Below are 109,487 nucleotides of genomic sequence, written 5' to 3' on the forward strand. Positions count from 1 at the left end.
TTTACTACTATTCTGCGTTTGACGGGCAGTCGTTGCTCCGTTAGTCGCAAATTTACTACTATTCTGCGTTTGACGGGCAGCCGTTGCTCCGTTAGTCTGCAGCGAACTATTGAGCGTAGATTATGGAGTACTGCTCGCTGTAGTTCACTATAGAGGTGTCAACTCGTTGGAGTCGGCTTGGCAACTGCAGAAAAGACGGCCTCCCTGTTTCTAAGTCGGGAGACCGTCTGCAGCAAAGCATTATTTGCGGCCGATGGTACGCAAGGCCGCAAGCAGCCGGGCGAGCTCGTCCGCTGCCGGGAGCTGCGTCCAAGCGGCGCCGTAGCGAGCCTGCTCGTCGAGCCGGACGAACTCGGCGACGAGCCCGGCGGTTTCCGGCGGCAGTTGCAGCGCCGCCGCGTATTCGCGCGTGGTCCGCGCCGCTTGCCGCGGTCCCAAGCGCTCCTGCAGCTCGCGCCACACTTGGTCCGCGAGCGCCAGGAATTGGCCGCGGGCCGCGAGATGCCGGCCCGCGCTGAGCGCGCTGCCGTACTGCCGCAGCGCGCCCGCGAACGCGTCGCGTTCGCGCCTGCGCCACGCCGCCGCTGCCCACGCGGCAGCGGCGATGGCGCCCGCGGCCAGCCCGGCCACGGCCCATGGCCTGGCCGCGGCTGCGCCGGCGGCGCCGTGCGCGAGGGCGATGCCCCCTCGCGCGGCGGACTCGGCGGCCCGCACCGCGGCCGCCTGCAACATCGCTGCGCGCCCGGCCAAGCTCTGGGCGCGCGCAGCCTCGCCCGCAGCTGCAGCAGACCCTGCAGCTGCGGCAAGCTCGCGTCCCGCCCCGCCAGCGGCTTCGCCTTGGCCGAGCGCGCCGCTTCCCTCATCGGCGGCGGCCAAGCTCGCCACCGTAATGCCCGGCGTCGGGTCGAACGGCACCCAGCCGACGCCGTCAAAATAAACCTCCACCCAAGCGTGCGCATCGCTCGCCCGCACGGTGTACAACTGCTCGCCTCCGCTGCCGGTCGTCGGCTGGCCCTGGGCGAAGCCCTTCACATACCGGGCAGGAATGCCCTCTGCCCGCAGCATCACGACCATGGCGGTTGCAAAATGGACGCAATAGCCCTGTTTTTGCTCGAACAGAAAGTCATCGACGAAGTCCGCGCCGTCCGCAGGTACGGCCGAGTTGCTCCGCGAATACGTGTAGCTGGACTTCAAGAACGATTCGATCGCCTTGACCGTATCGTAGCGCACGCCTTGACCGCCCTCGGCGGCGTAATCCGCCAGTTCCCTCACCCGCTCGGGAAGCGTGTCCGGCAGCTCCGTATACGCTTGCTTGATCCCCTCCGGATCGCTGTTCCTGCCCGCTTCCCGCAGCAATTCCGGATCTTCGTCAGGCATCCGGGTCAGCACCGTGTAGGAATCCACGACAGCCGCATTCGTCGGCGCATAAATCGAGCCGGAGGCAGGATCCTTCCGGTAGCTCTCGAACGACTCGCCCGTCCCATACTCCGCCATGGACAGAATCGTTGCATCCGCGCCAGCGGTCAAGAGCGGCCAGCCCGCCTGCGGCTGAAGCGCCGTTACCGTATGTTCGAGCATATGGCCGGCAGCCGTGCCAACGGCAGAGGATCCCTGTGCCGATTCGGTTCGCGCCTGACGCTCCAGTGGCTCCTGCGTCAACGTCACCTGCTCTGTAGCTTGCGCTAACGTCTCCGTCAGCTCGCCTTGCTCCTGAACCGCCTGCGACTGAGCCAATCCGGCTTGACCCGCTGAGCCAGCCTCAGCTTTGCCAGCCGCTAACAACTGCTGCTCAACGAACACAGCACGATCCTCAGCAGTCATGCTACCGTAGACGGCCGATGCCATCACGGAATCAGCTGCAGCCGAACCTGCGCCGATAACCGAGGCCCCGCTTGTACCACTCTCACCGATTAAAATACTTTCATCGTTTGAAACGCCTGCATCCTTCACGTCGCCCATTGAACCGCTGTTAACGCCTGCACTGTTCACACGGTTCACGTCGTCCAACCCGCTCCCCTGCACCAGCAACGGCTCACCACCGCCAATACCGGCCGCTTCCGCCGAAGCCGTAATCGGAGGCGAATCGCCAACCTCCAGCACTTCCAGCGACTGCATCTCGGGGAGCCAGCCGCGGCCGTCGTAACGGCTCTTGCTTTCGCCCCGCAAGTAGATCGGTTCGTCCGACTTCACCGTGAACAGCAATGACTGCTTGGTCTTGATCGGCGCGCCCAGCTCCGTATCGTCGAACCCGTACCCGACCCAGCTGTATGTCCCGGCAGATCGTCCTTGAGGTTCCCGAATTGCCGCCAGGCTGCGTTCGCGGATCGCCGTCGTGACCGACTCCTGCGTCACATGCGTCTGCACCCACGCGACGGCCTCCGTCGCCCAAGGCGCGGCCGCGTTCGCGGACGGCTTGCCAATCCCCGCGATTAGCCCGGCCGCCAGCAGCATCACGGTCATACCGCCTGCTGCCATCCACCAGGTCAGCGACCAACCCGCAGCGCCGCGCGTGCTTGTGACGCTACCCGAGCCTTGCCCGCTTGAACTGCCCGATCCGCCTGCGAGCGGAACGTCGAATAAGCGCTCCAGCCGGGGCGCGAGCAGCAGACCTGTCAGCAGCAGTCCTTCGGCGATAGCCCGTAATACGCCGGCGTACACAGCAACTCCGAGGAAGCTATGCAGCACGAGCAAATAGAGCACCGTCAAGCCCGTAATGCCGAGCCCCCATTGCCGCAGCCAGACGAGCGACTGAACGGCGGAAGCCATCATCCCGAGCCCCGCGAGGAGGAGCAGCGTGCGAGTCTCGCCGCTTAGCATGAGGACGCCTCTCGCTATGCCTTGCGCATCGCTGCGTACCGCCTCCGCAATCCGGATGACTGCACCTAGGAGCGAGCCGGAATCTCCGCTGTAGATCAGGCTGACCGATAGCAGCGTAATAACACTGCTGAGCAGGAGCGATACCCCGACAGGCGGTACGATCATGCCGACAGCGAGAAAGCCCCCAACCGCAGCGATGATCGGTCCGATCCGGTACAGCTCCGTATACCCGCTCAGCTGCTGCAACGGCAGCAGCCATTCGACGATGAGGCCGAACAACAGCAGCGAGGTCAGCAGCCGCCTAGCGCGGGGTACGAAGAAATTGAGTCCTTCCTTGTCTGCGCCTTTCGCGGCCTTGACTTTATTCGGGACAGTCCCCGCCTTTGCCGTTCCGACCTGGGGACTAGCCGCCTTGTCCGCACCCATCATGCCTTTGTCATTCATAGCCGAATTCCCTGCGTCTGTGCCCTGATCCTGCATCGCCGCTACTGTTTCCCCCGGTCCGCTCGTCCGTTGCTCAGGCGTATCCATCTGCCTCACTCCCTTCCTCGATCTGTACCGAAGGCTTGGCGCTGTACAGCGGCGTCAGCATCAAGAGCGACAGCTTACAACCGCTGCCTTGCAGCACATGCTGCCACTTCTCCTCCTGCTGCCCGGCTGTCGCGCCCTCCCGACTGACCCCCAGCCACAGGTGAAAAACACCTCCGCGCGCCTGTACCATTCTGGCCAACCGCGCTATTCGTTCCCGTTCGTCGCCCTTCGGACCTTCCGGACGCTTCCTGGGGCCACGCTTCTCGAGCTTGGCCGCTGCCGTTCTCCGTGCGCGCGCAGACAAGCCGGGAAGGGCAGCCGGCACTTCTGCTTCCGTCTCCCCCGTCACGCAAATGACGTCCGCTCCCCGAGGCAGACGCGACAGCTCCGTCCCGGCCCATTCCAGCTCGCTCGATCGAGCCGTGCGGAGGCGGGCCAGTTGATGCTCCGCTTGCCGGAGTCCCGCTTCGTCTCCGGCACGCAGCCGGTACTTCCTGCCGCCTGCCAGCAGCGTAACGCCTCTCCCCGACCGTACGCCGTATCGCATCGCAAGCGCCGTCCGTCCTACGGCCGCGTCGAACTGACGCCCATCCCCTTCGTAAGCTCGGCTCGATACATCGAGCAGCAGCACGATATCGCCGGGCGGTTCCGGACTGCCGATTCTCGTCTGCATTCCTAGCCCTCGCGCCATCGCCCGCCAGCTAATAAGCCGCAGCGGATCGCCCGGGATGTAGCCCCGCGTCTCGCTGCTTGCGCCCGGCTGCAGCTGCACGGCGCGGACTGGCTGGAGGGCTGTCAGATCGTTGCCGGCAACCGCTTGCGCGCCCGTCTGCCGAATGGCAGCAAGCGCGCCAGGCAATGCCTTAACTTTCTCCCCCCGCGGCGCATCCGGCAGGATGGTTACGCGCCCGGGGCAAGCGATCTGGAACGAACGGACCGTCATACCGAGCCAATCCCCGCATACAACCGTGAGCGGACCAAATTCCATTTCGCCTCGATGCACGCCTTGGACGGAATAGCGTATCGCATGAGATCTGCGCAACCCCGGTATATAAACTGCCGTGGCTTCGATCCGCTCCTGCCTGCGCTCGGCTCCCGGATCGCGAAGCGTTTCCTTCACCGTCACCCACATGAACGGCATCGGCAAGCTGGTCCGAATCGACAGCTTAACCGTCAGCGTGCCCCCGTCATACAGACCTGTCTCTTCAAATTCGCGATGCGCCTCGACCCGGCCGACTGCCAGATACGGTACGATCCAGACAAGGCAGCCCGCGGCGGCCGATGCGCCGAGCAGCAGCCATTCCACGGCACCGCCGCGCGCCTGCACGGCGGCCGCCGCAATCGCAATGAAGCCGAGCAGCGCCAATCTGGCCGCATGTCGGCTGCGAGGACGCGCTTCCGGCTGAGCGGCCAGCGGCTGACGCGACCCGCTAGCCGATGCTTTCATCTCCGTTCGTCCTGATCTTCGCTTCGGCTCCTGAATAGGCACACCCGTGTCCGGCTTGCCGCCCACCCGCTTGCGCGCCTTTCTTGCCTGCTTGCCCGTTCCCGCCGGACTTCCATTCGGCTCCCATACTACAGGTCCATCCGTCTGCCACACATGATGGGCCGCCCCGTTCCGTTCCGCGTCAGCCCCATTCCCCGCCAAAGCCGTTTCGCGATCCGATGGCATGCTCATCTTCGGCGCCCGCTTTCCTGATTCGGCGCGGGAATCGGCACTTCGCCGATAATTCTCCCAAGCACGGACTGCGCGCTGACTCCGTTCATGCGGACTTCATCCTTCAGCACAAAACGATGCGCGAGCACGGCTTCTGCCGTCTGCTTCAGATCATCGGGCAGTACGAATCTTCTGCCCTCCATATAGGCGGTCGCCTGCGCGGCGCGCACCCAATCCCGCGAAGCGCGCGGACTTGCGCCGAGCGCAAGCTCAGGGGCGCGCCTGGTCGCACCGGCAATATGCACCGCATAAGCGAGCAGCGCCGGGTGAACGTGCACGGACTGCGCGTCCCGCTGCATGCGCAGCCATTCCTCCGGAATGATGACCGGCCGCAGTTGTTCGGGCGCCAAGCGCGGCGGGGAATTCTCCAGCATTTGAATCTCGTACTCCGCCTCCGGATAGCCGATCGACAGCCGCATCAGAAAACGGTCCAGCTGCGCCTCGGGCAGCGGATACGTGCCGTCGTCGCGCAACGGATTCTGCGTGGCCAGCAGCATGAATGGCGATGGCAGGCGCATCGTCTCGCCGTCTGCCGTAATGCTGCGCTCCTCCATCGCCTCGAGCAGCGCCGATTGCGTGCGCGGCGGCGTCCGGTTGATCTCGTCGGCCAGCACCATATTCGCCATGAGCGGCCCTTGGCGGAACACAAGCTCGCCCCGCTTGCCGTCCCACACGAGTCCGCCGACGACATCGGCCGGCAGCATATCCGCCGTGAATTGAATGCGCCGGAATTCGCCGCCCATGACGCGCGAGATCGCCCGGGCCAGCATCGTCTTGCCGACGCCCGGCACATCCTCGAGCAGCACATGGCCGCCGGCGAGCAGCGCGGCGAACGTTTTGGCGACGACGTCGCTTTTGCCGAGCAGCACGGTGTTCACCCTGCTCATCATGAGCCGGAGCAGCTGCCCGGAGGCTTCCGGCCAGTTATCGGTCTCTCTATCTTCGTTAAGTTGGAACGACTCGGTATCTTTCTTCCACGGCTGCGGTATCATACTTAACCCACATCCCTTTCTATGATCCATCCTGATATCTACCAGTTTCGCCAAGTTCGGCTCTATTTACACCTGCTAGATTCGTCAGAATGCAAGGCGGGATGGCTGTCGCATACGAAAAAGACCGCTCCTGGCGTATAACGAGGGCTGCCTAATCTAGCACAGCCTCCGCTTCCGAAGGAACGGTCCTATGTAACCTCTATGAAAATCAGTTCGCGCATGCCGTGCGAAGGACCTCTTCGACATGGCCCTTCACCCGGATATTGCGCCACTCCTGTACGAGTTTGCCCTTCTCGTTGATCAAGAACGTCGAACGGACAAGGCCCATATATTCGCGCCCGTACAGCTTCTTCAGCTGCCAAACGCCGTACAGCTCGCACACCTTATGCTCGGTGTCCGCGAGCAGCTCGAACGGCAGATTGTATTTGGCCGCGAAGCGCTCATGCGTCTGCGCCGTATCGATGCTGATGCCGAGGACGACGGTATTGCAGCCGCTGAAGTCCTCGCTCGCATCGCGAAAATCGCACGCCTCCTGCGTGCATGCCGTCGTCAGGTCCTTCGGGTAGAAGAACAAGACGACCTTTTTGCCTAGATAATCACTCAGCGTCACTTCGCGCCCGCCAGTCGTCGGCAGGGTGAAGTTCGGCGCTTTTTTGCCGACAACCGCTTTTGCCTTAACTCCCATGATGTTGCTTCTCCTTCCGTTCTTGCCCGCTGGCAAGCCTAACGCGATTAATAACTAATGCTGTTAGGAGCCTGCCCCGCGGTAACGCGTAATGCCCCGGTTCCAGATCGTCAGCCCGATCGCCAGCACGATAACGCCGACGAGCGGTGTATACAGCGCGAGCGTCGACAGGCCGTCCTCATTCCGGTCAAGGAAATACGACGCCGGTATGACGCCGACGAACGCGAACGGCAAGATCCACGTCAGCAGGAACCGGATCGCCTTGTTATAGATATTGATCGGATAACGGCCGTAGCCTTGAATGTTGTACATGAGCGGCAGAATGCCCGTCGGCGCGTCCGAATAGAACGAGATCGCCGTGAGCGCCGTGTACAGCCCCGCATAGATGAGCACCGCCCCGATGACGAAGACGATCAGCATGACGATGTCCAGCATCTCGAAAGGCAGGCCGAGCTGCGACCAGCTGATGCCCATAATGATCAGCCCGACCACCGACCCAATCATGGAAGGCGGGTCGATATTCTCGAGCAGAATCTGATAGAGGTTGTAGGCCGGACGAGTCAGCACCCGGTCCATCTCCCCTTTGACGATATAGCGCTCCGAGAAATTCCACAGATTGAAGAACGTCGTGAACAATCCGTACGGCACCATGAAAAATCCGTAGACGAACACGACCTCGGATTCCGACCACCCGCCGAGCGTCGGCGTGTGCTGGAAGACGATCAAGATGAAAATCAGGTTGAGTCCTTGGAACATCAGGTCCGAGATCACTTCGAGCCAGAAATCTGCCCGGTAGGTGAGTCTAGTTTTCGCATAATTCTTCATATATTCCCATAGCAGGGTCACATAGAACATCGCTCGCTTAACCTCCTTGCACGAACAAGCGCGTCCGTGCCATACGCCAGATCCACAGGATCGGGATGATCAGCACAAGGAACCACAGCACCTGCAGGCCGAGGACGTGCAGCGCTTCGCTTCCGGCCGTCCGCCCGGTGAAGACGGAGCTGGGCAGGTACGTGATCGCTTGGAACGGCAGCCATTTCATGACGACCGCAAGCCAACCCGGGAACAGCGAGATCGGCACGACCACGCCAGTGAACAGGTCGACGAGCACCCGTTTCATGCGCAGCATCCCTTCATTATTCTCGACGAAGAAGGCGAACAGTCCTGCGAGCATGTTGATCTGGGAATTGATCAGGAAGCTGAACACCAGCATGACGAGGTACAGCGCCCACACGCCCGGATCGGTCGGCAGCTTCACCGGGAACAAGAGACAAACGAGTATCATGCCCGGCACCATGAACAGCAGCAGGCGGAAGATCCCTTCGCCGAAGCCCTGCATCATTTTGACCATGAGATAGGAATAAGGCCGGATGAATTGGATCGCCACGCTGCCGTCGCGAATTTCATTGGCAATTTCCCGGTCCAGGTTGTTGAAATAAAACGCGCGCGCCATCCAGGAGACCGCCACGTACGTCGTCATCTGCGCGAGCGTGAATCCGCCCAGCGTCGTCTGATCGTTGTAGATCGCCTGCCACAGAAAATAATAAGCCCCGATGTTGAGCGCATAGATCAGAATGCCGCTGTAATAGTTCACCCGGTACGCCAGCATCATGATGAACCGGATCCGAATGAGGTCGAGATACGCGCTACCCATGCTTCACCGGCTCCTTCTCGCCCGCCGCCTGCTCTGCTTCTTGCGCTTGCTCTGCCGCGCCTTCAGTTACTGAGCCTGACGCATCCGGGGCTGCCAGCTTCTCCGTCGCTTCCTTCGAAGCCGAACCGGACTGGTAAATTTCGCGGACGATCTCGTCCGTATTCGTCTCGACGATCTTGATGTCGCGAATGTCCGAGCCGCCGCCGACTACGCGGGACAGCGCGTCGGAGACATTGACGGCGTGCGGGAGCCACATCGTCGCGGTCAACTCGTTGTCGACCGACCAAGCGACGCCCTCCAGCCCTTCCGTACGCTTGTGCAGCTGCGCCAGATCCGGCTGCTCGCCGAATTGGAAGTGGATCTCGCGGCCTTTGCTCCAGCGCGACTTGAGCTCTTCAAGCCCGCCGTCATAGATGATGCGTCCGTCATCCAGCATAATGACGCGCGAACAGAGCGCTTCGATATCCTGCAGGTCATGCGTCGTGAGCAGAATCGTCGTGCCGTGCTCCCGGTTCATTTGCTTCAGGAAGTCGCGGATCTCGGTCTTCACGACGATATCGAGTCCGATCGTCGGCTCGTCGAGGAATAGAATCGACGGGTTGTGCAGCAGCGAAGCCACCAGCTCGCACCGCATCCGCTGCCCCAAGCTTAGCTTGCGCACGGGACGATTCAGCAGCTCGGACAGCTGCAGCCGTTCCACCAGCTCATCGAGACGCTTGCGATAGTCGCTCTCCGGCACGCGATACACTTTGCGCAGCAGATTGAACGACTCGATCACGCCGATGTCCCACCATAACTGGCTGCGTTGGCCGAAGACGACGCCGATGCCGCGCACGAATTTTTCTCTTTCTTTATGGGGGACGAAGCCGTTGACGTGGATCTTGCCGGATGTCGGCACCAAGATGCCGGTGAGCATCTTGATCGTCGTCGACTTGCCGGCGCCATTCTCGCCGATATAGCCGCATATCTCCCCTTGAGGGATTTGGAATGAAATGTCTTTGACCGCTCGGACCTGATTGTATTCCCGCTTGAACAGATCTTTCAGCGCGCCGCCGAGCCCTTCACGGTTCTTCTGCACTTGAAATTCTTTGCGCAGATCTTGCACATCGATTGCCAGCATGCTCCTTGGATCTTCCTTCCTTAACGTTTCGACATTTCCTGGGAAATATCTACCGTATTCGTTTCTAGTAGATAAAACTTGATTCCGAATGTCGTTGCATTCTATAATTTTATGATATGTAATACTACAATAGATTTAAGTATGCGTAAATGTCACGGCTCCCGATACACTTATCGAAGGATTGGAGTGGTAAAAGCAACATGTCTCGTGTTGAAGAGCGTAAAGCAAAGAAAGCGGCGAATAAGAAGCGCAAGCCATGGAAATGGGCTGGGTACAGCGTCGGTCTTATCCTATTGGTCATTATTGGATTTTTCGGCTATCAAGCTTACGGCGTCGTCGAAGGGCTTGATGGTTTAAGCGATAACGGCAGCAAAATCCCTACGCAGCAATTCGAGGAAGACGAGACGCTTAAGCCCGAGGAATGGGAAGGCACAGAACGCGTCAACATTCTGCTCATGGGCGGCGACAACCGCGGACTGGATGAGAACGACCAGGCACGTTCGGACTCCATGCTCGTTGCTTCCGTCGATCCGGTGACGAAGAAGGCGCATATTTTCTCCGTGCTGCGTGACACGTATGTGCCGATTGAAGGCCATGGCGAAGGTCGTATCAATACCGCAATGGCGCTGGGCGGCCCGAACTTGGCGATGAAGACGATCGGCGACCTGCTCGGCCTCAATATTCAATATTATGTCTATACCGATTTCGAAGGATTCAAGTCGCTGGTCGATGCGATCGGCGGAATTCAGAACTTCGAAGTCGAGAAGAATATGAACTACGTCGATAATGCCGACGGCAACCGCTACGATATTCATCTGAAGAAAGGCGTTCAAGATCTTGATGGCGAGCATGCACTCATGTACGTACGCTTCCGTCATGACGCGATGAGCGATTTCACCCGTACCGAGCGCCAGCGCAAGCTGCTGTCCGCCGTTGCCGACAAGATGAAGTCTGGCTGGACGATTTTCAAGATGAAAGATGTTCTTGAGAGCGTCTCGCCTTACATTAAGACGAACCTGGAATTATCCGATATGTTCAAGCTCGCGCAGCTGGGTCTTGGCACTTCGATTGCCGGCCAAGCGCAAGTCCCTCCGATGGACCTGATCGGCGACCGCAAAGTGAGCGGCGCTTCCGTCCTCTCCGTACGCGACGAGGATGCCTTGCTCCAATTCGTTCAAGATGAGTTGGCAAAAGACGTCAATGCTCCGGCTGTCACCGAGACCGACGGCACAACGGGCACGGACGGTACAACGACGAATACGGAATCTACGACAAGCGAGTAAAAATGAGAGCGAACCTGGCGTCCCTGACGCGTAGGTTCGCTCTTTTTAGTATGACCGCCTGGGGCGGGTTTGCGTCAGCACTTTTCGTTTGCGGCCGGAATGAGGTACACTGATTAAGTTCAAATAGCGTCAATTCCGGACGTTAGTTATAAGGAGGCTATTCCATGTCTTTCATACATACCCGCTCCGAGCAGCTTTATACCGAAGCGCTCGAACATATTGTCGGCGGCGTCAACAGTCCCTCCCGTTCGTTCAAAGCGGTCGGCGGCGGCGCGCCCGTCTTCATGAAACGCGCGCAAGGCGCGTATTTCTACGATGTGGACGATAACCGTTACATCGATTATTTGTGTGCGTACGGTCCGATCATCACCGGGCACGCTCACCCGCACATTACATCCGCTATTACCCGCGCTGCCGAGAACGGCACGCTCTACGGGGCGCCGACCGAGCTGGAGATTATTCTTGCCCGCAAACTGAAGGCCGCCATTCCTTCGCTGGACAAGGTTCGCTTCGTGAACTCCGGCACGGAAGCGGTCATGACGACGATCCGCGTCGCTCGCGCCTACACCGGCCGCAACAAAATCATCAAGTTCGCCGGCTGCTACCACGGCCACTCCGATCTCGTCCTCGTCGCGGCAGGCTCCGGCCCGTCCACGCTCGGCATTCCGGACAGCGCGGGCATCCCGCCGAGCATCGCGCAGGAAGTCATCACGGTACCGTTCAACGACCTCGACGGCTTGAAGCAGGCGCTCGAGCGTTGGGGCGATGAAATCGCGGCCGTCATGGTCGAGCCGATCGTCGGCAACTTCGGCATGGTTATGCCTGCTCCCGGCTTCCTCGAAGGCTTGTGCAAGATGACCCGCGACGCCGGCGCGCTCGTCATCTACGACGAAGTCATCACCGGTTTCCGTTTCCACTATGGCTTGGCGCAGACGTACGACGTGTTCCCGGACAAGGCTGCCATCGAGCCGGACTTGACGGCGCTGGGCAAAATCATCGGCGGCGGTCTGCCGATCGGCGCCTACGGCGGCCGCAAAGAAATCATGGAGCAAGTCGCTCCGCTCGGACCGGCTTATCAGGCCGGCACGATGGCGGGCAATCCGATCTCCATCTCCTCGGGCATCGCTTGCCTCGAGGTGCTCGAACAACCGGGCGTATATGAGACAATGGATGCGCTGGCCGCAACCTTAGCAGGGGCGATCAAGGAATCGGCTGACCGCCACGGCGTGCCGCTGACGGTGAACCGCATCCGCGGCTCGTTCTCGACCCACTTCTGCTCGCATCCGGTCACCAACTACGATGAAGCGCAAGATACGGACGGCGAGCAATTCGCCCGCTTCTTCCGACTCATGCTCGAGCAAGGCATCTGCCTGGCGCCATCTAAGTATGAAGCATGGTTCCTGACGACGGCGCATACGGAAGCGGATATTGCGGAGACGATTGAAGCGGCGGAGATTGCTTTCAAAGCAATGGCAAGATAACCCCCACCCCCTTAGGGGAGTTTAGGGCCGCTGCCCTTAGACCCGCCTTGTGCTCCGCTTCGCGGAGGGATTTTAGGGCTAACGCCCTCTGTAAACCGTTTTTGCTGCCTCCCCCTTCCCCCTCCAACGGAGGAGAACCAGAGGGCCCCGTCCCTCTGGACACCGGGAATTGGCGTGACTCGGTATGCGGCCGTCTTCGATGTGTCCTTTCTCGATTAGCCCGCTTTTGTCCCTTGCACGGATGAGCTTGCCATCGAAGCAGGACAAAGCTCTGGGTTCGAGCTTCGTTCGCGGCTTTGATGCCTCGGGGAGAAAGCAAGTGGGGCTAGTTGACGGAGCACAGCGGATAGCTGACTCTCGCTCTTGTCGACCTCGTCGACAAAGCTTTTGGTTTTACCTCCCCCTTCCCCCTCCAACGGAGGAGAACCAGAGGGCCCCGTCCAGCTTATGCTTCCGATGTGAGTTTTCCCTTGGAAAACTCTGAGGACACCGGGAATTGGCGTGACTCGGTACGCGTCCGTCTTCGATGTGTCCTTTCTCGTTTAGCCCGCTTTTGTCCCTTCACAGATGAGCTTGCGATCGAAGCAGGACAAAGCTCCGGGTTCGAGCTTCGTTCGCGACTTTGATGCCTCGGGAGGAAGCAAGTCGGGCTAGTTGACGGAGCACAGCGGATAGTTGACTCTCGCTCTTGTCGACTTCGTCGACAAAGCTTTTATTCATGAAATTAATAAAACGAGGCCGTTAAGGAATTTGACGGCCTCGTTTTTTAGGAGGTAAATATCTAGATTATTCATTGTTGTCGTTTGGCCAAGGGTCGCCTTCGCTACGGCAAACCCAATCGAAATGCATGTCTGAGCCTAAGGGTTCCTTTGCCATCTTAACGCCATTCTTCACGATTTGGAGACCTTCTAGATTAATTTCGTCACCTAGATACACAAGCACGTCATGGATCCCCCCATCTCGAGCAGATTGAGTAATTATGGCAAACACTTCTTTTTGCTCAGGCGTTAGTTCACTCAAGATCTTGTTGAACTTCTCGTTCTCTGGGTCACCGTTCTTCGGCCAACCGTCCCCATTGATCCGGCTTGTATCTACGCATGGACGTAACCGGACTAGGTCGTCGATGAACGTTTTGTATAGTTCTACACTTTGTTGGTCCATGCAGATTTCTCCTTTGTTTCGTGTCGACCACCCTCGGTCTTATTCTACCTACTTATCCCCGCTTCTTCCTCCACCACACAACCAAACCCCATACCGCCATATACAGCGCAAATAAACCAATCACGGTCACCAAATACGACGTTAGCGTAAAGCTGACCCACATGGTCGTTGCACTACCTGACCCGTCTTCATGAATCACGTACGTCGTTGTGTCGTGATTGACCCACAGCATAAACAAGAGCGGCGCCATCGCCGAGACTATCAGGCCGCCCAGAATCGTTACAACCTTCTTCATCCGTATTTCTCCCATTCGTCCAACCTCTAAGCGTACAAAAAACCTGTCCGCAGGACAGGTTTTTCATGTTAAAGATTCATCGCATCAATGATTCAACCGCTTCAAGGTTCGCCCCATGAATGGAAGCTTACCCCGCGGCGTCCGCCTTCGCCAGCACACCCAAGAATTCCTCGTGGATATGGCCGTTCGTGGCGACGACGTTGCGCACGCCGATATCGTACAGGCTGCCCTTCGTATCCGTGACGTGCCCGCCGGATTCGGTGACGAGCAGCGATCCTGCTGCCAGGTCCCATGCGTTCAGGCCGAATTCCCAGAACCCGCTCAGTCGGCCGGAGGCGACATATGCCATATGTAACGCTGCCGAACCGCCGGAACGGATATTGCGCACCTCAGGCACCAATGCCTGCAGCCCCTTCATATTGAGCGGAAGCGCATAGGTCGGATCGGCCGGGAATCCGGTTGCGATCAGGCTGCATTTGAGCGTATCGTCCGGAGATACCGTCATCCGTTTGCCCCGCACGTACGCGCCTTTCCCTTTCTCCGCGACGAACAACTCATCGCGCATCGGATCGTACACGACGCCGACGATCACTTCGCCCTTATAGGCAAGCGCGATCGAGACGGAGAAGAACGGGAATCCGTGCACGAAATTCGTCGTGCCGTCCACCGGGTCGACGATCCACAAGTATTCCGCATCGCGTACGCTCTGAAGCGCCTTGGCCGATGCTTCAGGACCCGGCTCTACGCCTTCCTCGCCGAGGAAGGAATGGTCGGGAAAATGCGTCTGGATGAGGCTCTTGATCATTTTCTCCGAGCCCTTGTCGACTTCCGTTACGAGATCTTGCGCCGAATATTTCAACGATAGGCTTGTATGATTACCTAGTTTGGTCTTGATCCATTCTCCCGCTTTCGCGGCACAATTGATGGCCACCGCAGTAAAGCTCTTGCTACCCACGGCGGGCTGCTGCTGGTCGCTCACGGCCTACACACCACTTTCCTATGAGTTCAAAAGACTGGTAATGCCTTACTACTATACGCCGGCAGTATAGCAAAGTTTCGTCCATTCTTTGCCCGGCGCCCTTGCTACAAATGAATAATGCCTTCAATAATAAGCTGTCCGGCCAGGAGCACCAACGTGACCCGAAGCAGCCATAGCAAACCTTTGCCGCTCATGCGGCTGGCGATATATGCCCCGAGCTTACCGCCAATGTATGCGCCGGGTACGAGCATCAGCACAATCCACCAATTCGTCTCGCCAAGGTACGCATGTACGCCGCTGCCTAGAATCGAGGAGAGGAAGATGACGAACATACTCGTCGCCGTTGCCAGATGCGGCGGAAAACGAAACAGCAGCACCATGACCGGCACGAACAGGGATCCTCCCCCGATACCGAACAATCCGGATACGAGTCCGACGAGCGCCCCGACCGCAAGCGCCGGCGCGATCGCATAACCATAGGTATGGACCGTCCCATCCCCGTCGATGAACGTCCGTTCGATCGGCCATTGTTTGGTGATCGGCTTCATATAATCCCGGGCAACGAGAAGCGCTGCCATGAGCAGCATAAAAATACCGAATACGAGCTGGAACACGCCGTCCTTCAAGCTGGACGTCAGCGCCGAACCAACCATTGCCGCCGGTCCGCTGGTGATGAACAGCAGCCAGCCGCTTTTGAAATCGACCCTCTTTTTCTTCGCATACGATAAGGTAGAGGCTAGTGCAGTGACGATCAGCACGACAAGCGAAGTTCCAACAGCTGTCGCATGGTCAATCTCCGAGCCGGTCAGCTTCGTTCCGAGCAGCACGAGCGAGGGGACAATGATAATCCCGCCGCCGAGTCCGACGATACTGCCGAATACGGATGCCAACAGACCTAACAGGAGGAGCAGCGCAATCTCCAGCATGATGGGTTACGTCCTTTCGTCTCATGCACCACTCCATGATGGCATGGTTGCTTTCAATTTTACCCCAAGCAGGAGAACTCCGCCAGTCTCAAGGTGAACGTCTTATGACGCATGCAAAAGGACATGCGCTCCAGCCCCGCCAACGCTCCGGGGATGCCTGAGAGGCATGTCCTTCCCTATCCGCACGCGATAAAGAATGCTTAGAAGACCTCGATCGTGGCCCCGTCAATGATCCGGATCCGCTCGCCTGCAGCAGCCAACTGACGCATATCATCCATCAAGGTGATGAGGGCCGCGTCCTTGCGTTTGGCTTCGATCATGCAGTCGAGGCGAGGCGTCGAACCTGCGACCTCCTGGAGGAAACGCAGCACAGGTCCCGCTTCCACATTATCGGCATGGCCGCGCGGGTCCTTCTCGCTCTTCGGGCTCGAAATATGCAACTTCGGCGGCATAGGGTCGATGACGTCGCCTATAGCCGAGATATGCAATGGCCCGCTCCCGCCTCCGCTTCCACTGCCGGTGTGCAACCCGGAACTTCCGCTTGATACGGAGTCCGCCCCAGCGAGCACCCGTTCTGGGTGCTCCTGATGAACAAGCGGCTCGAGCTGCCACGAACGCAGAATGCGCGGCCATAGCTCACCGTACAGGTTGGCATCGGTCTCCCCGCCGTCATTGACGGCATGATGATGGATATCGAGCACCATCGGCACATTCACCGCTTCGGCGGCTTCGAGCGTCTCGCGGGCCGTGAACGTCTTGTCATCGTTCTCGAGCGTAATCCGGTTGCGCATTCGCTCAGGCAGCGCGTTGAACTGCTCGACGAAGCGAGCTCCGGCTTTCACTTTATCTCCGTACGCGCCGCCGACGTGGATATTGCACTTGGCCGTCTCCGGCAGCCCCATCGCCTCGAGCATGCGCAGATGGACCTCCATGTCTTGCTTCGACTTCTCCAGCACTTCCGGCCGCGGCGTACTGAACACGCAGAAGTGGTCCGGATGGAAGGAGACGCGCATCTCCTTCTCCTTCGCGAACTTCCCGATCGAGGCGAAACCGTCCGCAAGCGCCGGCCATGGCGACCAATCTGCCAATGCCTCATGCGTGAGCAGCGGAATGAGTTTCGAGGAGAAACGATACATCTTGATGTCGTGGGCTACCGCATGGCGTATAACCCGAAGCGTGTTGTGCAAGTTCTCTTCCGCGATTCTTTCCAGCTTGCGAATGGCCGCCTCACGATCGGCAAGCTTGGTGAAGCTTGCAAAGGTCATCGTTTTGGACGGCGAGGCGTTTTGCAGCAGCATGGTCATGGCGACGAAGCCGAAGCGGACGATCATGCGCCTTGCTCTCCGAAGAACATCTCGTAAGCAAGCGCGGTCTGAACGCGCGACTCTTCCTCATTCAGCTTGCGGACAAGCTCCATCTCCACCTCGGTCACTTCTTCGCCCTGGAAGTTGATCTCCGCGATCGAAGCCACGATCTTCACGATCGCGATCGCCTCATTCTGCGGCGTGTACGCAATGACCTTCTGGCCGGTCGGATAGACGCGGAACCCGCTTTTGACCATTTTGCCGCGGCCGTATTCGAGCAGCTCGTACAGTTCCTGCGCCGACTTGAATTTGCACACCGAATTGAACTCTGTTTGGAAACCCATCATAATTCCCTCCATTCCATTCATGAACCGGTATCTTGTTATGTAGTGCAACCGAAAGGCTCAACATGCAGCATGCCGCAGCTTCGCCTTCATATAAAGAGGCGACGGTAGTCCCGCCGCCGATACCTTCTTATTGTTTCTACGCTACCCCGTCATTATCCTGTTCCGCGGCTGGATGTTCCCGTGCGGCGGCAATAAGCGTATCTACCAGCTTCCCGTAACTGAAACCGACAGCCTCTCCTAATGCGGGATGCCACGTAACCGGCCCGAGCGGTACCGCAGGTTGGACATTCCGCACAACCAAGGTGCCATCGCGCTCACTCACGTCTATCTGAACGCGGAGCAGACCAAGCCCTCCGACAGCACGCGCGGCCTGCACGGCCAAGTTCCGAATCGTCTGGCCGACTTCCTTGGCGCTCACCGCCGCAACTTCCGTTATAGGGTTACCGGATCGGCCCGGATCCATGTCAACGGCGAAGTAGCTATTCGGCTCGCCGCAACCCATGACATCGACCGAGATTGATTGCGCTTCCACATATTCCTCCACGACGACGCTGCCGGCGAGCCGCAGCAGATAGTTAATCGCCGCCAGCAGCAGCCCACGGTTATGCACGATGATCTCCCGCTCCTGCTCACCTGCGCCCACCGAGGTGAGCATGCATGGATAGCCGACCGAGACTTCAATCTCCATGACGAAGAATCCGGGATCTTTCATCCACTGCGTCCGGTTAAAATGACGGAAGATCGGCTGCGGCAATCCCGCCTGCTCGAACAACTGCTTCATTCCGATCCGGTCTTCCGCCGGCAGCGCGCCGATCCATCCGGCACCGCTTACATAAGGAACGTCGGCTAACTCCGGCACACCTTGATGCGGATGGCCGTAATCGCCAGCCGAAGGAAGCAGCGAAAGCACGACATCGACCGGCTTGCAGCCTTCCTGCTTGTAGGCAGCCAGTTCGCACCAATTATGTCCCGCCAGACTGGGCAGGTTGCTGCCTGCCGGATTGCTGCCCGCCTGGAGCACGAGCTCCCATTCCTCTGCCGGCAGGCTAAGACAGGGGGCAGTAAACCACTGCCCCTCTTCGTTCATATAATAAGGCTTCAATTCATACCGATCGACATGAATAGCCCGTATGAATGTTATCGCGGCTTGAAGCGCTTGATCCTGAACCGCTGAGCGGCCCCCGTACACGAGTCCAACACGCACTTTTTCTCCCATCTGCTAATCCTCCGGTAACTAAGAATGATGCGCTTGTTCCTTCGAGCCAATACCTATCCGACCTTCCGCATACGCCCGTTAGGCTAGCCTGAACTCGTTTCCTTCCGGTTCTTACCCGCTGCAACGGTTTAAAACTCATCCGCCAGATGAAAAAAACGATACCTCGTCTGCTCGGTCCACGCGTAGGAATCTTTGTAATCCCAATACCTGTGGCGGCTCGGCACCGTATTGGCATTCACCAGCGGCATTCCTGACGAATCAAATGCCGTTACGACCGTGCTATGCTGGAATCGGCCGTCCCCGCTCCAGTCGTACAGAATAAGATCGCCGAGCGCGAGCTCCCCGGCACTCTCCACCACGGTCGCGCGAAGACCGCTGCGGCGCGAACCCGCCAGATAGCTCTGCAGCGCATTCGATACCGCCCAGCTGTAGCTCCACAATTCGCGCCCGCCGCTGCGGCCTTTGTACCACCAGCCCGTGTCGCGTCTGCCCGTGCTGTTCATCGGCGCTTGACCGGCGAACACGCATTGGGACACATAGTTCGTGCAATTGACCTCGAAATTCTCGTAAGCGGGATTCGCTTCGTTCCACCACCGGTCCGCGTAGGCGGCGGCCAGGTCGCGCCTGTAACGAATCCGCGAACGCGTCTGCCTGAACCCGGGCATCGCATCATAATTAATGAAGGGCATCGACACGTTCGGATACGGCTCGTCGATCAGCTGTTCCTCGCCCCCCCTCACAGCTAGCGGATCCCGGGTGTGATATCGCGGCCTGCGCTCGGACAGGCTTGGCTCAATGCGCGTAATGCGATACCGGCCATCCTCGGCGGTCAGCCATAACCGCTCGCGCTCGCTGCGTGCCTCCGAGTACGTGCGTCCCATCTGCTCAATCGTCCGCACGACGTGCAGTTTCAACATAACCGTCACTTCGGTTCCGGAGGAGGATTCATTCACCCGCTCCAGTTCCACCTTCGTCTCGCTCTTGCTGGGAATCGCGCCCCGCAGCAGCTCCGCTTCCTTCAGTCTTTGCAGCTTCTGGCCGAATCGGAGCAGATGGTCCTCATCCCGCACCAGGTCTTCGAAAGCGGGTGCGTACCGGTCGATCTCGGCTTGGTTGAACAGCATCACGTATTCATGGACGGCCGCCTTCCACCCCGTCAGCTTGTCGGCTGCCGGTTCCGTGCTCCCGCTGTCTCTGGCGGGTATAGGCGCAGCTTTCGCGCCGTTTCGTTTGACTGGCCTTCGTGCCTTGTTCCCTGTGCGCGGCATGACGATCCCTCCCTGCTTTTTTCGGCGAGCAAAGTTGGTTCATTATATGAGCATTCGGGCAAAATCATGAGGAATGTGTATCGCCTGTGAACGCCTTCCTAGCAATGTGCGCCAAATGCGCGGAAGCGTCTTTACGAATTGGAGCGGTCGAGTTATACTGATTGTAGTGATTTTGAAATCGAGTTTCGTTTGGTGAAACTAACAAGCTCGACGTTCGTAGTACCGTATGAAGCTCGCCACCGCGGCAGCCATATTTCGGTCGTTTTTTCATGACGATTAAGGGAGTTCTCCCGGCACAAGCATCAACTTAATTTGACAGGAGGTTTACACAACCATGTCTCAAAACGAATACTCCGTTCGTTCCACACTCGAGGTTGGCGGCAAGTCGTACACTTACTACCAGCTGCCAGGCCTTGAGAAGCAAGGTCTCGGCGACATCTCGAAGCTGCCTTTCTCCATCAAAGTGCTGCTCGAGGCTGCTGTCCGCCAATTCGACGGCCGCGCGATTACGCCTGAACACGTGAAACAACTCGCTACATGGGCAGATGGCCGCGAAGACAAAGAAATTCCGTTCATCCCGGCTCGTATCGTCCTGCAGGACTTCACCGGCGTACCGGTCGTAGTTGACCTTGCGGCTATGCGCGACACCGTGAAGAAATCCGGCGGCGACCCGAAACAGATCAACCCGCTCGTACCGGTTGACCTCGTTATCGACCACTCCGTTATGGTCGATGCATTCGGCAGCCCTGAAGCGCTTGAATATAACATGAACATCGAATTCCAACGCAACGAAGAGCGTTACCGTTTCCTTCGTTGGGCACAGACGGCATTCGATAACTTCCGCGCTGTACCACCGGGCACGGGTATCGTTCACCAAGTTAACCTGGAGTACCTGGCTTCCGTAGCAGCAACGAAAACAATCGGCGGCGAGACAGTCGTATATCCGGACTCCCTCGTCGGTACGGACTCCCACACCACGATGATCAACGGTCTTGGCGTTGTTGGCTGGGGCGTTGGCGGTATCGAGGCAGAAGCAGGCATGCTCGGCCAACCGCTGTACTTCGTTACGCCGGAAGTTATCGGCTTCCGCCTGACGGGTACGCTGGCTGAAGGCGCAACGGCAACTGACCTGGCGCTGACGGTTACACAGATTCTCCGTAAGAAGGGCGTAGTCGGCAAATTCGTCGAGTTCTTCGGTCCTGGCCTCTCCAACATCGGCCTTGAAGACCGTGCGACGGTTGCGAACATGGCTCCAGAATACGGCGCGACAATCGGCTTCTTCCCAGTTGACGACGAGGCGCTCCGCTTCCTGCGCAACACGGGCCGTACCGAAGAGCAAATCGAGCTTGTTGAAGCTTACTATAAAGCGCAAGGCATGTTCCGCACGGACGAGACGCCAGACCCTGTCTTCACCGACATCCTTGAACTGGATCTCTCCACTGTCGTGCCATCGCTTGCCGGTCCGAAGCGTCCGCAAGACCGCGTAGAACTGACCAGCATGAAGGATTCCTTCAACGACATCATCCGCACGCCAATCGAGAAAGGCGGCTACGGCCTGTCCGACAGCAAGATTGAGCAAGTGGTTGAAGTGAAACATCCGAACGGCGCCGTGAGCAAAATGGGTACGGGCGCAGTCGTTATCGCGGCGATCACAAGCTGCACGAACACGTCGAACCCTAGCGTTATGATCGGCGCAGGTCTCGTAGCGAAGAAAGCTGTCGAGCGCGGCCTGAAGAAGCCAGCTTACGTGAAGAGCTCCCTGACGCCAGGTTCCCTGGTCGTTACGGACTACCTCGTGAAAGCCGGCCTGCTCGACTCGCTCGAAGCGCTTGGCTTCCACGTTGCCGGCTACGGCTGCGCAACTTGCATCGGTAACTCCGGTCCATTGCCGGACGAAGTAAGCAAAGCCATCGCTGACGAAGATATGACGGTAGCGGCAGTTCTGTCCGGTAACCGTAACTTCGAAGGCCGCGTTCACGCGCAAGTCAAAGCGAACTACCTGGCTTCCCCGCCGCTGGTTGTCGCATACGCGCTTGCAGGCACAGTGAACATCGACCTGACGAACGATCCGATCGGCTACGACGCGGACAACGTACCGGTTTACCTGAAAGACATCTGGCCAACGAACAAAGAAATCGCGGACGCAATCGGCGTAGCGATGAGCCCGGATACGTTCCGTGCAAAATACGAGAACGTGTTCACGCAGAACGAGCGTTGGAACGCGATCGACGTACCGCAAGGCGAGAGCTACGAGTGGGATTCCAAGTCCACTTACATCCAGAACCCGCCGTTCTTCGAGAACATCGGCGCTGGCATCAGCGACATGGCCGACATCAAGAACGCGAACGTCCTGGCACTGCTCGGCGATTCCGTTACGACGGACCATATCTCGCCAGCGGGTAACATCAAAGCTGACAGCCCAGCAGGTACCTACCTGACGGACAACGGCGTTGCGAAAGTCGACTTCAACTCGTACGGTTCCCGCCGCGGTAACCATGAAGTTATGATGCGCGGTACGTTCGCGAACATCCGTATCCGTAACCAAGTGGCGCCAGGCACAGAGGGCGGCGTAACGACTCACCTGCCTACAGGCGAAGTCGAGTCCATCTATGATGCTTCGATGAAGTACCAAGCGGACAACACGAACCTCGTCGTTATCGCAGGCAAAGAGTACGGTACAGGCAGCTCCCGCGACTGGGCGGCAAAAGGCACGTACCTCCTCGGCGTCAAAGCGGTTATCGCGGAGAGCTTTGAGCGGATCCACCGTTCCAACTTGGTCGGCATGGGCGTTCTGCCGCTGCAATTCCAAGAAGGCACAGGCTGGAAGACGTTGAACATCACGGGCCGTGAGAAATTCGACATCGTCGGTCTGACTAACGATGTACAACCAGGCCAAGCGGTTCAAGTCATCGCGACTCGCGAAGACGGCACATCGTTCGAATTCCCGGTACGCGTTCGTCTCGACTCGATGGTCGACGTCGACTACTACCGTAACGGCGGTATCCTCCAGACGGTACTTCGCCAAATGATCGCAGCTAACAACGAGAAATAATAAGTAAGAGGCATGGTCCCCAAGCAGTTCATCTGCTTAGGAGGCCATGCCTCTTTTGGTTAGGTCAAATATAACAACATGCCATTCCCACTAGCGGCAGCGGCCTTGTAATAATCGACCAGACTCCAATAATAATCGAAGACGTACTGCTGCTCCTCTTCGTCATCCCAATCGATTTGCGGGTAAATGTCCTGCTGTGCCATTAGATCCGGATTATAACGACCGATAAGCTCTGCTCCTTGCAACCCGGTTAACGCTTGGGCCACTTGCTCGACTTGCTCCGGCGTTAAATATCGAGGCGGGCCGTAACCATAATCCTCGCCGATCGGCGTGCCCCCGAGAATGACATGCACGAGCGGCTCTTCCCCTTCCCATGCTTTGCCGTTCAGAATGTAATGTATCGCATGCCAGGACTTGTCCAGATACAACGATTCGATCTCCTCGGCCTCCATATAGGCTTCCACCGTTTCCTCGCCTTGCAGGATGTCCGCTAGCGACGCCGGCGTTATTTGCATTAAGTGCCCGATCATTCCCACGCTTATTACCTCTTTCCCTTATACATGTACAGAGCCACATACATATTTCGGTACCGCATCCATATTTCCTCCAAAAAGAAAACAGCCGGCCCAATCGGCCGACTGCTCTGCTCTGCACGCTTTAGTGAATATCGTGCTTCTTGAAGTTCCCGCCTCTTACTTCGACCACGTCATAGACCATGACGAAAGCGCTCGGATCGATCTCATAAATAATTTCCTTCATCTTACTCTCTTCCAACCGGTTGATGACGCAAGTGATCTCTTTGAACTGTTCGTTCGAGTAACCGCCTTGCACCAGGTTATAGGTAGCGCTGCGGCCCAGGCGGTCGCGGACGGTCTCGACGATCGCTTCCGGAGATTTCGTAATAATTTTGAACGTCTTGGCGCCGCTCAAGCCTTCTTCCACGATATGTATAACTTTCGAAGCGATATAGTAGGCAATCGCGGAGAGAATCGCTCCTTGCAGACCGAATACGGTCGATACGACGATAAAGACGAACATATTGAGGAACAGGATCAGATCGCTCGTACCGAAAGGCAATTTGCGGGACAGCAATACGGCGAGCATATCAATGCCGTCCAGCGCGCCGCCATTACGCAGCGCGAGACCCATGCCGAAGCCAATGATAATACCGCCTACCACGGTAACGAGCAACGTATCGCCATCGATAATCGGCGAGATATGGTGCATCACGGAAGTGCCGACAGCTAGCGAGGCAATCCCGATGACGGAATAGACGGCGAAGCTTTTGCCGATCTGCTTGTAGCCAAGGAATACGAACGGAATATTAAGAACCCCGATTAACAGACCGAGCGGGATTTCGGTTAGCTCGTAGCCGACGATACTCAGACCCGTAACGCCGCCATCCGATACATTGTTAGGAATCAGTACGGCTTCAAGCCCGTAGGCGGTAATGAATCCCCCGATGATGACGGCCAGCGCCCGTAAAACTTTTTTCAACCAGGCCGATTGTTTGTGCTCCTTCTTCATGCGTGAACCTCGTTTCCTTATTTAGTTTAAGCTTGATGATTGCGGCTTCAACCAAACTTGGTTTAATTTTACCTGACATTGCGACAAATATCACGTTTCGGGCAATTTCGACGCGAATCGGACGGACGAATAGTCTCTGCCCAGACCGCATACACGATTTCTTCCGCGCCAAAAAGCAGCCGATCACGGCTGCCGGTAACCTGCTAGTCGATGCCATAAATCTTCCATTCCCCATCTTCCAGTTGCAGCGTATACAAGGTATCTCCCACCGGCCCATAAGGCGAATCCTGATAGGTCTCATGGACAGTAAGCGTAATCGAATCGTCCTTGACAACCAAGAATGTGGGCTCGCTAAGCTTCGTAATGATCGTTTTGTTCTCCGGGTCCGCACCCAGATCCGTTCCACTCACCGTATCGGAAGTGAAGAGGGTCTTATAGGACTCGGTATTCCGCTCGTTGTAATAGGTGACCCGCTTATTGACCGCCTGAATGACCTTCAGCTCGTCACCTTCATACGCGGCCTCATCTATGAGCTCGACAGCCGCCGATTGGTTAAGGGGCTCATAGACTGTCCAACCTGAATCGTTACTTGGGAGCGAAGAGGCCGCTGTGCTCCGCGCCTCCGCAGGCTCTTTAGCCCCGCAACCGGATAGGACCATACCTAATGCGACCAATGCCGCACAGACCATTCTTGTAGGCTTCATCCCGTCTTCCTTCCTCTCACGAATCACCATAGCGCTACCTCCTGGCCAAAAGCGCGCTCGATCAGCCGAACCGGCACGTAGAGCTTCATATAATCCCCGATATACGCGCCTATAGGGTCATGAAGGGATTGTCCATTCAGAATCGCCTCATTTCCCCAGCTGCGAACGACTAATGTGGTACCTTTACGGGAAAAAGTCGCCTCACTTTGCCTCTCGTCCCATTGCAGCGAAGCGCCTATCCGCTCAGCGATGTCTTGCGCGGGAAGCCGAGAGGCGTTGTACTTCTCCAGATCCTCCGCTGATGCGATGGCGTTCATCTCGCCGCCCGGGATCTCGAAATAGACGGAGGCACCATACTCTGACATCCGGTAGAGGAACGTGAGCCGTTCCAATTCGAGTGAGTCCGACTTGCGCAATGCCGTGACGGATTGGTACATGGCATTCAGGTCTCCCTCCCCAATCGGCCGGCTCAATTGAATGACCAGATCGAAAGGAAGCCCCGTCGTACCGAAATGAGGCACCTTGCCCCGAATCGAGGCTACATCGTAATTACTGACATCGCAGCAGGAAAAGTCGATGGCCGCATCCCGGGCATATTCCGGTTGAACGGACTGTAGCAGCCGTCTACCCTCCCCGATAGCCTGCGTTTTCCATAACGTAGTGGCATAGTCGTCCGATACGCCCGACTCACGCTCTTCGTCAGGGAACAAGGTAAAGCTCAGATCTGGGTCGGACTTCGGAGACGCGACCGCGAATAGCGGGTGAACCATACTATCCCATGTGTAACGAACCTTCGTAATCTTCATATCTTCCTCATAGGTAGCGGCCAAGTACCGTTCAGCCCGCTGCTCGAACCGGAACTTCTGAACGATCCCGTAGAAGAATTCCACATACAACAACGTGGGGACGATAACGACCAGAACGGTCACCACGACGACGATTTTTCCGATATGACGCTTCACGACCTACTCCTTCATAACCTTCTTTTCTATATGGACGCTTCACAGGGCGCTATTGTTCCAGTTATGCCCAGAAAAAGCAAAAAAGCCGCCGGATAACCGGCAGCTGGGCTGAAACGTGCTTTTTGCATTCATCCAATTCGGCTGAACGCAGAACAAAAAAATAACCCACTGCTAGGCGGGTTCATGCAAAGCTATCTAACATTAAGGGGGGTCGTTGGAATTAGTATAAGCGGACAACCTTAATTCAAACTGAAACGGATATGATGCTTAGATTAAGTTTGCGCCAAACGATCCAACAGGCCGTTGATTCGTCTCGGCGACCTATGCAACGCCGTGACAGCAATGCCTCTCGTCGCTGACTACTCGTTCTCTTCCTCGGCTCTGTACTCCAACAAATCTCCGGGTTGGCAATCCAGCGCCTTGCAGATCGCCTCAAGCGTCGACAAGCGGACCGCTTTGGCTTTGCCGTTCTTCAGAATCGACAGGTTCGCCATCGTAATGCCTACCCGTTCCGCAAGTTCGGTCACGCTCATTTTTCGTTTGGCCAACATCACATCAATATTAATAATCATCGCCATAATCATCACCTCAGACCGTAAGATCGTTCTCGGATTTAATATCGATCGCCTCTTGCAGAAGCCGCTGCAGCACGGCTGCGAAGACAGCAATGACCAGCGAGGCGAATATCAGACCCATGCCGAGGAGAATGAGGCCCGGGGCATCATCCCGCTCCGCAATGAGGTAGAAGAGCGGCAGCCCGATCACGTACACCCCGCTGATGATCAGCGCGCATTGCTTAATCGTCTTCAGGACGCGAACCGACAGTTCCGAGAACGCCTTGTTCTGGTCAATGTAGCCGAGCAGCATGAATGTCTGGTACAAGGCGATGTAGAAAGGGATCGCCGAGGCATAGAGGTCGATGTACACGAGATACTTGAGATACGTATGGTCCGGATACAACTCCGCTGCGTAGCTCGCCAAATTCGGCACCAAGAAGATGCACAGCGCCAGCACCGGAAGTCCCATGAGAATAACAGCCAGCTTCAAAAAGAGCGTTGATCCTCGTTTCATAGAAAGCCCCTCGCTTGTGGTTAAATTTGATTCTAATTTACCTGATAATTTATTGTTTTGCAATAAAAACTTAATCTAAACTGATACATTATTGTTGTTACCATTCCATCCTCATCCTATCCGAAGCCGTCTTCCGCAACGCGAAGCAGACGAAAAAAGCAGCTGCCGCAGCAGCTGCTCCCCTGTACGCCTCTATCTTAACATCGCGCCGATCCGTCTGGCCGCCTCGAAGATCGCCGGCACGTGCTGGACCATCGCTTCCAGCGTCAGCCGGTTGGACGGGCCGGATACGGACAACGCGGCTACCAGGCTGCCCGAACGGTTGTAGACCGGAGCGGCAACGGCCGCCGCCCCAATCTCGCGCTCCTCGAAGCTTGTCGCATAGCCCGTCGCTTGAATCTCCTCCAACACCTTGCGGAACTGTCCCCGGTCGATCGACGCCGGCCAGGTCGGATCGTTCAGCAGCTCCTCCTGCTTGCCGACGCGCTCGAACGCGATCAACACTTTGCTCGAGGCGCCTACGTAGAGCGGCAGCCGGTCGCCGACTGGCGCGACCCGGCGTACGGCCTGATTGCTCTGTACCGCCTGAATCCGAATCCGCTCGCTGCCGTCGCGGATATAGAGGCTGACCGTCTCGCCGATCAGATCGCGAAGACGTTCCATCTCCGAGAGGCCGATAATCGCCGGATCGTCCGAATGCGACATATTCGCCGCCAGCTCCCATACGCGAAGTCCTAGCCTGTACCGTTCCGAGATCCGATCACGCGTCACGAACCCTTTATCTTCAAGCGTGGCGAGCATCCGATGCACGGTGCTTTTATGCAAACCCGTCTGCTCGGCTAACTCGCCCATCGCCCATTCACTGCGAATCGTGAAACAAAGCAGCAGATCCAGTGCTCGTTCGACCGCGCGGACATTCGATTTGCCTTCTTCACTCATGATGCTGCACCACCTTTTTTGGTTTCATACTATGAAACTTAGTTACACCTAGTATATCAAATGAGAAGGATTATCGTAAAGCATAACGGAGATGTGTCCGAATATTGCAACTGCATTACAATGCATTAACATTACGTCGACATTCATTGACAGGCCATTCGGCAGCTCTTACGATGGGAATATAGAACTAGTTTAAGCGGTTTCAAGTTTGGGTAAAGGGGGAGTCCACCATGAGTTCGATTGCACCACTGCTACCTGCCGGCGGGAGTATGACTCCCGAGTTTCTTCCTGCCCCCTCGCCGCGGCCTGCCGAGCAGCAACATGCCCGTTCACGCCGCAGACATGCTGCGATAGCGATCTGTTCCGCGCTTGTCGCCATGCTCATGTTCGCCGTCCTTATCTTCTATGGCTATGTATCGTGGGTAATCGCCCATCCTTACGTAGCGCCGCTCACATCGAACCCGATGGAGGCCAAAGGACTCGCTTACCAGGATGTGTCCTTCCCGAGCGCCAGCGGCCGTACGACCGTGCATGGCTGGTACATACCGGCTGTAGCCGATTCAAGCGCTGACGATGGCGTAAAGCTAGCGGGCGGCAGCGGATCTTCGTCCCCGGTTCTTCTGACCTCGCAGACGGAGGCGGATGCGATCAGCCGTACCGTGATTTTCAGCCACGGCTATGGTGCGAATCGCGAGGAAACCTGGGTGCCGATGTACGAATTGGCCAATCTGCTCCACCGTCTCGATTATAACGTCCTCCTGTTTGATTACGGCTATGCCTCTTCGGTGGACCGCTCACCGGCGACAGGCGGGATCGAAGAATCCCAGCAGTTGCTGGCCGCGATCGACTACGCAAGAGCGCAAGGCACCGATGAGCTGATCGTCTGGGGTTTCTCCATGGGTGGAGGCACGGCGCTGCAAGCCGCCCTGCAAACGAACCAGATCGATGCGATGATTCTCGACAGCTTATTCGTTCCGACATCGGAAGCCCTGTACAACAATGTTCGACAGTTTCTCGATCTGCCGCGTTTCCCGACACTGCCGCTTATGCAATGGATGCTCCCGCTATTTACGGGCGTAAACTTTAATCATATTCCCGCTGAACAAATGCTCGACACGGCCTATTCCATTCCGATCTTCATCATGCACGGTACCGACGATGTCAAAGCGCCTGTCGCAACGGCCGAGCTCATCGCGGCGACGCAGAACAATGCCCTCTCCCGTTCTTGGATCGTAGAAGGCGGCAAGCATGAGCTGCTCTTCCAGACGCGTCCCAAAGAATATATTAGCCGGGCGGCTTTGTTCCTAAGCCAAGTCGACGCCGCTTACGAGAACGAAATTTCACTCGCCCAAGCGATGCCTTAACGAAAAGGCAGCGCGCGTCAGACGCGAAGCTTGGTCCGTTCATGTCATATCTGCCTCTCTTGCCGAATACGTTAGCTTACAGGAAGCATTCGGTGCGAACAAGATGAAACGGCTGACGCCTGCTTTGATGGCGAAGGCGCGTTTCATTAGGCAATCCCACAACAACCGTCCGACTCCCGGGCGGTTGTTGTCGTGTTGTCCGTTCCCGGATGCCAAGCCAGCCTTATCTGGTACATATCCTGCAAGGAGGCCGATGCCGTGCTGTTCGTCTACGGATCTTATATGCCCTTACGTTTGCTCGAAGAGATTCGATTCTGGAAGACCCAGGAGAAGGAGCATACCGTTGTCATCCAAGAGATTGCCCCTAACCTGGAAGCGCCCTACGTTGCGCTGCTCAGAGCGTGGGAGCCCATCTTCGCGCGCACGGAGCTGATCGCGGAGAAGCTGCTGGGCGCCCTCATCCCGTGCGCCGACGTGCTGCCGCCTTGGGCGAAAGCGCAGACGGACGCCCTGCTGCATATTGCGGCCAAGCAGTCCCGCGTGTTCGTCGAGCAGCTGACCAAGCTGACGACCGACAGCCGCGCAATTGCGGGCAGCCCGGTTGCCGTAACCATCGTCAACCATATTATCCGGGAATCCGACTACTTCCTGTGCGTCCTCGAGACGCTCCTCTCCTCACGCCCGGAACAAGGCGAGGATACCGAAGAGCCGTTAGCCAAGCAGCTCGAGACCTCGCAAACAGAGTCTGACGCCCGCGAGCCGCAGGTCGAGCAAGCTGCGCCCGAGCCTGCCCCGCTCGAGACCCCGGTGTCCAATTTCGAGCTGCAGCCTCAGCTGTTGGAAGAAGCCGACCGCGCTCCGGCTGCTTCCGTGCCGATCGGCGGCCATACCCTGCCCCCGCTGCCTTATGCCTATAATGCCCTCGAGCCTTATATCGATGAGACGACGATGCGGATTCATCACGACAAGCATCACCAGAGCTATGTCGATGGGCTGAACAAGGCCGAGAAGGAGCTCGAGAAGGCACGCAAGTCCGGCGACTTCGCGCTCGTCAAGCATTGGGAACGGGAGCTGGCCTTCAACGGCGCCGGCCATTACCTGCATACGCTGTTCTGGAACACGATGGGCCCAAGCCGCGGCGGCCCGGCAACCGGCGAGCTCGCCAACCAAATCCGCCGAGACTTCGGCAGCTATGATGCCTTCAAGAGGCAGTTCAGCGAAGCTGCCGAGAAAGTCGAAGGCGGGGGCTGGGCAATCCTGGTCTGGAGTCCGCGCAGCCGCAGGCTCGAGATACTGACGGCAGAGAAGCACCAGAATCTGTCCCAATGGGATGTGATACCGATCCTCCCGCTCGACGTCTGGGAGCACGCCTACTACTTGAAGCACCAGAACAAGCGGGGCGATTATATCAAGAACTGGTGGAATGTCGTCAACTGGCCTTATGCGGACGAACGCTTCCAGAAGGCGAGCAAGCTCGTCTGGGAACCCTATTGACCGATACGACCGGCACGATGAACGCTTCCTTAGAGCCAGCCGACCAACGTTGGCTGGCTCTTCTATTCCGTGCCGACCGCAGCTTGCCGGCTGCCTTCTCATGGAACCTCCCCTGTTCCTGTCCTTCACGTTGCCGGTTCTATAGCAATGCAATTTCGGCGGCGTTCTGATTATCGTAAATTTACTCATCCACCTAAATGAGAACCATTATCATTATCTCTATTGACTATGATAATGATTCTCATTCAGCACGTCAATAATAACCCATGCATAGCGCGGCATTTTTTCTTTTTCATCCAATCGTTATACGAATATGAGGAACGATGCCCCAGTTATCGCACTAAAAACACAAAAAAGCGGTTCTCCTCCATTCCGGAAGAAAACCGCCCGATTCGATTATTGTTTGAGCAACGCCAGAAATTCCGAGCGAAGCGCCGCACTGGTACGGAACTCGCCGCGGACGGCCGAAGTAACCGTCTTGCTGCCCGGCTTCTTGACGCCTCTCGCGCACATGCACAGATGCTCGCCCTCCACGACGACCATTACCCCGTGCGGGGACAATGTCTCGGTTAGGATATCGGCAATCTGCGACGTAATGCGCTCTTGCACCTGAAGCCGTCTGGTGACCGCTTCAACAAGCCGCGCCAGCTTGGATAAGCCGGCGATCTTGCCGCTTGGAATATAGCCGATATGCGCCTTCCCGAAGAACGGCGCCATATGATGCTCGCATTGGCTGTAGTAGACGATATCCCGGACAATGACTAGCTCCTCATGCTGCTCGTCAAAGGTAACGCCCAGCACTTCCTTAGGATCGACCTCATAGCCTGCGAAAATTTCTTCATACATTCTCGTTACGCGAGCCGGCGTCTCGAGCAATCCTTCGCGCTCGACATCCTCGCCGATCAGCTTCAAGATTTCTTTCACATGATGCTCGATCTGCTCGCGGTTGCGGACGACGCCGGAATTCACGTAATCCTTCTTCCCTGCCATTGCTGTGCACTCCTTTCGAAGCGTTCGTTCCGAAGGAGCCTCTTACTTGCGGCCGCCCGGACGAAACTTCTGCTGTCCCTGCTTGCTCATCATCTGTCCTTGCTTGCCCATCATTTGCTGCGCCTTCTGCAGCTGCTGCTTGTTCATATTGTAGCCCATCTGCTTGGCCATCTTCTGGAGCATGTCCGGATCGCTCTGCATCTTCTCCATCTGCTTACGCAGATAGAAGACGCCTGCGAAGAAGCCCCCTACCGCCCCAACGATGAGCGTAATGATCGAAATAATGACTGTCCACATCCGCGTTCACCATACCTTATCATTAGTTTCATTGGTCCCAACTTTGCACCTTATCATAGCATGTCCCTAAGCGTTCGGGCAACCGATCCGGCGGCCGCAGGCAGCGTTCACGGACGCCTGCCCTCCAGCTGCAGCAGATAGGTCTTAATCGGCAATCCCCCGCCATAGCCGACCAGGGCGCCTGATGCGCCGATGATGCGGTGGCACGGGACGATGACCGGGATCGGATTGCGGTTATTCGCGCCGCCGACGGCCCGAACCGCCTTGGGCTGCCCGATCGCCTCCGCGATGTCCTTATAGGAACATACTTGCCCGAAAGGCACCTCCGTAAGCGCCTTCCACACTTTCTTCTGAAAGTCCGTTCCCCATAGATCCAGGGGCAGCTCGAATGCCTGCCGTTCTCCGGCAAAAAATTCGCCGAGCTGCCTTCTCGCCTCCGCGATATGCAGCTGCGTCGGAGCATTGCTCCACTCCGCCGGTCCCCGATAGCGCTTCGCCCACGCCGTCAATGGCGCGCTCTGATCGGCGAAGCGGCCGAAGTCGACATGGCACAAGCCGTCATCGGTCGCTGCCAGCACGAGCGGTCCAATCGGCGAATCCATCTCATCCCAGTAGATTGTGGTGCTCATGCCTTAAGCCTCCTTCTCGATCAGCCGCGCAAGCGCCTTGCCGATAGCTTCTTGGACCTGCTCGTCCTGTTCGCGCTCCCTCGCTTCCCGCAGCGCGGTAACGGCCGCGTCGCCTCCGATCTTGCCGAGCGACCAGGCTGCCGTGGCGCGCAGCTCGAACCGCGGATCGGTACGCAGGACGTCGGCCACCGCAGGCACGGAATCCCGGTCCTTGAAGTTGCCGAGCGCAATAACCGCATTGCGCTGAATCGGCTTGCGTCCACGCCAGGCCGAAGAGCTCTTGCCGTACACGTCCTTGAACTCCCGGTTGCCCATCTTGAGCAGCGGCAGCAAGAGCGGCTTCGCCAGCTCCGGATCAGGCTGCAGTTCGGGCTGGTGCGTCCAGTTCTTGCCCTTGTTCTCCGGGCATACGACCTGGCACGTATCGCAGCCGTACAACCGGTTGCCGATCTTGGTCATGAACTCCTCGGATACGATACCTTTGGTCTGCGTCACGAACGAGATGCACCGCTGCGCATCGAGCTGACCGGGACCAACAAGCGCACCCGTCGGGCAGGCGTCGATACAGGCGTTGCATTCGCCGCAGCTTTCCGTAACCGGCCGGTCCGGCGGAAGCGGCAGATTCGTAATCATCTCGCCCAGATAAACCCATGATCCCCATTCCGGCGTAATAATGGAGCAGTTCTTGGCGCTCCAGCCGATGCCTGCACGCTCCGCCACCGCCCGGTCGACGAGAGCTCCCGTATCGACCATGCTCTCCGCGCGGAAGCCCGGCACGCGCGCGGCCAGCCAAGCCTCCAGCTTGGCCAACCGGTCGCGCAGCACGACATGATAATCCAGCCCCCATGCCGAGCGCGCCAGTATCCCCCGGCGTTCGCCGGGCTCGGATTTCGGCGGATTCGCCATTTTGGACGGATAGGCAATCGCAATCGCGATGATCGACTGCGGATCATCGAACAGCAGCGCCGGCTCGGTTCGTTTGTCGAGATCCTTCTCTTCGAAGCCCGATTCGCGCCCCAGCTCGCGATGCCGGATGAGCCTCGCTTTCAATTCCTTGAACGGGTCAGCGGCAGCTACGCCGATCTTGTCGATGCCAAGTTCCGCCGCAGCCGCCTTCATCTCTTCCTTCAGCTTATCCCATGATGTTATCGTTACCATCTATTGATCCTCCGGGCTTCACAGCAGCTACAGCCGCTTAATCGCAGCGCGCGCCAGCTCATCGCAGCGGTTATTCCACTGATTATCGCTATGTCCCTTAACCTTCACATAGGTAACCGCGTGCTTCTGCATCAGCGCCCACAACGTCTGCCATAGATCTTGATTCTCGACCGGTTGGCCTTTGCTGTTCTTCCAGCCGTTGCGCAGCCAGCCGCGGATCCAGTTATTCTGGAAGCAGTTCACGACATAGGCCGAGTCGCTGTAGACGACGGCCTTGCATGGCTCCTTGAGCAGCTGCAGCGCTTCGATAACGGCCTTAATCTCCATCCGGTTATTCGTCGACGGATTCTCTCCGCCGGAAATTTCCTTCTTGTGCTCCCCATAAAAAAGCACAGCGCCCCAGCCCCCCGGACCGGGGTTGCCGGAGCACGCGCCATCGGTATAGATCATAACTTCCTTCACTGCATGTCACTCCGCTCTTCCTTACAATGCGTCCAGTTTGGTAATCGGCCACAGTATAAAGTCGGCCCGGCCCTGGATCAGATCGCGGTCGACCGTCCCGAATGCGCGGCTGTCCAGACTTGCGCGGGCATGACGGTTATCGCCCATGACAAAATACTTGCCCGCTTCGATCGTGTAAGGGCCGTAATCCAGATCCTCGATCACCGTATCCGTGTAAGCTTCAATAATATGCTCACCATTACGATACAGCTCGCCGCTCTTGACCTCAATGGTATCTCCTGGCATCCCGACGATCCGTTTGACCAGGAACTCCTTCTTCGGGTCGCGGCCGGTCGGATCCTTCAGAATAATGACGTCGCCCAGCTTCGGATCGCCAATAAAATAGGATATCTTGTTCACGAACAGCCACTCGTCTTCATACAATGTCGGCTCCATCGATTGCCCTTCCACCGTCGACAGGTTAAACACGAAGAAGTGGAGCAACACCACCACGATGAGCGCGATGACGAGCGTGCGCCCCCAATCCCATAGCTCCGCTGCCCAGCGAGGCAGCTCGCGGGACTCCTTCTTCTGCCGCGGTTCCTTCGGCTGCCGCCCGCTCTTAGAGCGTCGGCTGCGCTGCAGCCCGCCGGCTTCTGGTTGCTGCGAATCCGGATAGTTGGTCATTTGTGCCGGTTCCCCCCGCCTGTCTGTTTCTGCCAAGCCTCATAGTAATGGGCGACACCTTCGTCGTGGAATGGCGGCACCTTGCGTTCGACTCGGGCCGTAAGGGCCTTCAAGCCGTCCTGCACCTTCCGCTCCACCTCTGCCGAGTAATGGTAGATCGCCTTATGCTGCTCATACTCTTCCAGATCCACCAGCTGTACGCGGCCATCCGTCGTCAGAATGACATCGAGATCATAGTCGATGTAGGTCAGCACGTTCTCCCCGAAGAACGGCGGCGAAGCGACATTGCAATAGTACCGTATGCCATGCTCTTCCATTAACGCGACCACGTTGAACCATTGTCCCGGAATAAAAAAAGAAACCGCTGGTACACGGCTAATCCATTGTTTGCCGTCGGCTTCCTGAATCGGGGTCTGCTCATTAATGAAAATGCGCATCGATTCCGACGCATGCTCAGGCAGCAGCAGCGAATCCGGAACGAGCCAGTTCTCCAGCCACATCCGGTGGAGGTGGCCGTCATGCTTGAAGCTCTTGATGATGCAATGCTGAAATTGTTCCATAAGCTAACTCCCAAAGAAGTTCTTACCTATAAGAAAAGCATATCTGCACGCCAAAATCAATGGCATTGACAGATATGCTTGTTAAATTGCAGCCCTAGCCGCTTCCCCTCTTCCTAGCCAGCAACGATGCTGAGCTTCTGGAAAGAACGGAAGAAGTCCGTTGCTGCGTATCCGAGCGATTCGTACAACGAGAGAATAGGCTCGTTGTGCTCGTCCGCCGTGATCATGATCTTTGCTACGTTACGCTGCTCGAACCGGCCGCGCAGCGACTGGATCAGCTTCTTGCCGATGCCTTGGCGCTGGTAGTCCGGATGGACGGCTACGCGATAGTAATAGCCTTTGTTGTTGTCGATCGTGCCGATAATCATACCGATGATTTCGTTGTCTATGGAGGCTACCAATACCAGTTCGCTGTCCCAGGACAGTTGGCGGGCAAAAGCTTCCATCGTTTGCTCATAGCAATCTTCCGATAAGACTGTTTCTAAAAGATGCGTCACAGGCCGATAATCCGACAGTTGGAAGGAACGAACGTGCATCATTCAACCTCTCAATCGATAACAAAGTTTTGGATAGTATTAATAATACGACAAAATGGCATCAATTCCTTCTAATTTCTTTATCATTTCTTAAAAAAAGTGCAAAATTCGCTGAATATTGGTGAAAACGCTTCATATAAAGCGCTTACAACGGTGTATTGTGGCTTATCGTCACGTTTTCGTCGTTTTTCTCGCGATTTCACGATGTCGAACGAAATTTCGTCCCAAAGACGGCCATTGGTCTCATCCTCACCATTTCCAAGAAGACCATTGTGGAACACTGCCAAAATAGAATGACGCAATGCGTTATGTATAAGGTCAAAAGCATGTCATATACGAACATCCATAAACCGTATACGTTATGATACACATATAGATTTGATCACCAACACTCCCTCCGCTGTGCGACATGAACGGGCAAGCGGGTCCAAACCCTCCCTTACACTTATGTCATGTATTCATGAACTATTCGTTTATTTTGTGAACGAGCAAGGGTACCGAACTTTTCGCTGCACAGAAAAGGAAGCCCTGCAGCAATTGCAGAGCTTCACTTCCAATACTCATCGCCTTTTTACTATAGGAATAAATAAGGCTTACTTAACGTCGCTACGGATTAACCGAGCGCTCAATGGTACCGTTACGGCGATGGATGACCGTCCTCGCCTCTTGCTCTTCGGCAATCGGCCTAGCCTGTTTAATCGCTTCCGCTTTGCTGTCCGAGACGTCGATCGGTTCATCGTCACCGGCCCATTTGACCGCCCAATCGCCTTCAGCAGGCACGACGTGAAGCGTCGCCCGCTTCGCTTCATGCCTACTGCGTGGCGGTTCGCGCTCCAAGCCCAGCTCCGGATGGTTCTCATCCCATTCCTTGGCTTGGGCCGTCGCAATGGCAATAGCCCGGCCTTCATCATAGCCGTCCCGCAGAAGAGCATTGGCGATCTCGACTGCCTTGTCCCGCACGCGGGTATCGAAGTTTTTCAGAGAAGGCGGGTAATCCCCTTTGCGCCAAGGCATAACCGTCCCCTCCTCTCTTGTCGCGATACGATTAGTAAGCGCGGTTGGACGGGATGCTTGTCGTATCGCGCGTATCATAGAGATCCGCGTTCGCCGAATTGTATTGTCGGAATGTGGTGTAAGCGTCATGGTCCCGTTTGGCGTCCGCATCGACCAGCACCAGAATGCGGCCATCACGGATGTCGTCCTCGTATCGTTTGGCCTCATCCTCTGGAATGCCCAGGCCGATCAGGCCGCCTACCAGCCCGCCTGCGCCGGCACCGACGGCCAGACCGGTCAACGTGGCTGCGATCGGACCCGCGGCCAGAATCGGGCCAATACCGGGAATCGCAAGCGCGCCGAGACCTGCCAAGAGGCCCGTTACGCCGCCAAGAACGCCGCCTGTCGCCGCGCCCGTAGCCAGCCCTTCCGGCGCCTTGGTACCGGTATCGTCGGTAACCTCCTTCACATCGTCGCGATCCTTAGCCACGACCGAGATCTCCTCCGTCGTATAACCTTTGCGCTTCAGATCCTCGATTGCGTCGATTGCGCCTTGGTAGTTGTCGAATACTCCAACGATTTTGCGATTGTTCTCCATGATAATTCCCTCCTTGGCCTCTCCCGGCGATGCGGGACAAGCATGTTTGTTCGTCATCCTTTACCACCTAATCCGCCGCTTGAATCGACGAATTTCGTAAGCGTATAAGCCGCAAGACGCTTGTTGATTCACGCTTGTTCCGGTACGGTTAAATAGATGTGCTTGTCCATATCCGCATAAAATGACAGGTGCTGGATACGCTACATGAGGATTCTTTGCGGCGGCCGACTTTCGCAACATAAACGTTGATTTATTATGGTAAATCAGTGATAATGGGAAATGAATCCATACATACAATTTAGGAGGTTGTCCACAATGGCACATCAATTGCCTGCACTGCCTTACGCTAACAATGCGCTTGAGCCGCATATCGACGCTCTGACAATGGAGATCCACCACGATCGTCACCATAACGCATACGTGACGAACCTGAACGCTGCGCTGGAGTCCGCTCCAGAACTGCAAGAGAAGTCCGTAGAAGATCTGATCGCTGACCTGAACAGCGTTCCTGAAGCGATCCGCACAGCTGTTCGCAACAACGGCGGCGGCCACGCGAACCACACCCTGTTCTGGGAAACAATCGGCCCGAACGCAGGCGGCGCACCAACTGGCGCTCTTGCAGCGGCAATCGACAGCGAGCTAGGCGGCTTCGACCAGTTCAAAGCTGACTTCGCTAAAGCAGCGGCAACTCGTTTCGGCAGCGGCTGGGCGTTCCTGGCGGCTACTAAAGAAGGCAAGCTGAAAGTATACAGCCTGCCTAACCAAGACAGCCCGATCATGGAAGGCGAAACTCCGCTTCTTGGTCTGGACGTTTGGGAGCACGCTTACTACCTGAACTATCAGAACAAACGCCCTGACTACATCGCAGCGTTCTGGAACGTTGTGAACTGGGCTGAAGTTAGCAAACGTTACGAAGCGGCCGTGAAGTAATTCGCGCTTGCCTATGACGAGAAACACCCCCGTAGAGCCTTGGCTTTACGGGGGTGTTTCGTGTATTCGTTTTTCGGTTATAAATGAGATTGAATAGCCGTGCGAATCTGTTCCAACGAGCGATTCATGGTCATATTCTCGATCACGTGCTCGCACTGCTTACGGTAGACGACCTCTTCCGTATACAGACCGAGATAGCGGTCGATCACATCCACCGGCATCCCTTTCGTCTCCAGCCGCTCCTTGACGGTCCGTTTGTCCACATAAAGGAAGAGCCGAACGACTTGCTCGCCGTACAAGCGTTTCAGAATGGACGCGCCTTCGCTGTTAAGGATGACGTAAGCGTGCCGTCCCTCTTGTATCGGCTTGAACAGCTCCTGGGTGCGCAATCCGTACCGCTCTCTGCCGATTACGGCCGTCTCCACAAACTCGCCGCATCTTTCCATCGCCTCGAAGCGTTCCCGGGTAATATAGTGGTAGTCTCGATCCGGCGGTTCGGTATCACGCGGCGGACGTGTCGTATACGACAGCACATGCTCGATGCCAAGCTCTTCTCCGATCCGATGCGCAATCGTCTTGCGGCCTGATCCGCTCGTACCTGTAAAGACGAATATAAATGGTCCAGCCATAGGAATCGCCCCCTTCGCCATATGCCATTCGAACAACTGCAGCATTTTACGGGTGTCACTCGAGGTCTTATTACGTATGGACAAATGCCGTACACCTATTATATTCAACACGGCCTCTCGTTTTTCCTGTACGGCGCGGCTTACGGCAATGTTCCGGTAATTTTTTCTGCAGGCATTCGCAAGTCACTCAATCCTTTGCCCCGCAAGGCTTCCACCGCTATTACCCGCCTTCTTAGTAACCTCCATGCCAGTATTTCCCGAACGTTAACAACCTTATCCATCTGCCTCCAGCGTGAAGTTCATGCAAATTGAACACCGGATAGGCTCCTGCCGCATACAATACCGTGAGAAGTTACCCCATCTACGTGTGAACAAAAGGAGATCGACTTATGTGGTATGATCCATACGCTTCCGGCTATGCTCCTCAAGGTAATGTCAGCGTGCCTTCGGTACGCGCAGGCAGCGATTGCGGCTGCGGCGAACCGCGCGGCATGATGCCGCCTCCACCTCCGCCGCTCCATGGAGGAGGTCTATTCCCGCCGCCAGGGCCGCACCCAGGTCCAGGGCCATTCCCGCCACCGCCAGGGCCGCACCCAGGTCCAGGGCCATTCCCACCACCGCCAGGGCCGCATCCTGGGCCAGGGCCATTCCCGCCGCCTCCAGGGCCGCATCCTGGGCCAGGGCCATTCCCGCCGCCTCCAGGGCCGCATCCTGGGCCAGGGCCGTTCCCGCCGCCTCCATTCCCAGGACCTGGGCCATTCCCGCCACCGCCATTCCCGGGACCTGGGCCATTCCCGCCACCACCATTCCCGGGGCCTGGGCCATTCCCGCCACCGTTCCCAGGACCAGGGCCGTTCCCGTTCCCGCTGCCGATTCCAATCCCGTCTCCGCTGCCACGCTTTGTAACCGTCGTCCTTAATGGCGGCATTGCCTTCCCTTGGGTGACGAATTCGTACCAAATTCGCTTCTACCCTGGAATTACGATCTATCAGGCGCTCGCTTCCACGGGCAATGTACGCTTCGGACCTAGCGGCCAAGTCATTGCCGTAGACGGCGTTGCGATCGGCGGCGGCGTCAACTACGCCCTGCTGCTGAACGGACGGCGCATCCCGCATTCGCTCATTAACTTCCCGCTTCAGCCGAACGATGTCGTCGCGCTCGAACTCTTCCTCTCCGGCGTAGGCCCGCGCGAAGATGAAGCGACTGCCCCAGCATTCCATAATACGCAGCCTGGATTCCCTGCAGCGCCTTCGTTCGGGTATGGCGAGTACCGTCAGGATGAGGATCTGCCGACAGGCAACGAATAACGGCAAACAAATCATTCGCTTGCCGCGCGCCGGCCAGCGAACAACAACAAGCCCCTCCGCTTTGATGAGCCGGAGGGGCTTGTTGTGTTGGAATAGTGGACCGCTTGCTTCCATTTTCCTCTATTCGGATTTATTTTTGCCCGTAGTACGCATTCTTCCCGTGCTTGCGCAGATAATGGCGGTCCAATAGATGCTGATCCATCGGCTGCACGTTCGGGTTGAGCGCGAAAGTATGAACGCCCATCTTCGCGACTTCTTCGACGACGACCGCGTTGTGCACCGCATTATGCGCGTCCTTGCCCCATACGAACGGCGCGTGGCTGTTCACCAACACCGCAGGTACCATCGTCGGATCGATCTCGCCCTTCACGAACGTCTCGATAATGACATTGCCCGTCTCCAGCTCGTAAGCGCCCTTGATCTCTTCTTCCGTCATGGCGCGCGTACAAGGAATCTCGCCGTAGAAATAGTCGCCGTGCGTCGTGCCCAGCGCAGGAATGCTGCGGCCGGCTTGCGCCCAGCTCGTCGCCCAAGGCGAGTGCGTATGCACGATGCCGCCGATGCCTTCGAAAGCCCGGTACAACGCCACATGCGTCGGCGTATCCGACGACGGGCGAAGATTGCCCTCGACGACGTTGCCTTCCAGATCTACGACAACCATTTGTTCCGGGCGAAGCTCTTCATAAGGCACGCCGCTCGGCTTAATGACAACCAGGCCGCTCTCACGGTCAATGCCGCTAACATTCCCCCATGTGAAGGTCACAAGACCATACTTGGGAAGATCCATATTCGCTTCCCATACCGCTTGCTTCAACGATTCCAGCATGCAGATTCTCCTCCTTATCCCGCCACTTGCACGGACCTATTCGCTTAGTAAAAAGATGACTTTATTATAACTTGTACGTACAAGTGTGTCATCTGTTATTTTCCTGTCGATGGCATCCGATTCGGCCAGCAGCCGCCTCGCGAATTATGGTAAACTTGTGGCGAATGCCCCCGATGGCTTGTCCTTCTATATTCGCCCGAGCGGCCATTTCCCGCAGATCGAGGACGTTGTACTGTCGGTCCATGCTGGCAGCGAGCGGGCGATCCGGCTATATGAGCAATTCGGCTTCCGCTACAGCGGATAGCAGCATGAAGGCCGATGCGGACGAGAGCTTGTCATGAGGTATACATTCTAAGGAGGATACAAGTCAATGAACAATGTGACCGCAATGTCGATTAACAAACCGGCCCATGATATATTCGAGGCGTTCGTGGATCCGGTCCAAATCGGAGGCTTCTGGTTCTCCTCCAGCTCGCAGCGATGGGAGCAAGGCGCTATCGTGACGATCCGTTACGAGGAATATGGGGCGGAAGGCCAGATCGAGGTGCAGCAGATCGTACCTGACCGCAAGATCGTCTTCACATGGGGCGATGGACATACCGTCACCATTGATCTTCGGGAATCCGGCGCCGCTACCGTTGTCGAGGTGACGGAAGAAGGCTTCAAGGAGGACGATCCAGACCTGCTTGCCCAGCTAATTGACAACAAGGAAGGCTGGGTATATGCCTTAACCTGCCTGAAGGGGTATCTGGAATATGGAGCGGTACTGCGGGCGTCCTTGGTGAAGGGGTAGTCTTTGAGCGAGTTAAAAACCTACATACCAGCCATAAAAAACGGCAGACTTGCAAGCGAATCCAATCGCTTACATGTCTGCCGTTGTCTTATTCTTGCGGCCAACCGATCCTGCCGGCTATTCTCCCGTAGGCGCTTGCCCGGTCGAGTCCCTGACCACGATCGTCGGCTCATAGACGCGGTCCGCATGGCCCGCTCGCCGGTCGCGCCGCTCCAGCAGCTGCATCAGTGCCGCTACCGCATCCTCGCCCATTCTCGTCTTCGGGTGCTCGATCGTGGTCAGCTTCACCTCGGTCGCCGTCGCCAAGGTCGAGTCATCGAATCCGACGATGGACAGGTCGCCCGGCACGGACAGCCCGCTGCGGCGCACGACGTCGAGCAGCCGTACGGCCATCTCGTCGTTGTAGCAGACCAGCGCCGTCGGTCTAGCCGAAGAGTCCATCGCCAGCAGCTTCTCAAGCGCGTCCAGCGGCTTACTCCCCTTCTCTTCCGTCGAATAGCGGACCAACTGACCAGGCTCAAGCTGCAGCTGGCGCTCGCGCAGCGCCCGCATGAATCCGCGCATCCGATAGACGCCTTGGAAGTCGTCCGTCTTGAAGAAGCCGGCGATCCGCCGATGCCCCAGATCGATCAGGTGCTCGGCCGCCCGATACCCGCCCAGCTCATCATCGACCTTCAGGCAAGGCGCATCGACATCGCTGTAGCGCTCATTGAGCATGACATAAGGAATGCCGCGCGCTTCGAGGGCGAGAAAATAATCGAAGTTCGGATTGCCCTCCGCGCTCTTCGTCGGCTCGATAATAAGCCCGTCCAGCTGCTGAAGCAGCATCGACTCGAGGCTTTCCCGTTCCTTCTCCTTCTCGTTGTCCGTGCTCGCCAGCAAGAGGCCCGCGCCCTGCAGCCGCAGCGCCGATTCGACCCCGCGGACGATGGTAGGGAAGATATAATCCGAGATATGGGTCGTAATCAGGCCGACCTTAAGCCCCTGCGCCGCCGGCTTGTTGACAGGCTGGGCCGTATCGGCGACGAATGTGCCCTTGCCCTGCGCGCGGTATAGCCAACCCTCGCTCTCCAGATCGCCCAGCGCCTGACGGACCGTCTGGCGGCTCATCGCGAAACGGGCCGCGATTTCGTTCTCCGACGGCAGCTTATCGTGCGCCTTGAACTGCGCGGTCGCAATCCAGGAGACGATCTGCTCCTTCAGCTGTATATATTTGGGTGGAGACTGTTCTTTCACTTCGGGGCACCTCACTATTCCACGTTGGTCCAACTTGTATGCTGTAAGTATAGCACGGCGCCCACTTGTACGTACATAATAGTTCGGAATCCGATCGCGGCCCTTATCCTAACGCTTCAACCGTTCAATCATATAAGCCCGGACATCATCGGCCAGGTCCGCCCGCGTAAGGGCGAGATCGATCGTCGCCTGAACGAAGCTCAGCTTGTCGCCGACGTCATACCGCGTGCCGGTGAACGGGTAAGCCAGGAGAGGTTCACTCGTACAGAGACGCTGCAGACTGTCCGTCAGCTGAATCTCCCCGCCTTTGCCGGGCGTTGCCTGCTCTAACAGGTCAAATATCGCCGGCGAGAGCACATATCGGCCCACCACCGCCAGATTCGACGGCGCTTCGCCTTCGGCCGGCTTCTCGACGAGACTGCGAATGCGGGACGGATTATTCGGCTCGAGATCGACGATCCCGTATTTATGCGTCTGATCCCAAGGCACTTCCATCACCGCAATGACCGAAGCCTGCGTTTCATCATAGCGGTCGATCATCGACCGGAGGCAAGGCTGCTCCGCCCGCAGAATATCATCGCCGAGCAGCACGGCGAACGGCTCATTCTCGACGAAGCTTCGCGCGCTGAGCACCGCATGCCCGAGTCCCAGCGGCTCCCGCTGACGAATGTAGAAGATGTCGGCCATATGCGAGATTCCCCGGACCAGCTCGAGCATCTCTTGCTTGCCATGGGCTTCAAGCTCCGCTTCCAGTTCATACGACTTGTCAAAATGATCCTCGATCGCCCGTTTATTCCGCCCCGATACGATTAGAATCTGTTCAATGCCGGAAGCAACCGCTTCCTCGACAATATATTGAATCGCAGGCTTATCGATGAGCGGCAGCATTTCCTTCGGCTGCGCCTTCGTGGCCGGCAGGAACCGCGTGCCGAGTCCTCCTGCAGGAATGATGGCTTTGCGTACACGTTGTGACATTAGGCATCCCCCTCTTGATCGTCAATTTAATCCGATAAACGAGAATAATGGATGAAAGCTTGTCCTTCTCCACTATCATACGCTTTACAAGTATTGGATTCCACCTTCTTTCGTTCCTGCCCATTTGACTTGACCATGCCGCGCATGACACACTTGAACGGTAAAAGCCCCAAGATCAGGTAAAGGAGTGTGCTTTCCATGCTTGTGACCAAGACGCTGCGTACAACCCGCCATGACGAAATGATCGATATTACGCGCGAGGTAGCTTCCGTGGTTCAGAAGGAGAACGTGCAGGAAGGCTTGGCAGTCATCTACTGTCCGCACACGACAGGCGGGATCACGATCCAGGAGAATGCGGATCCGGACGTGAAACATGATGTCCTGATGCGGCTCGATGAGGTATATCCTTGGGAGCATCCCAAATACCGTCATGCCGAAGGGAACACCGCCTCCCATCTGAAGGCGATCACGACCGGCTCGTCCCAGACCGTCATCATTCAAGGCGGCAAGCTGCTGCTCGGCCGCTGGCAAGGGATTTACTTCTGCGAGTTCGACGGACCGCGCAACCGCGAATATCACGTGAAGCTAATGCGCGGTTAATGAAGCGCCCCCGAGGATGGCGCCTTATGACTTGAAGGTTGTCAGCCCCAATCACATTGCCCTGCTCGTATTTGCCGCTGATGTTTATACATCGGTTTAACAAGGTAGATACGAGCAGGGCATTTTTATGTGATTTTTATCATTGACATTTTTACTTATTTATAATAATTTTAATTTAGAAGTTATTCCTGATTGGAGGTCAGCTGCAATGGAAGACATCATCATCGTCGGTTCCGGCCCTTCGGGATTGACCGCTGCGATCTACCTTGCCCGAGCTGGCTATAAGCCGCTCGTCATCGATGGTTCGCCACCTGGCACTCATGCGATAACAGCGGCCCAGCAACTCCCTATCGAAGGGCTTGAATCCGATCCAATAGCCGCTATGCGCCATCAAGCGTCCCGGTATGGGGCACGCTTCATATCCGGCACCGTGGAGCAGGCACGACTGCAGCAGCAACCGTTCATTCTGACGCTGTCAAGCGGCGAGATTATTTCTGCCCGATCCCTTATCATATCTACCGGCGCTTCTGCAAAATATATGGGTATCCCTGGCGAACGGGAGAACGCGGGGCATAGCGTCAGTCATGCCAGCACCCGCGACGGTTTCTTCGTTCAAGGCCGTAAGCTGATCGAGATCGACGGCAACGAATCGGCTACCGAAGAAGCTATTTTCTTCACCCCTTTTGCCTCCGAGGCAAGACTCATCCATCGACGGATGGAGCATCGCACGCGACAACTGATGCAGGAACGCGCACGCGCTAATCCGAACATTAAGTGGACGATGGACGTGAGGCCGATCGAGGTCATCCCCGGCGAGATTGGCCTTCATGGGCTGAAGGTCGCCGTCAATACGACGGGCGTAGATCAACTGCTTGACCCTGACGGCATTCTCGTCGCTCATGGCCCTGCCGCAAGCTGCCCCTTGGGCTGGGAACCCGAACGGGATGATCAAGGCCGGATCAAGGTTGTACCCGGCACAAGCGCAACGAGCATCCCTGGCGTGTTCGCCTGCGGGGATGTGCAAGACCGCTTAAGTTCGGAAGGAATCGACGCAGCCGGCAGCGGCTGCATTGCCGCCCTGGATTGCGAGCATTTTTTGGCCGCGCTATCCCCTGCCGCATGATGGATTCAACTGGAGAAGGACAGGTTTAAGTAAGAGTAGACAAACCATATTGATGAGGAGTGTTGTACAATGGCAACTGCAGCAGCAACTAAAACCGTTCAAGATATTCTGAACAAACAGGTCTCGAACTGGAGCGTTCTCTACGTCAAGCTTCATAACTTCCACTGGTATGTCAAAGGCTCGCAATTCTTCACCCTGCATGTGAAATTCCAGGAGTTCTACGAAGAGGCTGCCCTCCACGTCGACGAGCTGGCTGAGCGTCTGCTCGCGATTGGCGGCAAACCGGAAGCGACGATGGCCCGCTATCTGGAGTCTGCCAGCATCAAAGAAGCGAAGGGCAACGAATCGGCCGAGCAAATGGTCGATTCGCTGATCGACGACTTCGGCACCGTGATCGAAGAACTGAAGGAAGGCATGGAGAAAGCGGAGAAAGCCGACGACGAGACGACTGCCGACATGCTGCTCGCCATTCACAGCACGCTCGAGAAGCATGTGTGGATGCTGAAAGCTTTCAACGGCCGTTAAGTTAAGGCACGCGGGCGATTAGGAAGACGGATGAATGAATATAGGGCGTTCCTCTCTGCCTCACATGGCAGAGGGGAACGCCCTTTGTATTCCTTATACCGTTTGCGGCGCTTGTTGGCTCACGATAATCGCTTGCTCCAGGTCGGCCAGAATGTCGCGGATATTCTCCGTACCGACCGACAGGCGGATAAGTCCTGGCGTGACGCCAGCCGCAAGCTGTTCGTCCGGCTTCAGCTGCGCATGCGTCGTGCTCGCCGGATGGATGATCAGCGACTTGGAATCGCCGACATTCGCCAGATGCGAGAATAGCTTCACCGCATGGATCAGCTTCTTGCCGGCTTCGACGCCGCCCTTGATCTCGAAGGCCAGAATAGCGCCCTGTCCATCCGGCAAATATTGCTGCGCCAACGCGTAGGACGGATGGCTCGGAAGACCCGGATAGCTGACGCTGCTGATCGCATCGTGCGCCTCCAAAAAATGGGCAACCTCAATCGCATTCTCGCTGTGGCGCTCGAGCCGCAGATGCAGCGTCTCCAGACCTTGCAGCAGCTGGAAGGCATTGAACGGCGAGAGCGATGCGCCAAGGTCGCGAAGGAGCTGCACCCGCGCTTTGATGATATAGGCAAGCGGGCCAACGGCCTGGGTATAGACGACGCCGTTGTAGCTTGGGTCCGGCTCCGTCAGACCTGGGAATTTGCCGCTGGCTTCCCAATCGAACTTACCTCCGTCGACGATGACTCCGCCAATGGACGTACCGTGCCCGCCGATGAACTTGGTCGCGGAATGGACGACGATATCCGCGCCATGCTTGATCGGCTGCAGCAAGTATGGGCTCGGGAACGTATTGTCGACGATGAGCGGAATGCCGTTCTCATGCGCAATCGCCGCGACCGCCGCAATGTCCAGCACATCGCCCTTCGGATTGCCGATCGTCTCGCCGTACAACGCCTTCGTCTTGTCCGTGATGGCGTTGCGGAAGTTCTCCGGATTGCTTGAATCGACGAAAATAACCTTAATGCCCAGCTTGCGGAGCGAATGCGCGAACAGATTGTACGTGCCGCCGTAGAGCGTGGAAGAAGCGACGATCTCGTCCCCCGCTTCCGCGATGTTCAAGATCGCGAACGTAATCGCGGCTTGGCCGGAAGCGACGCCAAGCGCGCCTACGCCTCCCTCCAGCGCGGCAATCCGCTGTTCGAACACATCGGTCGTCGGGTTCATGATGCGCGTATATATATTGCCGAACTCTTTCAAAGCGAACAGATCGGCAGCATGGTCGGTATCGCGGAAACCATAAGAGGTGGTCTGGTAAATCGGCACCGCTCTCGATTGCGTAGCAGGGTCAATCTGTTGACCGGCATGGACGGCTAGCGTCTCAAGGGCATAATTCTTAGGATCACTCATTGTCATTCCTCTTTTCTTAGGATAGTGGCAAAGCAAAGGAACTTGGCTTCTTACGTCCTTGAGGCATTGGTGAGCAATAATACGTTCCCTTCCGAAGCATTCCGAGCCAGCGTATGAAATCCGCGCCCCGGCCTTGAAGCGAAAAAAAAGAGACGCACGACTGCTTAATAGAAGTAGTCTGCGTCTCTAGGTGTCTAAGTTAATCGCATTGGAATACTTGGTTTTGTTAAGCCTACCACGAGCTCCGGCTCTCGTCAACGAAAATTTGACATTGTATTCCACTGCTTCCCGGGCACAAAGGGACAGGCCGCATGCGTACGGCCCGCGTTCCCGTTAGCGCTGTTTGTTCGCGGCGATCTGCTCCGCCAGCTCGTTCAGATAAGCCCAACGCTCCATCAATTCTTCGAGTTTCGCTTCGAGCTGCTGCTGCTCCTCCACCAGCTGTTGGACCAGCATCGAGTCGCTGCCTGCGGCCTCCATCTTCGCCAGCACGTTCCCCAGCGTCTCCTCGGTCTGCGCGATCACGTCATCGATCGTCTCGAATTCCTTCTGCTCTTTATACGACATTTTCGTCGGACGAACAGACTCCTCCTGCCGCGGAGCCGCCCCCGCCTGAGCTGCCGCGTTGGTGCGCGGCTTGCTTGCTTCCGCCTGCGCTTTGGCCGACGCTGCGCTGGATGCAGCGGCCTGCTCGGCATATTCGCTGTAATTGCCCACATGCGTGGTGATCACGCCGTCTCCTTCGAAGGCGAATATGCGGTCGACCGTGCGGTCCAGGAAGTACCGGTCATGGGACACGACGAACACAACGCCCGGGAAATCGTCCAAATAATCCTCGAGCACCGTCAGCGTCTGAATGTCCAGATCGTTCGTCGGCTCATCGAGCAGCAGCACGTTCGGCGCGTTCATGAGGACGCGCAACAGCTGTACCCTGCGCTTCTCGCCGCCGGAAAGCTTGCTGATCGGCGACCATTGGAGCGTCGACGAGAATAAGAACCGCTCCAGCATCTGGGAAGCGGAAATGGTCGAGCCGTCACCGGTCGTAATCTGCTCGGCGCCCTCGCGAATATATTCGATGACGCGCAGGCTCTCGTCCATCTCCTCCCGCTCCTGCGAGAAGACGCCCAGGCGTACGGTCGGACCGAGATCCACCTGACCGGCATCCGGCGACAGCTGGCCGGAGATCAGCTTCAGCAGCGTCGACTTGCCCAGGCCGTTGCGGCCGACGATCCCGACACGGTCCTCCGGCACCGCGATATAACTGAAATCGCGAATGACGGTTCTTCCTTCGAACGCCTTGCTTACCTCTTCGATCTCCACGATCTTCTTGCCGAGGCGCGCTGAGGCGATCGACATCTCGAGCTTATCGCTTCCCTTCTCCGGCGCAGCCGCCTTCAGCGCCTCGAAGCGCTCGATTCTCGCCTTCTGCTTCGTCGTCCGGGCTTTCGCGCCGCGGCGCATCCAGGCAAGCTCGTTGCGGAACAGATTCTGCCGCTTTGATTCGGAAGCCGCCTCGCGCTCTTCGCGCTCCAGCTTCAGTTCCAGGAATCGGCTGTAATTGGCCGTGTAGAAATGCGCCCGACCGCGATCGAGCTCCAGCGTCCGGTTGCTGACCCGGTCGAGGAAATAGCGATCATGGGTAATCATCAGCAGCGCGCCCTTACGCTTGGCCAGCATCTGCTCGAGCCAAGCGACCGACTCGTTGTCGATATGGTTCGTCGGCTCGTCGAGCAGCAATACATCGGACGGCTGAATGAGCGCGGCCGCCATCGCCACGCGCTTGCGCTGGCCGCCGGACAACGTGCCGAGTTTCGCCTCGAACATCGTAATACCCAGCTTCGTCAGCGCCGTCTTCGCTTCGCTCTCGATCGTCCACGCATCCAGCTCGTCCATGCGCTGATTCGCGCGAACGAGCCTCTCCTGCGTGGCCGTATCGTTCGGGTTCAGCTCCAGCGCCTGCAGCGTCTCCGCATAGGCGCGAACGGCTTTCATCTGCTCGGAATCGCCGCCGAGCACATGCTCCAGCACGGTCGCCTGCGGATCGAACACCGGGTCCTGCGCCAGCAGCTGGATCGAGATCCCGTTCGCGGTCATAATCTGTCCGGAATCCGGCGGCTCGAGGCCTGCCACTACCTTCATGAAGGTGGACTTGCCTGTCCCGTTCACGCCAATAATCCCGATTTTGTCGCCCGCCTCAATCCCGAACGACACGTCTTCGAACAGCATCTTCTCGCCATAGCTTTTCGTTATATGGTCAACCGTTAACACGTGCATTATCGCTACCGCCTATCTGCCTGAGATGAACCGAACTTAGGTTGTTCGTTTCTTTAACTTTATCCGATGTTGGTGCCTCCGGCAACAGGGAGGGGCTCCGCCCCTTGAACCCCTTTGTTTTATCCTCGCCCCTTCCCCCTCCATCGGAGGGGAACCAGAGGGCCCCGTCCCTCTGGACACCCGGAAACGGCGTGACTCGGAACGCGGCCGTCTTCGATGTGTCCTTTCGCGGGCGGCTCGCTTTTGTCCTACGGAATCGGCATGCGATTCAACATGCCGATTCCGCTAGGACAAAGCTCCGGGTTCGAGCTTCGTTCGTTACGTTGTGCCTCGGGGAGGTGACTCGTAGGTTGCTTGCCTGGTGCCAGCCGCGTGCTGACTCTCGCTTGACGTCCACTTCGTGGACACGCTTTACGTTCCAAGGCAAAATCTTAAAACACAATAAAAACAGCGCCGCAAGGATTCGCTCCCGGCGGCGCTGTTGCCTATTTATTCAAACGGCGGTTAGGCCGATTATGCCAATACGGCTTGTTTCTGCGATGCGGCAACTTCTTGCTCGGCGCGAATCGCGATTGCCGCCATCGTGCGGACCGCTTCGAGCGGGTACTTCCCTGCGGCTGTTTCGCCGGACAGCATAACCGCGTCCGTGCCATCCCATACCGCGTTCGCAACGTCGCCTGCTTCCGCGCGCGTCGGGCGAGGCTGCACTTGCATCGACTCGAGCATTTGCGTCGCGGTCACGACGAACTTGCCCGCTTTGTTACATGCTGCAATCATGCGCTTCTGCGCAACCGGTACGTCTTCGATCGGAATCTCGACGCCGAGGTCGCCGCGTGCGACCATGATGCTGTCCGAAGCTTCGATGATCGCTTCCAGCTCATCGAGGCCTTCTTGATTCTCTATCTTCGACATAACCTTAATATGGGACGCGCCTTTGTCCGCGAGCATCTGCTTCACTTCGCGCACATCTTCCGCACGGCGGACGAACGACATCGCGATCATGTCGACGTTGTTCTCGATGCCGAAAGCGATATGCATTTTGTCACGCTCGGTTACGCCTGGCAGCGACGTGCGGATGCCTGGGAGGTTAACGCCTTTGCGGGATTTGATCACGCCGCCGTTCACGATCTTGCATACAACGTCCGTTCCTTCGATACGCTCTACGACCAGCTCGATCAAGCCGTCGTCAATCATAATGCGGGATCCGACCTTAACGTCCTTCGACAGGTCATACGAGACCGAGATGCGGTCGATCGTGCCTGCGATCTGCTCGGTTGTCAGCGTCAGCGTCTCGCCGCTTTGCAGCTGGTATGCCGGCTCTGCCAGGTTGCCTGTGCGAATCTCAGGTCCTTTGATATCAAGCATAACTTCGATCGTCACGCCCAGTTTGCTTGCCGCTGCGCGAACCATCTCAATCCGTTCTTTATGGTCATCCAGCTCGCCGTGCGCCAGGTTCAGCCTTGCGATGTTCATGCCTGCTCCGATCATGTTCTCCAGCATGTCTGCCGACAAACAAGCCGGCCCCATCGTACATACGATTTGTGTTTTTTTCATCGCTTTGTCCACTCCTGTCAAATGCAATCGTACTTTGTCGCTCGTTAGTACCATTGTACAGGAGGCGCTAGTCAAGATCGATGAACTATAGTACAGTAATTATACTATAGTCCGACGATAAATTGAGGGAAGTCCCATGTTCAGCATATTTCATATCGGCGAAGAGCGCGGGATCGTTCGTCAGGACAGACGGCGGCTGGGCAGCGACAGCTACGCCTTCGTCTGGGTGCGGTTCGGACAAGTTCACCTTGAGCTCGCTGGCAAAGCCTACACATGCCGCAAGAACGAGCTGATGCTCGTCCCCCCGGGCTGGATCGCATTCGAATTGAAAGGCGACACCAGCGGGATCCGCGATGCGATCGTCGTCCGCTTCAGTCCGTCGCAGGCTGAAGCTTCCGGTTTGCTGCCGCTGCTCGCCCGCAAGACGCCGCTGCTCTGGCCCACCCATATGCCGGAGCTGCTCGACGAGAAACTGCTTCAGCTCGTGAACCATTGGAGCGAGCGCGGCCCTTATTACTCGGTGCTGTGCGGCGCCCTGCTGACCGAGGCGCTTGTCCTCATCAACCGGGAGATGGATGTCGGGGAGAAGACGCCATCCGCTATTCAGCATACCGAGCGGATGAAGAGTTATATCGACGACCATTACCGCGAGAAGATTACGAAGAACGAGCTCGGCGGCTACGTCGGCATCAGCCCGAATTACGCGGCCAGCTTATTCCGGAAGGTGACGGGGCTGACGATCAGCGATTTCGTCCATCGCAAGCGGATGAAGACCGCCCAATATTTGCTGCGCCACTCACAGCTCACCGTGCAGGAGATTTCCGAGCAGTTGGGCTACAGCGATCCCTCCTATTTCAACCGGACCTTCAAGCGGACAGTGGGCAGACTGCCCTCCGAGCTGATTGCCGAACGCAGCGTACGGGAATAAAGAATAGGAATCCATGTTCATACGTAAGAGCAGTCCACATAGAGAGGATGAATCGACCATGAAGATCAACATTCTGAAAGCAGAGTTGAAAAATTACGGCAAGTCGGAGGGCTTCTTAGGCTTCGTGCATTTTGCGGTGGAAGGCCACAAATCCGATTATGAGCTGACGCTCAAAAGCAAAAACTGCGAAGACTGGATGTACAGCCTCAACTTCTTGAGCGGTCCGGGCAAAGAAATCCAGATCAATCAAGTCGAAGAGCAAATCGAAGAGAACGACGAGCTATTCGATACGCTGATCGACGCGGCGCTGGATGCGCTGGAGCAAGAGCAAAGCCAAGGCAACGCCGAATAGAGCACGCTATGAAGAGCCGGGGAGCATGAATCCTCGGCTTTTGTGTTGTTTCGATGACGAGAACCTCAATTCCAGGTTCCTCTGGGCATTTTTTACTCTATATTACGAAGCTCCTTCTCCGCTGTCAATCGGCTGCCCGCCGGATTTCTTACCCCATTTGGCACGTACGATGGTTGCGGCCAGCAGCACACTCGGGTACACCACTCCCAAGATGAGCGATTCCGAGGTCCAAGTGAGCGTGTCCCACTTCTTCAAGTAAACGTAATTCGGGTAGATGTAGAGCGACAGTACGAAGACGAGCAAGCCGAGCGGGACGCCGAGCGACTTGGCCTGTTTGGCGATGCCGAACGTCTGGGCTACCCCGGTGACGATGGCATGGAAATACAGCGTCAGCTTGAAATAGATCACGATGAACCAGAGGAAAGCCACGATGACCTCCACCCGTTGCAGGAAATCGCCGACATTAATTTTGCGGGCGACCACATAGGTCGGATAGACCTGCACCGCCGTGTTCATCGGCCCCAGCACCATCGTGCTGACCAACACAAGGACGACCAGCATGGAGCCGCTGACGAATCCGCCGATCAGGTAAGCCCGCTGCATGCTTTTCTGCCAGGGGATTGACCTGTGCATCGCCGCAAAGGTGATAAACAGCGGGAAATACGAATAAGTGACCACCGCCAGCGTCCCTCTTACGAACGACATGCCTTCCACTTCACTCAATGGCATCAGCTGATTGACCCGAATGTCCGGGATGATGAAGAAGAGGAAGAAAATAAACAGCAGCAGGACCCAGGGGAAGTAGATTTCCGCTGTACGCGCCATGGTCACGAGACCGAACTTCACGCCTGCGACGACGGCAAACATGAACAGTACATGAATCGCCTCCATGGGCGTGTCCGGCATAATCTGCGTTCGGATGAAGCTTCCGATGTAGAACAGCACCTGGGAAGCGAACACGATAGTCAGTACCGCCACGAGCAGACTCACCGCTTTGCCCGGCAGGCGTCCGAACAATCGCTCGTTCATCTCGAACAGATTCTGCTCCGTATTTCGTTTGAAAATAAGCATGTAGAACCACAGCACCAGCGTCCCGGCCACTGTGCCGCCCAGCTGCAGAAGCCATGCCCCTTGCTTCGCTTCGGCGGCCAGCGTAGAAGGAACGACCAGAATCGTCGTCCCAATGATGAAGAAAATGACCAGAATCATTAGCTGCCTAGCGGTCAATGTTCCATCGTTCATGCCTAACCCTCTTTATCTTCTTTAGCTTTCGATCAATCCTAGATGCAGCAGCATATTGTTCAGGGGCGTAAGCGCTGCTGTCAGCCAATCCGCAGGGTTCGGCAGCGCGATGCCCAATCCTCGCAGCACAATCATGGCATTCCCCATGATTAAGACGGCCGCGTATACCGCCACGGTTCGCTTATGCTTCTTGGTCCATAGCCTTGTCAATTCCACTGCTCCGACCAGGCAAGACAAGCCCAGCAGAATGCTCGCCGTTATCATAATCCGTCCTCCTCCATTTTCCGGACCGGCGATTCGCTGATCGTGCCGGTTCCCGTGATCATCGCCTTAACTTGAAGATGAACGACCAGCTTCTTGAACTCCTCGTCCCACTGCCGCTCCACCTGTTTCCAATAAGTCGGGTTCACCCGATGCAGCTCCAGGCCGAAGCCGAAGATGTCCGTACCTAGCGACTGCGCCTTCCGGATCACCTGCTCCATGTTTGTCTGACCGAATGCCTCCAGCTGGTGATTCATCTGTTCGAGGACGCTTGGGTCCGACAAGTCGATCGGACATTCGACGCTGGAGATGTTGCCTTGATATTGGACATCGACCCACACCTGCGGCTTATTGTCGATGATCTTCCCTTTGAAGTCGGCCTTCACATTCGACGTATCGATGCCGATAATGCCCCCTTCAGGGCAAACAAGATGCACCGACGAACGGCGCACCCGGTTCGTCAGCACCGAATAGCCGCGCGATTCCCGCTCGTTCAGCCATCCGACGAGCTTATCCTGCTTGAAGATGCCGATACCCGTGTGCTGGATTCGGACCGGAGGCGTCGCCGACTTCACATTCTGATCCAATCTGCCTTCCGCCGGATCGCCTACGACGCGAACGCCGCTCAGCACCGGACTCATCCCTGTCCCGAGCAGCAGATTGCTCAGGTCGTCGAGCTTAACGGAAGCTACCGGCGACCATTCCTTGTTGGCCACCTCGAGCGCATTGAAGATGAAATTCGCCGATATTTTCTCCATGGGCGTCGTAACGCCGAGAACATCCTTAGCCGAGTCTCCTTTCGCAATAAGGACGGTGAAATCCGATCGGATCTCGTTGCCGCGCATGAGGAAATCGACCGGTTTGGCAATGCCCCGCTTCGCCACTTCTTCCGACAAGACGACGATCCGGATGTGGGAGAAAAAGATTTTGCGGGAGATTGAGGACGTCAATCGCCGTACGGCTTCGTTAAGCGACACGCCCTTGGCCGAGTACACGATGATCGGCGTCGTGTTATCCCCCTGCTTCTTGGCAATGCTGCTGGGGTTCACGACTTGAACCGACAGCAGGTATTGATCGTCTTGTCGGTCAATGCCGATCGCCGAGGCAATCGACAGCTCGTTCAATTCCCTGCGGCTCCAGCAGCCGCCAAGGAACATCGGCATCAGCAGCAACACCAGAAGCCAGGCCCGATGTCTCATGCGCTCACCTTGTCTTCTTCTCCACGCGAATCCGGTTGAACAACGCCTTGAACGGGAATCGGAAGAAGGCATCCTTCTGCTTGTCGAACTCGAACGGGGAGAACGGGCTTAAATAAGGGACGCCGAACGATTGCAGCGAATTCAGGTGCATCACGAGCAGCAGCATGCCGATGAATACGCCGATCAAGCCGAATGAGGCGGCAAGCGCCATGAGCGGAAACCGCAATATGCGAATCGCGCTCGACAAATCATAAGACGGGAAGACGAAGCTGCAGATCGCCGTTATCGCCACGACGATGACCATCGCGGCCGATATGATGCCCGCTTCGACCGCCGCTTGGCCGATGACGAGCGTGCCGACGAACGAGAGCGCCGAACCGATGGTTCGCGGCATGCGCAAGGCGGCTTCGCGGAGTACCTCGAACGTGATTTCCATCATGAGCGCTTCGATGAACGCCGGGAACGGAACTCCCTCCCGCTGCGCGCTCAGGCTGATCAAGAGTTGCGTCGGGACCATCTCTTGATGGTAGGTCGTAATCGCGACGAACAGCGACGGCGCCAAGAGCGCGATCAGGAACCCGATGTAGCGCAGCACGCGCACGAGCGAGCTGATGTCGATCCGATGGTAATAATCCTCTGATGCCTTAAGGAACGATTCGAACAACGCCGGCGCGACCAGGACGAATGGCGTGCCATCCACGAGCACGGCTACCTTGCCATGCAACAGCTCGAGCGCGATCACATCGGGACGCTCCGAGTTATACAGCGTCGGGAACACCGTCATCTGCTGGTCCTGGATCATTTCCTCGATATTGCTGCTCTCGAAAATACCGTCGATCGTAATTTGCTTCAACCGGCTGCGCACCTCGCCGATTAAAGTAGGCTGCGCCACGCCGTTCACGTACATCATCATGACGTCGGTTTTGGTGATATCGCCGATCTGGAACGTTTCGATCCATAGATTGGGGTCCTTGATTTTACGGCGGATCAGCGCGGTATTGGTACGAATCGATTCGGTGAACGATTCGCGCGGGCCCCTTACGACGGTCTCCACGCTGGTCTCGCTCACGCCGCGGTCCTTCCACCCTTTGGTGCTGGCAGCGATCCCCGATACCGAGCCTTCGATCAGAATGACCGTATCGCCGGACAGAATATGGTGGAACACCTTCGCCATGTCGTCGACTTGCTTCACTTCGCCGATCGCAAGCGTATACGCCTTCATGATTTCGAGCGGATCCTGCTCGGCCGGGATATGCTCAGGTTCGCCCATCAGCGATCGCAGAATGAAATTATTGACGGCGGTAACGTCAACAAGACCGTCCGTATAGAGGACGGCCATCGGCTTGCCCGTAGCGGCGAACAGGCTCTCGCGAATGATGATGTCCGAACTGCCGCCCATCCCCTCGCGAACCGATAGGATATTGTCGGACAGAATCGCCGAAATCGGGGTTGACGATGACGCCTCCGTAACCGTGACGGCATTATTCGGTTGTGACGCAAGACGCTTGTTCCCCATACCGATCCCCCGATGTTCCTCGACTGTTCGGCTAGTATTCCCCGGGCCGTATTCCATATTCGCCCTGCATGTGCAAGGAGGACCAACATGCGTGAACCTGCTCTATCGTGCACGGTGCAAAAAAACTTCTCCAGCTGCTGCCAGAGAAGGTTGAAGGACCTCTTTATTCATAACTGTAAGGCGCCGGAATCGCCAAGCTATACAGCCGGGGATGCTTCTCCAGCGTGAGCCATGCTCCACGTCCTGGCTGCCGGATTCCGCAATCCCAAGTCGGCCTCCAAGGCGCTCTTCACCACAGGCCATTCATAGTCCGTAATGCTGTAGATAACGGAATCCCGCACCGTACCGTCCGGCAAAATGATATGGTTGCGCATAATGCCCTCCCGGCTTGCGCCGAGCCGTTCGATCGCCAGCTGCGACCGCACGTTGCGCACATCCGCTTTCAGCTGGACCCGAACGGTGCCAAGCGATTCGAAGCTATGCCGCAACAGCAGGTACTTGCACTCCCGGTTAACGCCTGTCCGCCATACGTCAGACCTTAGCCACGATACGCCAAGCTCCAAACTCCGGTTGCCCGGGGACAGATCATATAGTCTGGTACTCCCCAGCACCCGGCCTGTTCCCTGCTCCGTAACGACGAACGGCAGCGTCCGCTCCGCCTTCATGGCCCGGTCGACGAATCTGCTTGCATCGTCCAGGGTCACAATATTCTCGCGCGTGTATCGCCAAATCTCTGGATCTCTCGCTGCTTCATACAGAGCGTCAACATGGGCATACGTCATCGGAACCAGTAGAACTTTCTCGCCAGTTAGTACGATTGCTTGCGCATCCACCTTAGAATCCCATCCCCTACGAAATTGTTCCTGACCACGTTCTCGCGCGAAGCATAACTGTAACGCGTAGTCCCCGTTACATCGCCGGCAACAAAATGACCCGCAGCTGCGGACTGCGGGTCTTCCAATTGTCATACCGTTCGAAAGGGGAATACCTGTCTAGGATAAGCCTCAATCATTAACGCTGAATCAAGCGAAGATGGGGATCTTGTTAATTATGCACGGCAGCGCTTCATGAACGACAAAAACCCAACCGCCTGCTGGCGATTGGGTACTATTGGCTATCCAACGTTCTCACGTTTGGCGGACGGAGGAGGCCAAGTAGCCAACGGCCTGCTCCTCAACCACGCTCGATCCCGGCTATCCCTATTGCTCGATCAGTTGACGCAGCGGAACCGTCTCTTCCGCTTCCGGCTGATCCAATGGATAAACTCTGGCCGTCTCGCTCTGTTCGTCTACGTGCTGAATAAAGACGGGAATGCCGTTCAATGTCACGTTCGCCATCGTCGGCGACGCTGCGATCTCTTTTGCGCGCTGCGTTATCATGATGCGTCCTCCTTGAGCGTTCTCGCCTTTTACGATAACCCGAACGGGAGGAGGATATCCTGCGCGGTGACGTTGATCACATTTCTGTAACTAATCTTTAATCTGATCATAAGGCTAACTTCAGCTTGTTTTAAGGTTGGCCGCCTATACTTAATTCCAACGACCCCCCTTTATTATATAGCTCGTATTGAACCCGCCTCCGCAGCGGGTTATTTTTTTGTCTATTTAACCCTTCGCGTCATGAACGATTGGCGCCGTTAACAAAGCCCGGAGCGCCTCCCGCAGTTCGAGCGTCATATCGCTCATGACGGCGTACGGCACATGGTCCGTATCCGGCTCCGCGCCGCGCCGGTTCAGCCAGATCGAGCGCCAGCCGGCCTCGATGGCCCCGGCAATGTCATTGCGCCACGAGTCCCCTACATAGAGGCAGTGCTCGTCCGCATGGCCCGTTGCCTTGCTCACATAGCGGAATATCCCCGGGTCAGGCTTGGCGATGCCGACCCCGTCGGAGACGAATATGCGATCCTCCGCGATCACCTGATTTAAGCTAAGCGCGCGTATTTTGCCCCATTGATGTTCCACCGGACCGTTCGTGATAATCCCCACATCGTAACCTGCGCGCTGCAGGTCGCCAATCACTTCAAGCACGCCTTCCGTCATCGTCAGACGCCCTTGCTCTTCTTGGTACCGTGCCTGAATCTCGGCAGATTGCGCTCGATCGACCGCGATGCCATATTCCGCGAACGCCTGAATGACGCGCTGCAGCCGCATTTCGTGAAGCTCCATCTTCCCTTCCGCATACACCTCCCACAACCGATCGCTGTGGTACCGTACACGCCGGTAAGCCTGCTCAATCGGAAATTCGCCGGGCAGCGCCATTACGGCCGCAATGGCTGTCCTGAACGGCGAGAGTGAATCATACAATGTATCGTCCAAATCAAAAAATACCGCTTCGATGCGATGCGTGTTGCCCATGCCTTACAATCTCCTTTGCCCCCTGCAACCATGCCGGGCCCGTAATGGGATCATCGTATCATGCAGGCACTTGCGGTGGAAAGCTATATGCATAAGGAATGCGGATGCAAAAAACAGCCGCTGGCGCATAGGCCAACAGCTGCTCCCCTTTCCTTATACCGGTTCCGGCCTTCTGAAGCCGAACGGTACCTTATCCGCATACGTGGTGCCGATCACTTCCACGTTCATCCGCAGCGCGTCCATCGGCCCCAGCATCTCATGGAGCTCGAACGGCTCCGCAATGGTGCCGCTGAGCCAGCGCTCGACATGCTCCTCCTCGAGAATAGCCGGCATGGTGCGCTGGTAAGGCGATACGAGGCCATTGGCCTGCGTCGTCAGCAAGGTGCACGTACGCAGTTCTTCGCCCGAAGCCGAACGGAACACGTCATACAGTCCCGCGATCGCGAAGGAGCCACTGCGCATGGAGATTTTGGAACGCGTCGTCTCCTTGCCTTCCGTCTTGCTCACATAAAAGCCCGTGCACGGGATAACGCAGCGCTGTTTCTTCAGAATGCGGTCAAAAATCGGCTTCCACAACATCGTGCGCGTCTCCATGAGAATGGAATCCTTGGCCCAGTACGGCATAAGCCCCCAACGGAAGTCATCCAGCAGCCTTCCGTCATAACGGTGTTGGAAGATAGCCGAGACCGTCTCGGTCGGATTCACTTCAGGACGGTTCGCATTGTACAACATCACTTTCTCGATCTGATAACGGTCGGTCAGTTCATTGACTTCCGCCGTAATCGATAACGCTTCGCACATGATCGCACCTCAATCTTCTGATTATTAGCAAGTTTGGTTATTATTTACCAGAAAGTAGCGAATCATGTGCGGCATTACCTAAATAAAGGTATAATACTTACGTACCATCTATATAGGCACTCGAAGGGAGAGTTTGAACCATGGCCGTATCACAAGAAAAGCTTGAGAAATATGCGGAGCTGATCGTCAGAACCGGCGTGAACGTACAGCAAGGCCAGGATGTCTACGTCACGGCCGCGATCGAGATGGCGCCGCTCGCGCGTCTTGTCGCCGATAAAGCCTATAACGCAGGCGCACGCAACGTACATATCGATTGGACTGACGACACCCTCTCGCGTCTGAAATATGAAAAAGCGGCGGACGACGTGTTCACCAGCTTCCCGGATTGGGAGAAAGACAAGCGGATGTCGTTCGTCGACAAAGGCGCGGCCTTCATCGCGATCGTATCCTCGAACCCGGATCTGCTGAAAGGCATCGATCCGCAGCGGATCGCCAACTTCCAGAAGGCATCCGGCACGGCGCTCTCCGGCTACCGCCAAGCGGTGCAAGCCGATAAGGTGCCTTGGTCGGTCGTGGCCGCTTCCACGGAAGCTTGGGCGGCGAAAGTATTCCCGGAAGCCGGCGCCGATGCCGTCGATCAGCTGTGGGAAGCCATCTTCACCGCTGTCCGCCTGAACGAAGCCGACCCGGTGCAAGCGTGGGATGCGCATAATGCCAACCTGCATCAGAAGGCCGATTATCTGAACGCGAAGCGTTACAAGAAGCTCCACTACCGCGCGCCTGGCACGGATCTCACCGTCGAGCTTCCGCAGAAGCATCTGTGGCTGGGCGCCAGCAGCACCGCTCCGGACGGCAGCGCGTTCATGGCGAATATGCCGACCGAGGAAGTGTTCACGGTTCCGTTCAAAGACGGCGTCGAGGGCTATGTGTCCAGCACGAAGCCGCTCAGCTATGCCGGCAATATCATCGACGGCTTCAAACTGACGTTCGAGAAAGGCCGCGTCGTGAAGGTCGAAGCGGAGAAAGGCCAAGAGATTCTGCAGCAGCTCATCGATACGGACGAAGGCTCGCATTATCTCGGCGAAGCCGCGCTCGTGCCGCACCAATCGCCGATCTCGCAATCGAATATCCTATTCTACAACACGCTGTTCGACGAGAACGCGTCCAACCACTTCGCGATCGGCAGCGGCTATGCCTTCAACCTCGAGGGCGGCAAGCAGATGAGCCGCGAGGAATTGGCTGAGTATGGCGTGAACAACAGCATCACGCATGTCGACTTCATGGTGGGATCAGCCGAAATGGATATCGACGGGATCCTGGAAGATGGCACGGTGGAGCCAATCTTCCGTGGGGGGAATTGGGCTTTCTAAGCCCCCTTTGACCCCCTCCTTTAGTGGAATAAAGGGACATAAAGGGCTCCGCCCTTAAGAACCCTTGTTTTATCCTCGCCCCTTCCCCCTCCATTGGAGGGGAACCAGAGGGCCCCATCCCTCTGGACACCCGGAATCTGCGAGATTCGCTACGCGGCCGTCGTTGATCTGTCCTTTCGCACGTGAACCGCTTTTGTCCTGGCCGCGCCGCATGTCGGATGAACATGCAACGTTTGGCCAGGACAAAGCTCTGAAGCGAGCTTCGTTCGTTACGTTGTTGCCTTGTGGTGGTGACCTGTTGCTTAGAGCGCAGGGCATTACATCGTGCGGACTCTTGCTTGACGTCCACTTCGTGGACACGCTTACTTTACTAAAGGTCACTATGGCGTTATTGGGACTTCTCCCAATGACGCCATTTCTTTTGAATATAACCCCCCTGAAAATTGGAACAATAATGGGAACAATTTTCAGGGGGGTGTTTGGCGTGAGCTCTAATTCGTATTGGTACTTGGGTCTGAGCTTCATTTCTATCATTTTGCTGGTCATTGTGTTTTATAGAAAACGAAGCCTCCACACCTATTTGCAATTCTTTATTGGCGTTGAACTCCTATATATAATCGAAGCCGTCATCTATATCTTCTTAGGGAGCTATGAGTACCACCCGAAACTGCTTTGCAATCGTTATTATGACAGCCACCTCGGAGCTCTAACATCTAATTTAATCTCGATACCGTCCCTCGCTCTGGTCCTTTCGGTATATCAACTAGGCTGGTTGTGGATAGTCGGGTTTATCGCTCTGCTAGCAGGGATCGAGTGGCTTTTCGTCGAGCTGCATATCTATTCGCTACATTGGTGGCGGATCGGATATACTTCATTGGGTCTGCTGTTTTACTTCCCGTTGATAAAAAAGATATATCCCTGGATGCTTAAGGCAAAGAAAGGGGTCTCACGCGCATTTTTGCTTTTTTTCTGTTTGGGTCCTCTTTCCGGAACCGCCCAATTCTTACCTTTCATGTTATTCTCCAGCAGGGTTTACCGGCCTGGATGGTTTAGTGATCCGGCATATGACACAAGTGCTTTCGGTATCGTTTACTATCTATCCGTTGTGCTCGTCACTACCCTGCTGCTTATGGTAAGTTGGAAATACCGATGGATAAAATATGCCTGTCTAGAGACCATCCTTATCATTGCAACCTTACTCTTAAAACGAAACGGAATCTTAATAAGTCAAGTATGGTGGGATGTTTACCTGTACCTGTTGTTCCCTTTGCTGATCCTGATGATTGGGAAGACTTTTGGCAAACATTTGGCGAGGGGAGAAACACCCAGATTTTGATCTCGCTTCTGCAGTTTGTAACAAAGACGAACTCACTCGCTTGACGTTTTATGTAGAGTTAAGATCATTCGACTGCGCGGTGAATTCAATTCGCTCCAAAACAAAAAGGGCCGTCCTTCGTCATCTGCGATGACTTGGGACGGCCCTGCTTCGTGCTATTTTTTCGCTACATATTTGCGGATATCGAATGCGACCGCTGCAACGATGATTACACCTTTAACGATCAGCTGCCAGTACGGGTCGATGCCCACGTACGTCAAGCCGTAGTTGATGACGGAGAAGATCACGACACCGGCCATAACGCCTGGAACCGTACCGATACCGCCCGCAGTGGATACGCCGCCGACGACGCATGCCGCGATGGCGTCAAGCTCATACATGTTACCGTAGTTGTTCGTCGCGCCGCCCGTACGAGCTGCCTCGAGAACGCCTGCCAGACCATACAGTGCGCCAGCGATCATGTAGATGTACATGATGTTGCGGGATACGCGGATACCGGATACGTTCGCCGCTTGGATGTTGCCGCCGATGGCGTACATGTTTTTGCCCAATTGCGTCTTGTTGAAGATGACCCATACGATCGCCGCAACGACGATAGCGATGATGACGATGTAAGGAATCGAATACGTGCCGTCCGAACCGATGTAGCCTGTTCCGAGGTTCGTGAAGTCCGAACGCAGACCGCCGATTGGCTGGGAGTTATTCGGATCAATGTCGAAGTACATGGAGTTCAGACCGTATACCGCAACCATGGTGCCGAGCGTGGCGATGAATGGCGGTACGTTAAGCTTCGCTACGATGAAGCCGTTAAGCAATCCGATAAGAAGACCGACGATAATCGCGAGCAGGATCGGGATGATCATGTTGATCTGGCCCATGTCCGGGAAGAAACGGTTCGCGTATGTCTCCATCTGGAGCATGGAAGCGGAGATAACCGCCGTAATACCGACGATCCGGCCTGCGGACAAGTCCGTACCGCCTGTGATGAGGATGAAAGCCATACCAAGTGCGATAATCGCACGTGTCGACGATTGGACCAGAATATCACGAAGCGTTGTAATCGCGATAAAGGTTGGATCATAGACTGCGATTGCTACTACGAGCAGGATCAGAACGATGTAAATCGCATTCTGGGACGAGAAACGTTTAATACTTGCTGCGTTCATGCTACTATTTCCTCCTTCGATCAGCCGCGTTGGGCTGCTAGCCGCATAATATCTTCTTCAGTTGCCGTTTTGCCATCGACGATGCCTGTCATACGGCCTTCACACATAACCATAATCCGGTCGGACATTCCCATTAGCTCGGGCATTTCCGAGGAGATCATAATGATGCTCTTGCCCTGCTTGGCAAGCTCAGTCATGAACGTGTAAATTTCATACTTCGCGCCAACGTCGATTCCGCGCGTCGGCTCGTCGAGCATCAGAATATCCGGGTCGGTCAAGATCCAGCGAGCGAGCAGTACCTTCTGCTGGTTACCGCCGGAGAGATTCTTGATCGGCGTATCGATCGTCGGTGTCTTCGTGCGGAACCGCTTCACGTTATCCTCTGCGTCCTGGCGCATCTTGCCGTCGCTCAGGAGTCCGACGCTGTTGCGATATCGCGGCAAGCTTGCAATCGCGGTGTTTTCCTTAATCGAGAGGACGGGGAAAATCCCTGTCACGCGCCGCTCTTCCGTCAGCAGCGCGATTTTATGCTTCTTCGCTTCAACCGGCGACTTGATCTTCACTTCTTTGCCGTTGATCGTGATCTTGCCTGAAGCAACGCCGCGAAGGCCGAACAAAGCTTCGATGAGCTCGGTACGCTGGGAGCCGACAAGGCCGCCGACGCCGAGAATCTCGCCTTTCTTCAATTCGAAGGATACATCCTTGAAGGAATGCCCTTGCGTCGAAGTCAAGTTCTCCACCTTCAGCAGCGTGTCGCCCGGCACGTTCAGACGCTCCGGGAAACGCTCCTTCAGCTCACGGCCGACCATCCGGGAGATGATCAGGTCCATCGTCATCTCGGACGATGGCCAAGTGCCGATCAGTTTGCCGTCGCGCATGATGGTGATGTCATCGGAGATACGAAGAATTTCTTCCATTTTGTGCGAGATATAAATGATCGCAACGCCACGCGCACGCAGCTTGTTGATGATTTTGAACAGCTGCTCGACCTCATTGCCCGTGAGCGACGAAGTTGGCTCGTCCATGACGATAACCTTTGCGCGGTGCGATACGGCTTTGGCGATTTCAATGGATTGCACGTTCGATACGGAGAGATCTCCGACCTTGGTATGAGGGTCCATATTCATTTCAAGCTCGGCGAGCACGGCTTTCGTCTCGGCAAGCATCTTTTTCTCATCAATGAATCGAATAGGGCCGAATTTTTTGAGCGGAAAACGCCCAAGCCATAAATTCTCCATGACATTCCGGTGCGGCACCGGGTGAAGCTCCTGGTGAATCATCGAGACGCCGTAGTTGATCGCGTCCTTGGAATTCGTAATATTGGCCTTCTGGCCTTCAATGATAATCTCGCCTTCGTCCGGCGTGTAAATCCCGAACAGACACTTCATCAGCGTAGATTTACCCGCGCCGTTCTCGCCCATTAGCGCGTGAACCGTGCCGGGACGCAACTTTAGCGTCACATTATCGAGCGCCTTAACGCCCGGAAACGACTTGGAAATGTGATTCATCTCTAGGATGAACGGGGTGTTCGCCACTTTCATACGCCTCCTGTACCATAAAACCTTAAGGTATAGAAAAAGCAAGGGGGCAAGCTAAGCTAAGTTGCTCCCTTGCTTTTATCTATCCGTTCAAAACGGGGGATTGCAAATTATTGAGCGTCAGCAATGTTGTCTTTTGTGATTTTCTTGTATGGGATCCAGACATACTTGCCGTCTGTGATGTCATAGCCTGTGTTTTCTTTAGAAGGCGTTTCGCCTTTGCCAAGAACCGCTGCAAGCGTAACTGTTGCTTTACCTTGGTTCTTCGCGTCGTTCAGAACCGTACCGAGCAGCGTTCCGTCTTGCAGAGCTTGCAGAGCCGGAGCCGTTGCGTCAACGCCTACAACCGGCACGTATTTGTCGCCTGTGAAGTAGCCAGCGGCTTTCAGTGCTTCTACAGCGCCGAGAGCCATGTCGTCGTTGTTCGCGAATACGGCTTCGATTTTGTCGCCGTGAGCGGCAAGGAAAGCAGCCATTTTCTCTTGGCCTTTAACGCGGTCCCACATTGCTGTGTCTTCTTCCAGTTTCTCAACCGGAATGCCAGCGTCTTCTACGGCTTTAACGGAGAACTTCGTGCGAAGCTCGGCGTCTTGGTGTCCCGGCTCGCCTTTAAGCATAACGTATTGCAGTTTGCCGTCGCCGTTCTTATCCGCCGTCGGGTTTGCTTTCCAATAGTCAACGATCAGCTGGCCGGAAATTGTGCCGGACTCTTCAGCTTTAGCGCCTACGTAGTAAACTTTATCCCATTTGTTCATGTCGTCAGCCATCGGCTCACGGTTCAAGAATACGATTGGCACGTCTTTCGCTTTTGCTTTGTCGATCAGGACGCCTGCAGCTGTACGGTCAACCGTGTTGATCGCCAGTGCGTCGTATTTTTTGTTAAGGAAGAGGTCAACTTTATCGTTCTGTGTCGGTTGGGAGTTCTGAGAGTCAACGACGTCAACTTCAGCAACGCCATTCGCTGCATCAGTGATCGCTGCGCGAACGCCGGACATGAAAGTATCGTCGAATTTGTAGATTGCTACGCCGACCTTAGGAAGATCGCCGCCACCGCCGTTGTTAGCAGCGCCAGTGTTGTTACCTTCATTGTTGTTGCTTCCGCAGCCTGCCAGTGCGCCAACGATCAAAGCGCTAGCGGCAAGAACGGCTGTCATTTTTGTCTTTTTCAAGAAAAACAACCTCCCTTAAAATCGTTCAACTCATGCTTACGTTGGATAGTGTTCCAATCGCTTGCTGAATTTATTATGCCCGATTCGAGGGAGGTTGCGAATTCAATATTCTCATGTTTTCTATGAAAATTCTCATCTGTTTTTAAGGTTATTTTAATGTCGAATGTTGTCTGAATTTATCGAATAGTATCGCTAATTACTTAACGAAGGGGAATAACAGCTTCTGATTGTCCATCCAGAACATGTTCTCGCGGTCTATGACTTTGGACGGAATCTCGACGCGGCGCGGGATCTGATCGCCATCGATCGCCTCCACCGCATGCTTCACGCCGAGATAGCCCATACTGAACGGATTCTGCACGATCGTCGCCTCCAGCACGCCATCTTGCAGCTGCTCCAGCTGCTCGTGCGCGCTCTCGAAAGCGACCACCTGCACCCGCTCCTCTTCGCCGCGCCGAACGAGTTCTCGTCCAGCTCCGATCGCCGCTTCCGCATCTAGGGCTACGATCCCATCGACCAAGGTAGCATTCATTAACGATTGCACCACTTGCTCGCACGCCTCGATGCCGGATAAGCAGTAGCGGTTGTCCAGCACCGTCACGAAAGATTCCGGCTTGAACGCGTCCAGGATGCCGCGCATCCGCAGTTCCATATTCCGGTCGTCCTTCACGGAGCTTAAGATGACGACTTGCCCCTGCTTGCTCATCATCTCCGCGATCTGCTCGCCGGCCTTCTTGCCGGCCTCGTAATTATCGACTCCGATGAAGGTCCGAACGGATGGCGCCTCGATATCCGTATCGATCGCGATGACGGGGATCCGCGCGCTAACGACGGTCTTAGCCATCTCGACATCGTCGGCGGCTGCGACGATAAGCGCCTTGGATTTTCCCTTGAGCGACTTCGTGACCAGCGCTTGCTGCCCTGAGATATCGTCGCTGTCCGCCGGCGCCTCGACGACCAGGCTGAGGCCGAACTCCTTGGCGGCCGCCTCGGCCCCCATCGTTACCGTCTGCCAGAAATCGCTTTGCGTCTCTCGCAGCACGAGGGTGATCACCGGTTTCTGGCTGTCCTTGGCAGCGAGGTCGACCCGCTCCTCCGAATCGCCCGATCCGAACAACGAATAGAAAATACCTAGTATTGCGATAACGGCAATGATCACGAGCAAGCCGTACGCGAACTTCTCCATCCGGCTCATCTTAAACGTCCACCTCTTTCTTATCGCCCGTACCGATCCTTCTTGGAATCTCGATGGTCACGGTCGTCCCTTCCTCCAGCTCGCTCTCGTAAGTCAGGCCATATTCCTCGCCGTAGTACAGCCGGATTCGCTCGCGCACATTATGCACGCCAACCCCGGACCCCGAGCTGACCGGCATCGCGCCCGATCCCGAACCCGATCCTTGGAGGATCGGCTCCGAAGTGCCGACGGCCTGGCCGCTGTTCAGCTTCTGCAGCGTCTTCTCGTCGATGCCGAGGCCATTGTCTTTAATGGTGAAGCGGACACGCTCCCCGATCAACTGCGCGCGCACCTCAATATAGCCCTCATCCACCATCCGCTCGATGCCGTGCACGATTGCGTTCTCGATAATCGGCTGGAGGATCAGCTTGAGCGTGCGGAACCCGAGCACCTCGTCATCCGCCTCCAGGGTGAAGTGGAACTTGTTCTTGAAGCGGATCTCCTGAATCGTTAGATAGTTGCGGGCATGCTCCAGCTCTTCCTTCACCGTAATAATCGCCTGCCCTTTGCCCAGACTGATCCGGAACAACTTCGACAGCGACGTGATCGTCTTGACGATCTCCTCATTCTTGCTCATTCCGACCATGCGAACGACCGAATTAAGCGTGTTGTACAGAAAATGCGGGTTGATCTGGGCCTGAAGCACCTCCAGCTCATACTTGCGCTTGGCCTCCTGCTCGGCGACGATCTGATTCATCAGCTGCTTGATCGTCCCCATCATCATGTTGTAGCGCTGGGAGAGCCGCTCGACCTCCAGCGCGCCGCGAATCGTGACGGGCGTGCCGAATTCGCCCCGTTCGACCGACTTCATCGCTTTCTCCAACTGCTTAATGGGCCTCGATATCCGTGCGGACATAAAGGCGGAGATGATCAGTACGAGCAGCAGTACGAGCAGCAGAATCCGGACGATATAATCGCCTACTTCCTGTTTGCTCGTCATCACCTCATCCATGTAGGAGACGCCGACGACCTTCCACCCGATGTTATTGACGGTCTTGATCGTAATCAGTCGGTCCTCGCCGGTCGAATCGTCCATATAGGAGCCGTAGGCATATTTGAGCGCCTGCTCCACGTTCTCGTACTTTAGTCCAATGTAGATCAGCTGCTGCTGCGGGTGATAGACGATATTGCCGGCCGAATCGTCGATGATGTAAACATAGCCTTTTTGACCCAGGCTGACGCGTTGGCTCAGTTCGTCGATCTGCTTGAAGTTGACGTCGACGAGCAGCACCGCGTTCTGCGTCACGCCGTTCTGCTTGATCGTGATGCCCTTGCTCATCGAGACGACCCAGCGGTAGGAGCCGTGGTAAATATTCTGGATATGGGGCAGCGAGAAACTTAAGTGGCCCGGCGTATCCGTCGCGCTCTTGAACCAGCTCTGATCCGTCAGCCGCATCGAGTTTCGCACCTGCTGGCGCGGCATGCTCTCGATCAGCTCGCCCTGCTCGGTGAACAGCGCGAGCGAGACGATGTCCTCTCTGGTACGCAGGATCGCCTTCAGTTCGCTTGCGACCGTATCGCTCTGCGCCCCGCCTCCGGCTTGAATGGTCTGATCGATGACGCGGAATACGTCGGTAATGCTGCGCACGTAATCCTCGAGATTATAACTCACCTGCTCGACGATCTGCTGGGTGCTTAAGATGGCGCTCTGCTCCTCCGTCTGCGAGAATTTATCGTAGAGAAGAAGGCCGAACATCGCGATGACGGCGACGGAGAACAACGAGAAGGACACCGTTAGAATAAATTGAATGCTGCTGCGCATCGCGTATTATTCCTCTTGCGACTTGTTGCGGTATTCTTTGGGCGAGATGCCCACCTGCTTCTTGAAGCAGAAGCTGAAGTAATTCGGGTCCGAGAAGCCGACGCGCTCGGCGATCTCGAACGCCTTCAGTTCGGTCGTCCTGAGCAGCTCCTTCGCCGCTTCCATCCGGATATTCATCAAGTAAGCGACGAAGGTGAGCTTCGTTTCTTTTTTGAACACGCTGCTGAAGTACCCCGCGCTAATATGCAGATGGCTGCACACCTGGTTCACCGATATATTGCTGTCCGTATAGTTGGCCTTCGTAAAATCGATCGCTTGCTGAACGAGCTGCTTATACGAGTGTTGGCGGCTGCTCGAGATCGTCTGCGCCAGCTTCGTGCACAAGCTGATGAACCGTTCGCGCGTCGCGGCAAGCGATTCCTGCTGCTCGATCTCGGCGAAGATCCGGCCGCTGCCGCCGAAGAGCGCCTCCAGATCGGCATCCGCATCCTTGGCCGCCTTCAGCACCGCGGTCAGCATCTCGATGACATAGACCTGGTAGTCCTTATAGGACGCCTCGGTACGAACAATCTCATCGAACAGCTCATTGACCACCTGGCGCACTTCTTCGGATGTGCCCACCTTCAGACAGCGGACGAGTTCCTGTTCCTTCAGCTCGTCGAAACGAAGACGGTTGACGAACCGGCGCTCGACATCCCCGATATAAATGATCCGGTTACTGCCCTCGAGTACCCGGTAATCCAGCGCCTGCAGCGCTCCTTCATAGCCGTCCTTCAGCTCGGCCAGCTTCGATACAGGCTCGCCGACGCCGATCGTAATCGACAGCTTCAAGAAGCGGTCAATCTGCGCAATCGCATCCTGCAGCACCGTAAGCGTCTCCTTCAGCAGTCCTATAGGATCGGCCTCCGACGAAATGGCGATCAGGACCAGATGGTCCTGGTGAATAAAGACGCGTCCTAGCCCCTGCTTGCTCCACAGCTCCTCGGCAATATTGAGGACGGCGAATAATTGGAGGTCCAGATCGCCCGACGCCCGCAGCGAACTGACGCGCCTTGCTTCCGAAGCGCCATCCTCGCTGCCGGCCGAATCATCGAACTGTTGGAGACTTGCGACCGAGACGATATAGCTGGCTCCTTCGAGGGTCAGCCCATACGTCCGGGCCTTCTCCGCGATCTGGCTGTGCGGCAGCTTGCGGGACAGCAGCGATGCAAGGAACGTCTCGCGCAACACCGGCAGGCTCGTCCGGTAATGTTCCCGCAGCAGCTCCATATCCTCGCGTCTTGCAATCTCCGCCTCGATCCGCGCCCGCACTTTATCGAGCGTCTGCGTAATCTGTTCCCCATCGAAGGGCTTGAGCACATATTCTTCCACTTCGAGCTTGATGGCGCGCTGCGCGTACTCGAATTCATCGAATCCCGACAGCAGCACGATCCGCGTATTCGGATATTCCCGGCGGATCCATTCGGACAGCGCAAGGCCGTCCATGAACGGCATGCTAATATCCGTCAGCACGACGTCCGGGGTAAGCCGTTCGACCAGCTCCATCGCCTCGCGCCCGTTCTCGGCCGTATCTACGACCGTGAAGCCGTGCGCCTCCCAGTCGATCTCGTGCAGCAGCCCTTCACGCACGTCAATCTCATCATCGACAAGCAATAGCTTGTACATCTATAGCTCCTCCTTAACACGGGGAGTTCCCCCTGTTCGCGAATACAATCTTCATCGTTGCATCATTCCTAAAACATGACTCATTATACCGGAAGTGGGAAGCGTTACAAACCATGAGGATAACTAGCTTCCTAACGCGGCAAAAAAAACCGCATGAAAGGTTGTTCACCTTTCCATGCGGCTTCGGTCACGCCCCGCTTACTTCACCATCCATACGCGCATCAGCGAGAACAGCTGGTTCATATCAATCGGCTTGCTGATATAGTCGGATGCGCCGGCTGCAAGGCACAGCTCCCTGTCCTGCCTCATCGCTTTGGCGGTCAGCGCGATAATCGGCAGCGAGGCGAACTTCGGATTCGAGCGAATCGCCCGCGTCGCCTCATAGCCATCCACGACCGGCATCATAATATCCATAATGATAAGTTCGATGTCTTCATGACTGCGAAGCTGATCCAGACACTCCTGCCCGTCATGCGCGGCGATGACCTCCATGCCCGCTTGCTCGAGCGCGTTCGTCAGCGCGAAAACGTTGCGGATATCGTCGTCGACCAACATCACTTTCCGGCCTCTGAACGTTTCCTCATGCGGCAGCCCAGGCAATTCTGCAGATGATTGGCCGAAGCGTGTGCGTGCCATGATCGCCGTTGTGTCCAGCGCAGCGTCTGCAGCTGCCGCCTGCAGACGCATTAATCCATTCTCCTCGGCGAGCCCTTTATTTGCCGCGGCTCCTTCTTGGAGCGATGGAAGATAGAGCGTGAACGAAGAGCCTTCCCCTTCCCGGCTCTCGACCGTCAGGTAGCCTCTGAGCAGCCGGGTCAATTCCCTCGAGATCGACAAACCGAGACCGGTGCCGCCATATTTGCGATTCGTCGTCCCGTCCGCTTGGCGGAATGGCTCGAAGATCATCTGCAGCTTCTCCGGCGGTATGCCGATGCCGGTATCCTTCACTTCCATAACGAGCGCAACCGGGTCTTTCATCACATCCGCAGCCGCTTGGTCCATTGCCGGATCGAAGCCGCGCAGCGTCATGACGACTTGGCCTCGCTCGGTAAATTTGAACGCATTGGACAGCAAGTTCTTCAGAATTTGATAGACCCGCTGCTCCGCGCTGAAGATCCAGTCCGGCGTGTTCGCCTCCCGTTCGATCGCAAAGGCAAGCCCCTTCTTCTCCGCCAGCTGCCCGAATTGATGCCGCATCACGACCGGGAGCTCCGTCGTATCCATCCGATCGATATGAATGTCGAGCTGCCCGGCCTCCACCTTGGATAAATCCAGAATGTCGTTGATGAGGAGCAGCAGATCCTCCCCTGCTCCATGAATGACTTTGGCGTATTCCTGCTCCTCCATACTGAGCGTCTGATTCGGGTTCTCCGCGAGCATCTGCGACAAGATGAGCATGCTGTTCAGCGGCGTCCGCAGTTCATGCGACATGTTCGCCAGGAACTCCGACTTGTACTGCGAGCTGCGGGCAAGCTCCGCCGCATAAGATTCCAGCTCGACCTGCGTTTGCGCGAGCGCCTTGGATTTCTCCTCGGCAAAATACCCCCGCTCCGCCAGCTGCTCATTCGTAATTCGAAGCTCCTCCTGCTGCGTCTGCATTTCTTCCATCATCGTCTGCGACTCGCGCAGCAGCCTTTCGATCTCCATTCGGCTCTCGACGCTATTAATGGTCACCCCGAACGTCTCGGCGACTCGCACGATGAGCTTGCGCGCCAGCTCCGTGAAGGGCTTGAAGGAAGCGAGCTCCATGACCGCCACCGTCTCGCCTTCGAATACAATCGGCACGATCAGAATGCTCTGCGGCGCCGAACTTCCGAGCGCCGAGCGGATGTGCAGGTGGGTCTGCTGCATCCCCTCCAAGCTGAATATCCGCTGATCTGCCGCGCATTGGCCGACAAGCCCTTCGCCGAGGCGGATGGCCGGCACGCCGAGCTCTGCCTCTACGACGGCGTAGGAAGCCAGACGCACCAGCGTCTTCCTCCGCTGATCCTGCCCTTTGATGTAGAGTACCGCGCAATAGGCCTCGGTATGTTCCGCTATATCCCGGATGAAGGAGGCGCCTAACTTCTCCATGTCCGTTATGCCCTGATGACGGCCGACCAACTTGGCCAAGCTCGACTCCAGCCATTCGCTGTCCGCCCGATTGGCGATCAGCAGATTCGTTGCGTCCCCGAGATCGCGGATCTCATCGTCCGTCCGGACTTCGATCCGTCTGTTGCCGGCGCTGTCCGAGACGGCGATCTCCCGAATCGCCTGCTCAACCTCGCGAATCGTACGCACAATGGCGCGCGAGATCGCTATCCCGACGAATACCGCCACCGCTACGATAAGGAGCACAATAACGCCAAGCGACCAGCGCAGATAGGTCCCCTGCTGATTGAGCTCTTCGGCGCGGGTCTGCGCGAGCGACTTCTCGACCGCTCGGAACTCGTCGAATTGCTCGCGGATTTCATCCACGTGCGCCTTGCCGATATCGCTCTGGAAGAACTCGCGCAGCTCCTCCTCCTTGCCTGCTTGCTTAAGCTCAATCGTCGGCTCTCCCGCAGTCGCAATCCATTCGAGAATGGAAGCGCGTATCGTCTCGAGCCGCTGCAGCTGCGAAGGATTATCGGCCACCAGGTCAGCAAGCGTGGCGTAATCCTCCTCCCACTTGGCATGGCCTTCGGTATAGGGGGGCAAGTAGCTGCTATCCCCGGTAATGATATAGCCCCGCTGCGCCGTCTCCATATCAAACAGTGCTTTCTCGATGCTGCTGGTGACCTCCTGCAGGATGAAATCATGCTCGGTAATAAACTTGATTTCCTTCTGCTGGTCGCTCAGCCTTCCTCCGATCACGACAATGGACATAAGCAAACATAGAATGACGACAATATACCCGGTTAAGATTTTGGTCTGGATTCCGAAACGTACACGCTTTCGCATGGTTCTCCCCTTGCCCGCAAAATGGATTAGTACATAATGTATCTGAATTATACTACAGGGCGGGAGAAAGCTGCCATGGCAACCGAAATGCCGGTGAGTGCCGTATTCCCCGTCTTACGTATGTGCACGCCAACCCATCAGCCAGGTCGAGCGTTCACGTTAATATCACGGGCCCCTGATCCGTAATGGCAACCGTATGCTCATATTGGGCCGACCACTTCCCGTCGAAGCTTCGCGCCGTCCAGCCATCGGCGTCGACATTCACATAGGGAAGGCCGAGCGTCAGGATCGGCTCTATCGTCAGCACCATCCCGCTGCGCAGCCGTTTGCCCGTGCCTGCCCGGCCGCTATGCATCACCTGCGGCGACTCGTGCAGCTGCCGGCCGATGCCGTGCCCGACGAAGCTTTCGACGACCGTAAGTCCCGCCTGCTCCGCCGCAGCCTGCACCGCATGGCCGATATCGCCGAGCCTGCGGCCAGGCGCGGCCTGCGCAATGCCGGCATAGAGCGCCTGCTTCGCGCCTGCCATGAGGCGCGCCGCCTCCGGGGAAGGCGTGCCTACCGCATAGGTCCAGGCGGAATCGGCCATCCAGCCGTCTTTCTCCGCGACCATATCGATCGTGACCATATCGCCCGCCCGCAGCGGCTGCTCAGTGGGAAATCCGTGGCAGAACACGTCATTGACCGAGGCGCAGGTCGCATAGCGGTAGCCCCGGTACCCTTTTTGCGCCGGCCGCGCGCCGTGCTGCTGCATGAAGCCTTCGACGAAAGCGTCGATCTCGGCTGTCGTGACGCCGGGGCGAATGCGCCGGGCAATCTCTTTGTGGCAGGCGGCCACGATCGCGCCTGCTTTGCGGATCAGGCGGATCTCCTCTGCATTTTTCATAGTGATGCCTCCCCTTGGCCCCTCCTCGGAGGGGAGATAGGGGCTGTCGCCCCTTCGACCCCGGATAGTTGTGAGGGGCTGCTGCCCCTTGGACCCCGCTAGTTTTTGAGGGGCTGCGCCCCTAAGACCTTTGCTTTCTCCCTCGCCCCTTCCCCCTCCGCCGAGGGGAACAAAGGGCCACGGCCCTCTTGACACCCGTAATTGGCGTGACTCGGCACGCGGCCGTCTTCGATGTGTCCTTTCGTTGTGGGTCCGCTTTTGTCCCACTGTCGGGGACAAAGCTCTTCGTTCGAACTTCGTTCTTTACGTTGTGCCTTGGGGAGGTGACCTCCACGTAGTGCGTTATGCATATCAGAGTGCTGGCCTTCGCTTGCGTCCGCCTTGCGGACACGCTTTACGCTTTCGAGCTAAGCCCGCTTTTGTCCCACTGTCGGGGACAAAGCTCTTCTTTCGAGCTTCGTTCGTTACGTTGTGCCTTGGGGAGGTGACCTCTGCGTAGCACGTAATGCGCATCACCATGTTGGCCTTCGCTTGCGTCCGCTTCGCGGACCACTTTACGTTTTTGTAAAGCTTAAAAACAGGTACAAAAAAGCCCTGTCCACATCGGGACAAGGCTTATATTTAACCGTTTTAACTTACAGAGGAGCGGAGTCTCCCCATCTCATGTTCGACCAGCATCGTCAGCTCGTCCTCGTACCCTCCGGTGATCCGATACTTGCGGCAGTAGTCCTTCACGAATTTACGCGAATCCTTAGGTTGAAAAATTCTCGTTAGTTCCCTCAGGCTTTCCTTGACTTCATTATGGCTTCGTTTCGCCATGAAATCCCCTCCCAATCATCGGATGGCGGTCCTTGCAACATGTACGAGAGCTCTCTGTCTGAAATGTAGACGCCTCTTATGGTCCAAGATGTAAGAACTAGCCGGTTGATCCAGGCGACTTCATGCAGAAACAATTTTCTTATTTGTCAGTTAATTATAACATTTATAAAGAGAGATTGAAAAGCGAACATCATCTATATTTTCCTTTAAGATCATTTTTTGTCGATTTTAGTCGAAACACTAACTTCCTCCGCAGCCGGATCTTCCGGCGGAAACACGGATAATGGCGTTGCTTGTTCGTTGGAGCGGGGGGCTGACCACGTGCTATTCTTGTACATACGCAGGTATGCAAACACGCCGATGATGGCGACGAGCACGCCAAACAAGATAACTACGGTCGTAATCCACGAGCTAACCATGATCGTCCCTCCCCCTTCTCCACCCATTTTTCCAGTTATAGGCTAAGTATAGGGGAAAGGGAGAACGCTTTCAACGTGGTGGACCTGCTGCTACAAAATTGTAACATTGTAACATTCCGATTACTCATCGCTTACATTCCAAGGTCTCGCTACCACGCCGCTTTACCGGTTGTCCTCCTCCTTATCGCTGCCCGGTTCTTCCGCCGGGGGCTTCAAGTTTGCAGACGTCTCCTCCTTCAATTTGCGGTGCAGCACCTTCCCGATCATGGACATCGGCAGCTCGTCACGGTATTCATACGCATGCGGCACCTTGAAGGCAGCGAGCCGTTCCCGGCACCAAAGGTCCAGCTGCGCAGCCGATACTTGCCGCCCCTGCGCAAGGACGATGAACGCCTTCACCGTCTCCCCGCGGTAAGGGTCATGAACGCCGATGACGGCGGCCTCACGAACGGCCGGGTGCTCATACAGCACCTCCTCGATCTCCCGCGGATAAATGTTGAAGCCGCCTGCAATGATGACATCCTTCTGTCGTCCGACAATGACAAAATAGCCTTCCTCGTCCATCGTCGCCAAGTCCCCCGTCTGCAGCCACCCGTCCCGCAGCACCTCGGCCGTCGCTTCGGGACGTTCCCAATAGCCGGCCATCACCTGCGGTCCGCGTACGAGCAGTTCGCCTACTTCGCCGCTCGGGAGCGTCTCGCCGGTTTGCCGGTCCACGACTTTGGCGTCCGTGCCAGGCAGCGGCAGCCCGATCGTGCCGGTCTTGCGGCGGCCCCAGAGCGGGTTCGCGTGCGTAACCGGGGAAGCCTCGGTCAAGCCGTAGCCTTCGATCAGCTTCCCGCCCGTCAGCTCCTCGAAGCGCTGCTGCACCTCAAGGGGCAACGGAGCGGCCCCGCTGACGCATGCTTGGATCGACGATAAATCATATTTATGCGCGTTCGGCGCATTCATGATCGCAACGTACATGGTCGGAGCGCCCGGGAATACGGTCGGCCGATGTTTGCGAATCGACTCCAATACCATATCCGGCACGAAACGCGGCAGCAGGAGAAGCAGTCCCCCGCGGAGGACCGCCTGATTCATTAATACCGTCAAACCGAACACATGAAACAGGGGGAGCGCGGCGAGGAACCGTTCCTTGCCGTCTTGAAGGCGGTTACACCATGCGGCATTCTGCTTCGTGTTGGCGATCAAGTTCCGGTGCGTGAGCATAACGCCTTTCGCCTGCCCCGTCGTTCCGCCCGTATATTGGAGCAGCGCCAAATCGGAAGACGGTTCGACGTCAACCTGCGCGAACGTCTTCCCGGAGCGCATGAACCGCTTATAGGATACGAGGCCATTTTGTCCGTACGCGATCTTCGGCGGCTTCATGGCCCCGGTCTGCTTCAGCGGATAGAGGATATTTTTCGGAAAAGGAAGCGCGTCCTGAATCGAAGTCACGATGACCCGCTTCAACTGCGGAAGGGGCCCCTCTTCCGGAACTTCGCCCCTCACCTTCGCCAACCGCGGGTAAAGCACGTCAAGGAGGATGATCGCGCAGGCACCGCTGTCCTTAAGCTGGTGGGCGAGCTCGCGCTCAACGTAGAGCGGATTGGTCATCACGACGACGGCCCCGGCCATCAGCGCGCCGAAATACGCGATGACGGTCTGCGGACAGTTCGGCAGCATGACGGCGACGCGGTCTCCCTTACCGATCCCGGAAGCCTGCAGAGCGGCCGCCATCGCGGTCGCCGCTCGCTGCAGCTCACGGTACGTCGTCGTCTTGCCGAAAAACTCAAGCGCGCCATGATCCGGAAATACCGTAGCAGAATGCTGCAGCAGATCATGGACGGCGATATCCGGGATCTCGACATCCGCTTCGATATCAAGCGGATAGTGCTTGTGCCAAGGACGTTCAAAGCGCTGCGCCTCTTCCATTGCTTGGGTCGCCTCCCTCTTCCTCTTGCAAGTCAGATCATATAGCTGCCGCTGCGCACGACCGCGGCCGCAATGCCCCGCTTCAGGCCGACCGTATCGGTCAGCGGCGCGCGCATCAGCTTCCGCAGAATGCCCAGCTGCGCATTGAGCGCCTCTCCGCTTGCCAGGGCGGCAAGCGCCGTCTTCGCTTCGCGCTCGATTTGTTCCATCGTCTCGTGGACGAATACAGCCGTCATATCGATTGCAAGCTGCGCCTGCGAGGCCTCCGCCGGCGTGCGCTGCAGCATTTTGCGCGTACGGAGGGCCGCGCTTTCCATCGCGTAGATGTGAATCATCATATCCGCCAGCAGGCTGAGCACCTCCTGCTGCTGCTCGAGGCTCAGGCCATACTTCTGAATGGCGAGTCCGCCGACCGCAAGGAACGTCTTCTTCGCTTGCCCGATCCGGTAACTCTCCTTCTCCAGCGGCGCGTCGAATGCGGGCAGCGGCATCGGCTGCATCAGCTCGTGCTGGAGGGCGCGCGCCTTGCGGAGCAGCGGCAGATCGCCGCGCAGCGCTTTTTTCATCAGCATGCCTGGAATGAGCATCCGATTGATCTCGTTCGTCCCTTCGAAAATCCGGTTAATGCGCACATCCCGGTAAATCCGGTCCACCTGATTACCCTCGATATACCCGTAGCCGCCATGAATCTGCAGCGCTTCATCCGCCATGCGGTCGAGCAGCTCGGTGGCGAATACTTTGTTAATCGAGCATTCCAGCGCGTATTCGCTGATCGCTTCCGCCGCTCGGGCACCAGATGCCTTGGCATCCGCCGCCTCCTGGCCTCCGCCCGGGCTAAGCAGATCATCGATCCAACCCGCTGTACGGTAGACCATGCTCTCCATCACGTATGCGGCGATATTCATGTCCGCAAGCTTCGCCCCGATCAGCGGGAAGGCCGAGATCACGCGCCCGAATTGCTTGCGCGTATTCGCGTAACGCGCCGACAGCGCAACGAGCTCCTTGGCCCCGCCGACGCAGCTTGCTGCGAGCTTGAACCGGCCGATGTTCAGGATGTTGAACGCGATCGTATGCCCTCTGCCCACCTCGCCAAGCACGTTGGCGATCGGCACCGGCGTCTCGTCGAAGTACAGCGGACAGGTCGAAGTCCCTTTAAGGCCCAGCTTCTTCTCTTCCGGCCCGATCGTGAACCCCGGCATGCCCCGCTCGACGATAAATGCGGTAAAGTCGTCGCCGTCGACCTTCGCATAGACGATGAACACATCCGCGAAGCCCGCGTTAGTGATGAAAACCTTCGATCCGCTCAGCATGTAATGCTGGCCGTCGGGCGACAGCCTCGCCCTCGTCTTCACGCTCATCGCGTCCGAGCCTGCCCCGGGCTCCGTCAAGCAATAAGCGGCGAACCGCTTGCCTTGCGCCAGATCCGGCAAGTATCGCTGCTTCTGCTCCTCCGAGCCGAAATACACGATAGGCAGCGTCCCGATCCCAGCATGGGCGGCGATCGTGATGGCCAGGGAACCGGCTTCCGCGATCGACTCCGCCAGCAGTGCCGAGCTGATCAGATCCAGTCCCAAGCCGCCGTAACGTTCCGGCACGTCTGCCGCCAGCAAGCCCAAACCGCCGGCTTTGTCTAACAGCTCCAACGTCAGCTCATAATTCACGGTATCGAGCTGCTCTTTGCGGGGGCGCACCTCACCCGCGATGAAAGCTGCCGCCGCCTGGCCTAGCAGCCGCTGTTCCTCCGTGAAATCCTCTGGGGTCGCCATCGCCTCCGGAGGCAAATCTGCGGCGACGAACCGTCCGCCCCATCGATTGTGTCCGCTGCTCATCATATGGATCGCTCCTTTCTTGCCTAGCTGTCACACCTCTCCATAGCCAAAAACGCTAACGAACAACAATTCGGCCACATCCCTTGTTTTCACGGGAAGGACTTGCTTCTGCCGGGATACGCCTTGCTCCAGCATCGCCAGGCAGAACGGGCAGGACGATGCGATAACCGTCGGTTCCGCCGCCAGCGCCTCCGCGGTCCGGGCTTCATTCATCGGAATTCCGGTCCGGGGTTCGCTCCACATGAGCCCCCCGCCTGCCCCGCAGCACAAGCTGCGGCTGCGGTTATGTTCCATCTCGATCAGCTTCACGCCAGACATCGCGCGCAACAGATCGCGCGGCGCCTTGTACTCATCGTTATAGCGCCCGAGATAGCAGGCATCGTGATAGACGACGCGTTCCTCGACCCGCCAGGCAAGGCGAAGGCTGCCCGTCTTGACGAGCCGGGCCAGCAGCGTCAGATGATGCTCGACCACGATATTCGGGTCAAGGCCGAAGTCCCGGTACTCCTGTTTCATCACATGGTACGTATGCGGGCAGATCATAACGAGATGCTTCACGCCATACTTGTGCAGCGTATCGATATTCTCCTTGCACAGCGATTGAAACAGCAACTCATCCCCCATGCGCCGCGCCGTATCCCCCGAGCTGCGCTCCTCCCCGCCCATCACGGCAAAGGGGACCTTCGCTTCCTGCAGCAGCCGGAGCACCGCGAAGAGTACCTTGGCGCTACGCGGGTCATAAGCGCCCATCGTCCCCGCCCATACGACGAGCGCCGGCAGCGGCTCGCCGCGCAAACGGGCTGCCTGGACGCTGAGCAGCGGTCTACCCGTCGCGCTTTCGTACTGAGCGATCCAGGCGCTGCGCCCTAGCTTCGGCAGTCCCCACGGATTGCCGTATCGCTCGATTCGCGCCAGCGTCTGCTGCGGCCCGGGCGGAACGGTCCCTTCCGTCAGCGCCTGCCCTCTGCGCAGCGCCGTCACCAGCTTCGACGGTTCGACGTGAACCGGGCAATGCGCGTCGCAGCTGCCGCAGGTCGTGCAGGCCCACAGCTCGTCATCCGTAATTACTTCGCCGATCAGCTCCACATCCAGAGGCGAGCGGCCAGACACCGGCGACCACCCGTTGCGCTGCGCTGCCGCGGTCGGTTCGGTCGACGTTCCACGTCCTCCTGATCCCGGGACCCACAGCGGCAGCGCGCGCCTCATCACATGCGCGCCGCTTGAATGAGCTGACTGATCGGCGGCCACCCATGACGTTGTCCTGGGGTTGACCGCCGCGCTTTTCTCCATGAGATGGACGCGCAGCTTCGCGACCAGATGCATCGGCGACAGCAGCTTGCCTGTAAGCGACGAAGGACATACGGCCGTGCATATTCCGCATGTGATGCAAGCATGCAGCTCGAGCAGCTCGCTGCGCTCGAACTGCTCGATCGCGCGCACGCCCAGCGGACCTTCCATGTCCTCTTCCAGCGCTAGCGGCTGCAGCGCACGCCTCGGCTCGCCTCGCTTATGCCCTATCAGCAGCGGCAGGACGATCAGCTGCTGCATCCGCTGCCGCGGCACCAGAATGAGCAGCGCAAGCAGTCCCGCATCTTGCAGCAGACGCAAGGTTCCCCCGACGGTGCTCGTCATGGCTTCGCTTAGCGCCAGCCTCCCAAGGGCAGCGGCGAGGAAACCCGTCAACGTGTAATCCGTGGGCGTTATCGGATCAGGAAGGGACGGGACAGCCTGCTCCTCGGCAAGGAACGACTCCGTCTGCGGCAGCCATTGCTCCCTTATGGTCAAGAGCGTCTTCCACATCAGAAGCTCATCGAACCGCGCAGGCTCCTCTTTGGCCGGCAGCCAATCTGCTGTTGCGTATTCCTTCCTATTCGAGTCCCATAGCTCGGCAAGACTTGTTATCGCAGACCTTTGAATTGGGGCGGGACTTCCCGTCCCCTCTCCTTGCGCGGCGGCATGAACGCCAAGCGAATCTGTGGTATAGAGGCTCGCGGCCGCAGCTTCGGAACGAGCGCCGCTCTGCTCGAGCCGTTTATCGAAAGCGATGACCAACAGGACGATCAGCAGCCACAGCCCGAGCAGGAAGGGCCGCCTTCCATCCGGATCCCGCCTCTTGTGCCGTACTCGCAGTTCCCTCCCCGCCGCCAGTCGAATCGTAACCGCCAATAGCCAACAACCGATGAGGACGCCCCCCGCTTCCTGCAGCAGGCGCAGCAACCGCAGCTCGTCAGGGGAGGCCAACTGAACGCCAAGCAGCTGTCCTTGCCCTAGAAACAACCCGAGGGAAAGAAGGAGACCGCAGCAGGCCAGCAGCAGATAGGCAAGACCCGTACGCCAGTGGCGCCGTTGCATAAGGCGGCGGATCCGAACGCCTGCCGGCTCTTGCTTCCCTTGGGAATTGGGCTTACCGCGCACGCTGCCGCCCTTCGGCTTCCGCTTGCCCTGTCCAGTTCCTCCTTGCTTGCCATGCCCCTTGGCGAGATGTCTCGGGATCCCGGCAGCTGAAGCGCCATAGCGAAGTCCGGTTCGTTGCGCAGCAGGCCTGCCTGCATGAACGGGGAACGAGGCAGGAGAACTTCGTCCCATGCGGATCGAACGCGCCGCCTCCCTTGCAGCCATCGCTCCTTTCCCTAACGTAATGGCAACAGCCAACAGCAGCAGGAGGATATGCATCGCATCCCACGGGTGCTCGGCCAATATAGATAGAAGCTGCCTCATAAAATGCCCTCCTTCATCAGCCTGCCGCACACCTCGATGCCTGATCGGGACAAGTTATAAAGCGCTTACATTATGACTTATACTTCCACTATATGACTGCTTGCGCTCAGGCATGACAGGTCGGCAGCCCTGCAGGCTGGTGTCGCCCTTTTCCTGGTCGGAGTTTACAGACAGAGCAAACTACGTTATGATATACGTAGTTACGTAATTACGTATTTGAATAATAAGATGAGGTGATGTTCATTGTCCACGACTAGAGATTACGGTACGGAGATCGATGCGCTGGCCCAAGAGCTCCGCGAGCTGAAGCAGCTGCTCCAACCGCTGCTAACGAGCCGTCCCGCCGAATCGCCGGGATTCCTATCGTCCGACTCCCCCTTGCCGGATTCCAGTACCCCGGAATTCGATTTGCTCGGCACGCTCTTCTACGCCGGCCAACTCCGCGGCCACGGCGGATTTCGCCTTCCGCCGCAGCAGCGCCAGGTGAGTGAGCTGTTAACGGTCGACAGCGACCGGGGCGCGAAAGTGTTAGCCGCTCTCGGCAGCAAACAGCGGCTGGATATTCTCACCGCCGTCCTGCGCGGCCCCCTGACCGGGGCGGAACTCGTCGACCAGCTCCACATGGGAACGACAGGCCAGTTATACCACCATACGAAGGCATTGCTCGGCGCCGATCTGCTCGTCCAAGAGGAACGCGGCGGCCGCTATTCCGTCCCTGCCCATCGGGTATTGCCGCTGCTGTTGCTGCTGTCTTCCATCAGCGATCTGCTCGACACGAGCCTCTACATGGAACTCGCTGACGTCCGGAACCATGCAGGCGCTTATTTGGGCGAAGAGCTGGCGGAATACGACCCGCATCACCTGCTATGGGCTGTCCTAGAGAACAGTCTGCTCGAGCATGAAGCCGGCTATTGCACTCGGATCGGCCTCATCATGCAGACAGATGGCAGCCTGACGGTCACGGATAACGGCCGGGGCATCCCGATCTCGGCGCTTCCCGATTCCCGCACCTTGCCCCTGCAGGCCGTGCTGACCGAGATCGGCAAGCGCAATACGAGCGCCTCCGTCCTTGTCCCGGGCGGACTTAAGGGCATTCAGATGCCCATGGTCAACGCGCTGTCGTCCCATTTATCCGTCGAGGTTCGCCGCGAGGGACGCGTCTGGCGGCAGGAGTTCAAGCATGGCATTCCGCAGAGCGAGCCGCAGCGGGTCGGCCTTACGCAAGAGACCGGCACCAGCATGACGTTCAAGCCCGACAGCGAGATTTTTAACGCCAGCTTCAGTAAAGAGGGCATTCTCTCCCGCATCGCCGAGATTCAAGCGAACTACCCTAAGCTCGACATCGCCGTATACTAGAACATAACGAAGACCCTGGCCGCAGCTTCCCTGCAGTCAAGGTCTTCTTCGCTTCTTATTCGCCTCGCGCGCCTGCCGGGACAAGGCGGAAGACGGTTACTTCCGGCCGGCATCGCCAGCGGATCGGAATTTTCACCGTCCCGAGTCCCGGGGAAATATGGAACCATTGGGCAAGGCGCTGCTCCTTCATCCCGCAATGAAAATGGCGATACGCGCCGAAGGTTCGGCCGAATAATCGGATTTGCCCTCCATGCGTGTGGCCGGCGAGCAGCAGCTTGTACGTCAGGCCGAGCGATTCGACCCGGGCGATGACCGAAGGCGAATGGGCCAACAGAATCGTAGCGTCCGCCTTGCGTCCCGCTGACGGATCCTCCGTCCACGCCTCGCGTCCGTATATCGAATTGTCAAAGCCGTATACGTACAACCGGGTCCCTTCCAGATCGAGCAGGACGCCTCGGTTCACGAGCACTTCCATCGCCTTGCCCGCTTCATCGAGGCGTTCTTGCGCTTCCGGATCGGTCAGCCGCCGCTTGCGCAGCCAACGGCTTTCCTCCACTTCGTAATTGCCGGGCACGAACAGCTTATGCCGGCAAGGTAGATGTTCCAGCAGCTTAAGCACCCTCGGAAACTGCCTGCCGTTGCTCGCCAGATCGCCGGTCACGCACAGCACATCCGCCTTCGCGTCACGAACCGCCTGCTCGAGCGAACGCCCCCAGTAGCGCGTTCGTCCATGAAGATCGGATAGTTGCACGAGCGTGACACGCTTGTCCACGCCGGCTTCAATCCGGTACTCCCGCACGACAAGCGCGCATGTCTGCCACCGAACGATCACCAGCAGCAGGAGCAGGCTTGCCGCCCCAATCCCGAAGGCCATCATCATCAGTCACTTTCACCTCCGCTGCCCTACCGGCCATCCCTACGTATTCCTGGAGAACAACAGGATACCGCTTCGTTGCGACCAGCCCGATCCGCCCCAGAACCGGCCGCCCGCTTGATTATCCTCGAGGACGAATAGATGGCACTTGTGCACGCCCGCCTCCCGCAGACCTTCCAGACTCCGCTGCGTCAGCTGCCGGCCGATGCCATGCCCGCGATAATCCGGCCTGACCGCCGCATGGTAGATAAAGCCTCTCCGTCCGTCATGCCCGCATAGTATCGTCCCGACGAGCTTCCCTTCATGCTCGCACACGAAACTCAATCCCGGATTGCGTGCCAAATAAGCCGCGATGTTCGGTTTCTCGTCCGCCTCGCTTATGCCCATGCCCTCCGTCTGCTGCCACAACGCGAACGCCGCCTCGTAATCGCCGATCGTCATTTCCCGATAGTTCAGTTCCATCCCTCGCCCGCTCCTTCCGCTTCTCGTTGTTGCTGCCGGTCCGCTCTAGCCCCAGAGCCGCTCCACGCGCTGCAACTGCTCGCCTTCCAACTCAAGCCGGTAGATATCCGGCATCGTCGTCCGCTTCCAGAAGCCATGATCGTACCGCCCGTCGAACGCGCGCATCATAATCGTCATAATCTGGCCATGCGTGCCGACCGCAATGGCTTGTCCCTCATATTGGGCGAGCAGCCGCTTCAAGACCGGCAATGCCCGCTCCTCCGCCTGACGGGTCGTCTCGCCTCCAGGCAGCGCATAGTCGGGATCCGCGAACGACCGCTCGATCGCCGATTCCCGTTCCGCCCAAGTCACCTCTACATCCTCGGCATGAATGATGCGTTCCCGCAGCACTTCCGCCAGCAGTATGGTAAGCTTCCGCTCCTCCGCTACATGCTGCACCGTCTGAATCGCCCTTGCCATAGGGCTGGAGACGACCGCGTCGATCCGCTGGCCGCGCAGCCGCGACGCCACTTGTTCAGCCGCTTGAAGTCCCGCCTCCGACAGCCCCCGCGTTCGTTCCTGACCGGGGATGAAGGGAGCCTCCGCATGCCGGATCATATACACCGTTGTAGGCACAGCACGTCCCCCTAAACTTTTCCAACCATTATAAAAGATTTCGTTAGGAGCGTAAACGACAGACTTCTAGCCGGGCGCGATCATGCAAGCAAGGGATCTCAAAAGAAAAAGGCATGAACCGTTAGGTCAATGCCATTAAGGTATTATCTTAATGACATTGAACTTCAGGCTCACACCTTCTTCCGACGCAGCGGATCAACGCACCGGCAGCTCCTCGGACCCGATCGCCGCCACATCGTCATCGATCAGCCACTTGCCATCTTCCGTCTTCCTGAGCTGGTACACGTACTGGGATCGGAACCGAAGCGCATAGCTACGCTCCTCCTGCACGACGTACACATGCGCCAGTCCATCCTCGTAGGCAATGACGCTTGCTTGCTCCACCGTGAACGTATAGTCGGCCTGCGCGAACACCGCCTCATAGAAGTAGCGGAATGCCGCGTCCTCCACCTCGGTCAGCTCATAGGCGCCGGCCAAAGCATCCACGTTCTCTTCATTCATGGCTTGCGCGCTCGCGCCGATCACGTCCATGATGGCCGTCCGCTCGGCTTCGGGCACATCCACGGCTTGCTTCGGCCAAGAAGCCGCGTCCGGGTAAGAGACCGATGTAACCGCAAGATCGTAAATCTTCCAAGTCTCATCCGGCATTTGACGAATAGCGAGCGCCATGGCTTCTTCTCTCTTGAGGAAGAACCCGCTCGCCCCGGCGGCCCGCGAATAGACCGCCTTCATGGTGACCTCCGCCTCTTTGGGCCCGGACAACTCGACATGCACCCGTTCAAAATGAACCGTCGACCTGGCATCGGCTTCCTCCCGCATCGCGTCGGGATCGGCCGTCGTTAAGATCGGCGAATCCTCGGTGAACGCCGCGAGCATCGCTTCTATCCGATGCCCGTTGCTGTCCGCCTCGTATTGCATCAGCAGCTCGCCGATCGCTTCCGATTGGCGCTGGGTCAACTGCGGTTCGAGGAGCCGCACCGCTTGACTCCGTGAATCCCAGTTCACCTCGAAGCCGGTCGCTTCGGAGACGAAGCGGATCGGCACCATCGCGCGGCTGTTCACGACAAGGGGCGCAGGCGCGTTAGCCTGGCGGCCATTCACGAACGTATGCCCGGTTCGGAGCTCCATCCGAATGAGGAGTCCTTCGGCTGCCGCCGTAATGATATGGTCGCTCTGGTCATAAGCGACTGCGTAGCCCAATGCCTGGAACAGGCCTCGGAACTCCACATAGACCGTATCCGCATGCGCCACCGGATAGACGGCAAACTTCAGCTTATTTTCGCCCACGTACACTTGAATCGGCTGCGGCGCCACGCTCGGCAGAGCAGCCATGACCGCTGGGGCGTAAGGGGTGGTCAGCATAAGAACGAACAGGAATGCAAGCGCGCTTCTCCACGAGTTCAGCTTCAATCGGATAACCTCCACGGGCGATGGTTTCATGAGCGTTCTAGCGATGAATTGCTCGTAGACTAACGCACGTGGAAGCGGCCTGTCAATGCAGGATTTGCGCCTTCTCGTCGCTTCGACAGAAAGTCCGATAAAGCGTCATTGCCGCGTGACATCACTCGTCAGGAGAAGCGGATACCTGCCATTTTTCGAAAAACCCGCGATATTCCGCTATCTGCGCGGGCTTGCTCTTGGTATTCACTCCTATACGGTTACCGCGCTGTAGAGCGTCACGTGGACAAGGTCGGCCTGCGCGTCGAACGTCTCGTAGATCTCCAGATGCCATGCCCGCTGGATCCGTTCATACCCTTGAAGGGCGATCCAATGATCGAGCTGCTCCCAGGCACGCAGCCGCGCGGAAGATGAGCCTTGATGCAGCGTGGTCGCATAGGACTGCACCGGGACGGTCAAGTGCGCCATGCCGTCGGGAACGGCGGTAAAATCCTCTACCTGCGTACAGAGCAGATAGCTTCCTTCTTGCGTCTCTTCGGCCGGAACGAACACGCCGATCATCGGCAGCGGCTCAGCCGCCGTCAGCCCTTGAATCTCCTGCAGCCGATGGGCCAGCTCCTTCATCGCCGCCCGTATGCCCCCCTCTACCTCCTGCCGATTCCGTGCCAGCAGCGGCAGTCCGACCAGCTTCAACTCGCCAAGCGCGACAACCTTGACCTCGCGCGCACGGACCGGGACGAAGATCTCCTGCCCTCCGTCTTCCGGCCCCCTGTTCCGAATGACCTCGAATCGCGGCGCTTCGCCGTCGAGATCGTAACTTGCCTGCACTTCCGGCAGATGAAGATGCTGCCAGATCAGATCCGAATCCGGCGCCTCGAACCGGAAAACCGTATATTCCGCGGAAGGGATCGTATAGGGCACCATCCCTTGGGGGAGCTCCCCGACCTCCGCCACCCGCACGCCGACCATCAGGCCATCCTCGAGTTCCACGACATACGTGTCCGTTCCCAGCTGATGCGGGATCTCGCGCCGATGCTCGTTCAGCTGCTCCAGCAACAGCTCCTTCGTCTCATACTCCTCGATTCCGCGAATGCCGACCAATTCCATCTCGCCGACCAGTTCGATCCGGGCGTCCATCAACCGATTCATCGATAACTGAAGCATCCGTTCATTCCTCCTCTTCGTTCAATCTAGCGAACTAGCTAACGTCAGCGCTCCTACTCTTCCTTACACTTCATGAAGCAGGTAGAAGCGAGCAGGCGGCAAACTTAAGGAATGGCATGCTGCATGTGCCAATACCGGTACTTCGCCTCATGCGTAAAACTTCGAAGGCGTGAACGCGTGCTGCTTTCGATGGAATCGCTATCACAAGACACTCCCTATTGTTGGCGCTTGACATTCCGCATGCGTGGGAGTATAACAAGACTATTCCGACAATAATCAACTTCCATGACGGGAACACGCACGTACGAGAGGCATTCTCCAGAGAGTTGGCAGCCGCTGCAAGCCAATGTTTGCCCCCGGACGCATCCGCATCCTCCCCGAGAAGCTGTGCCGAACGTTCGATACGCGCATGTGCAGATTCATTCTAAGGCGATCTTTGATTACCGCGACGGATGGGTAGCTGCCATGAGGGTGTCAAGATTAAGCACAGACGGTATCCACCGTTATATGGAGCGCGCATGATGGTGCGCGGCATGAGTGCATCTGCTTTGGTGATTGGCTTGTGTTCACGATCGTAAGATTGGGAATACGGCGTTCACCGATAGCTCTCCACGCCTATGGCGGGCGGGCAGGTGAAATTAGGGTGGTAACGCGAGTTCATCTCGTCCCTGTACAGGGGCGGGATTTTTTTTATTTTTCAACCGACAATCAAGGCGGCACTGGGCTGGAACGATCCGGCTTCGTGACCGATTGCGCAACTTATCGATTCGTTATATTGAAGAAGAAAGCAGGCGAAGGAAGATGGAGAACGAGCTTCAGCAAGGATCAACGGTGGAAGAAATCCGCATCGGCATGGCCGAAATCGCGCAGGCGCAAATTCATGTCAAGGACGCGGTCATCCGTACGCCGCTGCAGCACAATCGCGTGCTGTCGGCCAGATACGATTGCAAGGTATTGCTGAAACGGGAGGATCTGCAGGTCGTGCGTTCGTTCAAATTACGCGGCGCCTATCACTTGATGAAATCCCTTCCGGCCGAACGGCTTCAGCGCGGCGTCGTCTGCGCGAGCGCAGGCAATCACGCGCAAGGCGTCGCTTACTCGTGCCAGGCGCTCGGCATCCCGGGCAAAATCTACATGCCAAGCACGACGCCGCGGCAGAAGGTCAATCAAGTCGCCTTCTTCGGCGGGCCGGATGTCGAGATCATCCTGACGGGCGATACGTTCGACGACGCGTATGCCAAAGCGATCGAGGCGAGCGAACGCTTCGATATGGCGTTCGTCCATCCGTTCGACGATCCGAAGATCATCGCCGGCAACGGCACGATCGGCAAAGAGATCATGGAAGCGGTCGAATCGATGCCGGACTATGTGTTCGTCACGATCGGCGGCGGCGGCTTGGCGGCAGGCGTGGCCGCCTATGTGAAGGCCGTCTCGCCGAATACGAAAGTGATCGGCGTCGAGCCGGAGGGCGCGCCTTCCATGAAGGCGTCGATCGCGGCCGGCCACGTAACGCCGCTCGATACGATCGATAAATTCGTCGATGGCGCCGCTGTCAAACGCGTCGGCGACCTGACCTTCCGCATGTGCCAAGAACTGCTCGACGACATCATCGTCGTGCCGGAAGGCAAAGCGTGTACCGCCCTGCTCGACCTGTACAACGAGAACGCGATCGTCGTGGAGCCGGCAGGCGCCCTGACCGTCGCGGCGCTCGATCTGTACCGCGAGCACATCGCCGGCAAGACGGTGGTATGCGTCATCTCCGGCGGCAACAACGACGTCGACCGGATGCAGGAGATCAAGGAGCGCTCGCTCGTCTATGAAGGATTGAAGCATTACTTCATGGTCAACTTCCCGCAGCGCGCCGGCGCCTTGCGCGAATTCCTCGACGAAGTGCTCGGCCCGGACGACGACATCGCCCGCTTCGAGTATACGAAGAAGCATAACAAGGACAACGGCCCGGCCCTCGTCGGCATCGAGCTCAAGCACCGCGAAGACTACGAACCGCTCGTCGCCCGCATGCACGCCAAAGGCTACCAGTTCCATGAACTAAACAAGGACCCGCTGCTGTTTAATTTGCTGATTTAATGGGTTAATGGTTTACCCTCTTAATCATTCATAGGTCTAATCATTAACGCCCCGCGCAGCGGGGCGTTTTGTTGTTGGCGGTGAAGTTCACCGCCCCTCACCCACGTAAAGCGTGTCCACGAAGTGGACTTCAAGCGAAGGTCAGCAGGCTGGATGTTCATGCGTGCGAACCAATCAGGTCTCCTCCCCAAGGCACCAAAGTAATATACGAAGCTCGAATCAGAGCTTTGTCCTAGCGGCATATTGGATGCCCGGAAGGCATACAACACTAAGCTAGGACAAAAGCGGTCCACGCACGAAAGGACTCATCGAAGACGGCCGCGTAACGAATCACGCCGATTACGGGTGTCCTCAGAGTTTTCCGGACGGAAAACTCACTTCGGAAGCATAAGCTGGGCCGTGGCCCTTGGGGTCCCCTCCTCAGGAGGGGATTTAGGGGAGGTAGTAAAAAGGTATATTAACCGCTCCAAAGGTTAAACAAGAGAATAGGATTTGAATTGAAATTGGAATTAGATTTGATTTGGTTTTGAATAAGATTTGAACAAGCTCGTTAAGGGGAGCCCCCCTTACCCTCACAATGGTTTCACGCCGCGTTCATCTTGGCATGACAATCACCCGCTACACTTGCGCACAGGAGGTGTAGCATATGGATTTCCGTCAAGTTCGAAAGCCGAAGGTACTCGTGCTCTACGCATCTTTCGGGGATGGCCATTGGCAGGCCGCCCGTGCGTTAACCGCTTCGCTGAGGGAACAGGGGATCGAACAGATTCTGCTCGTGGATCTGCTTGCGGAGGCCCATCCGTGGCTCAATACGATGACCAAAAGCATCTATGCCAAGAGCTTCACCTTGCTGCCCGGCCTCTATGGCTGGATTTACAACACCACGCGCCATATGCAGCATGACTCGCTGTTCGCCAACTGGCTGCATTCGTTCGGACGCGCCAAGCTTGCCCGGCTATTGCAGCAGGAGAAGCCGGACGCCGTGTTCCACACGTTCCCGCTGCTCGCGATGCCTGCGCTGAAGCGCAAGATCGGCTTGTCGATCCCGACCTATACGGTCGTAACCGACTTCGACCTGCACGGGCGCTGGGTGCACCCGGATATTGACCGCTATTACGTGCCGACGGCCGATATGCGCAGCGAACTGATTGCGCACGGCATCGCGCCGGCCCGCATATGCGTCAGCGGAATTCCGCTCCGCCAAGGCTTCGGCGCGGTGACCGTCACTCCGGCGCTGCGGGCCCAATACGGTTTTGCCCCCGGGACGCCGATCGTGCTCATTATGGCCGGCGCGCAAGGCATGATGTCGGACAGCGCCGAGCTGTGCGCCTATCTGCTGATGCAGCCGAATGTGCAGATTGCTTTCGTATGCGGCCGCAGCGCTCAGCTCGAAGTAGAACTGCGCGAACGATTCAGCGTTCATCCCGAAGCGGCGCGCCTGAAGATCTTCGGATACGTCGAACAGGTGCACGAGCTGATGGCGCTGTCCGCTTGCCTCGTTACCAAACCCGGCGGGGTCACCTTGGCTGAAGGACTCATGTGCGGACTGCCCTTGTTTACGCACCGCCCCGTCCCCGGCCAGGAACGCAATAACGCGGAATATTTGCAGCGCAAAGGCGCAGCTGTCATGACCCATACCGCCCCTGAACTGGCGGATGAAATTATGAAACTCATTCGGGACCCGCTACGTTTAAAGACGAGGAAGCAGGCCGTTGTCTTGCTTCAGCATCGCCATGCGGCCAAAACGATCGCATTAGACTTTTTGGCAGGCTTGCATATAATGGAAAGAGCAGCTTCCACGTGGCATACATCGCGTCTATAGAACAGCAGGAGAACCGCCCTTTTCGAAGGATGGCACGCACCCGGGTGAAGTTAAGGGAGTGAATCGCATCACTAGGCGTTGGTTCGGACCGGAGATCGTCTATTTCTCGGTCATTCTATTCGTTGTTGAATTCGTGCGCGGTGCCGCGCTTGTCAGCTTCCTGCCTGTATTCGGCCAGAAGACGCTAGGACTTAATTTCGACGTCATCGGCATTGCCATTACGGCGCATTATTTGACCGATACCGCGCTTAAGATGGGCATCGGTTATCTGCTCGACCGCTTCTCCGTCCGGTTCGTCGTACATACAGGTCTGCTTGCATCGCTCGCGGGGATTGCCTTGCTGCAATTCGCTTATTCCCCCTGGCTGTTTATCGCGGCCGCAGCGCTCTACGGGGTGGGCATCTCGCCGATCTGGATCGTCTGCCTGACGAAGGTGACCGAGGGTCAGCGGGCTACGCAGATGGGCTATCTCTATACGATCTGGCTGGCCGGACTTGGCATCGGACCGATTATATGTAACGTCATTGTCGATCACAATATTGAAGCATGCTACTATCTGCTGCTAGGGCTATCGCTGCTATGCTGGCTCATGTCGTTGTTCATCAGCAATAAACGGAATTCGAGCGTAGCCGCGATCCCGCTTCGGCAGCAATTTGCCATACTGGGCGAGCGGCTGCGCCATATGAAGCTGCTGCTCCCCGGCATGATTCTGCAGACGGCCGGCGCGGGCATGCTCGTGCCCATCCTGCCCAGCTTCGCAGAGAATCACCTCGGCATGTCCGGCGCGCAATACTCCCTGCTCCTGCTTGCAGGCGGGGTGTGTACGGGTGCCGCGCTGATGCCATTCGGCAAACTGTCAGACAAGCTCGGCGGGAAGAAATGGTTCCTTGTCATCGGCTTTATTTTTATCGGCTTATCGCTGTACATGATCGCCATGGAGCCGCCGCTCGTGCTCAGCATGCTGCTCGCCGGCCTGCTCGGTCTCTCCTATTCCGCCCTGCTGCCCGCCTGGAACGCATTGCTCGCCAATTACGTTCCGCCGCAGCAAGCAGGGCTTGGATGGGGAATCTTCTCGACCGTGGAAGGAATCGGCGGCATGATCGGCCCCGTCATCGGCGGCGTAATGGCCGCTTCGTTCGGCGAACCGAGCGTCGTGCTATACAGCGCTATCCTGTACGGATTGATTGGCTTCTTCTATATCTGGTTTCCGTTTCGCGACTTTCAATCGTCGTAGAGGCTCATCCGCTTTGAACGGCTAAGGAGATTACCCATGCAAATGACGCAATTGGATCAATGGATTCACGAAATTAAACAGATGGATCTGGATGAGCTCCAGCAAACGTTGGAGAGCTTCTCCGTACTAGGGCCTCTGCCGGGGATTGCGCTTACGATGGCGGAATCCTTCCTGCCCATTCTGCCGCTGCTTGTGTTCGTGGCGGCGAACGCGAATATTTATGGCCTATGGCTAGGCTCGCTCTATTCCTGGCTAGGCGTCAGCGTCGGGTCGATTATCGTCTTCCTGCTGGCCCGCAAGATCGGCAGACGCTTCCGTCCCTGGCTGCAGCGCCGCTTCCCGAAGCTCGAGAAGTTCTTCGACTGGGTGGAGCATCGCGGGTTCACGCCGATTTTCCTTTTCGCCTGCTTCCCGTTCTCGCCTTCCGCACTGATTAATATCGTCTCCGGCATCGGCAATGTGCCTTTCCGTTCCTTTGTTCTGGCCATTCTGCTCGGCAAAGCCGTCATGATCTTCGGCGTATCCGTGCTCAGCTTCGATATTGCCGATCTGGCGGAGGAGCCATGGCGCGCCGTCCTGGCCGTCGTGCTCGTGTTCGTCATGTGGTTCGGCGGCAAGAAGCTCGAATCTCATTATAAGCTCAAATAGCGAGGAGGAGTCCCCATGCTGCGCGCGCAAGACGGTATCGGCATGCTCCCGCTCATGAGCTGGATGAGCGGGCTAGCGACGGGCATCGCGCTGCTGATCGGATGCGGGATCGTCGCCGCGATGTTCATGATCATCCGCCTGTCGACCAGCGATTCGGATAAGCATAAGGAGCTGCGGGAATTCGTCGAGACGCTGTTCGGCACGCCGGCCCATCTGCGCCCCGATGCGGCGAAGACGGCAGAGAGCGAGACGGCCGCGGCCAGCGTATCGGCAAGCCGTGAAGCGTTCACGGAGCCTTGCCCCGCATGCGCCCATCACGTCACCGAACGCGATGTCGATTGCCCCTCCTGCGGACTTCGGCTGCAATGAAGCCGGTCCGTTCATCCGCCTTACTCCCCCGGTTCCCTTACTCAAGCCTTCCGCTGGCCTCCTTTCGTATAGTTTGCTTCATTGTGCGCACACTGAAAAAGCTACGCATTCGATTGTTCACTACACGAAGGAGGCATGCAATATGTCAGGCGAACATCCATCCGAGAAGCAGCTGCGCGCGAGCCAAGCCCAATCCGAGGCCGACCGTTCCGGTCAAGGCAAAACAAAGGCTAGCGAGCTGCAATCCGAGGCCGACAGCGCAGCTGTGCGCAAGCATGGCTTATAAGCGCCACCTCTTAGGGGCATGCTAACGACGAACCCCGGACTAATCTGTGACCTGTTCCAAGTACATTCATAGCGATTGCATGTAAAGGGAGGAATAGCAGGCATGAGCGATAAAAAACGCCATTTCGAGATGCAGCCGATGTCGGGCGAGCACGTAGAGGTTGAAGGCGTCTATAAGGATGAGTGGGGACGCGAGCAGAAGCTGCAGCGCGGCGATACGTTCCCGCCCAATGCGATGCTTGGCACGACGGAGTGGGAGCTGGTCGAACTCGACTTCGGCAACCATCACGAGGGTAAGACGGATTCCCGCCTTGTACCGAAAAGCGACGACCAAGGCTCGAAGAACGCTAACCTTAGCGGACCGCGCACCCATTTGGACAGCGGCGACAAATAACACAAAAGCGTCCTGCAAGGAAGCGGATCTGGTTGTCGCCAGATTCGCTGCTGCAGGACGCTTTTTCCATAGCTGCGAGTTAATTCGCATCGTGAACGTTCAATGGAATGAATCTTCAATCGCCTTAAAATTGCAGGGACAAATAACTAAGCGTCCCCATATCATATCCTCGATAGATGACCTCTGGCTTCGCGCTTCCGCTGCCCATGGCGATATACAGCGGCACGAAATGCTCGGCACGCGGCACGGCCATTCTCGCATGGGGCGCATGCTGCTCATAATGGAACAACGCGTCCAGCTCGCCGTCTGCCATCTGCGCTAGCAGCCAATCGTCGAATTGAACCGCCCAAGGCTCCGCTTCTTTCTGGCCCCATTTGATGATGCGCAGATTGTGCACCGTAACGCCGCTGCCGATGATCATGATATCCTCTTCGCCCAGCCCGTGCAGCGCTTCGCCGATCTTATAGTGATCCTCCGGGGAACGATACGGATTCACCGACAGTTGCACGAGCGGAATATCGGCCGCCGGATACATGCGATGCAGCAGCGTCCACGTCCCGTGATCTAGCCCCCGGGAACTGTCGCGCACGACCGGAATGCCTTGCTGTTGGAAGCGCGCCTCGAGCTTCTCCGCGATGGTTTTCGACCCTTTGGCCCGATATTTAATCTGATAAAGTTCATCCGGGAAGCCCCCGAAATCATAGATCGTCTCATATTCGTCATCCGTATAGGTCATCGCCAGCGGCTCCGTCTCCCAGTGCGCCGTGAAGACTACGATCGCCTTCGGTTGATATCGTTTGCCCAGTTGCCCCAGGAATGCGGCATATTCCGTCTCTTCAATGGCGAGCATCGGCGAACCGTGCGCCAGGAACAAAGAAGGGATCATCTTGGTGCCTCCTCATTATCTCGCCTATCAGTTACTTTATGTAAGTTAGTTTACGAAAGAAATTTATTAATGTCAAGTTACTAATTTTTATTTAGCAGCTATCAATCATCGTGATAAAGCGTTATAATAGATGGTGAACGAGGTGATGCCCATGCATGATGCAATATGTCCGAAATTCGATAAAGCCATGCAGCTGATCAGCAAACGATGGACGGGCTTGATCATTCACCAGCTGCTGGACGGACCGAAACGGTTCAGCCAATTGGAAGCCGCCATGCCGATCAGCGGCAGACTGCTCTCCGAACGGCTGAAAGAACTGGAGCAGGAAGGAATCGTCCACCGCGAAGTGTATCCGGAGACGCCGGTGAGGATCGAATATTCGCTCACCACCAAAGGTTGCGCGCTCGGACCGCTGTTCAAGGAGCTCGAGCATTGGTCCCACGAATGGGTCACGCTGGACGATGCCGACCTGCAGGAGAACGCCTAAGCGCGTGCTTGCCTTCCAATGGAACAGAAGCGTCTATCAGCTGCTGCTTAGACCGTTCTTCTATTACAACAAAGAGACCCTTCTGAACCATGAATGGATCAGAAGGGTCTTCTGCTGTCTTCTGCTGTCTGCTAGGTATCTCCGCCGCACCAATCAACATGCGATTGACGGTTGTTACGCCTCGGCCGCTTCCTCGGCTTCGCGCACCATCACCTGATCGGCCAGCTTCTCCAGCCGACGCAGATGGTAGGCGTATTCGAAGATCGCCGAGCCGACGAAGATGAGCCGCTTGCGCTCATCGGGATCCTGGATCAAATAATCGGTCAGCTGCATGGCCAGACGCGCTTCCCGCTCCTCCTCCGGCTCGAACGACGCTTTGATCTTCAGCTTGCCCTCGAGCTTCAGCAGTATCTGCTCATGGTATTTGGTCAGATCTTCGATCTGCTCATCGAATTGCTTCGCCCATTTGCTGGCCTCCGGCGCGGAGAAATAATGTTCCTCCACCACGTCGAGCAAATCCGCTCCCTGCTGAAGCGCTTTGATCAGCTGCTTGGAGACGAGCAGCTGCCTCGCTCTTGCCTGCCTGCGGCTTGGCAGCAGCGATCGCTCATCCTCGAACAGCTTATACCGCTCCTCCAACTTGCGCAGCGTGCCGACCAGCTTCTCTTTCTCCTTGCGGTGAACGTCTTCCTTCAACTCGTCGGAGATCGCCATCCGAAGGAGGAGCGACAGCTCCCCGAATGCTTCGTGCACTTGCTCGGTGAATTGCTTCCTCGGCCTCGGCGGAAATACGAGCAGATTGACGGCGAAGGCCGCTCCCATGCCCGCGAGTACCATGTAGAAACGCTCGAGCGCCACCAGCCAGCCTTCCCCGTCGGCTTCCATAACCGCGACGACGGTGACGAGCGTAAGGCTGATCGAACTATCCATTCTGAGCCGTAGACAGATGAGAATAACGATGATACATACGAGTCCAACCGATATCGGCGTCTGACCGAACAGCTTGATCGCCGCAAGCGCTATCGCCGCGCCAAGCACGTTCGTCTGCAGCTGATCGGTAATATTCTCCCACGAACGCGAGATCGACGGTTGAATCGAGATCGCCGCGATGGCCGATAGAATCGGCGACGCGAAGCCGAGCAGCTCGCTGAGGTAGATGGCTAGCGCGACGGCCAGCCCTGTCTTTAATACGCGCGCTCCTATCGTCATGGGGCCGCTCCTTCCGCTTCCGGCGTCAGCAGCAGCGTCGTGGATGCTGCCTCCTGTCCGTTCACGAGCAGCACAAGCTTATGTATGCCGGGGTAATGCTTGCGGGTCGACAGATCCGCCCAACTAAGGCGCTTCGTGCCGTTCAGCCGCGTGCCTGCTTTCGCCTTCGCTTCCTTCAGCAGGAATTTCTTGCGCGACGGCGTCCCGTTTGCCTTCACATAATCCACCCCAAGCTCGAGGCGCAGTTTGTAGATGTTCTCGTCCGCCTGCCCCTCCATGCCGGAATCTGCGTCTCCCCGCACGACGGCCGCATAGCGGATCTCGGTCTCTTCGCCGATGGCCGCCCGCTCGGGCAGCGCCTCGATCAACGCGGACTGGACGCGCACGCCGCCTTCGCCGTCCGCGTAGCCGAATAGCGCCATCACTTGCGCATCCGCCTGCTTGATCAGCGTGCGGCAGCCATGCCGGATGATCCAATCCGTCCGTTCGTCCGTCCCTTTCCAGCCGGCCGCTATCTCCAATACCAAAGCCGGATGGTCCTTGGCGATGTCATTCAGATTGTTCGCGACGCTCTTGCGGACATAGAGCGAAGGGTCTGCCTTCAATCGCTCCAGTATCGGCAGAATGGGAGCCGGGTCCTTCTTGAAGGCCGGCAGCGCCGACGCCCACGGCAGTCGCGGACGGCAACCTTCGCTGGCCAGCCTGCGGACATGCTCATCCTCGTGTCCCGCCCACTCGAGCATCCGCGCCATCGTCTCTTCGGTGCGGGCCGCGATGAACGGCCGAATGGCGAACTCGGCGCTGGAGCCGCGGGTGAATTGCGCGAGCGCCGTCATCGACAGCTCCCAGTCGTCCATTCCGTACACCTCGACGTAATCGGGGAAGAACAAATACGGAAACCCGGTGCATTGTTGCTGGATCGCTTGCAATATCGCAATCGCCTCCGGATAAGCTGCAGGCAGCAGCTGTCCTAGCGAGAGAGTAATCCTCCGAATCCTTGCCTTGAGCTCTAGCCGCTCCCAATCGTCCTCCGTCACCAGCTGCACGAAACGTTCGCGGTCGAAGGGCGTCCACGCCGAATGGACGATCCCTGCAAAATGCCTCAAAAACGGCTCGTTGTACATCAATTTCAATGGCTCGGCCATAGTGCTGATCGCCTCCTTCCGCTATTATAGCCGATCGCCCCGCACGCGCGCATCCTGTACGGCAAGAGCGGTCCCCTAAGCCCTGCTCGGTCCCCCATGAGCCGATACGGCCAAGCTCCTTTCTTCCATGTAAACGGCCCCGCCAGGCCGCTAAACCGTATATACCGCCAGCAGCAGCTCCGTAACGCACAAAAAAGCCCCGAATCCTCGCTTGCGCATAAGGATTCGGGGCATGTGCTTCACGCGGGCGTTACGCAGGCGTTACGCGTAGCGGGCAATGACGTTCTCGAGCTGACGGGCGATCGCATGCGGTCCTGCCGCAAGTTCGCCGTTCGTAAAGCGGAGACGCACGAACGATTCGTCCATATCCATCGCCTCGGCGAACAGGCTCGCGAGACCTCTTGCGCGGCGGTCGATCTGCAGCACAATCTCGAGCTCGCTGCCGCGGTTGTAGAAGATGACCTCCAGCTCATCCAGACGGCCGCGGAAGCTGCCGGTCGGCTTGAACTCGAATTCCTGCACGAACGGGAAACGGCCGCCGATCCGTGAGGCATATTCGCAATCCGCCTTGTACAGACGGAATCCGCACAGCTCGACCGCTTCGAGCACCGTCGCCATTTGCGGCGTCGCCGCAACCTCGATCCGGTCGTTGTCGCCCGGGTCTACCGCGCCGCGAATCGCAAGCTCGGTCCGTACCCATACCGGCGTGCGGCCGACGGACAACGGCGTCTCAAGCGGAAGGTCGAAGGAGAACGGCACTTCTTTGTGCTCGCCGGCCCTCAGCGTGAACGGGCTGCTGACATGGTAACGCGCCAGCGCAGCGGATACGTTATGTTTGTGGTCGTTGCTTTCCTTCACGTATTCCGTCATGACCGCAATCTCGATCGTATCAATATTCTGCTCCACGTTGCCGCCCTTGATCTTCACGACGCCGCGCACCTCTTCGCCCGGCATGTAGCGCGTCTTCTCCAGCAAAGTGTCGATCGTCGCCGCCCCAATTCCGATACTCGCCAAAAAACGGTTGAACATTCATACCCTCTCCTCTCCATATATGGCCTGCCGCTTCAAGGCAGGCTGAACCATCCGTGCGTAACGCGATGCTGTGTTCGTGTATTTACCCTCGTTTCGTACGCAGCAGACGCCGCATCGGTTTCGCCCTATCGTTGCTTATTAGAATGTCCATCATTCGCCACTCTTGTTCAGATGAAGCAGCGTTGGCGAAACTTGAGGCGCCGCATGGCTTTCCTCTCCATTCTCGTTCCCCGGCGGAACCATGTAGGGGAGGATAATGGCGAAGGTCGTCCCTCTGCCGATCTTGGTCTGCACGTCGACGCGCCCTTGATGGTTGTCGACGATTTTATAGCTGACCATGAGACCGAGGCCGGTGCCTTTATCCTTCGTCGTGTAGAACGGCTGGCCGATCTTGGCCATCGTCTCTTGAGGGATGCCCGGGCCGAAGTCCTGGATGCGCACGACCACCTGGTCGTCTTCGCGCACGCCGCTCACGAGGATTTTGCCGCCGTCGATCATCACTTCGATCGCGTTCTTGAGCACGTTGATGAATACCTGCTTCAGCTGGTCCTCCACTCCGTGTACCCAGAGCGGGTCCTCGCCGAACTCCGCCTCCAGCTCAATGCTGTGCAGCAGCGCCTGCGCCTCGAGCAGCATGATCGTATCGCGCATGACGGTACGGATATCCTTATAGGAATATTCATATACTTGAGGCTTGGATAACATGAGCAGCTCGCTGACAATCGACTCGATACGGGTAAGCTCCGATTTCATAATGTCAAAATAGTTCTTGGTGCCCTGTCTCCCGGATGCGATCAGCTGCAGGAAACCTTTGAGCGAGGTCAGCGGGTTGCGGATCTCATGGGCGATGCCTGCCGCAAGCTGGCCGGCGACATAGAGCTTCTCGGAGTTGATGAGCAGCTCCTCGTTCTTCTTCCGCTCCGAGATGTCCCGGATGATCACCTGATAGGCGGGCTTGCCGGCGAACCGGGTCCGCGTCTGCACCACCTCGGTGAAGAACGGACGGCCTTTGACCGTATACCATTCCATCTCGACCGGACGCAGATAGCGGTTCTTCTCGACGCGCTGCAGCAAGGTTCGCATCGTCTCATGGCATTTGGGATGCAAATAATGATAGATCGATTGGTCCAGCAAATCCTGGTCGCTCTTCGCCTCGAACATGGCAAGGCCGGAACGGTTCACGTACTCCCAGCGGTCTTCGCGGATCATCGCGATCATATCGATCGAATTCTCGACCAGCAGCCGGTAACGTTCGTTCATCATGCTGAAGCGCTGATCGACCACATGGGCCAGCAGACTGAAGGCAAATATAAGCGAGGTTGCGACACCGAGGAAGACGACAAGCAGCCGCGTGTAGTCGCTGAGCTTGTCGGTGGTCAGCACGAAGCTGTAATTCGCCGTTATCGATTCGATGCTGAAGTATTGCGCCAGGAAGCCGAGCAGCCCAAGGATGAATCCGGACAGCATCGGATGGGCGCCGCGATGGCGTTCGAACAAACCGAAGCCGACAATGACGCCGATAAAGCTTAGCGCAACGCCGATCCAGGCCATGCCGTGCTCCAACTTATAGGAGACCACCTGAGAGCTGAGCAGCGAGCCATAGTTCAATACTACGTGCCCTAGCGTGATGAGCAGCCCGCTGATAAGCAGACGGACGAACAGCGGCTGCATGGTCCGAAGCGAGCGCAGCGCAAAATACGCCGTCACCATCGCGAGCAGCTTCGCCACCGAAGACCAGTCCATCAGCAGCATCGTATCGGTCGCGAACAGCATAATCAGCTGCGACACCCATAGGCCCAGCCCATAGACGAACGCGCTGCTAAGCAGCCAGTAGCGCCGCAGCGGACGCGACAAGCGGGTATGGCCGAGCATATGGCACATGGTGAAAGAAGCGAGCATATTGATGGCTAGCGCCATGAGAGGAAACATCCATTGATCCGAACTGATTAGCTGCGTCATTGAATTCAATCCCCAATTGATTGATTATTATAGTTATTTGAGGTAAAATTCGACAGTTTTATGGTTATTCCTCTTTCGTTCTCCAAAAATCTGCCATAAGTTCGGGGGACTACGACTTTCGACTCATTTCGGTAATTTTAATGCAGCGCGATTGCCCAGAAGTTATAATGAGTCATCGAACAAGTCTCGAGAGGAGTCAAGATTTATGTGGAAAGTATTGAAGGAATTCAGGGAATTCGCGGTGAAGGGGAATGTGCTTGATCTGGCGGTCGGCGTCATCATCGGCGGCGCGTTCGGCAAGATCGTCACCTCCGTCGTTAACGATATTATTATGCCGCCGATCGGCGTGCTGCTGGGCGGCATGAACTTCAAGGATCTGTTCATTTCGCTCAAGCCGGGTGTCCATCCGGAATCGCTTCAAGCGGCTCAGAGCGGCGGCATCCCGGTCATTGCTTACGGCAATTTCATCAATGTCATCCTCGACTTTACCATCGTTGCCTTCTGCGTCTTCATGATCGTCAAAGGCGCCAACGCCCTTCGCCGTCTGAACGCCAAGGAAGTGGAAGCGGCTCCGACTGCTCCGACCGAGAAGGAATGCCCGCACTGCTTGTCCCATGTGCCGGTGCTCGCCACGCGCTGCAAATACTGCACCTCGCATCTGGCGGCAGGGGACAAGCTGGGTCCCGAAGGAAGCGTGGTGAGCTAATCGCATGGCAAGCGATCGCGCCGCGAAGCCGGAAGAGCATTTCGACATTTATGACGAGGCCGGCCAATGGCTCGGTACCGCCGCACGCAGCGAGGTGCATGCGAAAGGGCTCTGGCATCGTTCCATTCATTGCTGGGTAGCCCGCCGTACGCAGGAGGGGCGGCTGCTCGTGCTGTTCCAGCAGCGTCATGCGGACAAGGATACGTTCCCGCTCTACTTCGATATTACCGCCGCGGGCCATCTGGCGGCCGGCGAAACGTACGAGGAAGCATCCCGCGAACTCGAGGAGGAGCTCGGTATCCGCTGCGATTTCGCTGCGCTCCTGCCGCTCGGCGAAGCCCGCAAAGAGATGCCCGGCACCGCCCAAGGCGTCCCGTTCATCGACCGGGAGATCAGCCAAGTATACGGCCATCGTTATGAAGGCGAGCTTCACGCGCTGCGCCTGCAGGCCGATGAGGTCTCCGGCGTCTACGAGGCGGAATTGCACGACATGATCGGCTTATTCGAAGACCGGCTCGCGCAAGTGACGGCCAATGGCGTCCGGCTTGATCCGGCGACCGGGAAGCTGCTCGAGGCGACGGTCACGGTTACCGCCCAGCAATTCGTCACCCGGCCAGCCGACTACTATGCCGGCGTCTTCCGCCAACTGCTCGGCCATCTTGCCTAACGCATTCTCCCGCAGCTTCGTCTGCGGGAGTTTTTTGCGTTCCTTAACGCACCTGTACTCGCGGCGCAATCCAGGCGGTACTCCGTGTTGCCCTCTGCTTGACGGCGGGTTTCTCCCGGCGAGCGCCGCTGCTCTTGCTCGCGGTGACGGAAGCCGTCCCCTTGGTGCGCTGATGCTTCAACTTACGGCTCTTCACGCCGGCTTGCTTGCGGCGGACGGGCCTGGACTTCCATTTGCCCGTGCGGCTGATCGTGCCTGTCACGCTCTTGCTCCGGGGATTGGCCGAAGCCTCGCTTTGCGCCTCTTCCCTTATCCCCATCGCTTGCTCCCACTGCCGGTACCAGTTATCGATTAAGCCGTGAATGTTGTAGAAGATGGTGCTTCGCGGAGCGACGTCGAAGTCGTTCAGATCGTCATCGCGGTACAGCTTCGCTGCCTCCTGATGCATGCAGCCGTGCAGATTCGTTCCTTCAACAAAACGCCCCAACTCATCGAGCGTCGCGAAAGACTGCGGAGAATAACGCAGACGCATCTCGGCGTTGATGTCATAGCAGGAAGAACGGCGAATGGCCTCCGGCACCTCTTGCCATGCGGCTACCAGCCTCGGATCGTAGCCGGCCTGATGGTACCACTGAAGCGCCCGGTTAATATAATCGCGATGGAACCTTAGGAATTTCTCGCCATATCCAGGCGGTAGATTGGACGGGTTATCGTGATGGTTGGCGTGATGCCAGTGCATATGTTCTTCCAGAAGAGCCGCCGGGAAATTCGGAATCGTCGACATTGGTTGTGGACCTCCTTTTCTACCCTATCGTGCTCTTCCTATTGTATGCTGCTGCCCGGCGGTCGGTTATTCCAAGGCGGACAAGATACCGTTCCAAGAACAGCAAAAAAGAGAAAACCCGGGGAAGTCCTTGGGCTTTCTCTCTTACGCTTATATCCCTCTGAAGTTGATTCCGCAAGAACCGCCGGATACGCAAATGTCGAAAGTAATCCGAACGTCGCAGCACGTTCCGAACACGCATGTAATGCGCACACATGAATAACGTCCTTGGTTGAAGAAGCAAACGACCTGGCAATCCGGGCCGAGCAGGTCCTCTACCACCCGTTTTTGTTTACAGCGGATAGCACGAACCAGTCTAGCCGCCGTATCCGGATCCTCCAGACTGCCGAAGAATTCTCCTAGCTCGCGTCCTGCTTCCTGAATGCCGAGAACAGCGTTGTCTTGACGTTGGCCATGACCGCAGCAATCCGACACGCGGGCTGGGTTCAGCCCCGACCGGTTGCCCGATCTGCCTTGCGATCTGCTCTTCGTTTTTGCTTTTTTGACAGGCGCCATACGTACGTTTTTAATTTTCAGCTTGGCAGACATTCGTTATTCCCTCCTCTCTACCGAACATACTGTAGTCTATGAAGGGAACGTAGCATTGGTATAGACGAATAGCAGAGAGATAAACGTACATTCTGCATATACGTTCCTGCATGATGTCTATCTATGAAACAAAATTTGACTTTTAGTCGTCAATTATATAGATTCTTTTTGTGCAATCCGCGTTTAGTTTGTCTGACTTTGGTGCAAGCAGTAGAATATGCCGCTCTTGTGTCGCTCGGTGCGGATGCGTAAGGCAAAACCGCTCGGATAACCCCGTCTTTTATGGCGGAGCGCGTTCTTTCCGGAGAAATTAAAAAAAGCGCAGCTCTCGAAGGTCGAGAACTACGCCTTATTGGTGAATGGAATGGTGCTGGTGAAGGGACTTGAACCCCCGACCTACGCATTACGAGTGCGTTGCTCTACCTCTGAGCTACACCAGCACAGGAAAACTACAAGCAGCTGACTCAGCTGTGTTACAATAGATAATATAGCTTATGGAAGTTCGCCTGGTCAAGCATGTAATTCCCCTGTAGGCATTCCTTGTTGTTGTCCAAGCCCCGCTTGATTCGTTCGTTCGTAAGCTAACTTCCCGGGTAGAACACCCCCAATATCTGATCCAAGCACCCTCTGCCGTCTTCGCAGCGGGCTGCTGACATGGAAGATGTGTAAAGTGTTCGCATTGACTGATCCCGCCATACATAGTGAGGAGTGTCCGACCCAACATGCTGTTTAATTCCTATGTCTTTATTTTTGCGTTTTTACCCGTAACCGTAATTGTGTATTTCCTGCTTAACCGGTTCCGCTTGTCGGAACTAGCCAAAATGTGGCTGGCCTTGTCGTCACTGTTCTTCTACGGCTGGTGGGATGTCAAGTACGTTCCGCTCATTCTCGCCTCGATCGGCTTCAACTACTTGATGGGCCGATTATTGATGCGTCCCGCGCCGCGTTACCGCGGGGATCCGGATGACCCGAACGATTACTTGAAGGAACGCGGACGAGGCAAACGACGGGCACTGCTTGCCTTTGCCGTCATCTGTAACGTGCTGCTCTTAATCTACTATAAGTACGCCGACTTCTTCCTGACGAATCTGAATGAGGTTGCCGGCACGAATTTCGGGCTGCTGAAGCTTATCCTGCCGCTCGGCATCAGCTTCTTCACGTTCACCCAGATCGCGTTCCTCGTCGATGCCTACAAGCGGAAGGCGCGCGAAGCGAATATCGTCAGTTACGTGCTGTTCGTCACCTTCTATCCGCATCTGATCGCAGGGCCGATTCTCCATCACAGCGAGATGATGCCGCAATTCGACCGGGTGCGCAACAAGGCGTGGAACTGGCGCAATGCTTCATTAGGTATCTTCGTCTTCGGTATGGGCCTGTTCAAAAAGGTCGTGATCGCCGATACGTTCGCCAATTACGCAAGCGACGGCTTCGCGAGCGCGACGCAGTTCCTGGCGACATGGGTGGCCGCGCTGTCGTACACATTCCAGCTCTACTTCGACTTCAGCGGTTATACCGACATGGCGATCGGCGCCGCGCTGCTGTTCAATATCAGGCTGCCGCAGAACTTCAACTCGCCTTATAAGGCGCTCAACCTGCAGGACTTCTGGCGGCGTTGGCACATGACGCTTAGCCGCTGGCTGCGAGACTATATCTATATCCCGCTGGGCGGCAACCGCAAGGGAGAAGCGCGCATGCTGACCAATCTGATGATCGTCTTCCTCGTCGGCGGGTTATGGCATGGCGCAGGATGGACATTCCTGTTCTGGGGCTTCCTGCACGGCTTCGGACAAGTCATCCACCGGCTGTGGGGCAAATTCTGTAAGCTGATCGGTTTCAAGCTGCCGCAGGCGATCGCTTGGCTCATCACGTTCGTCTATGTCGTCATTGCGTGGGTATTCTTCCGCGCGACCAGCATCGATCAGGCGATGCGCATTCTGAAAGGAATGTTCGGGCTGTCCGGCTTCGACTTCGACGAGGACAGCTTCATCGCCCTGCTGCCGGCAATCGCGATGCTCGTCATCTTCTTCCCGATCGTGCTGTTCGCGAAGAACTCCTCGGAGCGGATGGAGACCTTCCGTCCGACTTGGCTGATCGGCCTGATCATCGCGTTCCTGTTTATCGTATCGCTGCTCTACTTCAATCAGATCAGCGAGTTCCTTTACTTTAACTTCTAAGAAAGGCGGCGAGTTCCATGCCACCGGAATTTCTACTGCCGAAGCGTACGCGCCACCGCCACAAGCGAATTACGGCACGTGCCAGCAAACGCATGCTCGCCGGCTTCACCGCCGGCTCCGTTTTCTTCGCAGGCGTCGCGATCCTGTTCATGTATGTCGTCGATCCGCTTCAGTTCTACCATAAAGCATGGTATAACCCGATCTACTCGAATGAACAGCGTTACCAGAACCCGGGCTTAGCAAAGAACTATACGTATGATACGGTCGTCCTCGGCTCTTCGATGACCGAGAATTTCCTGCCCTCCCTCGTGAATGAGCAGCTCGGCGGGAATACGATCAAGCTGTCGATTCGCGGCTCCTATGCGGAAGAGCAGAATGATATCGCGCAAGTCGCCCTCCGCACCGGCCAAGTGAAGCAGGTGCTGTGGGGGATCGATTATTTTGCGCTGAAGCCTGCCGATCTGGATGCCGAAGGACCTTACCCGCATTATCTGTACGATGAGTCCTTCTGGAACGACTACAAATACTGGTTCAATGTGACGCCTTATCAAGAGCTTGCCAAAGGGCTCTACAAACGGGCGACCACTACCGAGAAGCTCAAGAAAATGATGGGCCTCGAATACTTGTACAACTGGAACTACTATGTGCTCTACGGCAAGAAGTACGCCATGAATACATACAAACAGGCGCTCACCGCGGAAGCCGGATTCGGCTCCAATGAAGAACCGCTGGAGGTCGTGCAGCAGAACTTCACCGCCTATATCGAATCGGTCATCAAGGCTCACCCGGAGACCGAGTTCTATCTGTATTACCCGCCGTATTCGATCTTGCGTCAGGCCGTATGGCGCGACCTGAATACGCAGCGTTATGAGCAGCAGCTGACGATGAAGAAGTGGATGTTCGATCAGCTGAAAGCCTATCCGAACGTGAAGATTTACGACTTCCAGACGGAAGCCGAATGGACCTTCAATCTGGATCTGTATAAGGATCTATCGCATCATAACGGCAATGTGAACACGTGGATTACCCGGGCGATCGGGGCAGACGATGCCAAATATCGCGTAACCGAAAGCAATGTCGATCAGTTCGTCACCACGCTGCGTGAGCAAGCGCAGGAAGCTGCTGTGAACGCTGCCGGCGATCTGTTCCGCGTACAAGTCCAGCTCGCTTCCGCGCCGGATGAGCTCGTCAACCTTTCGCAGAAAGAGATGCGCGGCGAGAACAACGACCTGTTCGTGCCGTACAAAGAAGCGGCCGATCTGCTCGGCGCCGAATCGGCATGGGACGCGGCCACCAAGACGATGACGTTAAGCCGCGGCAACCATAAACTGATTGCGACCGTCGGCAGCGACCAAGCCGCGCTCGACGGCACCGTCGTCACGCTCCCGGCCAAGATCGAAATTAGCGGCGCACGGACGATCGTGCCGCTCGCTTCCTTCGCGGAAGCGCTAGGTTGGAACGTATCGACGGAGACGGTGGATGGGACGATGAAAATCGTGCTGGGGGAGAAATAGGGCTGATCGCCCTTTTGGATAACCCAACTTTTCCACCCCCTGCCCCCTCCAAATGGAGGGGGTTCTTTTGTTGGGCTGGCGCCCTTAGGACTGGCACCTCCCCTAAATCCCCTCCTGAGGAGGGGACCCCAAGGGGCTCGGCCCTTTGGATACCCGAAAGGGGCGTACTTGTTACGCAGCCGTCTTCGATGTGTCCTTCGTATTATTAGGTCAGCCAGAGTTTTCTGGTTGGCCTATTTTTATAGGCATCTTACGATGGTGGTAGCCGGGAGA

The 109,487-nt window shown here is 57.1% G+C and carries 102 protein-coding genes and 1 tRNA gene; 29 read left to right on the top strand and 74 right to left on the bottom strand.

Annotated features, from left to right (window positions below; genetic code table 11):
* Positions 1-240: 240 nt before the first annotated feature.
* From FHS18_RS22915 to FHS18_RS22945, 7 genes are all read right to left on the bottom strand, one after another.
* A complete protein-coding gene (locus tag FHS18_RS22915) occupies positions 241-3,348 on the bottom strand; it encodes a DUF4129 domain-containing transglutaminase family protein (protein WP_183602707.1) in 3,108 nt (1,035 codons plus the stop codon).
* On the bottom strand, positions 3,335-5,026 hold the full coding sequence (locus tag FHS18_RS22920) for a DUF58 domain-containing protein (RefSeq protein WP_183602708.1): 1,692 nt from the start codon (positions 5,024-5,026) through the stop codon (positions 3,335-3,337). The genes FHS18_RS22915 and FHS18_RS22920 overlap by 14 nt, the downstream gene beginning before the upstream one ends.
* Entirely contained in the window at positions 5,023-6,057 is a 1,035-nt protein-coding gene (locus FHS18_RS22925) for an AAA family ATPase (protein WP_183602709.1), read from the bottom strand. The genes FHS18_RS22920 and FHS18_RS22925 overlap by 4 nt, the downstream gene beginning before the upstream one ends.
* Positions 6,058-6,265: 208 nt before the next feature.
* Positions 6,266-6,742 (bottom strand): thioredoxin-dependent thiol peroxidase, encoded by a 477-nt coding sequence (bcp, locus tag FHS18_RS22930; protein ID WP_183602710.1) that lies wholly within the window; start codon positions 6,740-6,742, stop codon positions 6,266-6,268.
* Between the two features lie 63 nt (positions 6,743-6,805).
* Positions 6,806-7,597, bottom strand: a complete 792-nt coding sequence (locus FHS18_RS22935) for an ABC transporter permease (protein WP_183602711.1) — start codon at positions 7,595-7,597, stop codon at positions 6,806-6,808.
* Positions 7,598-7,604: 7 nt separating this feature from the next.
* A complete protein-coding gene (locus tag FHS18_RS22940) occupies positions 7,605-8,399 on the bottom strand; it encodes an ABC transporter permease (RefSeq protein WP_183602712.1) in 795 nt (264 codons plus the stop codon).
* The gene (locus FHS18_RS22945; protein WP_183602713.1) at positions 8,392-9,519 is read right to left on the bottom strand and encodes an ABC transporter ATP-binding protein; all 1,128 of its coding nucleotides are present in this window, start codon (positions 9,517-9,519) and stop codon (positions 8,392-8,394) included. The genes FHS18_RS22940 and FHS18_RS22945 overlap by 8 nt, the downstream gene beginning before the upstream one ends.
* A 200-nt stretch (positions 9,520-9,719) precedes the next feature.
* On the opposite strand from FHS18_RS22945, the gene FHS18_RS22950 reads away from it, so the two are divergent.
* Positions 9,720-10,802: an LCP family protein gene (locus FHS18_RS22950; protein WP_183602714.1), complete on the top strand. Its 1,083-nt coding sequence runs from the start codon at positions 9,720-9,722 to the stop codon at positions 10,800-10,802.
* Positions 10,803-10,966: 164 nt separating this feature from the next.
* Complete coding sequence (locus FHS18_RS22955; RefSeq protein ID WP_183602715.1) at positions 10,967-12,283, top strand: glutamate-1-semialdehyde 2,1-aminomutase; 1,317 nt, start codon at positions 10,967-10,969, stop codon at positions 12,281-12,283.
* A gap of 786 nt (positions 12,284-13,069) precedes the next feature.
* Here FHS18_RS22955 and FHS18_RS22960 read toward each other — a convergent pair.
* The 8 genes from FHS18_RS22960 to FHS18_RS22995 form a co-directional block, all read right to left on the bottom strand.
* The gene (locus tag FHS18_RS22960; protein ID WP_183602716.1) at positions 13,070-13,444 is read right to left on the bottom strand and encodes a DUF6547 family protein; all 375 of its coding nucleotides are present in this window, start codon (positions 13,442-13,444) and stop codon (positions 13,070-13,072) included.
* A gap of 52 nt (positions 13,445-13,496) precedes the next feature.
* Positions 13,497-13,739 carry a hypothetical protein gene (locus FHS18_RS22965; protein WP_183602717.1) on the bottom strand — a complete coding sequence of 81 codons (243 nt, stop codon included), beginning with the start codon at positions 13,737-13,739 and terminating at the stop codon, positions 13,497-13,499.
* Between the two features lie 127 nt (positions 13,740-13,866).
* Entirely contained in the window at positions 13,867-14,718 is an 852-nt protein-coding gene (locus FHS18_RS22970) for an inositol monophosphatase family protein (RefSeq protein WP_183602718.1), read from the bottom strand.
* Positions 14,719-14,822: 104 nt separating this feature from the next.
* The gene (locus FHS18_RS22975) at positions 14,823-15,644 is read right to left on the bottom strand and encodes a sulfite exporter TauE/SafE family protein (RefSeq protein WP_183602719.1); all 822 of its coding nucleotides are present in this window, start codon (positions 15,642-15,644) and stop codon (positions 14,823-14,825) included.
* A 200-nt stretch (positions 15,645-15,844) separates the two neighbouring features.
* Positions 15,845-16,975, bottom strand: a complete 1,131-nt coding sequence (uvsE, locus tag FHS18_RS22980; protein WP_183602720.1) for a UV DNA damage repair endonuclease UvsE — start codon at positions 16,973-16,975, stop codon at positions 15,845-15,847.
* The gene (locus FHS18_RS22985) at positions 16,972-17,292 is read right to left on the bottom strand and encodes a hypothetical protein (protein ID WP_183602803.1); all 321 of its coding nucleotides are present in this window, start codon (positions 17,290-17,292) and stop codon (positions 16,972-16,974) included. The genes uvsE and FHS18_RS22985 overlap by 4 nt, the downstream gene beginning before the upstream one ends.
* A gap of 139 nt (positions 17,293-17,431) precedes the next feature.
* Positions 17,432-18,511, bottom strand: coding sequence for a D-alanine--D-alanine ligase (locus tag FHS18_RS22990; RefSeq protein ID WP_183602721.1), 1,080 nt, complete (start codon positions 18,509-18,511; stop codon positions 17,432-17,434).
* Positions 18,512-18,639: 128 nt separating this feature from the next.
* Positions 18,640-19,779, bottom strand: a complete 1,140-nt coding sequence (locus FHS18_RS22995) for an amidase domain-containing protein (protein WP_183602722.1) — start codon at positions 19,777-19,779, stop codon at positions 18,640-18,642.
* A gap of 334 nt (positions 19,780-20,113) precedes the next feature.
* On the opposite strand from FHS18_RS22995, the gene acnA reads away from it, so the two are divergent.
* Complete coding sequence (acnA, locus tag FHS18_RS23000; RefSeq protein ID WP_183602723.1) at positions 20,114-22,831, top strand: aconitate hydratase AcnA; 2,718 nt, start codon at positions 20,114-20,116, stop codon at positions 22,829-22,831.
* A 59-nt stretch (positions 22,832-22,890) separates the two neighbouring features.
* On the opposite strand, the gene FHS18_RS23005 is transcribed toward acnA, so the two are convergent.
* From FHS18_RS23005 to FHS18_RS23035, 7 genes are all read right to left on the bottom strand, one after another.
* Complete coding sequence (locus tag FHS18_RS23005) at positions 22,891-23,361, bottom strand: YfbM family protein (RefSeq protein ID WP_246427855.1); 471 nt, start codon at positions 23,359-23,361, stop codon at positions 22,891-22,893.
* Between the two features lie 127 nt (positions 23,362-23,488).
* Complete coding sequence (locus tag FHS18_RS23010; protein ID WP_183602725.1) at positions 23,489-24,358, bottom strand: YitT family protein; 870 nt, start codon at positions 24,356-24,358, stop codon at positions 23,489-23,491.
* A gap of 203 nt (positions 24,359-24,561) precedes the next feature.
* Entirely contained in the window at positions 24,562-25,092 is a 531-nt protein-coding gene (locus FHS18_RS23015) for a hypothetical protein (RefSeq protein WP_183602726.1), read from the bottom strand.
* On the bottom strand, positions 25,086-26,024 hold the full coding sequence (locus tag FHS18_RS35260) for a stalk domain-containing protein (protein ID WP_183602727.1): 939 nt from the start codon (positions 26,022-26,024) through the stop codon (positions 25,086-25,088). The genes FHS18_RS23015 and FHS18_RS35260 overlap by 7 nt, the downstream gene beginning before the upstream one ends.
* Before the next feature lie 359 nt (positions 26,025-26,383).
* Entirely contained in the window at positions 26,384-26,602 is a 219-nt protein-coding gene (locus tag FHS18_RS23025) for a helix-turn-helix domain-containing protein (RefSeq protein ID WP_221401428.1), read from the bottom strand.
* Between the two features lie 10 nt (positions 26,603-26,612).
* Positions 26,613-27,095: a DUF2975 domain-containing protein gene (locus FHS18_RS23030; protein ID WP_183602729.1), complete on the bottom strand. Its 483-nt coding sequence runs from the start codon at positions 27,093-27,095 to the stop codon at positions 26,613-26,615.
* A 192-nt stretch (positions 27,096-27,287) separates the two neighbouring features.
* Entirely contained in the window at positions 27,288-28,034 is a 747-nt protein-coding gene (locus FHS18_RS23035; protein WP_183602730.1) for an IclR family transcriptional regulator, read from the bottom strand.
* A gap of 230 nt (positions 28,035-28,264) precedes the next feature.
* Here FHS18_RS23035 and FHS18_RS23040 point away from each other — a divergent pair, with 230 nt between their 5' ends.
* Both FHS18_RS23040 and FHS18_RS23045 read left to right on the top strand, forming a co-directional pair.
* On the top strand, positions 28,265-29,398 hold the full coding sequence (locus FHS18_RS23040) for an alpha/beta hydrolase (RefSeq protein WP_246427850.1): 1,134 nt from the start codon (positions 28,265-28,267) through the stop codon (positions 29,396-29,398).
* Between the two features lie 258 nt (positions 29,399-29,656).
* Positions 29,657-30,892: a Fe-Mn family superoxide dismutase gene (locus tag FHS18_RS23045; protein WP_183602731.1), complete on the top strand. Its 1,236-nt coding sequence runs from the start codon at positions 29,657-29,659 to the stop codon at positions 30,890-30,892.
* Positions 30,893-31,288: 396 nt separating this feature from the next.
* Here the strand turns inward: FHS18_RS23045 and folE are convergent, their stop codons facing one another.
* The 10 genes from folE to FHS18_RS23090 all read right to left on the bottom strand — a co-directional run bounded on the left by folE (position 31,289) and on the right by FHS18_RS23090 (position 37,781).
* Positions 31,289-31,882: a GTP cyclohydrolase I FolE gene (gene folE / locus FHS18_RS23050; protein WP_183602732.1), complete on the bottom strand. Its 594-nt coding sequence runs from the start codon at positions 31,880-31,882 to the stop codon at positions 31,289-31,291.
* Between the two features lie 42 nt (positions 31,883-31,924).
* Positions 31,925-32,179, bottom strand: coding sequence for a YneF family protein (locus tag FHS18_RS23055; RefSeq protein WP_183602733.1), 255 nt, complete (start codon positions 32,177-32,179; stop codon positions 31,925-31,927).
* A gap of 107 nt (positions 32,180-32,286) precedes the next feature.
* On the bottom strand, positions 32,287-32,808 hold the full coding sequence (locus FHS18_RS34600; RefSeq protein WP_246427851.1) for a methylated-DNA--[protein]-cysteine S-methyltransferase: 522 nt from the start codon (positions 32,806-32,808) through the stop codon (positions 32,287-32,289).
* 3 nt (positions 32,809-32,811) lie between these two features.
* Positions 32,812-33,966 (bottom strand): tRNA epoxyqueuosine(34) reductase QueG, encoded by a 1,155-nt coding sequence (gene queG, locus FHS18_RS23060; protein ID WP_246427852.1) that lies wholly within the window; start codon positions 33,964-33,966, stop codon positions 32,812-32,814.
* A 27-nt stretch (positions 33,967-33,993) separates the two neighbouring features.
* Positions 33,994-34,428: a ribonuclease HI gene (gene rnhA / locus FHS18_RS23065; protein WP_183602734.1), complete on the bottom strand. Its 435-nt coding sequence runs from the start codon at positions 34,426-34,428 to the stop codon at positions 33,994-33,996.
* Positions 34,429-34,449: 21 nt separating this feature from the next.
* Positions 34,450-35,094 carry a signal peptidase I gene (gene lepB / locus FHS18_RS23070; protein ID WP_183602735.1) on the bottom strand — a complete coding sequence of 215 codons (645 nt, stop codon included), beginning with the start codon at positions 35,092-35,094 and terminating at the stop codon, positions 34,450-34,452.
* Entirely contained in the window at positions 35,091-35,654 is a 564-nt protein-coding gene (locus tag FHS18_RS23075) for a DUF402 domain-containing protein (RefSeq protein ID WP_183602736.1), read from the bottom strand. Before FHS18_RS23075 ends, lepB begins: the two co-directional genes overlap by 4 nt.
* Before the next feature lie 113 nt (positions 35,655-35,767).
* Positions 35,768-36,190, bottom strand: a complete 423-nt coding sequence (locus tag FHS18_RS23080; protein WP_183602805.1) for a GNAT family N-acetyltransferase — start codon at positions 36,188-36,190, stop codon at positions 35,768-35,770.
* Positions 36,191-36,796: 606 nt separating this feature from the next.
* A complete protein-coding gene (locus FHS18_RS23085) occupies positions 36,797-37,204 on the bottom strand; it encodes a DUF2188 domain-containing protein (RefSeq protein WP_183602737.1) in 408 nt (135 codons plus the stop codon).
* A 31-nt stretch (positions 37,205-37,235) separates the two neighbouring features.
* Positions 37,236-37,781 (bottom strand): general stress protein, encoded by a 546-nt coding sequence (locus tag FHS18_RS23090; RefSeq protein WP_183602738.1) that lies wholly within the window; start codon positions 37,779-37,781, stop codon positions 37,236-37,238.
* A 315-nt stretch (positions 37,782-38,096) separates the two neighbouring features.
* Here FHS18_RS23090 and FHS18_RS23095 point away from each other — a divergent pair, with 315 nt between their 5' ends.
* Complete coding sequence (locus tag FHS18_RS23095) at positions 38,097-38,711, top strand: superoxide dismutase (protein WP_183602739.1); 615 nt, start codon at positions 38,097-38,099, stop codon at positions 38,709-38,711.
* A gap of 77 nt (positions 38,712-38,788) precedes the next feature.
* On the opposite strand, the gene FHS18_RS23100 is transcribed toward FHS18_RS23095, so the two are convergent.
* The gene (locus FHS18_RS23100) at positions 38,789-39,340 is read right to left on the bottom strand and encodes a guanylate kinase (RefSeq protein WP_183602740.1); all 552 of its coding nucleotides are present in this window, start codon (positions 39,338-39,340) and stop codon (positions 38,789-38,791) included.
* Between the two features lie 435 nt (positions 39,341-39,775).
* Complete coding sequence (locus tag FHS18_RS23105; RefSeq protein ID WP_183602741.1) at positions 39,776-40,219, bottom strand: hypothetical protein; 444 nt, start codon at positions 40,217-40,219, stop codon at positions 39,776-39,778.
* A 62-nt stretch (positions 40,220-40,281) separates the two neighbouring features.
* Between FHS18_RS23105 and FHS18_RS23110 the strand changes: the two genes are divergently transcribed.
* Positions 40,282-40,647 carry a hypothetical protein gene (locus tag FHS18_RS23110; RefSeq protein WP_183602742.1) on the top strand — a complete coding sequence of 122 codons (366 nt, stop codon included), beginning with the start codon at positions 40,282-40,284 and terminating at the stop codon, positions 40,645-40,647.
* A 130-nt stretch (positions 40,648-40,777) separates the two neighbouring features.
* On the opposite strand, the gene araD is transcribed toward FHS18_RS23110, so the two are convergent.
* Positions 40,778-41,473 (bottom strand): L-ribulose-5-phosphate 4-epimerase, encoded by a 696-nt coding sequence (gene araD / locus FHS18_RS23115; protein WP_281378836.1) that lies wholly within the window; start codon positions 41,471-41,473, stop codon positions 40,778-40,780.
* Positions 41,474-41,558: 85 nt separating this feature from the next.
* Between araD and FHS18_RS23120 the strand changes: the two genes are divergently transcribed.
* Positions 41,559-41,777 carry an N-acetyltransferase gene (locus FHS18_RS23120; protein ID WP_183602743.1) on the top strand — a complete coding sequence of 73 codons (219 nt, stop codon included), beginning with the start codon at positions 41,559-41,561 and terminating at the stop codon, positions 41,775-41,777.
* Positions 41,778-41,843: 66 nt separating this feature from the next.
* Positions 41,844-42,266 carry an SRPBCC family protein gene (locus FHS18_RS23125; protein ID WP_183602744.1) on the top strand — a complete coding sequence of 141 codons (423 nt, stop codon included), beginning with the start codon at positions 41,844-41,846 and terminating at the stop codon, positions 42,264-42,266.
* A gap of 117 nt (positions 42,267-42,383) precedes the next feature.
* Here FHS18_RS23125 and FHS18_RS23130 read toward each other — a convergent pair whose 3' ends face one another.
* Both FHS18_RS23130 and galU read right to left on the bottom strand, forming a co-directional pair.
* Positions 42,384-43,502 carry a substrate-binding domain-containing protein gene (locus FHS18_RS23130; RefSeq protein ID WP_183602745.1) on the bottom strand — a complete coding sequence of 373 codons (1,119 nt, stop codon included), beginning with the start codon at positions 43,500-43,502 and terminating at the stop codon, positions 42,384-42,386.
* A gap of 108 nt (positions 43,503-43,610) precedes the next feature.
* Positions 43,611-44,477 (bottom strand): UTP--glucose-1-phosphate uridylyltransferase GalU, encoded by an 867-nt coding sequence (gene galU, locus FHS18_RS23135; RefSeq protein WP_183602746.1) that lies wholly within the window; start codon positions 44,475-44,477, stop codon positions 43,611-43,613.
* Between the two features lie 198 nt (positions 44,478-44,675).
* Between galU and FHS18_RS23140 the strand changes: the two genes are divergently transcribed.
* From FHS18_RS23140 to FHS18_RS23150, 3 genes are all read left to right on the top strand, one after another.
* On the top strand, positions 44,676-45,077 hold the full coding sequence (locus FHS18_RS23140) for a secondary thiamine-phosphate synthase enzyme YjbQ (RefSeq protein WP_183602747.1): 402 nt from the start codon (positions 44,676-44,678) through the stop codon (positions 45,075-45,077).
* 142 nt (positions 45,078-45,219) lie between these two features.
* Positions 45,220-46,200 carry an NAD(P)/FAD-dependent oxidoreductase gene (locus tag FHS18_RS23145; protein ID WP_281378837.1) on the top strand — a complete coding sequence of 327 codons (981 nt, stop codon included), beginning with the start codon at positions 45,220-45,222 and terminating at the stop codon, positions 46,198-46,200.
* 69 nt (positions 46,201-46,269) lie between these two features.
* Positions 46,270-46,725, top strand: coding sequence for a Dps family protein (locus FHS18_RS23150; protein WP_183602749.1), 456 nt, complete (start codon positions 46,270-46,272; stop codon positions 46,723-46,725).
* A gap of 93 nt (positions 46,726-46,818) precedes the next feature.
* Here FHS18_RS23150 and FHS18_RS23155 read toward each other — a convergent pair whose 3' ends face one another.
* From FHS18_RS23155 to pyk, 3 genes are all read right to left on the bottom strand, one after another.
* Positions 46,819-48,126, bottom strand: coding sequence for a homocysteine synthase (locus FHS18_RS23155; protein ID WP_183602750.1), 1,308 nt, complete (start codon positions 48,124-48,126; stop codon positions 46,819-46,821).
* A gap of 333 nt (positions 48,127-48,459) precedes the next feature.
* A complete protein-coding gene (locus FHS18_RS23160) occupies positions 48,460-50,400 on the bottom strand; it encodes an ABC-F family ATP-binding cassette domain-containing protein (RefSeq protein ID WP_183602751.1) in 1,941 nt (646 codons plus the stop codon).
* 513 nt (positions 50,401-50,913) lie between these two features.
* Entirely contained in the window at positions 50,914-51,954 is a 1,041-nt protein-coding gene (gene pyk, locus FHS18_RS23165) for a pyruvate kinase (protein WP_183602752.1), read from the bottom strand.
* A gap of 136 nt (positions 51,955-52,090) precedes the next feature.
* On the opposite strand from pyk, the gene FHS18_RS23170 reads away from it, so the two are divergent.
* Together FHS18_RS23170 and FHS18_RS23175 are read left to right on the top strand one after the other, a co-directional pair.
* Positions 52,091-52,882 (top strand): AraC family transcriptional regulator, encoded by a 792-nt coding sequence (locus FHS18_RS23170; protein WP_183602753.1) that lies wholly within the window; start codon positions 52,091-52,093, stop codon positions 52,880-52,882.
* A gap of 58 nt (positions 52,883-52,940) precedes the next feature.
* Positions 52,941-53,234: a hypothetical protein gene (locus FHS18_RS23175; protein WP_183602754.1), complete on the top strand. Its 294-nt coding sequence runs from the start codon at positions 52,941-52,943 to the stop codon at positions 53,232-53,234.
* 102 nt (positions 53,235-53,336) lie between these two features.
* Here FHS18_RS23175 and FHS18_RS23180 read toward each other — a convergent pair whose 3' ends face one another.
* The 8 genes from FHS18_RS23180 to FHS18_RS23215 all read right to left on the bottom strand — a co-directional run bounded on the left by FHS18_RS23180 (position 53,337) and on the right by FHS18_RS23215 (position 60,607).
* The gene (locus FHS18_RS23180) at positions 53,337-54,476 is read right to left on the bottom strand and encodes a GerAB/ArcD/ProY family transporter (RefSeq protein WP_183602755.1); all 1,140 of its coding nucleotides are present in this window, start codon (positions 54,474-54,476) and stop codon (positions 53,337-53,339) included.
* A gap of 21 nt (positions 54,477-54,497) precedes the next feature.
* Positions 54,498-54,740, bottom strand: a complete 243-nt coding sequence (locus FHS18_RS23185; protein WP_183602756.1) for a hypothetical protein — start codon at positions 54,738-54,740, stop codon at positions 54,498-54,500.
* Entirely contained in the window at positions 54,737-55,936 is a 1,200-nt protein-coding gene (locus FHS18_RS23190) for a Ger(x)C family spore germination protein (protein WP_183602757.1), read from the bottom strand. Before FHS18_RS23190 ends, FHS18_RS23185 begins: the two co-directional genes overlap by 4 nt.
* 4 nt (positions 55,937-55,940) lie before the next feature.
* On the bottom strand, positions 55,941-57,452 hold the full coding sequence (locus tag FHS18_RS23195; RefSeq protein WP_183602758.1) for a spore germination protein: 1,512 nt from the start codon (positions 57,450-57,452) through the stop codon (positions 55,941-55,943).
* 197 nt (positions 57,453-57,649) lie between these two features.
* Complete coding sequence (locus tag FHS18_RS23200; protein WP_343060640.1) at positions 57,650-58,285, bottom strand: GNAT family N-acetyltransferase; 636 nt, start codon at positions 58,283-58,285, stop codon at positions 57,650-57,652.
* 366 nt (positions 58,286-58,651) lie between these two features.
* The gene (locus tag FHS18_RS23205; protein WP_183602759.1) at positions 58,652-58,831 is read right to left on the bottom strand and encodes an H-type small acid-soluble spore protein; all 180 of its coding nucleotides are present in this window, start codon (positions 58,829-58,831) and stop codon (positions 58,652-58,654) included.
* A 225-nt stretch (positions 58,832-59,056) separates the two neighbouring features.
* Complete coding sequence (locus FHS18_RS23210; protein ID WP_183602760.1) at positions 59,057-59,806, bottom strand: HAD family hydrolase; 750 nt, start codon at positions 59,804-59,806, stop codon at positions 59,057-59,059.
* 153 nt (positions 59,807-59,959) lie between these two features.
* Entirely contained in the window at positions 59,960-60,607 is a 648-nt protein-coding gene (locus tag FHS18_RS23215) for an SOS response-associated peptidase (protein WP_183602761.1), read from the bottom strand.
* A gap of 140 nt (positions 60,608-60,747) precedes the next feature.
* Here FHS18_RS23215 and FHS18_RS23220 point away from each other — a divergent pair, with 140 nt between their 5' ends.
* Positions 60,748-61,977: an aminopeptidase gene (locus FHS18_RS23220; RefSeq protein WP_183602762.1), complete on the top strand. Its 1,230-nt coding sequence runs from the start codon at positions 60,748-60,750 to the stop codon at positions 61,975-61,977.
* Positions 61,978-62,188: 211 nt separating this feature from the next.
* Positions 62,189-63,313: a hypothetical protein gene (locus FHS18_RS23225; RefSeq protein WP_183602763.1), complete on the top strand. Its 1,125-nt coding sequence runs from the start codon at positions 62,189-62,191 to the stop codon at positions 63,311-63,313.
* 155 nt (positions 63,314-63,468) lie between these two features.
* Here the strand turns inward: FHS18_RS23225 and mglC are convergent, their stop codons facing one another.
* From mglC to FHS18_RS23290, 13 genes are all read right to left on the bottom strand, one after another.
* Positions 63,469-64,479: a galactose/methyl galactoside ABC transporter permease MglC gene (gene mglC / locus FHS18_RS23230; protein WP_183602764.1), complete on the bottom strand. Its 1,011-nt coding sequence runs from the start codon at positions 64,477-64,479 to the stop codon at positions 63,469-63,471.
* A gap of 20 nt (positions 64,480-64,499) precedes the next feature.
* Positions 64,500-66,020: a sugar ABC transporter ATP-binding protein gene (locus FHS18_RS23235; protein WP_183602765.1), complete on the bottom strand. Its 1,521-nt coding sequence runs from the start codon at positions 66,018-66,020 to the stop codon at positions 64,500-64,502.
* Between the two features lie 107 nt (positions 66,021-66,127).
* Entirely contained in the window at positions 66,128-67,171 is a 1,044-nt protein-coding gene (locus tag FHS18_RS23240; protein ID WP_183602808.1) for a galactose ABC transporter substrate-binding protein, read from the bottom strand.
* Positions 67,172-67,382: 211 nt separating this feature from the next.
* Complete coding sequence (locus FHS18_RS23245; protein WP_183602766.1) at positions 67,383-68,381, bottom strand: substrate-binding domain-containing protein; 999 nt, start codon at positions 68,379-68,381, stop codon at positions 67,383-67,385.
* A 1-nt stretch (position 68,382) separates the two neighbouring features.
* Entirely contained in the window at positions 68,383-70,182 is a 1,800-nt protein-coding gene (locus tag FHS18_RS23250) for a cache domain-containing sensor histidine kinase (RefSeq protein WP_183602767.1), read from the bottom strand.
* A 6-nt stretch (positions 70,183-70,188) separates the two neighbouring features.
* Complete coding sequence (locus tag FHS18_RS23255) at positions 70,189-71,847, bottom strand: response regulator transcription factor (RefSeq protein WP_183602768.1); 1,659 nt, start codon at positions 71,845-71,847, stop codon at positions 70,189-70,191.
* Between the two features lie 198 nt (positions 71,848-72,045).
* Positions 72,046-74,769, bottom strand: a complete 2,724-nt coding sequence (locus FHS18_RS23260) for a CHASE3 domain-containing protein (protein ID WP_183602769.1) — start codon at positions 74,767-74,769, stop codon at positions 72,046-72,048.
* Positions 74,770-74,923: 154 nt separating this feature from the next.
* Positions 74,924-75,655 carry a type I methionyl aminopeptidase gene (map, locus tag FHS18_RS23265; protein WP_183602770.1) on the bottom strand — a complete coding sequence of 244 codons (732 nt, stop codon included), beginning with the start codon at positions 75,653-75,655 and terminating at the stop codon, positions 74,924-74,926.
* 630 nt (positions 75,656-76,285) lie between these two features.
* Positions 76,286-76,474, bottom strand: a complete 189-nt coding sequence (locus FHS18_RS23270; protein WP_183602771.1) for a hypothetical protein — start codon at positions 76,472-76,474, stop codon at positions 76,286-76,288.
* A gap of 212 nt (positions 76,475-76,686) precedes the next feature.
* On the bottom strand, positions 76,687-76,893 hold the full coding sequence (locus FHS18_RS23275) for a hypothetical protein (RefSeq protein WP_183602772.1): 207 nt from the start codon (positions 76,891-76,893) through the stop codon (positions 76,687-76,689).
* A 162-nt stretch (positions 76,894-77,055) separates the two neighbouring features.
* A complete protein-coding gene (locus tag FHS18_RS23280; RefSeq protein ID WP_183602773.1) occupies positions 77,056-78,810 on the bottom strand; it encodes a long-chain-fatty-acid--CoA ligase in 1,755 nt (584 codons plus the stop codon).
* Between the two features lie 32 nt (positions 78,811-78,842).
* Positions 78,843-80,639 (bottom strand): acyl-CoA dehydrogenase family protein, encoded by a 1,797-nt coding sequence (locus tag FHS18_RS23285; RefSeq protein WP_183602809.1) that lies wholly within the window; start codon positions 80,637-80,639, stop codon positions 78,843-78,845.
* Positions 80,640-80,669: 30 nt separating this feature from the next.
* A complete protein-coding gene (locus FHS18_RS23290) occupies positions 80,670-83,357 on the bottom strand; it encodes a (Fe-S)-binding protein (protein WP_183602774.1) in 2,688 nt (895 codons plus the stop codon).
* 243 nt (positions 83,358-83,600) lie between these two features.
* Between FHS18_RS23290 and FHS18_RS23295 the strand changes: the two genes are divergently transcribed.
* Positions 83,601-84,713 carry an ATP-binding protein gene (locus tag FHS18_RS23295; RefSeq protein ID WP_183602775.1) on the top strand — a complete coding sequence of 371 codons (1,113 nt, stop codon included), beginning with the start codon at positions 83,601-83,603 and terminating at the stop codon, positions 84,711-84,713.
* Between the two features lie 55 nt (positions 84,714-84,768).
* On the opposite strand, the gene FHS18_RS23300 is transcribed toward FHS18_RS23295, so the two are convergent.
* From FHS18_RS23300 to FHS18_RS23320, 5 genes are all read right to left on the bottom strand, one after another.
* A complete protein-coding gene (locus FHS18_RS23300; protein WP_183602776.1) occupies positions 84,769-85,593 on the bottom strand; it encodes a metallophosphoesterase in 825 nt (274 codons plus the stop codon).
* Between the two features lie 36 nt (positions 85,594-85,629).
* The gene (locus FHS18_RS23305; RefSeq protein WP_183602777.1) at positions 85,630-86,049 is read right to left on the bottom strand and encodes a GNAT family N-acetyltransferase; all 420 of its coding nucleotides are present in this window, start codon (positions 86,047-86,049) and stop codon (positions 85,630-85,632) included.
* A 45-nt stretch (positions 86,050-86,094) separates the two neighbouring features.
* Positions 86,095-86,664, bottom strand: coding sequence for a histidine phosphatase family protein (locus tag FHS18_RS23310; protein ID WP_343060643.1), 570 nt, complete (start codon positions 86,662-86,664; stop codon positions 86,095-86,097).
* A gap of 195 nt (positions 86,665-86,859) precedes the next feature.
* Positions 86,860-88,074, bottom strand: coding sequence for a copper amine oxidase N-terminal domain-containing protein (locus tag FHS18_RS23315; RefSeq protein ID WP_183602778.1), 1,215 nt, complete (start codon positions 88,072-88,074; stop codon positions 86,860-86,862).
* A 240-nt stretch (positions 88,075-88,314) separates the two neighbouring features.
* The gene (locus tag FHS18_RS23320; RefSeq protein WP_183602779.1) at positions 88,315-89,226 is read right to left on the bottom strand and encodes a GyrI-like domain-containing protein; all 912 of its coding nucleotides are present in this window, start codon (positions 89,224-89,226) and stop codon (positions 88,315-88,317) included.
* An 801-nt stretch (positions 89,227-90,027) separates the two neighbouring features.
* Between FHS18_RS23320 and ilvA the strand changes: the two genes are divergently transcribed.
* The 7 genes from ilvA (at position 90,028) to FHS18_RS23355 (ending at position 96,063) form a co-directional block, all read left to right on the top strand.
* On the top strand, positions 90,028-91,311 hold the full coding sequence (gene ilvA / locus FHS18_RS23325) for a threonine ammonia-lyase IlvA (protein ID WP_183602780.1): 1,284 nt from the start codon (positions 90,028-90,030) through the stop codon (positions 91,309-91,311).
* Between the two features lie 646 nt (positions 91,312-91,957).
* Positions 91,958-93,133 (top strand): MGDG synthase family glycosyltransferase, encoded by a 1,176-nt coding sequence (locus tag FHS18_RS23330; protein ID WP_183602781.1) that lies wholly within the window; start codon positions 91,958-91,960, stop codon positions 93,131-93,133.
* 58 nt (positions 93,134-93,191) lie between these two features.
* Entirely contained in the window at positions 93,192-94,367 is a 1,176-nt protein-coding gene (locus FHS18_RS23335) for an MFS transporter (protein ID WP_183602782.1), read from the top strand.
* A gap of 36 nt (positions 94,368-94,403) precedes the next feature.
* Positions 94,404-95,015 (top strand): TVP38/TMEM64 family protein, encoded by a 612-nt coding sequence (locus FHS18_RS23340; protein ID WP_343060644.1) that lies wholly within the window; start codon positions 94,404-94,406, stop codon positions 95,013-95,015.
* Between the two features lie 15 nt (positions 95,016-95,030).
* Complete coding sequence (locus tag FHS18_RS23345) at positions 95,031-95,384, top strand: zinc ribbon domain-containing protein (protein ID WP_183602783.1); 354 nt, start codon at positions 95,031-95,033, stop codon at positions 95,382-95,384.
* Positions 95,385-95,526: 142 nt separating this feature from the next.
* Complete coding sequence (locus FHS18_RS23350) at positions 95,527-95,670, top strand: hypothetical protein (protein WP_183602784.1); 144 nt, start codon at positions 95,527-95,529, stop codon at positions 95,668-95,670.
* A 102-nt stretch (positions 95,671-95,772) separates the two neighbouring features.
* Entirely contained in the window at positions 95,773-96,063 is a 291-nt protein-coding gene (locus tag FHS18_RS23355; protein WP_183602785.1) for a transposase, read from the top strand.
* A 124-nt stretch (positions 96,064-96,187) separates the two neighbouring features.
* Here FHS18_RS23355 and FHS18_RS23360 read toward each other — a convergent pair whose 3' ends face one another.
* On the bottom strand, positions 96,188-96,949 hold the full coding sequence (locus FHS18_RS23360) for a DODA-type extradiol aromatic ring-opening family dioxygenase (RefSeq protein WP_183602786.1): 762 nt from the start codon (positions 96,947-96,949) through the stop codon (positions 96,188-96,190).
* Between the two features lie 151 nt (positions 96,950-97,100).
* Between FHS18_RS23360 and FHS18_RS23365 the strand changes: the two genes are divergently transcribed.
* The gene (locus tag FHS18_RS23365) at positions 97,101-97,436 is read left to right on the top strand and encodes a winged helix-turn-helix transcriptional regulator (protein WP_183602787.1); all 336 of its coding nucleotides are present in this window, start codon (positions 97,101-97,103) and stop codon (positions 97,434-97,436) included.
* Positions 97,437-97,610: 174 nt separating this feature from the next.
* Here the strand turns inward: FHS18_RS23365 and FHS18_RS23370 are convergent, their stop codons facing one another.
* From FHS18_RS23370 to FHS18_RS23385, 4 genes are all read right to left on the bottom strand, one after another.
* Entirely contained in the window at positions 97,611-98,645 is a 1,035-nt protein-coding gene (locus tag FHS18_RS23370) for an FUSC family protein (RefSeq protein ID WP_183602788.1), read from the bottom strand.
* On the bottom strand, positions 98,642-99,790 hold the full coding sequence (locus FHS18_RS23375) for a DNA alkylation repair protein (RefSeq protein WP_183602789.1): 1,149 nt from the start codon (positions 99,788-99,790) through the stop codon (positions 98,642-98,644). The genes FHS18_RS23370 and FHS18_RS23375 overlap by 4 nt, the downstream gene beginning before the upstream one ends.
* A 261-nt stretch (positions 99,791-100,051) precedes the next feature.
* Positions 100,052-100,819 (bottom strand): sporulation protein, encoded by a 768-nt coding sequence (locus FHS18_RS23380; RefSeq protein WP_183602790.1) that lies wholly within the window; start codon positions 100,817-100,819, stop codon positions 100,052-100,054.
* Positions 100,820-100,972: 153 nt separating this feature from the next.
* Complete coding sequence (locus tag FHS18_RS23385; protein ID WP_183602791.1) at positions 100,973-102,781, bottom strand: ATP-binding protein; 1,809 nt, start codon at positions 102,779-102,781, stop codon at positions 100,973-100,975.
* 205 nt (positions 102,782-102,986) lie between these two features.
* On the opposite strand from FHS18_RS23385, the gene mscL reads away from it, so the two are divergent.
* Positions 102,987-103,487: a large conductance mechanosensitive channel protein MscL gene (mscL, locus tag FHS18_RS23390; protein WP_183602792.1), complete on the top strand. Its 501-nt coding sequence runs from the start codon at positions 102,987-102,989 to the stop codon at positions 103,485-103,487.
* 4 nt (positions 103,488-103,491) lie between these two features.
* A complete protein-coding gene (locus tag FHS18_RS23395; protein WP_183602793.1) occupies positions 103,492-104,154 on the top strand; it encodes an NUDIX hydrolase in 663 nt (220 codons plus the stop codon).
* 43 nt (positions 104,155-104,197) lie between these two features.
* On the opposite strand, the gene FHS18_RS23400 is transcribed toward FHS18_RS23395, so the two are convergent.
* From FHS18_RS23400 to FHS18_RS23410, 3 genes are all read right to left on the bottom strand, one after another.
* Positions 104,198-104,938: a hypothetical protein gene (locus FHS18_RS23400; RefSeq protein WP_183602794.1), complete on the bottom strand. Its 741-nt coding sequence runs from the start codon at positions 104,936-104,938 to the stop codon at positions 104,198-104,200.
* A gap of 150 nt (positions 104,939-105,088) precedes the next feature.
* Positions 105,089-105,526 (bottom strand): hypothetical protein, encoded by a 438-nt coding sequence (locus FHS18_RS23405; protein ID WP_183602795.1) that lies wholly within the window; start codon positions 105,524-105,526, stop codon positions 105,089-105,091.
* 365 nt (positions 105,527-105,891) lie between these two features.
* Positions 105,892-105,966: transfer RNA gene (locus FHS18_RS23410), tRNA-Thr, on the bottom strand.
* 282 nt (positions 105,967-106,248) lie between these two features.
* Here FHS18_RS23410 and FHS18_RS23415 point away from each other — a divergent pair.
* Positions 106,249-107,700 (top strand): MBOAT family O-acyltransferase, encoded by a 1,452-nt coding sequence (locus FHS18_RS23415; RefSeq protein ID WP_183602796.1) that lies wholly within the window; start codon positions 106,249-106,251, stop codon positions 107,698-107,700.
* Positions 107,701-107,717: 17 nt separating this feature from the next.
* On the top strand, positions 107,718-109,214 hold the full coding sequence (locus FHS18_RS23420) for a copper amine oxidase N-terminal domain-containing protein (protein ID WP_183602797.1): 1,497 nt from the start codon (positions 107,718-107,720) through the stop codon (positions 109,212-109,214).
* Positions 109,215-109,487: the final 273 nt, after the last annotated feature.

Source organism: Paenibacillus phyllosphaerae (assembly GCF_014192105.1).
Classification (GTDB): Bacteria; Bacillota; Bacilli; order Paenibacillales; family Paenibacillaceae; genus Paenibacillus_Z; species Paenibacillus_Z phyllosphaerae.

Excerpts from the sequence above, each read along its gene's own strand:
- FHS18_RS22915 (WP_183602707.1), bottom strand. The coding sequence starts at position 3,348 with ATGGATACGCCTGAGCAACGGACGAGCGGACCGGGGGAAACAGTAGCG.
- FHS18_RS22920 (WP_183602708.1), bottom strand. The coding sequence starts at position 5,026 with ATGAGCATGCCATCGGATCGCGAAACGGCTTTGGCGGGGAATGGGGCT.
- FHS18_RS22925 (WP_183602709.1), bottom strand. The coding sequence starts at position 6,057 with ATGATACCGCAGCCGTGGAAGAAAGATACCGAGTCGTTCCAACTTAAC.
- bcp (WP_183602710.1), bottom strand. The coding sequence starts at position 6,742 with ATGGGAGTTAAGGCAAAAGCGGTTGTCGGCAAAAAAGCGCCGAACTTC.
- FHS18_RS22935 (WP_183602711.1), bottom strand. The coding sequence starts at position 7,597 with ATGTTCTATGTGACCCTGCTATGGGAATATATGAAGAATTATGCGAAA.
- FHS18_RS22940 (WP_183602712.1), bottom strand. The coding sequence starts at position 8,399 with ATGGGTAGCGCGTATCTCGACCTCATTCGGATCCGGTTCATCATGATG.
- FHS18_RS22945 (WP_183602713.1), bottom strand. The coding sequence starts at position 9,519 with ATGCTGGCAATCGATGTGCAAGATCTGCGCAAAGAATTTCAAGTGCAG.
- FHS18_RS22950 (WP_183602714.1), top strand. The coding sequence starts at position 9,720 with ATGTCTCGTGTTGAAGAGCGTAAAGCAAAGAAAGCGGCGAATAAGAAG.
- FHS18_RS22955 (WP_183602715.1), top strand. The coding sequence starts at position 10,967 with ATGTCTTTCATACATACCCGCTCCGAGCAGCTTTATACCGAAGCGCTC.
- FHS18_RS22960 (WP_183602716.1), bottom strand. The coding sequence starts at position 13,444 with ATGGACCAACAAAGTGTAGAACTATACAAAACGTTCATCGACGACCTA.
- FHS18_RS22965 (WP_183602717.1), bottom strand. The coding sequence starts at position 13,739 with ATGAAGAAGGTTGTAACGATTCTGGGCGGCCTGATAGTCTCGGCGATG.
- FHS18_RS22975 (WP_183602719.1), bottom strand. The coding sequence starts at position 15,644 with ATGCTGGAGATTGCGCTGCTCCTCCTGTTAGGTCTGTTGGCATCCGTA.
- uvsE (WP_183602720.1), bottom strand. The coding sequence starts at position 16,975 with ATGATCGTCCGCTTCGGCTTCGTCGCCATGACCATGCTGCTGCAAAAC.
- FHS18_RS22985 (WP_183602803.1), bottom strand. The coding sequence starts at position 17,292 with ATGGGTTTCCAAACAGAGTTCAATTCGGTGTGCAAATTCAAGTCGGCG.
- FHS18_RS22990 (WP_183602721.1), bottom strand. The coding sequence starts at position 18,511 with ATGGGAGAAAAAGTGCGTGTTGGACTCGTGTACGGGGGCCGCTCAGCG.
- FHS18_RS22995 (WP_183602722.1), bottom strand. The coding sequence starts at position 19,779 with ATGCCGCGCACAGGGAACAAGGCACGAAGGCCAGTCAAACGAAACGGC.
- acnA (WP_183602723.1), top strand. The coding sequence starts at position 20,114 with ATGTCTCAAAACGAATACTCCGTTCGTTCCACACTCGAGGTTGGCGGC.
- FHS18_RS23005 (WP_246427855.1), bottom strand. The coding sequence starts at position 23,361 with ATGATCGGGCACTTAATGCAAATAACGCCGGCGTCGCTAGCGGACATC.
- FHS18_RS23010 (WP_183602725.1), bottom strand. The coding sequence starts at position 24,358 with ATGAAGAAGGAGCACAAACAATCGGCCTGGTTGAAAAAAGTTTTACGG.
- FHS18_RS23015 (WP_183602726.1), bottom strand. The coding sequence starts at position 25,092 with ATGGTGATTCGTGAGAGGAAGGAAGACGGGATGAAGCCTACAAGAATG.
- FHS18_RS23025 (WP_221401428.1), bottom strand. The coding sequence starts at position 26,602 with ATGGCGATGATTATTAATATTGATGTGATGTTGGCCAAACGAAAAATG.
- FHS18_RS23030 (WP_183602729.1), bottom strand. The coding sequence starts at position 27,095 with ATGAAACGAGGATCAACGCTCTTTTTGAAGCTGGCTGTTATTCTCATG.
- FHS18_RS23035 (WP_183602730.1), bottom strand. The coding sequence starts at position 28,034 with ATGAGTGAAGAAGGCAAATCGAATGTCCGCGCGGTCGAACGAGCACTG.
- FHS18_RS23040 (WP_246427850.1), top strand. The coding sequence starts at position 28,265 with ATGAGTTCGATTGCACCACTGCTACCTGCCGGCGGGAGTATGACTCCC.
- folE (WP_183602732.1), bottom strand. The coding sequence starts at position 31,882 with ATGGCAGGGAAGAAGGATTACGTGAATTCCGGCGTCGTCCGCAACCGC.
- FHS18_RS23055 (WP_183602733.1), bottom strand. The coding sequence starts at position 32,179 with ATGTGGACAGTCATTATTTCGATCATTACGCTCATCGTTGGGGCGGTA.
- FHS18_RS34600 (WP_246427851.1), bottom strand. The coding sequence starts at position 32,808 with ATGAGCACCACAATCTACTGGGATGAGATGGATTCGCCGATTGGACCG.
- queG (WP_246427852.1), bottom strand. The coding sequence starts at position 33,966 with ATGGTAACGATAACATCATGGGATAAGCTGAAGGAAGAGATGAAGGCG.
- lepB (WP_183602735.1), bottom strand. The coding sequence starts at position 35,094 with ATGACCAACTATCCGGATTCGCAGCAACCAGAAGCCGGCGGGCTGCAG.
- FHS18_RS23075 (WP_183602736.1), bottom strand. The coding sequence starts at position 35,654 with ATGGAACAATTTCAGCATTGCATCATCAAGAGCTTCAAGCATGACGGC.
- FHS18_RS23080 (WP_183602805.1), bottom strand. The coding sequence starts at position 36,190 with ATGCACGTTCGTTCCTTCCAACTGTCGGATTATCGGCCTGTGACGCAT.
- FHS18_RS23085 (WP_183602737.1), bottom strand. The coding sequence starts at position 37,204 with ATGCCTTGGCGCAAAGGGGATTACCCGCCTTCTCTGAAAAACTTCGAT.
- FHS18_RS23090 (WP_183602738.1), bottom strand. The coding sequence starts at position 37,781 with ATGGAGAACAATCGCAAAATCGTTGGAGTATTCGACAACTACCAAGGC.
- FHS18_RS23095 (WP_183602739.1), top strand. The coding sequence starts at position 38,097 with ATGGCACATCAATTGCCTGCACTGCCTTACGCTAACAATGCGCTTGAG.
- FHS18_RS23100 (WP_183602740.1), bottom strand. The coding sequence starts at position 39,340 with ATGGCTGGACCATTTATATTCGTCTTTACAGGTACGAGCGGATCAGGC.
- araD (WP_281378836.1), bottom strand. The coding sequence starts at position 41,473 with ATGCTGGAATCGTTGAAGCAAGCGGTATGGGAAGCGAATATGGATCTT.
- FHS18_RS23125 (WP_183602744.1), top strand. The coding sequence starts at position 41,844 with ATGAACAATGTGACCGCAATGTCGATTAACAAACCGGCCCATGATATA.
- galU (WP_183602746.1), bottom strand. The coding sequence starts at position 44,477 with ATGTCACAACGTGTACGCAAAGCCATCATTCCTGCAGGAGGACTCGGC.
- FHS18_RS23140 (WP_183602747.1), top strand. The coding sequence starts at position 44,676 with ATGCTTGTGACCAAGACGCTGCGTACAACCCGCCATGACGAAATGATC.
- FHS18_RS23150 (WP_183602749.1), top strand. The coding sequence starts at position 46,270 with ATGGCAACTGCAGCAGCAACTAAAACCGTTCAAGATATTCTGAACAAA.
- FHS18_RS23155 (WP_183602750.1), bottom strand. The coding sequence starts at position 48,126 with ATGAGTGATCCTAAGAATTATGCCCTTGAGACGCTAGCCGTCCATGCC.
- FHS18_RS23160 (WP_183602751.1), bottom strand. The coding sequence starts at position 50,400 with ATGCACGTGTTAACGGTTGACCATATAACGAAAAGCTATGGCGAGAAG.
- pyk (WP_183602752.1), bottom strand. The coding sequence starts at position 51,954 with ATGAAAAAAACACAAATCGTATGTACGATGGGGCCGGCTTGTTTGTCG.
- FHS18_RS23170 (WP_183602753.1), top strand. The coding sequence starts at position 52,091 with ATGTTCAGCATATTTCATATCGGCGAAGAGCGCGGGATCGTTCGTCAG.
- FHS18_RS23175 (WP_183602754.1), top strand. The coding sequence starts at position 52,941 with ATGAAGATCAACATTCTGAAAGCAGAGTTGAAAAATTACGGCAAGTCG.
- FHS18_RS23180 (WP_183602755.1), bottom strand. The coding sequence starts at position 54,476 with ATGAACGATGGAACATTGACCGCTAGGCAGCTAATGATTCTGGTCATT.
- FHS18_RS23185 (WP_183602756.1), bottom strand. The coding sequence starts at position 54,740 with ATGATAACGGCGAGCATTCTGCTGGGCTTGTCTTGCCTGGTCGGAGCA.
- FHS18_RS23190 (WP_183602757.1), bottom strand. The coding sequence starts at position 55,936 with ATGAGACATCGGGCCTGGCTTCTGGTGTTGCTGCTGATGCCGATGTTC.
- FHS18_RS23195 (WP_183602758.1), bottom strand. The coding sequence starts at position 57,452 with ATGGGGAACAAGCGTCTTGCGTCACAACCGAATAATGCCGTCACGGTT.
- FHS18_RS23205 (WP_183602759.1), bottom strand. The coding sequence starts at position 58,831 with ATGATAACGCAGCGCGCAAAAGAGATCGCAGCGTCGCCGACGATGGCG.
- FHS18_RS23210 (WP_183602760.1), bottom strand. The coding sequence starts at position 59,806 with ATGGGCAACACGCATCGCATCGAAGCGGTATTTTTTGATTTGGACGAT.
- FHS18_RS23215 (WP_183602761.1), bottom strand. The coding sequence starts at position 60,607 with ATGTGCGAAGCGTTATCGATTACGGCGGAAGTCAATGAACTGACCGAC.
- FHS18_RS23220 (WP_183602762.1), top strand. The coding sequence starts at position 60,748 with ATGGCCGTATCACAAGAAAAGCTTGAGAAATATGCGGAGCTGATCGTC.
- FHS18_RS23225 (WP_183602763.1), top strand. The coding sequence starts at position 62,189 with ATGTCGGATGAACATGCAACGTTTGGCCAGGACAAAGCTCTGAAGCGA.
- mglC (WP_183602764.1), bottom strand. The coding sequence starts at position 64,479 with ATGAACGCAGCAAGTATTAAACGTTTCTCGTCCCAGAATGCGATTTAC.
- FHS18_RS23235 (WP_183602765.1), bottom strand. The coding sequence starts at position 66,020 with ATGAAAGTGGCGAACACCCCGTTCATCCTAGAGATGAATCACATTTCC.
- FHS18_RS23240 (WP_183602808.1), bottom strand. The coding sequence starts at position 67,171 with ATGACAGCCGTTCTTGCCGCTAGCGCTTTGATCGTTGGCGCACTGGCA.
- FHS18_RS23245 (WP_183602766.1), bottom strand. The coding sequence starts at position 68,381 with ATGAGCCGGATGGAGAAGTTCGCGTACGGCTTGCTCGTGATCATTGCC.
- FHS18_RS23250 (WP_183602767.1), bottom strand. The coding sequence starts at position 70,182 with ATGCGCAGCAGCATTCAATTTATTCTAACGGTGTCCTTCTCGTTGTTC.
- FHS18_RS23255 (WP_183602768.1), bottom strand. The coding sequence starts at position 71,847 with ATGTACAAGCTATTGCTTGTCGATGATGAGATTGACGTGCGTGAAGGG.
- FHS18_RS23260 (WP_183602769.1), bottom strand. The coding sequence starts at position 74,769 with ATGCGAAAGCGTGTACGTTTCGGAATCCAGACCAAAATCTTAACCGGG.
- map (WP_183602770.1), bottom strand. The coding sequence starts at position 75,655 with ATGAAAAATGCAGAGGAGATCCGCCTGATCCGCAAAGCAGGCGCGATC.
- FHS18_RS23270 (WP_183602771.1), bottom strand. The coding sequence starts at position 76,474 with ATGGCGAAACGAAGCCATAATGAAGTCAAGGAAAGCCTGAGGGAACTA.
- FHS18_RS23275 (WP_183602772.1), bottom strand. The coding sequence starts at position 76,893 with ATGGTTAGCTCGTGGATTACGACCGTAGTTATCTTGTTTGGCGTGCTC.
- FHS18_RS23280 (WP_183602773.1), bottom strand. The coding sequence starts at position 78,810 with ATGGAAGAGGCGCAGCGCTTTGAACGTCCTTGGCACAAGCACTATCCG.
- FHS18_RS23285 (WP_183602809.1), bottom strand. The coding sequence starts at position 80,639 with ATGAGCAGCGGACACAATCGATGGGGCGGACGGTTCGTCGCCGCAGAT.
- FHS18_RS23290 (WP_183602774.1), bottom strand. The coding sequence starts at position 83,357 with ATGAGGCAGCTTCTATCTATATTGGCCGAGCACCCGTGGGATGCGATG.
- FHS18_RS23300 (WP_183602776.1), bottom strand. The coding sequence starts at position 85,593 with ATGATGATGGCCTTCGGGATTGGGGCGGCAAGCCTGCTCCTGCTGCTG.
- FHS18_RS23305 (WP_183602777.1), bottom strand. The coding sequence starts at position 86,049 with ATGGAACTGAACTATCGGGAAATGACGATCGGCGATTACGAGGCGGCG.
- FHS18_RS23320 (WP_183602779.1), bottom strand. The coding sequence starts at position 89,226 with ATGCTTCAGTTATCGATGAATCGGTTGATGGACGCCCGGATCGAACTG.
- ilvA (WP_183602780.1), top strand. The coding sequence starts at position 90,028 with ATGGAGAACGAGCTTCAGCAAGGATCAACGGTGGAAGAAATCCGCATC.
- FHS18_RS23330 (WP_183602781.1), top strand. The coding sequence starts at position 91,958 with ATGGATTTCCGTCAAGTTCGAAAGCCGAAGGTACTCGTGCTCTACGCA.
- FHS18_RS23340 (WP_343060644.1), top strand. The coding sequence starts at position 94,404 with ATGCAAATGACGCAATTGGATCAATGGATTCACGAAATTAAACAGATG.
- FHS18_RS23345 (WP_183602783.1), top strand. The coding sequence starts at position 95,031 with ATGCTGCGCGCGCAAGACGGTATCGGCATGCTCCCGCTCATGAGCTGG.
- FHS18_RS23350 (WP_183602784.1), top strand. The coding sequence starts at position 95,527 with ATGTCAGGCGAACATCCATCCGAGAAGCAGCTGCGCGCGAGCCAAGCC.
- FHS18_RS23355 (WP_183602785.1), top strand. The coding sequence starts at position 95,773 with ATGAGCGATAAAAAACGCCATTTCGAGATGCAGCCGATGTCGGGCGAG.
- FHS18_RS23360 (WP_183602786.1), bottom strand. The coding sequence starts at position 96,949 with ATGATCCCTTCTTTGTTCCTGGCGCACGGTTCGCCGATGCTCGCCATT.
- FHS18_RS23365 (WP_183602787.1), top strand. The coding sequence starts at position 97,101 with ATGCATGATGCAATATGTCCGAAATTCGATAAAGCCATGCAGCTGATC.
- FHS18_RS23370 (WP_183602788.1), bottom strand. The coding sequence starts at position 98,645 with ATGACGATAGGAGCGCGCGTATTAAAGACAGGGCTGGCCGTCGCGCTA.
- FHS18_RS23375 (WP_183602789.1), bottom strand. The coding sequence starts at position 99,790 with ATGGCCGAGCCATTGAAATTGATGTACAACGAGCCGTTTTTGAGGCAT.
- FHS18_RS23380 (WP_183602790.1), bottom strand. The coding sequence starts at position 100,819 with ATGTTCAACCGTTTTTTGGCGAGTATCGGAATTGGGGCGGCGACGATC.
- FHS18_RS23385 (WP_183602791.1), bottom strand. The coding sequence starts at position 102,781 with ATGACGCAGCTAATCAGTTCGGATCAATGGATGTTTCCTCTCATGGCG.
- mscL (WP_183602792.1), top strand. The coding sequence starts at position 102,987 with ATGTGGAAAGTATTGAAGGAATTCAGGGAATTCGCGGTGAAGGGGAAT.
- FHS18_RS23395 (WP_183602793.1), top strand. The coding sequence starts at position 103,492 with ATGGCAAGCGATCGCGCCGCGAAGCCGGAAGAGCATTTCGACATTTAT.
- FHS18_RS23400 (WP_183602794.1), bottom strand. The coding sequence starts at position 104,938 with ATGTCGACGATTCCGAATTTCCCGGCGGCTCTTCTGGAAGAACATATG.
- FHS18_RS23405 (WP_183602795.1), bottom strand. The coding sequence starts at position 105,526 with ATGTCTGCCAAGCTGAAAATTAAAAACGTACGTATGGCGCCTGTCAAA.
- FHS18_RS23415 (WP_183602796.1), top strand. The coding sequence starts at position 106,249 with ATGCTGTTTAATTCCTATGTCTTTATTTTTGCGTTTTTACCCGTAACC.
- FHS18_RS23420 (WP_183602797.1), top strand. The coding sequence starts at position 107,718 with ATGCCACCGGAATTTCTACTGCCGAAGCGTACGCGCCACCGCCACAAG.